Genomic DNA, 110,010 nt, shown 5'->3' on the forward strand with positions numbered 1-110,010 from the left:
CGGCCGACGGGCAGACGGACCCGCACCCTGCCCAGCACGGGGATGAACTGCGGGCTGTCAGCGGCCTGCCCGGCGGTCAGGACGAACGCGAGCGGACGGCATTTGCGGTCCGCGGCGAGATGGACCTTGCTGGTCAACCCGCCCCGGGATCTGCCGAGCAGGGCTTCCTTGAGGCGGAGCTTGCGTCGGCGTCGGACGCGTCGACGCTCGGCGTGTCCGTTCTGTTCCTCCGGACCGCCCCCTTTTGCCGGGCCTCCTCCTGCTCGCGTGCAGCCTCTTCCAGGGCCTCCATGAGGTCCTTGCCGATACGCATCCCGGCGGCGTCGTGGTGGGCGCGGACCGTGGTGGAGTCCACGCTGACCAGCGACAAGTCCGTTCTCCCCGCGCGGGCCGCCTCGGCGATCAGGCCTTCGAGCAGGGCGGAGAAGACGCCGGCGTCCCGCCAGACCCTGAAGCGCCCGTAGACGGTGGGCCATGGGCCGAACTCGGAGGGCATCTCGCGCCACTGTGCGCTGGACCGGAACCGCCAGATCACCCCTTCCAACTGTTCCCGCAGTCGTTCCGGGTACGGGCCGAACCTGCCGATCGGCAGGTAGGGCTCGATGAACTTCCACTGAGCATCGGTGAGTTGCCTGCGCGTCACGACCAATGTCCTACCGGGTTCCACCCCACGGAGAGGACAGAACCCAGCAACTGATCACAACGTCACACAGGCCCTAGACCCACCCCTCGTCGAGACGGATCGTCCAGGCGTCTCCCACCGCGCGTTTCAGATGGACCAGCGCCGCAACGTCCGCGATGGCCGCCGGCGCGTCGGACAACCGCAACGGCGAGTCGGGTACACCGCGCCGGGTGTACGTGGGCGACTCTCCGCCGCAGTCGAAGGCATGGAGCGGCGGCAGGGGATCATCGCCGAACCACATGGGGTGGTTCTCCTCGGCCCAGGCGGCTGCGGCGTCGACACGGTCCAGATGCGCCAGCAGCGGTACGGGGGCGGGACCGTGGCTGAACTGTACGAGGAACCCCTCGGCGTCGACCGCCCACCAGTCCCACGTGAATCCGGGTCGAGGATGCCGCAGGATCTCCGCCATGCCGCCACGGTATCCGGCCGACGAAGGCCCAGCGAAGATGTTCTCAGGTCACTGGCAGCCTGTAGCGCATCCGGTAGCGGTGTGCCGCCTTCGTCATCAACGTGACCTCGATCGGACGCCGGGCGTCGGAGTAGACCACGCGGAAGGCCACCAGCACCGGCATGTCCTTCGGGAGCTCCAGCGCCACGACCTCCTCCTCCGTCGGGATCTCGGACGACAGTTCGTCCACGAACTCGCGCGGAGGGAAGCCCATCGAATCGAGCAGCGCCGGTGTGCCACCTCGGATCCGCTTCTTGTCCAGCACGGCCGTGCCCTCGACCAGGCTCAGCGGGTAGTACGACCTCGTGAGTTCCGTCGGCTCCTCGTCCAGGAAGAGGATCTGCTTGCGGAGCACGGCACGCTCGCCATCCTCCAGGTGCAGGGCTTCGGCGACTTCCTCCGGCGGGACGACGACCTCGACGGCGAGGAGCTGAACCCTGCCGACCTGCTCCCGCTTCGCGGCTTCGGATACCCACGGATAGGGGTCGTCCGGACCGGCGGGCCTCATGTACGCGGCCGGCTCGATCGACCGCTGCGCGTGCTGTCGGACGTACACCCCCTTGCCCGGCAGTCCTTCCAGGAGCCCCTCGGCCTTCAGTGCCTGGAGGGCCTTCTGGACGGTCGTGTTGGCCACGCCGCCGTACTGCTCCATCAGCTCGGCCGTCGAGCCCAGTTTGCTTCCCGGAGGGAGGTCTCCGCGGGTGATCTGCCGTCGAAGATCCGCCGCGATCTTCTGGTGCGGTGATCTCGGATCCTTGAACTCCTTCGCCATCACGCGTCCTGCTTCCCGAGCCGATAGGTGAGGTGCCTGTCGGCCGGCATGGTCATCACGGAGGCCTCCATCGGCGTCCCGTCGCCGGTCAGGGTCAGGCGGAGCAGTCGGAGGACGGCACTGCCTTCAGGGAGGCCCAATTGCTCCCGCTCCTCCGCGGTGGAGAGGGCGGCGCTCACGTCCTCCACGACCTCGGCGCCGGTGTACCCCAGCTCCTTGAGCAGCGTGACGGCGCCGCCGGGCACCTTGCGCGGCTCCGCCAGGGGCGTGTCTCCGGCGATGGCGACGGGGTAGTAGGAATCGGCGAGTTCCACGGGCTGGTCGTCGAGCAGGATCAGTCGGCGCCGGACGACCACATGCTCGGTGGCAGGCAACCGGAGGGCAGCGCGGACGGGGTCCGGGGCGTCCACCAGGCCTGCGTGGAGGAGTCGTTGGCCGCCGCGGTGCCCACGGCGAGCGGCCTCGTCGGTCCATGCGTCGCTCTGACCAGGCTTGCGCGGGGCCAGGTACGGCGCGGTCTCGCTGATCCATGCATCGCCCGACATGTTCCTACCTCCGGCTCACTGTTGTCAGCGACCCTACTTCCTCGCTCATGACGGGAAGCGAAGCCTTAAGCGCTTGCCGCTTTAAGTGGTTTGCGCTTAAGGTCCTTGCCATGGAAGCGACGGATGCTGACGAAGCGCGGCATGGTGTTCCCGTACCGCCGGAGGGCTTGAGTCCGGCTCTCCGCGCCCGTGCCGAGGCCGGGTGGCAGAAGTTCCTCGACCGGTGGTGCGACAGCTCCCGCGATGAGCCCGAGTGACTGCCCTGGGCGTCGAAGGCGAGGAGGAGCACCCCCTTCTTCGTGGGAGGGTTCGCGATATCGCGAGCGGGGGTGAAGGGGTGCTGACCGCCGTCCTCCACGAGTGGCACGGCGGACGGCTCCTGCGTATCGCCTATGTGCAGCCGGCCACCGGCATCACCTGGACCACGGCGGTCGACAACATCAGGCCCGCCCGGTGCTCGGACGCATAGCCCTCCGGAAGCCGAGCTGGAGGCACTGCGAGGCGCACGTGGATGCGCGACTCGGTGGGGGCGTGTGGCGTTCGGAGAGGGGCCTCAGCCGGGCAGGGTCGCGGTGAGGTCCAGCTCGACGAGCTGGTCCGAGAAGCCCAGTTGGGCGACTCCCAGGAGGGTGCTGGCCGTGGTGAACGCCGGGCCCAGGGGGGAGGCCGTGAGGCGGCTCCACACCGCTCCCAGGGCGTCCCTGTCGTCGCTCCGTACGTAGATCACCGACCGGACCACGTGGTGGGGCCGGGCGTTCACCGCTGCCAGGGCGGTGAGGGCGTTCGCGACCACCTGGTCGACCTGCGCCTCGAAGGAGCCGGGGCCGACCAGTGCGCCGTTCCGGTCCAGGGGGCACTGCCCCGCCAGGTAGGCCGTGCGGCCCGACTCGACCACCGTGATGTGGTGGTAGCCGGGAGTCTCGTGCAGCTGCTCGGGGTTGATGCGGGTGATCTTCTCGGTCTTCTCGGTCGCCTCGGTCATCGCGCGAGTCTGGCCGGTGAGGTGCCCCGCGCGCACCACCATTTACGACAGGTGCCGGTACTTCCCCTGGAAGTACGTGAGGGGTCCGCCGCCGGACGAGGGAAGGCCGACCGTCAGGACCCGGCCCACCACGAGCGTGTGGTCGCCGGCCGCGACCCGGCTCTCCGTGCGGCACTCCAGGACCGACAGCGCGCCGTCCATGAGCGGGGCGCCGCTCTCCTTGCCGCGCGTGTACGGCAGGTCGGCGAAGAGGAGACGGTCGCTGACGCGGTTCTTCATGGCGAAGCGCCCGGCGATGTGCCGCTGGTCCTCGGCGAGGACCGACACCGCCCACACCGGGACGTCGGTGAGCAGGTCGTCCATGCGGGAGCCGTTGCGGAGGCTGACGAGGACCAGGGGCGGGTCGAGGGAGACCGACATGAAGGCGGTGGCCGTCATGCCGACGTCCTCGCCGCGCGGGCCGTCGTCGGGATCGTGCGCGGTCACCAGGACCACGCCCGCCGCGAGGCGGGACATCGCCGCCCGGAACTCGTCGTTGCTCACCCCCTCAGCATGAGGGATGGCCAGATCGGACACGGGGGGCGAGGCTGGGGTCTTCTGGAGCACGTCTGCACGCTAGTCCCGGCCCTCCGCGCCTCGCATCGGGCCGGGGGACCAGACCCGCACCCCCGACGGACCTAGGTCCTGTCATATGCGGGCAGCTGGTGCGACCCGCCATCATCTGCTGTGACTTGAGTCACAGAGGGCGGTATTTGTTGACCCTGTGTACCTGGGGCGCAGCTCGCTGTGATTCAGTGGCGGTGACAGTGCAACACGAAGCCGATGAGAACCCTGGAGTTGCTGTCGAGGTCTCGGGGAGAGCGAGCGATGGAGACCGAGTCGGAGCCTTACGTCCGTCTCTCGACCCTGCGGCAGCTGCATCAGGTCGTGGCGGACCTCAATACTGCCCGCAGCCTGGCGGACACCCTGCAGACCGTCGCCGACGGTGTGGTCGCCGGTCTCAACTACGAGCTGGCCTGCGTCAACCTCGTCCGCCCCGACGGTGACCTCGTCGTCGCCGCCTTCGCCGGAAGCTCCGCCGCGGAGGCCCTGATCACCGGCCGTGTCGGCTCCCGCTCCTCCTGGGAGCGGCGCCTGTCCATGGGAGTCTCCTGGGGCGACCTGCGGTTCATCCCGCACACCGAGGGCTGGGTCCTCATGGAGGACGACGTCCCCCAGTGGCACACCGACGGGCCCGCGCCCCGCTTCGAGGACGAGTGGCACCCGCACGACCGGCTCTACGCCCCGATGTACGCCTCCGGCTCCGGCCGTGAGCTCCTCGGCGTCATATCCGTCGACCGCCCGCGCAACGGCCGGCACCCCGGCCCCTGGGGCCAGGAAGCGCTCCAGATGTACGCCTCGCAGTCCGCGATCGCCATCAGCAACGCCCGGCTCCGCTCCAACATGCAGCGCGCCCTGGTCCGCCTGGAGCGCGAGCAGCAGGCCCTGCGGGCCTCCGAGGAGTCCTTCCGGCAGGCCTTCGAGTACGCCCCCTCCGGCATGGCCATCGCCGAGATGGGCGGCGACCAGCACGGCCGCCTCCTGCGCACCAACGACGCCCTGTGCCGGCTCCTCGGCCGCCCCGCCTCCGTGATGCGGCGCTACTCCTTCGCCGACCTCGTCCACCCCGAGGACATCGGCACCCTGCTCCGGACCTCCGCCGAGGGCGGCCGGGCCGAGCTGCGGCTCGGGCGCCGGGACGGCACGTACGTCTGGGTCTCCCTCCGGAACTCGGTGGTCGCCGACACCGCCGACGGGCCCCGCTTCCTCCTCACCCACGTCGAGGACATCGAGGAGCGCAAGCGGCACGAGCTCCAGCTCGCCCACCGGGCCTCGCACGACGCCCTCACCGGCCTCCCCAACAGCGCCGAGCTGCGCTCCCGGCTCTCGGCCCGGCTCTGCGAGCGCCCGTCGGCGCCGGGGGACGAGGCCGCGTACGGGGTGTACGACTCCCAGCGGGACGGCGGCTACGGCACGGGCCACGACGGCGCCGCCTACGAGCCCGGGCACGACTCCGGGTACGAGGTGCAGCCCCAGCCGTACGAGCACGAGCACGAGCACGGTTTCGGTTTCGAGCCGGCGGGCGGCGGCCCGTACGACCACCATGTGCACATCGTGGCGCCCACCGGGGGCGAGGTCGACGACGGGACCAAGGGGCTCGCGGTCCTCTTCTGCGATCTCGACGGCTTCAAGTCGATCAACGACCGCTTCGGGCACCACACCGGCGACGCCGTCCTCATCGAGGTCGCGCGCCGGCTCACCACCGGTGTGCGGGACGGTGACACCGTCGCCCGGCTCGGCGGGGACGAGTTCGTCGTCCTCGCCGACGGCCTGGGTGCCGCCGACGCCGCCGACCTGGCCGTACGCCTGCGCAACGCGATCATTCCGCCGATCCGGGTGGACGGCCGGGCGGTTCGTGTCGGGGCGAGTTTCGGCATCGGTTGGGCCGAGTGCGGGATGACCGTGGAAGAGGTCCTGAACTCGGCGGACCAGCGGATGTACGTGGAGAAACGCTCCCGCGCGAAGGTCCACCGGCGGGCGGGCTGAGTCGCGCGCTGGTCCGTTCGGGGTAGGCTCGGCCGGTCGGCGACGGCTGGCGAGCATGGAGAGGATGACCCGGATGGCTGCCGGTAACGACGGCGCGAACAAGCCCGAGGACGACGATCCTTTCGGCTACCTCTACGAGGACGGCCAGGCGGCGGGTGCCCGTCCCCCGCAGGGCGGCGGCTACGGCTACCCCGGCCCCGCCCCCGCGCAGCCGGGCGTGCCCCGGACCTCGTACAACCAGGTCAGAACGGTCGGCGAGCGTCAGTACGGCCACCAGCAGCAGCAGCCGTATGTGCCGCCGCAGCAGCAGGCCGCGTACGGCAGGCCGCAGGCGCAGTACGCCGCGCCGGAGACGTACGGCGCCCAGCCGCAGACCCGCACGATCCCGCCCCAGCGCGGCGGCTCCGGCCGCGGGCCCAACACCAAGGGCCTCCTGATCGGTGCGGTCGCCGTGGTGGCGGTCGTCGTGATCGGCATCACGGCCGCGGTGATCTCCAACTCGGGCAACGAGAAGGACAAGGACGACAAGGCCGGCGGGAACACCCCGTCGACCGCGCCGTCCCAGGCCTCGCAGACGCCGAGCACCGAGCCGAGCGCCGACAAGACCCCGGACGAGCTCCCGAAGCAGGACGCGGCGACGCTGACGCTGGGCGGGTCGGCGACCACGGAGCAGGCCGTCAAGGGTGCCGAGGGTGCCGGCGGCGTGTACGTCTCGGGCTTCAACGCACCCGGCGCCTCCGTGACCTGGAAGGCGAACATGCCGACGGCGGGCAAGTACCGCCTGACCGTCCGCTACGCCATCCCTGCGGTGGACGCCAACGCCACCCTGACGGTCAACGGCAAGGCGAACAGCCAGCCGATCGGACTGAAGAACTTCATCGGTTCCTCGGACCCGAACCTGGAGAAGAACTGGCAGACCACCTGGGCGCCGGTCGAGCTCCAGAAGGGCGACAACGAGATCAAGATCTCGTGTGAGCAGGGCAACCAGTGCAACGTGCTGCTCGACTGGCTGGAAGTCACACCGGGCCAGTAGGAGGGCTCGTTCGCTTTCTCCGACACGACCTGAACGCTGCTCAACCCGACCGAAGACGTTTCATAAGATGATCTTCGGATGAGTTCCGTCCCTCAGTGACCGCGAGGGACGGACGGCGATTGAGGAGGCCCGAAGGTGCGTGCCATGGGAAAGATCGCGTCGGTTGGTGTGCTGGCAGTCAGTTTGTTTGCCGCGACAACTTCCTCGGCGTTTGCTGATGTAGCAGGGGCGTACGGGAAGGTCTCCTGGAACATTCGAGCATCGGCCTCGACGAACTCCGCCCTGATCGCCCGCATTTCGCCCTCCGGGAAGGTCCCGTGCTGGACGGCCACGTGCACCGGACGGGTGACGGGTGGTTACTACCAGTGCGCCAGCGGGGGCGCCTCGTACAACACCTGGACCCCCCTCAACTACCAGGGGAGGAAGGGGTGGGTCGCCGACAGGTGCGTGACCCTGGGGCGCATCGCCTGAGGTGTCGTCCCGCCGCGCGCTGCTGACAGCGGCGCGCGGTGGGTTACGGGGAGAACGGGTGCTCCGTCACCTTCACCCGCGTCAGCAGTTCCTCGTACGCCGTGGGGTCGTACTCACCGGCGACCGGGGAGAGGACCGTGGCCGCCGAGAGGGCGACCGCGCGGGTGAGGCGGTCGGGCCAGGGGGCCTCGTCGACCAGGCCCGAGAGGAGGCCGGCGACGGCGGAGTCGCCGGCGCCCGTGGGGTTGCCCCGCACCGCGGCCGGCGGGGCCGCGCGCCACAGGCCCTCCGGGGTGGCGGCGAGCATGCCCTCGGGGCCGAGGGAGGAGATCACCGCGTGGGCGCCGCGGCGGCGGGCGTCGCGGGTGGCCCGGTGGGGTTCGCGGGAGCCGGTGAGCTGGGCGAGTTCCTCGGCGTTCGGCTTGACGAGGTCGGGGCGGGCGGCGATGCCCCGGCGGAGGGGTTCGCCGCTGGTGTCCAGGAGGACGGGGACGCCGGCCGCCCGGGCGAGGCGGACGAGTTCCGCGTACGCGCCGACATGGATGCCCGGCGGGAGGCTGCCGCAGAGGGCGACCGCCCGGGCTCCGTCGAGGAGCTCCGTGAAGCGGGTGCGGAAGGCGGCCCATTCCGCGGCGGTGACGTTCGGGCCGGGTTCGTTGAGCTGGGTGGTGTCCCCGCTCGCGGTGTCGACGACGGCGACCGTGCGGCGGGTGGGTCCTGTGGTCTCGACGAGCTCGTCGCGGACCGGCGTCGACGCGAGCAGGTCCCGCAGCGTCGCGCCCGTCGCGCCGCCCGCGAAGCCGGTGGCGACCGTCTCGTACCCGAGGGCGGCGAGGACGCGGGCGACGTTGAGTCCCTTGCCGCCCGGCCGCTCGATGACCTGGGTGACGCGGTGGGAGGCGTGCGGGGTGAGGGCGGGGACCCGGTAGGTCAGGTCCAGTGCCGTGTTGAGGGTGACCGTGAGGATCAAGACCCGTCCACCCCCCGTACTCCGTGTGAAGTCCTGTGGAACGCTCGTTCCGACGGGCACCGATCATGCCAAAGGAAAGGCGGTTGGCCCAGACCCACGGCCAACCGCCTTCCGGAGTGACACCTGATCAGGCGGCCTTGTCCGCCGTCGGGTCGACGATCCACTCGCCCTTGCGCATGACGCCCTTCAGGTGGAACTCGGCGTCGAGGACCACGATGTCGGCGTCCTTGCCGGGTTCCAGGGAGCCCACCCGGTCGTACACGCCGAGCAGGCGGGCCGGGTTGGCGGAGATGGCCTGGACGACCGACTCGACGGGGAGCCCGTCGATGGTGGCGGCGCGCTGGAAGGCGCGGTCCAGGGTGAGGGTGGAGCCGGCGATGGAGCCGCCCTCGACGAGCCGGGCGACGCTGTCCTTCACGTCGACGGCCAGGGGGCCGAGCATGTAGCGGCCGTCGCCGAAGCCGGCGGCGTCCATGGCGTCGGTGATGAAGGCGACGCGCTCGGGCCCCGCGTGGTGGAAGGCGAGCTCCAGGGCGGCGGGGTGGAGGTGGGTGCCGTCGTTGATGAGCTCGACGGTGATCCGCTCGTCCTCCAGGAGCGCGGCGATCGGGCCGGGGGAGCGGTGGCCGAGCGCGGGCATCGCGTTGTAGAGGTGGGTGGCGACGGTGGCGCCCGCGTCGATGGCCGCCTGCGTCTGCTCGTACGTGGCGTCGGTGTGGCCGATGGCGGCGATCACTCCGTGCTCGGTGAGCAGGCGGACGGAGTCGAGGCCGCCGGGCAGCTCGGTGGCGAGGGTGACCATCTTGGCCTGGCCGCGGGCGGCGTCGATCAGCTTGCGGACCTCGGCGGGGTCGGGGTCGCGGAGCAGCGTCTCGTCGTGGGCGCCCTTGCGGCAGGGGGAGATGAACGGGCCCTCGAAGTGGAGGCCGGCGATCTCGCCCTGCTCGGCGAGCTCGGAGAGCAGGCCCGCGCGCCGGCCGAGGAAGTCCATGTCGCCGGTGACGAAGGAGGCGACGACGGTGGTGGTGCCGTGCAGGCGGTGGGTGTGGACGCCCTTGAGGACCTCGTCGACGGTGCCGGAGGTGAAGGACGCGCCGCCGCCGCCGTGGTTGTGCATGTCGACGAAGCCGGGGACGAGCCAGTGGCCGGTGAGGTCGATGGTGGGGGCGTTCTCGGGGGAGGAGCCCGCGATGCGGTCGCCGTCGACGATCACGCGTCCGTTCTCGACCGTTCCGGTGGGCAGCACGACGTGCGCGCCGGCGAGAACCTTGTGATCGGCCATCAGGCGGAAACCTCCGAGTCGAGGGAGAGAAGGTCCCAGGCGAGGAGGCCCGCGCCCAGGCATCCGGCGGTGTCCCCGAGGGCCGCCGGGACGATGGCGGGCAGCTTCTGGAACGTGACGCGTTCCTCCACGGCGGCCCGGAGGGGTGTGAACAAGGTTTCCCCGGCCTCGGCGAGACCGCCACCGATGATGAGCGTGCGGGGGTCGAGGAGGGTGAGCGCGGTGACGAGCCCGTCGGCGAGGGCGTCGACGGCCTCCTGCCAGACCCGTACGGCCGTGGGGTCGCCGGACTCGACGGCCTTGGCGCAGTCGGCGGCGTCCGCCTCCGGGTCGCCGCCGGCCTCGGCCCAGGCGAGGGAGACGGCGGAGGCGGAGGCGTACCGCTCCAGGCAGCCGCGCTGGCCGCAGCCGCATTCGGTGCCGCCGGGGCGGACGACGATGTGGCCGATCTCGCCGGCGTAGCCGTGGGCGCCGGCCTCGATGCGGTCGCCGATGCCGATGGCTCCGGCGATGCCGGTGCCGAGGGGCACGAAGAGGAAGCGGTCGGCGCCGTTGCCCGCGCCGATCCGGCCTTCGGCGAGGCCGCCGGTGCGGACGTCGTGGCCGAGGGCGACGGGGACGCCGTCGAGCCGGCGGCTGAGGAGTTCGCGCATGGGAACGTCGCGCCAGCCGAGGTTGGCGGCGTAGACGGCGATGCCGTTCTCGGCGTCGACGATGCCGGGGACGGCGACTCCGGCCGCGGCGGCGGGCTCTCCGTAGCGCTCCTGGCCGAGGGCGCGGAGGTCTTCGGCGAAGCCGAGGATCGTCTCCACCACGGCCTCGGGGCCGCGTTCGCGCCCGGTGGCGCGGCGGGCCTCGTGCAGCAGGGTGCCGTCCGCCCCGACGAGGGCGGCCTTCATACCGGTGCCGCCCACATCCAGGGCGATGACGTGTCTCACGGGGGACATTCTGGCGCGCGAGGTCCTAACAGGTCTAGTCCACTGGGCAGGATTGTTGCGCTCGGATACAAATTCGGGGCCGGCCATGGGTCCATGGTCCCGTCGCAGTTGCGGAAGTGATACCTGAGTGGTGTAGACCTCATGCCCGGGGGCGAGGCACACTTACGGCCCTGAGAAGTGCAAACACGCAGCTCAGTGCAGATGGACGACAGCTCAACGACGAGCAAAAGGTGGATGAAGCCGTGGAGCGGCGACGATTCCTTGGACTGACCGCGGCCGCCGCCGCCCTCGGACTGGCCACGACGGTCGCCGGCTGCGGCACCCTCGGCGGTGACTCCGGCGACGTGACCCTGAAGCTGGTCGCCGCCGACTACGACCTCACGGGTGGCGACACCACCAAGAAGTACTGGGCCGACCTCGTCGCCGCCTTCGAGGCGAAGCACCCCGGGGTCAAGGTCGAGGTCCAGGTCCTGTCCTGGGACGACGTCGACCGCAAGGTCGCCGAGATGGTCAAGGCCGGCCAGGCCCCCGACATCGCGCAGATCGGCGCCTACGCCGACTACGCGGCCGCCGGACAGCTCTACGCCGCCGACGAGCTCCTCTCCATCCCCGTCCAGGCCAACTTCCAGGGCTCGCTCGCCGCCGCCGGCGAGTACAAGCGCACCCAGTACGGCATGCCGTTCGTCGCCTCCACCCGGCCGCTCTTCTACAACAAGGCCCTCTTCCGCGAGGCCGGCGCCAAGGCCCCCACCACCTGGGACGAGCTCGTCGAGGCCGCCGAGAAGCTCAAGGCCAAGGGCGTCACCACCCCCTTCGCCCTGCCGCTCGGCCCCGAGGAGGCCCAGGCCGAGGCCCTCATGTGGCTGCTCAGCGGCGGCGGCGGCTGGACCGACGCGACCGACCGCTACGCCGTCGACTCCGAGGCCAACGTCCGCACCTTCGAGTGGCTCCGCAGCAACCTGGTCGGCAAGGACCTCACCGGCCCGGTCGCCCCCGGCAGGCTCAACCGCAAGGCCGCCTTCGCCGCCTTCGCGAACGGCGAGGTCGGCATGCTCAACGGCCACCCCTCGCTCCTCAAGGAGGCCGCGAAGAAGGGCGTCCAGGTCGGCCAGGTCCCCCTGCCCGGCGCCGAAGGCACGCCCAAGACCTCCATGGGCGTCGCCGACTGGATCATGGGCTTCAGGCAGAACGGCCACCACAAGGAGATCGGGGACTTCCTCAACTTCGTCTTCAGCGACGAGAACGTCCTGAAGTTCGCCGGGGACAACGATCTGCTGCCGGTCACCGTCACCGCCTCCACCCGTATGGAGACCGACCCCGCCCACGCCAACCTGCGCGTCTTCCTCGAAGTCCTGCCCGACTCCCAGCTCCCGCCGGTCGGCAAGACCTCCTGGGCCAAGGTCAGCGAGAACGTCAAGCAGAACATCGGCAAGGCCGTCGCCCCCGGCGGCAGGCCGGCCGACGTCCTCGGCCGGATCGGCCGGGAGGCGACCGCGCTGGAGAACGCCGAGTAGGTCGGCCGTGCGGACAGCCGAGTAATAGGTTGTTCGTATGACCATCGGCGAGGGAACAGACGACGAGGCCGGGCTCGGGGAGCGCGAGCAGGCGCTCCTCGCCGTCGAGCGCCGCTCCTGGCCCGGTCCCGGTGCCAAGGAGCGGGCCGTCCGCGAGCGGCTCGGGCTCTCCCCGACCCGCTACTACCAGCTCCTCAACGCCCTCCTCGACGACCCGCGCGCCCTCGCCCACGACCCCGTCACGGTCAACCGGCTGCGCCGGGTCCGCGAGGAGAAGCAGCGCCGCCGCGAAGGGTGACTCCGGCCAGTGACTCCGGCCACGCTGACGTGACCCTCATGGGTCGGTAGGGTCGGAAGCATGGTCAGCAGCCTCCCGCACCCGACCTTCCCCAAACTCTCAACCCTGTTCGAGCAGGGGAGACCCCATTCCGCCGGCCGCGACGGCCTGGCCGCGCTTCTCGCGCGGCCCGAGAAGGCCGTCGTCGCCCTCGACTTCGACGGCACCCTCGCCGAGATCGTCCCCGACCCCGAGCAGGCCCGCGCCCACCCGGGTGCCGTGCCCGCCCTCGCCGCCCTCGCCCCCCAGGTCGCCTCGATCGCCGTCGTGACCGGCCGCCCCGCGGGGGTCGCCGTCCGTTACGGCGGCTTCGCCGGCGTCCCCGGTCTTGAGCACCTCGTCGTCCTCGGCCACTACGGCGCCGAACGCTGGGACGCCGTCACCGGCACCGTGCGGGCCGCCGCCCCGCACCCGGGCGTCGCCTCCGTCCGCGCCGAGCTCCCCGGCTTCCTCGACCGGGCCGGTGCCTGGCCGGGCGTGTGGATCGAGGAGAAGGGCCGCGCGGTCGCCGTCCACACCCGCCGCGCCCTCGAACCCGAGAGCGCCTTCGAGGCCCTCAAGGGCCCGCTCGGCGACCTGGCCGTCGCCCACGGTCTCGTCCTGGAGCCGGGCCGCATGGTCCTGGAGCTGCGGCCCCCGGGCATGGACAAGGGCGTCGCCCTTGCGGAGTACGTACGGGAGGTGGGCGCCGGGTCCGTGCTCTACGCGGGTGACGACCTGGGCGACCTGCCGGCCTTCGCGGCGGTCGAGAAGCTCCGCTCCGACGGCACTCCGGGCGTCCTGGTGTGCAGCGGCTCCACGGAGGTCCCGGAGCTGGCCGGCCGCGCGGACCTCTCGGTGGCGGGCCCGCCGGGCGTGGTGGAGTTCCTGGCGGAACTGGCGCGGGCGGTGCGGGAGGCCTGACGGGCCCCGGAAACGCGCGGAGGGCGGTACGGGAAGCCCCGTACCGCCCTCTTCTTCTCGTTCGTGCGGATCAGTGCGCGGCCGGGTTGGCGACGCTGATCGTCAGGTCGTCGCCGGCGTCACCGGTGACCGTGACGCGCACGCCGTGGCCGGCGACCTTCACGCTGGCCTGCGGGGCCGTCGTGTCGTAGTACGCGTTCGGGTCGGTGTCGTCGAAGACCGGGATGCCCGGGACGGAGGGGGCGCAGGCCGCCAGCGTCTCGACCGTCTTGTTGCCGCCCTTGCCCACCAGGACCTCCTTGTGGAGGCAGGTCGCGTCGGTGGCCTCGAGGCCGAAGGTCGCGTCGAAGGGCTGGCGCCGGTTGCTGGGCGCGGTCCCGTCGGCGTACCGGAACGGGGCCGGGCGGGCGTCGACGGCCATCGCCGAGCCGCCACCGGGGTGGTTGCTGACGTTGTTGTCGTCGAAGGAGCGGTCGACGTACCAGACCAGCATGCCGTTCTGGAACTTGAAGAACTCGACCCAGTCGGGCGCCGTGATGCCCTTGCTGAACTGGTACGGGCCCTGGGCGAGGAGCGCGTCGGAGCCGACGTACTCGCGGTTCTCCACGAGGTAGAACCGCGGGGAGGTGGCCGTCTCGGTGCCGGTGGAGATCTTCCAGCGGCCCTGCGCGGTCCAGCCGCCGACGCCCTGCTCGACGTCGTCCGACGCCAGGTTCGTCCCGCCGGAGGTCAGCGTGATGTCGTCCAGGAACGCGCCGGCGAAGTGCACGCCGCCGTCGCTCTGGTAGCGGAACCGGAAGAGGGACGGCTTGCCGGCGGAGTCGTACGTGAACCGCAGCGTCGTCCACTTGCCGCCGGAGGAGCCGGAGACGGACGTGCCCGCGCGGGCCCAGGTGGCGCCGTCGTCGAGGGAGTACTCGGCGAAGAGGTAGTCGAAGTCGGCCTCGATCTCGTACCAGGCGCTCGCCTTGACCGTGACGCGCGGCGCGGCCGGCACGGAGCGGGTGAGGGACTGGTTGAGGCCGTCGGCCGAGCCGGTCCACCAGGCGTGCGTGCCCGAGGTGGGCGTGGCGTAGGTGGTGCTGCTCGTCTTGTCCGGGAGCGCGACGCGGACGGCCTGCTCCTTGCCGGCGACCTGGAGCGCGGCCGGGCTCAGGGTGTACGAGCCGGTGGCGCCGAGCGGCGCGTCGGCGTGGTCCAGCCAGCCGAGGAAGAGCTTCTCCTCGGCGCCCATGAGGCCCGGATGGGTGCCGATGCCCTCGTTGGCGGCGGCGCCGTGGCCGAGCCAGGAGCCGGAGCTCATGAGGGTCCAGAAGGCGGTGGAGTTCTCGCCGCCGTCGGTGTCGTAGAAGTCCGGCAGGCCGAGGTCGTGGCCGAACTCGTGGCAGAAGACGCCGAGTCCGCCGTTCTCGCCCTCGGTGGTGTAGTCGCCGAGCCAGTACCTGGACTGGCCGATGCGGGCGCCGCCCTGCTTGTTCTGGGCGCCGGAGACGGCGGGGCCGGTGAGGCCGTAGTCGTCGCCGTTCACGTACCAGCGGTGGGACCAGATGGCGTCCTCGCCCTGCGCGCCGCCGCCGGCGTCCTCGCCCATGCCGGCGTGCACGGCCTGGAAGTGGTCGATGTAGCCGTCGGGCTCGTCGAAGTTGCCGTCGTGGTCCCAGTCGTTGCGGTCCCAGACGTCGAACTGGGCGAGGTACGCGTCGATCTCGGCGGGCGACTCGCCGGCCGCGAGCCGGGCGTTCCACCAGGCGTCGCCGGTGTCCTGGATGAAGGCCCAGGAGCCGCCCGTGTCCTCGACGGCGTTGTCGCCGTAGGTGGAGGCGTTGCCGGGGACCTTGACCCAGTCCTCGACGGTGTTGGTCACCGAGTACTGGCCGCTGGACAGGCCCTCGTAGAAGGTCTTCATGGACTCGCCGGAGCCGTTGAAGAGTTCCTCGTAGTGGGCCTTGGAGAAGTCCGCGGTCCAGGCGTTGGAGTTGTCGGTGCTGCGGTCCGGCCGGGGTATCCGGTTGTGCAGCGGGCCGGGGACGGTGCCGAGCTTGCCGGAGCCCTGGTCGCCGAACTCGGAGAGGATCGTGAAGATCTTCTCCTGGCGGGTGGCGGTGGTGGTCTTCGTCTCGGCGAACTTGCCGGGCGCGACCTCGACGACGCCCTTGCCGTTCGCCTTGGCCTTGCCCTTGGCGACCAGGTCGATCGCCTGCTCGCGCAGCTTGGTGCGCTGCTTCGTGAGAGGTCCGGGCCGGTCGTCGGTCCGGTGCGCGTTCGCGCCCGCCGGTGCGACGTCCCGGGCTTCCTGCGCGGCGGCGGGGGTGAGCCCCGCGGCGAGGAGTGCGGTGAGCGCCGACCCGAGGGTCATGCCCACGACAATCTTCTTCACGTGTGTCGCGATCCTTCCGCTTGCCTCATGTGCCTCATGGGGAAAAACGGATCGCCTGGGGGAACGATCGCCGCAGAGTCTCGCACGAAAGGACCGGCGGAGAGGAGGGGTTGGCTCGGCTAAGCTCCGGCGACGCTCCGCAGGGGTGGAGAGTGCAGATCCGCGGTCGGGGAGGCCGGAGTGGGGCGAGGACGCGTTACGGCAGGAGTCTGGGCGGGAGTGGCGATGATGCTGCTCGCCGGGTGCGACACCGCGCACGGCGGAACCCGGGATGGGAGCGGCCCTCCCCGGCAGTCGGCGACGGCGAGCGCGACCGAATCCTCCGCCGGTCCGGCGGTCGCGTCCTCCGCCGAGGTAGCCGCGAACGTGCTGACGTTCACGTATCGCCCGAAGAACGACTACAACCACATCGATCAGATGCTGGAAATCAACAACAGCGACACCCGCTCGGTCGTCCCTGTCCTGGCGTTCACCGCCCTCGACCGGCAGAACCGCCCCTTGCCGGACGTACGGATACGAACGGTTTACGGAAGTGACAGCGGCCGCTTGGTGGCGACGTACGGGTCGAGCTTCGACATCCTGCGCTTCACGGGGACTGGGCGGCATCAGGTGCACGATGTCCGCGTCACTGTCCGCCACCTGGCCACCGCCCGGGAACGGGCCAACATCCACCCTGTCACCGTCCAGCCACTCGACGACGCCGGAAACGCCGTCAGCAAGTTCAGCCGTTTCGTGGCCGTCCGCGTGAAGAACCCCGACCCCTTCGCCGTCTCCGTGCGCGTCGCCTACATCGTCTACGACCAGCCGGCCAAGGGCGAAACCCAGCAGGTCGTCTCTGCCACCGCCGTCGGTGGATTGGTACACGTCCCGGCTCAAGGCGCTGTGGTGCTCAAGGTCACCGGTGAAGCGGAGCGGGCAGTGGCCAGATACTCGGACGGCCCTGCGGTGAGCGTCAAGGCGTACAACTCCCAGTGAACGCGATGGCCTGAAGGCGGCCGGAATCGCCCCGTGGACCGACGGCTGCGCGATCGAAGCGGCACCTATGCGGAGATCCGGGCGGCACCTCGGTCCAACAGCAGGTCGACCACACCCGTCAGGTCCTCCTCGCCGCTGCCCGCGTCGAGCCGGCGGCGCATCAGCTCGAAGTAGGGCCGGATCAGTTCCGGGCTGACGCCCTGACCCTCGGCCGTGGCCAGGAACGTCGGCGTGCCGGCGACTTGCATGGCGAGGTGGGAGACCACGCCGCTGGTGTAGTCCTGACTCTTCAGCCGGGCGGCGGTCCCGTGGACGCCCTGGGCCATGGCGGCGAGCCAGTCGGCGAGCAGCGGGGCGAACGCCACGGGATCGATGTCCTCCCGGCGGATCAGCGCGAAGGCGTGCGCCGCCCCGGCGAACATCCCGTACATGCCGCTGAGCAGGGCCACGTCGTGCAGGGCGGCGAATCCGGCGTCCTCGCCGACGTACTTCGTGCCGACGGGTACGGCCAGGGCCTCCCGGTGGAGCTCGAACAGCTCCCGGGAGCCGCTGTAGAAGACGTAACCGCCGGCCTCCGGGACACCGATCATCGGCGGGACGGCCATGATGCCGCCGTCCAGGTAACGGGCGCCCCGCTCCTCGGCCCACGCGGCCCGGGCCCGCGCCTGGGCGGGGGTCGTGGTGGTGAGGTTGACGAGGTCCTTGCCGGCCAGGTCGACGCCGTCCAGGGCGGTCCCGACGGAGGCGTCGTCGAGCAGGCAGATCACGACGAGGCCGCTCGCCGCGACGGCCGCGGCCGCGCTGTCCGCGGCCTTCGCCCCCTCGGCGGCGAGCGCCTCCGCGCGGGCGGGGGTGCGGTTCCAGACGGTGAGCGGATACCCGGCGGCGAGCCAGGTGCGGGCGAGGGCGGTACCCATGGCACCGAGCCCGAGGAGGGTGACGGGGGACGCCTGCGTGCTGTTCTGTGTCATGCCCAAAGGCTGCGACGGGCCTCTGACCTGCTCAAGTACCCACTTTCAAGTGGGTGGTTACCCTGAGGTGAGTGAGGAGCTCAGGAGGGGTGGGGGCATGACGACACTGAACCGACCGGGTACGCCCGACGGGCACGTCTGCGGGATCGACACCGCGATGGAGGTGATCGGCGGCAAGTGGAAGGTCCTCATCCTCTGGGCCCTCCACGAACACCCGCACCGCCGCTTCGGCGAACTCCGCCGCCTGATCCCGGGCATCACGGAGAAGGTCCTCGCCTCCCACCTGCGCGAGATGGAGGCGGACGGCATCGTCGACCGCGTCTCCTACGACGAGGTCCCGCCCCGCGTCGAGTACGCCCTGACCACATCCGGCCGCCGCCTCGACGAGGCCCTCGAACCGCTGGCGGCCTGGGGGCGGGAGCGGCGGGAATCCAGTAGCCCGACGCACTGACAGCCAGCGAGGATCCGTCGTCATGGGAGCGGACATCCACGGATTCATCGAGTGTCGGGTCACGTACGGCACCATCGACGAGGAGGATTCGAGCTGGTTTGCCGCCATCGACCTGTTCCTGCTGTACGGCGGACGGAGCTACGACGCCTTCGGCTGTCTGTTCGGTGTCCGCAACTACGCCGGCTTCCGGCCTCTGGCCGAACAGCGCGGGCTGCCGCCCGACGTGACCGATGAAGTCCGGAGCGGGTACGAGAGCGACCCCACCCTCTACCACAGCGCGTCGTGGATCGGGTGGGAGGAGCTGGCCGCCGTCGACTGGGACGAGCCCGCACTGACCGTCGACGCGCGCGACGCGTGGAGGCAGGAGGGCAAGATCATGCGAGTAGCGCGCATGACGCGCCGGGAGGCCGTGCACGAGTTCGGCGAGTGGGACCCGGTCTGGGCGACCATGAAGGCCCTCGCCGACGTGCACGGCCCCCGGTACGTGCGGCTCGTCGTCTGGTTCGACAACTAGCGCGGGTCGCCCCCGTCGGGACGTCGCCCTGTACGGCCGCCAGCTCCTGATGACCAGCGTGCAGCCGGACTCCGCGTGCTGCCGCATCTTCCTGCGCCGCTCCGAGGCCACGACCGGGCCGGGCGTGGACCCCGCGCCCCGCCGGCCCGGCAGGTTCGGCGCATCGGAGGGCAGGGCCCGCAGCAGATCGATCGGCAGAGCCGCCGGGGGCCTGCTGTGACCTCGGCCCACGAAAGCGCGCCACGGTGGCGGGAAAGCCGGACGGTCGTCCGCCACGTGTGTCTCCAGCAACCACCCACCGACCCCGGCCACGCTTCCTCGTTGCCGTGACCGCCGCCGCGGCGGCGGTCAGGCGCCTGGGGCGAGGCGGTGCCTCCGAGCGCCGGGGTCCCCGTACGGCGGGTTGCGCTTACCTACTTAAGACGGGGCGACCAGGGCGAGGCCTCGACCTGCGTGAATGCCGGAGTCGCGTTGCGACCCCGACTCCTGACTATGCAGATTTGAATAGAAAGCATCCTGTGGAGCTTGAGGCGATGCCAGAATGGGTGATCGGCGTAGGTCTCGGATATAGCCCCGGAGGTACCCTGTGCGTGCGGCCCGACGAGTGACCAAGATCGAGACGGTCAACCGGACCACTGGCGAGGTGCAGGACCTCACTGTCCACTCGTCGGTCGGAGCCGCACACGGGCTCTGGTTCCGGGGAGGTGGGTTCACCACGATGGGATACGACGCACACAACGCCCTCGCCGAGGCTGACCTCAGCGGGGCGTCCTACAAGCTGTTCCACAAGATGTGCGCCCTTCAGAACCGGAAGGACCACGGTCTCGTCCGCGTGGAGAGCCAGGTCAAATTCGCCGAGCAGGTGGGCATGTCCCAGTCGTCCGTCTCACGGTCCCTGCGGCAGCTCGCCGAGGCCGGATTCATCTACCCCGACGGCCGTGATTGGCGCATTCGCCCCGACTTCGCGTTCAACGGCAACGGTGCCGCGCAGGGCCAGGCCGTACAGAACATCCCCGCCGCGACCCCCGACCCGTACGCACGGAAGGGCGCCGAGCTGACCGTCATAGACGGCGGCGACGCCAGCGACACGTGAGCGACCGCCCTAGCGGACCTCCTCCTCAGGCGTAGCGATCTTCCTGATCATCGCGGAGAGCAGGGGTGACTCGGGGGACGGTTGGCTCATGCCGATCACCTGGTATCCCCATGACTCGTAGACGCGCTGGACCTTTCCGTCGCCCGCTGCCGCATTGACCATGAGTGACACGTAGGTCTCACTGCGTCCGGCGAGCAGTTCGTCGTGGATGCGCCGTGCCAGGCCGGTCCCCCGGTAGGGCACCGTCACGCCGATCTCCTTGAGGGCCAGAGCCGGGGAGCCGCTGAATCCGGCGTCGACTTCGCCCATCCTCGTCCACCAGCGGTCACCGCTCTCCACGGTGTTTCCGTACGCGTAGCCCACTGGCCGGCCCTCGGGGGCGAAGGCCAGCACCGCCCCGAACCCTGGCTCCCTGCCGTGGCGCTCCAGGCGTTCGGCGAAGGTCGGCACCGCGTAGTTCGGCAGGTGAAGCAGAGGCTCGCGTACCTTCGCGTACGCCGCGATCAACGGAGCCATGACCTCCTCGACATCCTTGGGGGCACTGCCGTAGTGGCGGAGTCGTGGGGTCATGCGGTCTGCCTCCAGGTGTCGCGGGCGTACTGGTTCCAGGTGTGGGCGAGGGCGGCGCCGGGGGCGATTGTCTCCAGGCGTCGGCCGAAGGTGTGGAGCATCCCCACGACGCGGGGGTGGCGGATCGAGGCATCGGCCGGGACTGACATGGCGCTTGCGATGGCGGTTTCCACGTCTCCTTGTTCCAGCTGGGCCCGTGCGACGCGGGTCGTGGCGATGGCTTTGGACCGGTGCATGTGGGGGCGTAGGGCGGCGAGGCAGCGATGACCGTGGGCCTCCGCCCGCTCGAAGTCGCCGAGGGCGAGGAACGCCGACAAGGCGAGGCTGTCGAGTTCGGCCTGGTCGTAGAAGGCGTTCATCCACACAGGACGCTGCGCCTGTGGATAGGCGCGCAGCATGGCGTCCTGGGACTGGTCGAAGGCGCGGCGAGCGGCCGTGCCGTCTCCGGCCGCCCCGTGGATCGCGCCCTGTCTGGCCAGGCCGAGGGAGGCGAACATGGGGTCCTGGCGGGTGATGTTCAACTTCCGGGCCACGTCATTGGCAGCGGCAGCGTCGGCCGGGCGCCCCATGTGCCGGTACATCGTGCCCGCGTGGGACCAGATGCGGAACTTGATGTACGGATCACCGGCCATCTCGGCGAGCTGCTGGGCGACACGCATGTGCCTGGTAGCGTCCTCGAACCGGCGCCCGTCGATGGCGGCCCACATCGCGGAGGAACGGAACGCGGCAGCCGAGGCGTAGACCTGCTTCCTCACGCGCTGACTGGCATGGCCGGAAGCCTGGAGGGACAGCGCTTCGTCCGCGAGCGCTGCGGCCTTGTGCTCGATGGCGAGCTGTCCGCCGTGGCGGTGGTCGTTGGCGACGACGTCGGCGAATCTGCGGTGGAGCCGCTCGATGTCGCTGGCGCCGACCCGTCGGGGAACGCTGAATGCCGGGGCGGCTGATGTGAGGGCGATGGCCGTCCCGGCCGTGATGAACTGGCGGCGTTCCACTGGGCCCTCCGGTGGTGCTGTGGTGCTGGGGCATGCGAACCCCAGGTCTTTCAACGAGCAGCGGAAGACCGCTTCCAGCGCCTTGCGTGTGCGGCCGATCGGGCGCCGGGTGGCTCCGCTGATCAGATTCCGCACGGTCCGGTCCGACACGTCGCCGGGCCTGCCGGTGATGTCCAGCAGCGCGGCGTTCATCCGAGCCGCCAACTCTTCTTGCGTGAGGCCTAAGTCGGCCATTTGTTGCTTCAACACGGCGTTGACTGCCACGAAAGAGAACGTAGACCCGGCGCACCCTCGGAGCCAGGGACTTCGCAAAGCGCTCGCAAAGTCTTCCGGTCGCTGACCATGCCTCGCTCGCCAACCTTTCCTGTTCCGGAGTGGGGGTCGCGCCGTTGACTGATCACACGCCGTCCGGGTGTGGGCCGATCAGTGAAGGCTCCCCCTACCTGCCCGGACGGCCGCCGAGATCCCGACGGAAGGAGCAGGCGATGGACAGCTCTCTCCCCCGCCGCACGCCTGGAGCGAGCGGAAACGAGCACGGAGCGCCGACACCGGAGTACGGCGTTCCGAGCCGCGAATTGCGTGAACGGGCGGCCGGCGGCTGGGAGCGGTTCCTGCGTCGTTTCGCCCTCGATCAGGCTGGCCGGGAGGGCGAGGCGTGAACACCATCGACCACGCCGGGTACGAGCAGCACGAGCTGCTCGGGCATCAGGTACGGGATATCGCTTCCCAGAGCGAGGGCGAGCTCATGGCTGTCACGCACGAAGTGCACGACGACGGCCGTGTGGTCCGCATCGCGCACATCCGTCCCGCCTCCGGCGTGGAGTGGTCGACGGCCGTCGCCAACGTCCGGGCCGTCCGACCGACCGAGTGGAGAGCCATGACCTCGCACCGTCCCCAGAGGCTCGCGACCGTCCCTCGTGCGGTGATCATGCAGCCGACGACGCGGTGCCTGCCCATGGACTGTACGTACTGCTACCTGCCGCTGCGGAAGAAGACGCTCCTCATGACGGTGGATGTCGCCAGGGCAGTGGCCGCGCCGGTCAATGCATGGGCGGCCGATGACCCGGCATTCGAGGTCGTCTGGCACGGGGGCGAGCCCTTGGCCACGGGGCGGGAACACCTGGCCGCGCTGATGGCCCCCTTCGAGGGCGTGAAGCACTCCGTGCAGACGAACGCCGCCCTCGTCGACGACGCCTGGTGCGAGTTCCTGCTGGACCACGACGTGGCCGTGGGGGTCAGCATCGACGGTCCCGTAGACATGAACACCCACCGTGTGACCCTGGCCGGGCACCCCGGATTCCACGTGACGATGCGGGGAATCGACCGCCTCCGCCGTCACGGCATCCCGTTCTCCGCGATCGCAGTCGTCTCCGACCCCGACCCGGCGAACGCTGCCCGTCTGTACGAGTTCTTCGCCGAACTCGGTGCCACCACGCTCGGCGTGAACATCGAAGAGGAGGAGGGTGTCAATCGCTCCGTACAGGCGACCGACTCCGTCCGTACGGCGGAGTTCTGGGCCGCCCGCACCGCCGCCTGGCGGGACAACCCAGTCATACGGCTGCGGGAGATTCAGCGCGTACTGAACTTCGCCGGTGCGGTTCTGCAGAACCAGGTCACGGCGTCACTCCCGGCCTCCGACCCGTGGGACCCGCTGCCCACCGTCGCCCATGACGGCGGCGTGGTCATGCTCTCGCCCGAGCTGGCCGGATTCACCGACGACCGGTTCGGCGACTTCACCACCGGCAACGTGCTCCACCTCGGCCTCGACGTCCTCGTTGCCGAGGCCGAGAAACGCACCCCATGGATCACCGAGTTCTGGAAGGGCGTCGACGCCTGCCGCGCCGCATGCCCCTACTTCGCCTTCTGCGGTGGAGCCCACCCTGCCAACCGGTACTTCGAACACGGCGGCCGGCTGGATGGAACCAGGACCCGGTACTGCACCACCGCCAAGATCGCCCTGATGGAAGGAGTAACGCGCCATGTCCGCGCACATGCCCACTGACGCCGCCACCCTCGTGATGGACTCGCCCCACGGCTTCCGGTCCCTGCTGGAGGCTGCTGGGACACAGGCCCTGGCCACCTTCGACAACCGGCCCACGTGGGACAACCCCACTCCGGTGTTCGACAACCGGCCCACCTGGGACGACTGGAGCAAGAAGTCCTAGCCCCCCGTTGACCTCGGGGCGGTCTCGCCAACCCTGCGGGACCGCCCCGGTGCCACGACAGAACGGAGCACCACCATGGCCACCCGAGTCTTCAGGCACGTCACCGTGACGACCCCGGACCTGGACGAGGCCGACCTGTACCTGTCGACCGTCGAAACCCTCGACAGCGCGCGCGGAATCGTCCAGGACTTCGCCTTCGGAGACGCGGACCTGCGGTCGCTCGACTTGGACACCCGGCTCATCACCGGCCGCATCAAGGGCGTCCACTCCCAGCGCGTCGAGTTCCAGGCCTTGAATCTGCACCGCGTGGAGATCAGGGACAGTGATCTCCGCTCGGTCCGCTGGGGCGAGAGCAAGCTGACCCGAGTGGTGGTCCGCGACTGCAAGCTCATGGGCGCCGCGCTGGACGGCTTGGTGCTGGACGACGTGCTGTTCGAGGGGTGCAGGTTCGACTACGCGGCATTCGACAAGATCCGCGTCACCGGACCCCTGGTTTTCACAGGCTGTGTGTTCACCGAAGCCGTGTTCAGCGACTGCGATCTGTCCGATGCGGTGTTCTTCGACTGCACCCTCAGGCTCACGGAGTTCGGCGCCGGCCGTTACCGGGACACGGACCTGCGCGGCAACGACCTGTCGAAGATCCGAGGCGTCACGAACCTGGCCAAGGTTCGCATCGATCACACCCAACAGGCCGACCTTGCTCACGCCTTGGTGAACGAACTCGACATCACAGTTGGTGACAACTGACCACAGGAGGACTCCCGTGCCCCTGCGCCTTGCCTTCGACGACCTGTGTGCTTTACGCGCACGCTGCGGCATCGCCGCAGTACGCACCATCGACGACGCACCGGATTACGAGGACGGGGCCGTGGCCCCCTCCGGCCCTTGGCAATCGCTGACCGACGAGACCGTGCGGATGCTGACTGTTCCCGCGCGGGTGCCTTCCAGCACGCTCGTGGAGATCGTCCGGCCTCCCGTACCGATCGACTCGGGGCTGGCGGACCTGGCGGCGTCGCTGGGGGACAGCCACGCTGAGTACATCGGCCAGGCCTTGGCTGAACCCGGTATGCGCACCACCACGGACAACTATCGGGACGGTCGCCTGATCGGCCTCCACCTCGACAACTGGGACAAGCTCACATACGGCCGTAGGGCGACCGGCAGGAGACGGCTCGCCTTCAACCTCGGCCCGGGCAACCGGTACATCATCCTTGGCGACGTCGATGCTCGGGCCGTGTGCCGGGCGGTCCACCCCGACTCCTACGAGCGGCGGTATCCGCACACCGACGACTACCGCGCATATGTCGCCGCCGGTCACCCCATCCGGTGCGTTCGGATCCGCCTCGCTCCCGGAGAGGGCTACATGGCGCCCACCGAGTTCCTCCTCCACGACGGCTCGACCGAAGACGAGGGCGAACCGTCGACCATGGCCTTCTGGCTCGGGCACTGGGATCGCGGCGTTCTGCCCTCACTCGTCTGACCGTCGAGATGAGCTCCTGAGCGCCTCCAGCTGCTCCAGGAACCAGCGCTGCGGAGGCAGGGCCGTGGCCGCGGCTGCCAGGCGTTTCGTGCGGTCCGTGCCTTCTGTGGGGTGCATGGTCAGGGCGGTGTGGAGGGCTTCGGCGGTTTCGGTGACATCGCAGGGGGTTGATGGTGATGGCGTCTTCGCGGAGTTCTTCGTAGGCGCCGGCTTCGCGGGAGAGGACGAGGGTGACGCGGCCGGATTCCTCTCCAGGACACGACCGCGGTGCGGACCGGCTCCCTGTCGGATTCAACGCTGCAGCCAGCTCAGCAGGGTCGTCGCCGTGAACACCGCGCCCGACGCCAGACAGACCGTGCGCGGGGTCAGCCACCCGGGGCCTTTCAGGGGCTGGGGCTGCGGGGCTGGAGCGAGCAGCGCGTCTGCGAAGGCCTGGGCGGTCGGGGGGCGATCGGCCGGTTCGACGGACATCGCGGCCCGTAGCAGCAGGGCGACGTTCGGTGGGAGCTCCCCTCCGGCGGGGAGCGCGGGCAGCGTCGAGGTGGTCGACTGGTCGGTCATCAGGGCTGTGGCGCGGCCGCCCGGGCCGAACGGCTTCTGCCCGGTCAACAGCTCGTAGGTGACGACGGCCAGCGCGTACACATCGGCCCTTCCGTCGAACCCGCCGGTCTGGAAGGCCTGTTCCGGTGCCATGTACGCGGGGGTGCCCGTGGTCACCGTCAGCCCGGACGCGTCGGCCAGTTGTTTGGCGCTGCCCAGATCCGCCACCAGCACCTCGGCGGGCGCGGGGCCGGTGGAGAGCAGCAGGTTGGACGGCTTGACGTCGCGGTGCACCACACCCGCGTCGTGCAGGACCTGGACCGCGTAGCCCGCCTCCGCGGCCAGCCGCAGCGCCTCCCGCGGGTCTCCCTGCCCGACCCGGTCCGCCAGGGTGCCGCCGCGTACGTAGTCCATGACGAAGTAGGGCCGGTCCTCCTGCACCCCGACGTCATGCACCCGGACCACCCGCGGGCTGGCGATCCGGCGCAGCAGCCTCGCCTCCGCCAGGAACCGCTCGCGCACATCGGCGTTGGCGGCCCAGTTCTCGGCCAGCACCTTCACCGCGACCTCGGTGTCGAGTTCCGGATCGTAGGCCTTCCAGACCGTCGCGAAGGAGCCGGCTCCGAGCCGGTCAAGGAGGAGGTAACGGCCGAGCTTGCGCATGTGGCAGCATTCTGCCGGAGTCCGGGGGAGCGTGGAACGCCCCCCTCGACGGGTGGGACGCGCGCGGGGCGAAACGGGGGGATTCCGGGTGTTCGAGGAAGGCGAGTTGGAGCGGCTCGTGGCGGCCGCTCAGGCGGGGGACTCGGGGTCGACGGAGTACCTGCTGGCCACACTGCGGCCGGTGGTGCTGCGACGCTGCTCGCGCTTCCTGCCCCACCACGCCGACGCGGAGGAGGCCGCGCAGGACGCCCTCCTGTCCATCAGCACGCACCTGGGCGAGTACAGCGGCCACGGCTCCTTCCTGGGCTGGGTGACGGTGATCGCCTCGAACGCCGCCCGGTCCACCTACCGTTCGATGCGCCGACGCGCCGAGGACAGCCACGCCGACCTCCCCGAGTCCGTCGACCCGCGTACCACCAGCGTCATCGCCGGGAGCCGGCTCGACCTGATGGAGGCGTTGGCCGCGCTGGAGCGGCAGCACCCCACCCTGGTGGAGTCCTTCGTGCTGCGCGACCTGGGCGACCTGACCTACGTCCAGGTGGCCGAGCAGCTGGACGCCCCGTTGGGCACGGTCAAGGACCGTATCCACCAGGCCCGCCGCTTCATGCGCGAGCGCCTGGTCGCCGGTTCGTGAAGGGCGGTCACGCGACGGGTGGCGGCCACGCCGTCGTCCGGCTCCGGTCCGCCGTCGCCGCCCTGGTGGCAGCCGCCGCGCTCGGGCTGGTGACCGGCCGATTCGTCCTGCCCTCGCCCCCCGGCGCCGACGCGCACCCGGCAGCGCGGTCGGGTGCCTCGCCCGGCGGGGCGTCCCAGGGCGCGTCCGCTCCCGCGAGGCCCGGCATGTCCGCCCCGATGCCCGCGCCCTCGGCCTCCGGTTCCGGCTCGCCGATGGGTGCGACCGGGCCGGTGACGAAGGCGAACCTTCTGGAACCCGCGGCGTTCGGCCCGGACGCCGGCATCGGGAAGATCCACGTCACCGACCGGTACGGCGACGGGCATTACGCCAACGCGGCCTGCACGGGGGAGAAGACCCTCACGGAGACCCTGGGCGGGCCCGGTGCCCACTTCCGCGGACTGATGACCAGCACCCGCACCGACCCGAGCGACGCCACGCTGGCCCGGGACAGCGCCGACCAGGTCGCCCGCGAGGTCGCCGCCGAGGCCCGTACCCCTTCCCTGGCGCAGAACTTCTCCCAGCGCCTGCTGCTGGAGCAGGTGCCCTGCCAGGAGGAAGCGCCAGGGCACTGGGTCTACGGAAGGACCACGACGCTGCGGATCGCCCCGGACGTCACCGCGAGCTGGATGGGCGTCTACCCGGGATCCCTCAACACCACCGGCACAGCGCCCGAGGGCGAGGAGCCCTGCGGCGGCATCGCCGTGCTGCGCAGCGGCACCCACTACGGGGTGCTGGAGGTCGAGGCCTGCCTGGGGACGGCCGCGATGGACCGGGTCGTCAGGACCGCTCTGTCACAGCTGTGAAACAGCCGGTCAGAGCTCCAACTTTCCCTCCTCCGGCGGCATCTCCCCCGGTTGTACGAGGACGCAGCAGGCGTCCCGACCAGCAGGGGGACCAGATGACCGAGAACCAGACCGTCCAGCAGAAGTCCGTTCGCCGCAACCGGGTCGCCGCCGCGGCCTGCTTCGCCGCCGCACTGATCACGGCCACCGTCTTCGGCACCCAGTCGGCCACCGCCGCCGGGGCCGCGCACCGCACCGCGGCCGCCGCCCGCTCGGCCGCGGTCGCCGCGCCCGGACTCGGCTCCGCCGCCCTCGTCCAGAGCGAGGACTTCCGGACGGGCCTGAACCCGGTCGGCGCGACCGTCGCGCTGACCGGGCGCCAGGCGCTGTCCGCGTGCTCCGGCGAGGAGACGATGCGCGACCTGACCCAGGGCAAGGCCACCGCGTACGCGTCCGTGAACTGGACCTTCGACACCGGCGGCCTGCTGACCGAGTCGGCCGCGAGCGCCCCCACCAAGACCGCGGCCGCCACCTGGGAGAAGCAGCTCGTCGCGCTCGTCCAGGACTGCCAGGACGAGCCCGCCGGCCACTGGTACTACGGCGCGGCCCACACCCTGACCACCACCGGCGGCACCGCCCACTGGTACCCGGCCTACAACGGCGACGGCACCGCCACCGGCGGGGTCGCGGTGCTGCGCAGCGGCACCAGGGTCGCCCTCGTCGAGCTCACCGGCCGGCCCGGCTACGCCCCGGCCTACGTCGAAGGCATCGCCACCGCGGCACTGAACCGCCTCTCCTCCTGAACGGCAGCCTGAACGACAGTCCCGCTCCGCCCGCGCCGTCGGGCGGAGCGGGCCACCGGCTCACCGCTCCCGCAGCGCCTCCAGCTGGTCCAGGAACCACCGCTGCGGCGGGTGCGCCGTGGCCGTCGCCGCCAGGCGCTTCGTGCGGTCCGCGCGTTCCGTCGGGGGCATGGTCAGGGCCTTGTGCAGGGCCTCGGCCGTCTCGGTGACGTCGAAGGGGTTCACCGTGATCGCGTCCTCGTGGAGTTCCTCGTACGCGCCGGCCTCCCGGGAGAGGACGAGCGCGCAGCCCGACTCCGAGACGACCGGTATCTCCTTCGCGACCAGGTTCATGCCGTCGCGCACCGGGTTCACCAGGGCCACGTCCGCCAGGCGGTAGGCGGCCAGGGAGCGGGTGAAGTCGTCCTCCACCGAGACCAGGACCGGCTGCCAGTCCGCCGTGCCGAACTCGGCGTTGATCTCGTCGGCGAGCTCCGTGACGGAGGCCGTGTACGCGCGGTACGCCTCCAGGTCCTGGCGGGACGGGTACGCCGAGGCCAGGTGGACCACCCGGTCGCGCCATTCCGGGTGGGCGGTGAGGAGCTCCCGGTAGGCCTGCAGGCCTCGCAGGATGTTCTTCGAGAGTTCCGTCCGGTCGACTCTGACGATGGTCTTCCGGTCCCCGATCTCGTCGCGCAGGTGCGCCAGGCGGTCGTCCACCTGCGGGCGGTACGCGAGGGCCCGCAGCTCCTCGCCGTCCACCCCCAGGGGGTACGCCGCCACCCGCGTCCGCCCCAGGTCGCCCGCGCCCTGCTCGAAGGCCTCCGCCCACGCGCGCGTGTGGAAGCCGAGGCGGTCCGCGCCGAGCATCCCCCGCAGGAGTTCCTCGCGGATGTCGGCCGGGAGCATGCGCAGGTACGCGGGGGAGGCCCAGGGGGTGTGCGTGAAGTGGGCGATCCGCAGGTCGGGGCGGAGGTCCCGGAGCTGCCCCGGGACCAGCGCCAGGTGGTAGTCCTGCACCAGGACCGCCGCGCCCCGGGCCGCCTCCGCCGCCAGGGCCTCCGCGAACGCGCGGTTGTAGCTCCGGTACGACTCCCAGCGGCGGCGGAACCCCGCGTCGAAGACCGGCTCGCGCGGGATGTCGTACAGGTGGTGGTGGAGGAACCACAGCACCGAGTTCGCGATGCCGTTGTACGCGTCCGCGTAGACCCCCGGGTCGATGTCCAGCATCCGCACGCCCGGCTCGCCCGTACCGCGTCTCACCGCCTCCCGGTCGCCCTCGCCGAGCGCCGCGCACACCCAGAGGCTCTCCTGGGAGTCGATGGTGCTCAGGGCCGACGCAAGGCCGCCGCCGCCCTTGCGGGCGTCCAGCGAACCGTCCTCGCCCAGCACGTACGAGACCGGGCCCCGGTTGGATGCCACCAGCACAGTTGCCATGTGGCGAACCTAGCCCGTCCCGTAAACGCTCAAACGTACGTATACGAGACGGGTGGATTCGGCCACGGGGAGTCGCCGCAGGTCAGTCGCGTCGGCCGCGCATCGCCGCCTTCGCCACCAGGCCGGTCGCCGCGAGGGCCACCGCGAGTGCGCCGAGCAGCCAGAGGCGTTCGCCGTTGCTTCCCGTCTCCGCCATCGAGCCGTCGCCGTGACCGCCCAGCGGTCCCGGGGCCGGAGGGGCCGGCGGGGACGGCGGGGACGGGAGCACCGAGACCGTCGCCGATGCCGACGGGGAGGGGTCGGGCTGCGTGGGGGTGGGGGTCGGGGTCGGTGAGGGGTTCGTCGGGGTCGGGGTCGGATCCGTCGGGGTCGGCTCGGGCTTTTCGAGCTCCGGCGTCACCCCGCACGACGGGTCCTCGCTGCCGTCCCCGCAGTTCGAGCGCGGGCTCTCCACCTCCACGCTGTTGCGGAGCTTCCCGTCGCCCGTCGCCGGGTTCTTGATCTTCACCGAGTACGTGACCGTCGCCGTCCTCCCGGCCGGGATGGTCCCCACGTACCCGATCCTCGGCTTCTCGTACGACACCCTGCCCAGGTCCGTCCGCACGTCCCCGTCGTAGTCGGCGTCGTCCAGGTTCCCGGTCAGGTCGTCGCCGAACGTGGCGTTCGGGTAGTCGAACGGGCCGATGTTCTTCGCCGTGATCGTGTACGTGAGGGTGTCGCCCGGCTTCACCTTCCGCGGGCTCGCCGTCTTGGTGATCTCCAGGTCCGGGACCGGTACGGAGAAGGCGAGCCCGGACGGCACGTAGGTGTCGCCGCTGGTGGAGAAGGTCAGGTCCGCCGAGGTCGCGCCCGGTGGGACGGCGCCGGCCGGGACGTCGAAGGCCTTGGCGTCGATGCTCAGGTTGTTCGTGAGCTTCGGGGAGACCGCGCCGTCGTCCTCGCCGACGAAGAAGTTGTTCGTGTTGCCGGTGTGGGCCTCGGTGACGTTCCTGCCGTCGACGAGGAACTTGTCGCCCGGGGTGTTCCAGTCCCCCTCGTACGCCGTCACGCTCGCGCGTACCGTGCCCGGGCCCCGGTAGAAGCCGCCCACGGTGATCGTGGTCGCCGGGGACGTCGAGCGCTGGAGGACGTGGCCGCCGTACACGTACACGTTCCGCCGCTCGGGGGCCTTCACCCGGTCCGGACCGGGGAACCTGTGGACGACGGTCAGGGACCAGCCCGCGACGCAGCCCTTGCCGCTCGGCGCCCAGAGGTTGCCGACCGCCACCCGCGCGTCCGTCCCCGAGACGCCCGCGAAGGCGGCGGTCACGTCCGACTCGCCCGTGTAGTAGTGCGGGCCACTGGTGTCGGCCGGGTCGGCGACCATGCTGTCGATCGACACCGGGGTCGCGGGACCCGCCCCGACCCTGATCACCGGGGCCGTCGTCGTCGGGTCGCCGGGGGAGCGCCCGACGTCCGCGCCCGAGATGTCGCAGCGCTTCAGCTGCGCGCCGCTCGGGCCCTTGTACGTGCCGTCGTTCCCGCCCCAGAAGAGGCGGGCGTACGCGACCTCGGCGCCCGCCGGGATCTTGACGTGACCGGTGCTGGAGCCGAAGTCGGTGGTCCCGAGGCCGGCCGCGTCGATGCGCCGCATCACGAAGGTGTTGTTGTTGTCCGAGCCCTGGCCGGAGGCCGCCGTCGCGCAGCGGGCCGCCAGGTCCGCCGGGCCGGCCGGGCAGCCCATGACCGTGTTGCCGATCGTGGTGAAGTCGCCGTACAGCGACGCGTCGTACCGCTTGCCGAAGGGCTCGACCACGTCCGCGGCGGCCGGTCCTGCCGCCGCGGACGCGAGCGAGCCCGCCGTGAGCCCGATGACCGCGAGCACCCTGCCCAGGTGATGTTGTCTGAAGCGCATAAAAGGGCAATTTATGCAAAACGGATCATCGTGGGGCGTTACGCCACGCGGCGGTGTGCCTCCTCCTCGGACGTCACGCCACGCGGCGCTGTGCGTACTCCGCGATCTCGGCCATCGGCGGCCGCTCCTCCGTGTCCACCGCGTACGTCCGCGGCTCGAAGCCCTTCTCGCCCCGCTCGAACTGCGTGAGCCGCGGCCGCACCAGATGCCCCCGCGAGAGCCGCAGCTGCGCCGTCCGGTAGATCGCCGCCGCCATCCGGCCCAGCGCCTGCCCGTCCTGGTGCCGGTGCTTGCGCACCCCCACGTCCACCTGCGCGAGCGCGTCCAGGCCCACCGTGTGCAGGGCGTCCACGAGCAGCCCCAGCTCCACTCCGTAACCGACCGGGAACGGCAGCCGTTCGAGCAGCGAGCGCCGGGCCGCGTACTCGCCGCCCAGCGGCTGCACGAAACCGGCCAGCTGCGGCCAGTGGAGGTTCAGCAGCGGGCGGGCCACCAGTTCCGTCACCCGGCCGCCCTGACCGGGGGTCTTGCCGGAGGCGAGCCCATCGAATTCAGTGCCGAACGGGCGGTCGTACATCGCCTTCACGAACTCCACGTCCGGGTCCGTGAGCAGCGGGCCCACGATCCCCGTCACGAAGTCCGCCGAGAAGTCCCGCAGGTCCGCGTCCACGAAACAGACCACGTCCCCGCTCGTCGCCATCAGCGACCGCCAGAGCACCTCGCCCTTGCCGGGGACGGTCGGTATGCGGGGGAGTATCGCGTCCCGCGCGACCACCCGCGCGCCCGCCGCCGCCGCGACCTCCGCCGTACGGTCCGTGGAGCCCGAGTCGATCACCACCAGCTCGTCCACGAGGGGGACGGACTCGGTCATCAGCTCGCGCCGGATCACGGAGACGATGTCCCCGACCGTCGCCTCCTCGTTCAGCGCGGGCAGGACGACGCTGACCGTCGTGTTCCGCTTGGCTGCGAGGATCCGTTCCAGCGGCCTGTCCGTCACCGACCAGGACCGCCGGGCCAGCCAGCGCTCCACCTCTTCCAGCACGTGATCTCTCTCCATCTCGCGGGTCGGACGGCCGGTCCAAGGTTCCGGGCCTTCGGTTACAGTCTTGAACAACGCGGATGCCCGATGCACGTCGGGGTGCCGCCCGCGTCGGAGCGCAGGAACGAAAGTCCACCGCGCTTCACAATCGAATACCGCTCATCCAGAGGGGCAGAGGGAAACGGCCCGTTGAAGCCCCGGCAACCCTCCAGTCGGTTACTCGTCCTCCAGCGAGGCTCCCGGCTAGGGAAGGTGCCAAATCCGTCTCATGGCGAAAAATTCGTCATGGGAAAGATGAGGAGAAAGGGCCTCGCCTCCATGGCTGTTCAGACCGTCGCACCCACCACCGTCGACCTCGGTCCCGCGTCCGGGCTTTCCTGTCGCGAATGCGGTGAAGTCTTCCCGCTCGGCCCGATCTTCGCCTGTGAACTCTGTTTCGGACCGCTCGAAGTCGCGTACGACCTTCCCACCGGTGACCCCGAGGCGCTGCGGAAGCAGATCGAGGCCGGCCCCGCCAACATCTGGCGCTACGCCCCCCTCCTGCCCGTCCCCGCCGACGTCGCCGAGAAGCCCAACCTGAACCCCGGCTGGACCAAGCTCGTCCAGGCCGACAACCTCGCCCGCGAGCTCGGCGTCGCCCCCGGAAAGCTCTTCGTCAAGGACGACTCCGGCAACCCGACCCACTCCTTCAAGGACCGGGTCGTCGCCCAGGCCCTCGAAGCCGCCCGCGCCTTCGGCTTCACCACCCTCTCCTGCTCCTCCACCGGCAACCTGGCCGGCGCCGTCGGCGCCGCCGCCGCCCGCGCCGGCTTCCGCTCCTGCGTGTTCATCCCGCACGACCTGGAGCAGGGCAAGGTCGTCATGGCCGGTGTCTACGGCGGTGACCTCGTCGCCATCGAGGGCAACTACGACGACGTCAACCGCTTCTGCTCGGAGCTCATCGGCGACCCGCTCGGCGAGGGCTGGGGCTTCGTGAACGTCAACCTCCGCCCGTACTACGGCGAGGGCTCCAAGACGCTCGCGTACGAGATCTGCGAGCAGCTCGGCTGGGTCATCCCCGACCAGCTCGTCATCCCGATCGCCTCCGGCTCCCAGCTCACCAAGATCGACAAGGGTCTGCAGGAGCTCATCAAGCTGGGCCTCGTCGAGGACAAGCCGTACAAGATCTTCGGTGCCCAGGCCGAGGGCTGCTCCCCGGTGTCGGCGGCCTTCAAGGCCGGCCACGACGTCGTACGGCCCCAGAAGCCGAACACCATCGCCAAGTCCCTCGCCATCGGCAACCCGGCCGACGGCCCGTACGTCCTCGACATCGCCCGCCGGACCGGCGGCGCCGTGGAGGACGTCAACGACGAGCAGGTCGTCGAGGCCATCAAGCTCCTCGCGCAGACCGAGGGCGTCTTCGCCGAGACCGCGGGCGGCGTGACCGTCGGCGTCACGAAGAAGCTCGTCGAGGCCGGGCTCATCGACCCGAACCTCACCACCGTCGTCCTCAACACCGGCGACGGACTCAAGACCCTGGACGCGGTGGCCGACACCTCTCAGGCGACCGCCACCATCCGCCCGAGCCTGGACGCGTTCCGCGACGCCGGCCTGGCGCTCTGAAAGGTAACGAAGACATGGCCGTGAACGTCCGCATCCCCACCATCCTCCGCACCTACACGGGTGGTCAGTCCGAGGTCCAGGCCGAGGGCGCGACCCTCGCCGAGGTCATCGCGGACCTGGAGAAGAACCACACCGGCATCGCCGCCCGCGTCCTGGACGACCAGGGCAAGCTGCGCCGCTTCGTCAACGTCTACGTCAACGACGACGACGTGCGCTTCGAGCAGGGTCTGGAGACGGCCACCCCGGCCGGCGCGGGCGTCTCGATCATTCCGGCCGTCGCCGGCGGGTGCTGAGACCCGTAAAGCGCTACCAGTCAGTACCAATTGCCCCTTCCGCGCGATAAGCGGAAGGGGCAATTCTGCATGGTTGAGCGCGGTAGAGTTGGGGAAGTCCCCTCCGCTGCTCATGCCGGACGCATATGAGAATGCGTCCCCGCACGACAAGAAGCAGCCAAAGTGCCTGCGCGTTGTGTACGTTCTGCGCGCTTTGCCGGGCCCGACTTGCCCCGTAATTCCGGGGAATCTCCCCAATTCCCCTTTCCGGGGCGCCCAGAATTCTCGGTCGAATGACCTGTTGCAGAGGGCAGTTGGGCAGATACATTCAGCGGCGGTCGACGCGTTCCGGCGCAGGGTCTGACCCGGGTCCGCGAGGTGCGGTCCCGCGCAAGGGCCAGTAATAGGGGAGTTAGGCATGGCTCAGGGCACCGTCAAGTGGTTCAACGCGGAGAAGGGCTACGGCTTCATCGCGGTAGACGGTGGTGCGGATGTTTTCGTCCACTACAGCGCGATCCAGATGGATGGCTACCGCAGCCTCGAAGAGGGCCAGCGGGTCGAGTTCGAGATCTCGCAGGGCCAGAAGGGTCCGCAGGCGGACATGGTCAAGCTCGCCGTCTGAGCGCGGCGCGATCGGCCACCGACGCAACGCCGTCGAGGGGTCCGCATCCCTGAGGGGATGCGGACCCCTCGCGCGTTCCCGCCCCGCCCCCGCCCCGCCCCCGTACGCCCCCTTGATCGGCCTCCCGAAACGCGAGAGTCGCTTGCACTCTCCTAGGGCGAGTGCTAATCATTGGCGTTAGCACTCGGAAGGTGAGAGTGCTTACGAGGATCGGGCAGACGAGGTCCGCGGCCAGGTGGGGCAAGGAACCATCGGGCACGCAGGCCGTCCGTCGCGGGCGTCGGCGCGGTCCTGGAGCGTTATCCACCCCATGTCCGGGAGGACCACTTCACATGGCCAAGATCATCGCGTTCGACGAGGAGGCCCGGCGCGGTCTCGAGCGCGGCATGAACCAGCTCGCTGACGCCGTCAAGGTCACCCTCGGCCCCAAGGGCCGCAACGTCGTCCTCGAGAAGAAGTGGGGCGCCCCCACGATCACCAACGATGGTGTCTCCATCGCCAAGGAGATCGAGCTCGAGGACCCGTACGAGAAGATCGGCGCCGAGCTGGTCAAGGAAGTCGCCAAGAAGACGGACGACGTCGCCGGCGACGGTACGACCACCGCCACCGTCCTCGCCCAGGCGCTCGTCCGCGAGGGCCTCCGCAACGTGGCCGCCGGTGCCAACCCGATGGCCCTCAAGCGCGGCATCGAGAAGGCCGTCGAGGCCGTCTCCGGCGCCCTGCTCGAGCAGGCGAAGGATGTCGAGACCAAGGAGCAGATCGCTTCCACGGCCTCCATCTCCGCCGCCGACACCCAGATCGGCGAGCTCATCGCCGAGGCGATGGACAAGGTCGGCAAGGAAGGCGTCATCACCGTCGAGGAGTCCCAGACCTTCGGTCTGGAGCTGGAGCTCACCGAGGGTATGCGCTTCGACAAGGGCTACATCTCGGCGTACTTCGCCACCGACATGGAGCGCATGGAGGCGTCGCTCGACGACCCCTACCTCCTGATCGTCAACTCCAAGATCTCCTCCGTGAAGGACCTCCTTCCGCTCCTGGAGAAGGTCATGCAGTCGGGCAAGCCGCTGCTGATCATCGCCGAGGACGTCGAGGGCGAGGCCCTGTCGACCCTGGTCGTCAACAAGATCCGCGGCACCTTCAAGTCCGTCGCCGTCAAGGCCCCGGGCTTCGGCGACCGCCGCAAGGCCATGCTGAACGACATCGCCATCCTCACGGGCGGCACGGTCATCTCCGAGGAGGTCGGCCTCAAGCTCGAGAACGCGGGCCTGGACCTGCTCGGCCGCGCCCGCAAGGTCGTCATCACCAAGGACGAGACCACCATCGTCGACGGTGCCGGTGACAGCGAGCAGGTCGCGGGTCGCGTGAACCAGATCCGCGCCGAGATCGAGAACTCCGACTCGGACTACGACCGCGAGAAGCTCCAGGAGCGCCTCGCGAAGCTGGCCGGCGGCGTGGCCGTCATCAAGGCCGGTGCCGCGACCGAGGTCGAGCTCAAGGAGCGCAAGCACCGCATCGAGGACGCCGTTCGCAACGCGAAGGCGGCCGTCGAGGAGGGCATCGTCGCCGGCGGTGGCGTGGCCCTGCTCCAGGCGTCGAACGTCTTCGAGAAGCTCGAGGCGGACCTGTCGGGCGACGAGGCCACCGGTGCCAACATCGTCAAGCTGGCCCTTGAGGCCCCGCTGAAGCAGATCGCGGTCAACGCCGGCCTCGAGGGCGGCGTCGTGGCGGAGAAGGTCCGCAACCTGCCCGTCGGCCACGGCCTGAACGCCGCGACCAACGAGTACGTCGACCTCATCGCCGAGGGCATCATCGACCCGGCGAAGGTCACGCGCTCCGCGCTGCAGAACGCCGCGTCGATCGCCGCGCTGTTCCTCACCACCGAGGCCGTCATCGCCGACAAGCCGGAGAAGGCCGCCGCGCCGGCCGGCGGCGGCATGCCGGGCGGTGACATGGACTTCTGAGCCCCGGCTCGGTAGTTCATCGCTGAACGCGAACGAGGGCGGCACCCCCACCAGGGGGTGCCGCCCTCGGGCGTTCGGCGGATGCTGGAAGGGTACGGAAGGGGTCGTCGCCATGGTCACCCTCCTCACCACACCGGCCGACCGCGAACTGGTCATCACGCGGACCTTCGACGCCCCGCCGGCCCGCGTCTGGGAGGCCTGGACGCGGCCCGAGCACGTACGGGAGTGGTACGGGGCGGCCGGGCTGACCACCTCCGTGGTCGACATCGACCTGCGGACGGGCGGCGCGTGGCGCTGGGGCCAGAGCGGGCCCGACGGCCAGGAGATCGTCTTCTCCGGCACGTACGAGGACGTCCTCCCGGTGGAGCGGCTCGACTACACGGAGGTGTTCGAGCAGATGCCCGACGCCGAGCCGGTCCACGTGGCGCTCACCTTCGACGCGACCCCCGACGGTGGCACGGCCCTGACCAGCACGTCCTTCTGGCCGTCCAACGAGATCAGGGACCAGGCGCTGGCGGCGGGCATGGAGGCGGGGGTGCGGGAGCAGTACGACAGGCTGGCCGCCCATCTGGAGGGGATGCGGTGAGTCAGGGCCGGCGGAAGAGGCCGGTCCAGAGGAAGGACTCGCCGAAGGCCGGGGAGTCGGCGGGCAGGGAGCGCATGCGGCGGAGCTCCACCTCCGTCAGGTCGGCGAAGACCGCGCGGAGGGAGTCGTCCGTATAGGCGAGCCCGCCGTGCAGCCGGCCCTCCCGGTAGAAGTCGGCGTCCGGGAGCTCGGAGCCCATGCCGCCCTCGCCGGCCGCGAACGCGGTGAGCGCGAAGTGCCCGCCGGGCGCGAGGGCGCGGTGGAGCAGGGCGAGGTAGCTGACGCGGCGGTGCGGGGGCAGGTGGTGGAAGCAGCCGGAGTCGTAGACGAGGTCGTACGGTCCGTCGAGGGCGGCGGTGAAGGCGTCCCCGCACACGAAGCGGACGCCCTCGGCGCCCGTGTCCCCGGCCCGCTCCTCCGCCCAGGCGACGGCGGTGGGCGAGAGGTCGACGGCGGTCACGTCGAAGCCGGCGGAGGCGAGGTACAGGGCGTTCCGGCCGGGCCCGCAGCCGAGGTCGAGGACCCGGCCGCCGGCCGGGAGCAGGCCCTGCTCGACGTACGACACCAGGTTCTCGTCGGGCTTGGCGACGAAGAACGGCACGGGCTTGTCCCGGTCCGCGTAGAACCCGTCCCACCATGCGGCGCCCCCCTCCGTCCAGCGGTCGGCTTCGGGTCGGAACAGGCCGTCGAGCAGGGTGAGGACGTCGTCGACGGTGCGGATGGTGCGGGCGGTCTCGTTCATGTGGATCTCCCCTCCGAGTGCCCTGATTCTATGGGGAGTTGAGATGAAAGCCCAGGTCAGGGGCTGTTTGTGGACCCTCCGAGCGGGGCGTGTGCGGGCGTCTGGGCGGGGGGTGGGGCGGGGGCCCCGCGGGGGCCCCGCGAAGGGCTTGGCGGGTGCCTCCGGGCCCGGGAGAGGGCTGTTCCCGGGAGTCGCCGGGAGGGTTTCTCCGCCGTGTTCCGGAAGGGAATGGAACGGGTTCAAAACCGGCTGCCGGTGGGCGTCGGGCGGTCAGGCCGGCGGGGCCAGCAGGGCGGTGTCCTGGCCCGAGCGCCGGAGTGACTCCGCGACGAAACCGTTCGCCTTCAGCTCCTCGACCGTGTCGCGGAGGAAGGCGACGGTCTCGGGCCGGCGGCCGACCGTCGTGCCGACGGCCTGCCGGATCTCCATGAACCGGCCCTCGATCAGGCGCACGTCCGGATGCGCGGCGGCGTACGCGGTGAGCGGCTGCCGGATCCCCGCGCCCACCTCCAGGCCCTCGGCCCGGAACACGTCGACGCCCTCGTCGCCGCGCACCACGGTCGCGTGGGCGAGACTCCGCGACAGGAACAGGTCGTACGCGGACCCCTTCTTGACCCCGATCCGCACACCCGGCGCGTCCACCTCCTCGACGGTGCTCAGCGCCGAACCGCGCGGCACGGCGTACACGCCCTCGATGACGACGTACGGCGCGGTGAACGCGACCTCCGTCTCCCGCGCCGGGTCCACGGCGAGGAAGCAGAGGTCGGCCCGGCCGTCCGCCATCGCGTCGAAGGACTTCCGCGCCGCGTCGAAGCAGAGCAGCTCCACGGGCAGTCCGAGCCGCGCCCCGATCTCCCGCGCCAGGTCCACCGTGATCCCGCCCGGCGCCTCGGGCGTGCCCTGCGCGAGCACCGGATTCCCGAGGTTGACGGAGGCCCGGAGGACCCCGGCGGGGGCGAGGTCGGCGGCGACGGCGGGGCGGGGTGTGGTGGTCATGGGGGTGGAGTCTAGGCCTCGGCGTCCCGGTGGACGCGGTCGAGGAGCTCCCGCTCGTCCTGCGTGAGACGGAGGCCGCCGGCGGCGATGTTGGCGGTCAGGTGGGCGGGGTTGCCGGTGCCGGGGATGGCCAGGAGGTGGGGGCCCTGGTGGAGGGTCCAGGCGATGCGGACCTGGGCGGGGGTGGCGTCGTGGGCCGCCGCCACGGCGAGGACCTCCTCGCGCTCCGGGGCGGTCGCCCCGCTCTCGCGTCCGGCGGCGGCGATCGCGTAGAACGGGACGAAGGCGATGCCCTGTTCGCCGCAGTGGCGGACGAACGCGTCGTACTCGGGACGGACCCCGATCCCGTACATGTTCTGCACGCAGACGACGGGGGCGATCTCCTGCGCCTCGGCGAGGTGCGCGGGGGTGATGTTGGAGAGGCCGAGGTGGCGGATGAGGCCCGCCTCGCGGAGCTCGGCGAGGGCGCCGAAGCGCTCCGCGACCGAATCCTCGCCCAGGACGCGGAGGTTGACGACGTCGAGGTGGTCGCGGCCGAGCTGCCGCAGGTTCTCCTCGACCTGCGCACGCAGCGCGGCGGGGGTACGGGCGTGCTCGCTCCAGGCGCCGGAGGCGTCACGGGCCGGGCCGACCTTGGTGGTGATGACCAGGTCGTCGGGGTAGGGGCCGCCGAGGGCGGTGTTGATCAGCTCGTTCGCGGAGCGGAGCGGCGAGAAGTAGAAGGCGGCGGTGTCGATGTGGTTCACGCCGAGCTCGACGGCCTTGCGCAGGACGGCGATCGCGCGGTCACGGTCCATCGGTACGGCGTTCGCCACGAGCGCCTCGCCGTGCTGGGGCAGCCGCATGGCGCCGAAGCCGACGCGGTGGACGGTGAGGTCGCCGCCGAGGGTCCAGGTGCCGGAGGCGGAGGCGTGCGGGGTGGCCGTGGGGTTCGTGGTGGTCATGGCGGGGATGATCTCCCGGGGGGCGGGGCGGCGCCAGTGGATTGCCGGGTGGCCGTCAGGTCCCGTACGGCTCGTGCGCGCTCATGTCGCGAGGCAACCAGGAGCGTCCAGGCGGGGGTTGGCCCTACCTCCCACCCGCCTGTCTGCCGGATGGGGCGGCGACGCCCGGTCCGCGAGGCTGTGCGCATGACAACGAATCGTGGACGCAAGGCCCTGATGCTCGCTCTCTCCGCCGCCGCCGTCGCCGGCGTCGGACTCGTGGGGGGCGGGGTCGCCCCCGCCGCCGCTGCCGCCGGACTCGACTGGCACGCCTGCGACGCCGCCGTGAAGCCGCTGCCGGGGCAGCAGTGCGCCACGCTCTCCGTACCCCTCGACTACGCCGACCCCGACGGCGAGCAGATCGGGCTCGCCGTCGCCCGGCTGCCCAGCACCCGGCCCGAGGCGCGGCGCGGGACGCTCATGGTCATCCCCGGCGGGCCGGGGAGCTCCGGTGTGCAGCGGCTCGGGCAGAAGGGGGCCGCCCTCGCGAAGGAGATGAACGGCGCCTACGACCTCGTCGCCTTCGACCCGCGCGGCGTCGGCGGCTCCGCCAAGGCCCGGTGCGGCTTCGAGGAGGACGACCGGCGGCTGGTGACCCTGCGGTCCTGGCCCGCCGCCGACGGCGGCATCGGCGAGAACGTGGCCCGCTCGCGCCGGATGGCCGAGGCCTGTGCGCGCAACGGGGGCGCGATGGTGCGCAGCCTCACGACCGCCAACCAGGCACGGGACCTCGACCGGCTGCGGCAGGCGCTCGGCGAGCGGAAGCTGTCCGCGTGGGCCGTCTCGTACGGGACGTACGTGGCCGCCGTGTACGCCCAGAAGTTCCCGGAGCGCACCGACCGCTGGGTCCTCGACAGCAGCGCCGACCCCGACCCGAAGCACGTCGCCCAGGGCTGGCTCGCGGGCATGGCGCGCGGCGCCGAGGACCGCTTCCCCGACTTCGCCGCCTGGGCCGCCCACCCCGACCGTGCCCAGGACGGGCTGCGGCTCGCCGAACACCCGGAGGACGTGCGCCCGTTGTTCCTGGACCTGGCCGCTCGGCTCGATCGTGAGCCCAAGACGTCGGCCACCCCCGGCGTTCCGCTGAACGGCACCGTCCTGCGCCAGGCCCTTCAGCAGGCCCTCTACTCCGACGCCGCCTTCCCGGCCTTCGCCCGCCTGATGTCCCAGGCCCTCGACCCGGCCGGCGTGCCCGTCCTGCCGCCCGAGCTGGCCGGGCCCATGCCCGACGAGGCTGCGACGGTCAGCGTCGGCGTGATCTGCAACGACGTCGACTGGCCGCGTTCCGTACCGGCGTACGAGCGGGCCGTCGCCGCCGACCGGGAGCGCTACCCGCTGACCGCCGGCATGCCCGCCAACATCACGCCCTGCGCCTTCTGGAAGGGCGGCGCGGTCGAGAAGCCGACCCGGATCACCGACCGGGGCCCGTCGAACGTGCTCATGATCCAGAACCTGCGCGACCCCTCGACCCCGCACTCCGCCGGGCTGAAGATGCGGGAGGCCTTCGGCGACCGGGCGCGCCTCGTCTCCGTCGACAAGGGCGGCCACGCGGTCTACCTCGGCAACGGGAACGCGTGCGGCGACCGGGCCGTGACCCGCTTCCTGACGGAGGGCGTGCGGCCGGAGGCGGACGTCCTCTGCCGGTGACGACGACGCGGAAGGGCCCGCCCGGATCTCTCCCGGGCGGGCCCTTCCCCGTACCGGTCAGACCTTCACCGGCTCCGAGGTCGGGGTCGGGGAGTCCGGGGAGTCCGCCCGTACCCCTGTCTCCTCCGTCCCAGCCGTCTCCTCCGTCTCCACGTCGAACTCCTCCAGGAGTTCCTTGCTGAAGCCGAAGAAGTACGTCGCCACGAAGCCGGCCGCGTAGCCGACCAGGAGACCGCCCGCGTAGATCGCGATCGTCTCGCCGAGGCCCTTGTTGCCGTCGAGGAGCGGGAAGAGCGCCCAGCCGGACGGGCCGATCGCGGTCGAGCCGACCTTGTCGCCCAGCATGCTGAAGAGGCCGACGAAGCCGCCGCCGAGCGCGCCGCCCACGCAGGCCGTGACGAACGGACGGCCCAGCGGCAGCGAGACGCCGTAGATCAGGGGCTCGCCGACGCCCAGGAAGCCGGCCGGGAGGGCGGACCTGATGGTGCGGCGGATGGAGCCGTTGCGGGGGAGCTTCAGGTAGACGGCCATGGCCGCGCCGACCTGGCCGGCGCCCGCCATCGCGAGGATGGGGAGCAGCACGGTGTAGCCCTGCTGCTCGATGAGGGTCGTGTGGATCGGGATCAGGGCCTGGTGCAGGCCCAGCATCACGAGCGGGAGGAACAGGCCGCCGAGGACGAGACCCGCGCCGGCGCCGGCGTTCGCGAGGAGCCAGTCGGCGGCCTCGCCGATGGCCCGTGAGATCTCACCGGCGACGAACATCAGGCCGAAGAGGGTGACCAGGCCGGAGATCAGGACGGTCAGGGTCGGGGTGACGAGGACGTCGAGGGACTCCGGCACCCAGCGGCGGCACCACTTCTCCACGTACACGGCGAGGACCGCCGCGCCGAGTGCGCCGAGCACACCGCCCTGGCCGGGGGAGAGCGTCTGGCCGAAGGCGTCGATCTTGGCGACGCCGGGGAAGACGATGATCGCGGCGACCGCGCCGCCGAGGATCGCCGTGCCGCCGAACTCCTTGGCCGTGTTGTAGCCGACGAAGACCGCGATGAGGGCCATGAAGCCGCTCGCCATCGCCGCGAGGGCGGGGGTCAGGCCGGGCAGCCGGCCGAGGTTGATGAGGAGGCCGTTGAGGCCGGCGATGATGCCGCAGCCGATGAGGGCGGGGATCAGCGGGACGAAGATGTTCGCGATCCGGCGGAGGAAGAGCTTGAACGGGGTGGCGTTCTTCGCCTTCCGGGCGGCCTTGAGGGCCGCGCCCCGGTCCGCGAGTTCCTCGGCGGTGTGGGCCGGGGCGGGGGCTTCGGCCACCAGCGCCTCGAACTCCGGGGTCACGCGGGCGACGGTGCCGGGGCCGAGGACGATCTGGTACGTGTCGTCCTCCACGACCCCCATCACGGACGGCAGGGCCTTGAGGGCCTCGTCCTGGACGAGCGAGCGGTCCCGCAGACCGAGCCGGAGGCGGGTCATGCAGTGGGCCACGGAGCTGATGTTCCCGGCGCCGCCGACGAGGGGGAGGATCGCGGCGGCGATGGCGCGGTTCTTGTCGTCTGTGCTCATGGTGCGGTGGTGCCTTGCTGTGAGGGGGAGGCTCTACGCGTGCAGCGCCGCACGCAGGTGGCCCTGGGAGGCCGTCAGCCGCTGCTCGGCGGTCTTGGCATCGATGTCGGCGAGGATCATCAGGATCGCGGTCTTCACCTCGCCGTCGGCGGCGGCGAGCGCCGTCTCGATCTGCTCGTCCGGCGCGCCGGTGGCCAGGGCGACGATGCGCCGCGAGCGGGCCTGGAGCTTGTCGTTGGAGGCGCGGACGTCGACCATCAGGTTTCCGTAGGTCTTGCCGAGGCGGATCATCGTGATGGTCGAGATCATGTTGAGGACGAGCTTCTGGGCGGTGCCGGCCTTGAGGCGGGTGGAGCCGGTGAGGAGCTCGGGGCCGGTGACGACCTCGATGCCGTGCTCGGCGGCGGCGGCGAGCGCGCTGTCCTCGTTGCAGGAGAGGCCGATGGTGAGGGCGCCGAGGGCGCGGGCGTGCTCGACGGCGCCGATGGCGTACGGGGTGCGGCCGGAGGCGGAGACGCCGACGACGGTGTCGTCGGCGGTGAGCCCGAGGGCGTCCAGGTCGGCGGCGGCGAGTTCGCGCGAGTCCTCCGCGCCCTCGACGGCCTTGACCATGGCGGTCGGGCCGCCCGCGATGAGGCCGACGACCCGCGAGGGGTCGGTGTTGAAGGTGGGCGGGCACTCGCTGGCGTCGAGGACGCCGAGGCGGCCCGCGGTGCCGGCGCCCAGGTAGACGAGGCGGCCGCCGCGGGCCATCCGCTCGGCGGTGGCGTCGATGGCGGCGGCGATCGCCGGGAGCTGCCGGGCGACGGCCTCGGGGACGGTCCGGTCCTCGCCGTTCATGGTGCGGGCGATGTCCAGGGTGGGCAGCCGGTCGATCTCGGCGAGCTCGGGGCGGAAGGCCTCGGTGGTGAGGGTGGCCAGCTGGGCGCGGAGTTCGGAGTACGAGGTGGGCACGGGGGCTCTTTCGGTACGGCGGCGTCGTCGGCGCCGGAATGCGTGTGGGTCAGCGGCTGCGGGGGGAGTGCCGGTGGGCGAGGGCTTCGTACGAGGCGGCGAGGGCGGGGGCCGCCGTCTCGTACGTGCGCTGGGTGACGCAGGTGAACAGGCAGTCCACGACCAGGAGTTGGCTGGTGCGGGACGACATGGCCGCGGGGCGCAGTTCGCTCTCGCGGGCGGTGGAGGTGGTCAGTACGTGGTCGGCGTACTGGGTGACGGGGCCGTCCGGGCGGCCGGTGATGGCGACGGTCGTCGCCCCGTGGTCGAAGGCCACCCGGAGCGGTTCTATGACGTCGCCGGTGGAGCCGGAGTGGGTGATGGCGATGGCGACGTCCCCGGAGCGGAGCTGCACGGCGTTGGTTACGGCGAGGTGCGGGTCGCTGTGGGCGTGCGCGATCAGACCGATCCGGAGCAGTTTCTGGCCGAGGTCCTGGGCGACGAGGCCGGAGGCGCCGACGCCGTAGATGTCGATGCGGCGGGCGGCGGCGAGGGCGGTGACGGCGGCGCCGAGCTGGACGGTGTCGAGTCCTGCGGCGGTGTCCGCGAGGGTCTGCTGCTCGTCGTAGGCCAGCTTGGCGACGACGTCGGCGATCGGGTCGTCGACGGCGATGTCGGCGGTGACGGCGGGGGCGCGGCCGGACTGCTGCTGGGCGGCGAGGCCGGCGAGGGCGAGGCGGAGGTCGCGGTAGCCGGGGTAGCCGAGGAGGCGGGCGGTGCGGACGACGGTCGCCTCGCTGGTGCCGGTGAGCTCGGCGAGGCCGGTGACCGTGAGCGCGGCGCAGCCGGCCGGGTCTCCGGCGACGGCCTCGGCGACCCGCTGCATGGAGCGGGTCATGGACGGCGCGAGGGTGCGCACCTTGGCGGCGAGGGCGGCGGGGGCGGGGGGCGCGTCGCTGGTGAAACTTTCCTTCACGTCATTGGTCACAAGTGAAAGATACTTTCGGCACGGTGGGCCGACAAGACCCCGCGGGTCCCGGAAAGCAGGGACTTCCGGCCGGGACTTCCGGCGGGACGTCCGCAGTGACTTCCGGGGGACTTCCGGAGGGGGCCTTCGCCCTTTCCTGCGTCCGGGTGACAATGAGTGCATGGACGACATCGACCCCGTGGAGCAGGCGCTGCACGCCGCTCGCGCGCTGGTTCTGGCCGACCTGGTGGCCCGGGAGGTGGCCGCCGCCGAGGTCGTGTCGATGGTGGAGGACGCGGTGACCCACCGGCGCTGGTGGGTGGAGCAGTGGCCCGAGGGGGTGTCGTACGTCGCCGGGCTCGTCGCGCAGGACGTGCAGGACGCCCTGCTCGAACGGTACGGACGCTGGCCGCTCTGCCCGGTCTGCGCCTCCGGCGACCCGCACGCCCTCGACGTGGAGCCGGAGCTCGGCCCCGACCCGCACTGGGTCTGCGGCAAGCAGGGCGTGGTGGTGGCCCCGGTGGGCGGCCTGACGTGACGGGAGTGCCGGCGTGAGCCTCTACATCGACCCGCCGACCTGGCCGGGCCATGGCCGCATGTGGTCGCACCTGGTCAGCGACATCTCCTTCGAGGAGCTGCACGCCTTCGCCGCCTCGATAGGAGCCCCGCCGCGCGCCTTCGAGCGGGACCACTACGACATCCCCTCCGACCGGTACGCGGACGCGGTGGCGGCGGGCGCGATCGAGGTCGGCTCGAAGGAACTCCTCCGCCACCTCACCAGCGCGGGACTGCGCCGGCCGAAGGGGCGGCCGGTCGCCTGACGGCCTCCTCGCGGCCGCGGGTCAGGTCACGCCGATCTGGAAGTGCATGTGGTTCCTGTGGTCGGCGCGCAGGGCGGCGTTCCTGCTGCCGGGGGGAGCGCCCGGGGCGTAGTCCGGGTAGATCACGAAGCCGGTGCCGCCCAGCTCCGGCATCGGCCACCTGTTGGCCGCACCGATCGCATTGGCCTCGCACTCGTACGTCGCGAAGCGGAAGACGGTCGTGAACAGGCCGAACCCGAGGGCGTCCCTGGCCGGGTCGATGCGGACGGTGACACCGGGGGTCTCGGGAATCATCCCCCAGTCCCGCTCGACCAGCCGCGTGAACGGCGTTCCGTCCAACTCGCCCACGATGCCGGAGAGATCCATGGCCCTTCCCTGGTTGTGGCAGTCGGTGGCGGGGCCGTTCCCGTGCCCGATGCCCTTGTGACCCAGTTCCTGGACGTCGGGGGAGGAGGAGTTGACCCAGCGGGTCAGCCGGTAGAGCGCGACGAGCATGCGCTGGTCGACGTTGTCGATGACGGTGGCCGTCGGGTTGCCTTCGTTCCTGAAGCGCATGCCGTTGATGAACGGTGGACTGACGACGACGTGCTGCGCGGGCTTGGGTGACACGATCCCGGCCGGTCCGTCCACGAACGCCGGGCTCTTCAGGGCCAGTTTGCCGCGCCGGATCAGGTCGGCCATGAGGCCGTTCGCCTGCGTGGGGGTGAGCAGCCGGGCCGGGGCCACGCCCCCGGAGGGGGTGGGCGCGAGACGGAAGGAGGCGTCCAGGGGACCGTCCGCGTCCACCCGGTCGGCGTCCACGTCGAAACGCTGGAACCTCTCGCCGCGGAAGAAGTACGCGAACCGGCCGCCCGGATAGACCGCCGCGTCCACACCGTCGGTGAAGAGCCCGGTCCAGTTGCCCGCGATGGTGCGCGGATAGCCGGGGTCGACCCGGTCGGAGGTGATGTCGTACCGCACGTAGGAGGGGCCCTTGAAGAGGTACAGCTTGCCGTTCCCCCAGTTCAAGGCCGCGTCGATGCCGGTACGCCAGTCGGGGCCGTCCGCGCCGGTGGGCAGGCCGGCCCAGCCGAACTCGACCGTGAACGGGTCGTTGGGGGGCAGGTACTCGGGTTCGACCCGGTTGGAGGGGTCGTCGTACCGCAGATAGGTGCTCCCCGTGAAGGCGTACGCCTTCCCCGCACCCCACCAGACGAAGGCGTCCGGCGACCGGGGCATGCCGGGCCAGAACGTGAGGGGGAGTCCGGAGTCCTCGCGTACACCGGTGACCGAGTCGTACCGGTCGTAGGTGTCGTCGGCGTGGAAGAGATACGTCTTGTCGTTCGGCCAGGAGATGGCCGACCTCACTGTGGTCATGGTGGCCTCGGTTCCTTCCTGCGGGGACGGGCCGCTCGGCGGGCGGCCCGTCCCCTTCCCTTTCCCTTTCCCTCACGAAGGTCTCGTCACAGGACGCCGGTCCACCGGCAGCCCGTCGGTGCGCAGTTCCAGCCGCGGCCGTAGCCGTGGACGAGCGGCGGGGGGTCCGCCGGCAGCGGCCCGTAGTTGCCTCGCGGCTGCTGGTGCACGCGCTCCTCCTCGCCGTCGGCGTCCTCGTCCGGGAACGTGAAGACGATGCGATACGGCGGGTAGTGCTCCCGCCGGTCCACCGCCGGCACCTGTTTCGGCAGATCGAGTCGCATGGCTCTTCCTCGGATCGGGCGGGACCGGACCGGTCACGGGGGCCGCGGCGGCCGGTCCCGCCGATGACGCCGGACTCAGAACGGCAGGACCTCGCTGAGCAGGCCTCCGAGGAATCCACTGGCCGCCGCACCGCCGTCGGCGTCGCCGCCCTCGGGGTGCTTGCCGCGCTGGACGGGTGCGGACTGCTGGGGCATCTGGAGCCGGAGCTGTCCGGCCGCGGACCGGCGGGGCGTGTCGGCGCCGCCGTCCTGGTGGGCTTGGGTCTCCTTGAACATCGTGTGCTCCTTTCCTTACGTCCCCCGCTGCGGGGCGTGAGGTCCTCGGACGAGGTCCTCAGATCGGGATGATGTCGCCGAGCAGGCTGCCCAGCAGGCCGCTGGCCGCCGCACCGCCGTCGGCGTCCCAGCCCTCGGGGTGCTTGCCGCGCTGGACGGGTGCGGACTGCTGCGGCAGCTGGAGCCGGAGCTGTCCGGCGGTGGACCGGCGGGGCGTGTCGCCACCGGTCTCCTCGGTGGTGTGGGTCTCGTCGAACATGACGGTTTCCTTTCTTCCTCGGAGCGGGTGAGGGGTCCTGTCGTCCGTCAGGCGTAGACGCCGTGGCCGGCGTAGCACATCTGCCGGGCGGGGCCGGTCATGCCGGCGCAGGAGGACTTGGCGGCCTCGACGCCGGTGCGGGTGCTCCCGGCCTCGGCCGCAGGGCCCTCGCGGTGGACGGGACGGGCCTGGAGCGGGACGGCTCCCGGGCGGTTTCGGCGGGTGTCCATGGGGGTTTCTCCTCTCGGTGGAGGGGGTGTCCGGTCGGCTCCGCTTCACTTGGAGTCGAGGAACGTGTGGACCGGGGCGAGGGTGACCGGCAGCTCGTCGCTCACGTCGATGGTGAACAGGTACGAGAGCCGGGACCTGCGCTCGTCCTCGGGGTCGTAGAAGGTCACGGTCACGTCCTGGCAGTCCGAACCGACCCTGCAGTAGGGACTCTTGGTGACGGTGATGGTGTCGAGCGCGTACAGGTTCATGGTGGAACCCGGCACCTTGCTCGCGGACAGCAGCCCGTCCTTGATCTTGTCGCCGAACAGGAAGGCGTTGGTGCCCATGAAGTTGAGCGCGCGGTCGGCCGAGGTCTGGCCGAGGTTGCGGAACTGGTAGTAGATCTTGTCGAGGAACGCGCGGATCGTCAGATGCAGCTGGGCGTCGTCGCGGACCTGCACCCTGGACTGCTGCCTCTTGTCCTCGGGCTGCTTCACGTCGGCCTCCTTCGCGACCTCCTTGAAGACGGCGTCGACGAGCGCGGCTTCGTTCCACGTCCACAGGCCGCGGCTCTTCACCTCGACCACCGGCACGATCTGGCCGGAGTAGAGACGCGTGGTGCGGTCGGTGAGGACGCCGGGAACGGAGACGCGGGAGATGTATCCGTGGCGCTCCTCCTCGTCGTCCGGGTCGAGTGCCTGGCCCGCGATGGCGTCGCGGAAGACCCGGTAGACGGTCGACACCGGCGGATTGGCGAACGGGTTGACGTCCTTCCTGGCCTTCGCGGCGGCTGCCCGTGACGGCTTCTTGCGGTTGAGCTGGGCTTCCTCCGGCGTGACGGGCGGCATGCTCCAGTCCATGCCGGCGGAGGGCTCGGCCTCCAAGGCGTACACCGTGGCGCCGTCCATGGTGAGCGTCCAGGTGAGCTTGTCGGAGGCCCAGGGGGCCATCGCGAGGTAGTCGCGGAGCTGACGGGGGCTGTACGGGTCGGGTGCCTGCTCGACCGCCTTGCCGTCGACCGTCGCGTCGACGTACGGCATCTGCTGACGGAAGCTGTCGCGGCGCGCCTCGGTCGGGTAGTCGAAGCCGATGGTGCCGATGGCGTAGATCAACTGCCGTGGTGACCCACTGCCACTGCCGGCGCAGCTGCACGCGGCCGGGTCGCCGCCGCAGCCGCAGGCGGGGCGTACTCCGGCGCTTGTCGTGGCGTGGGGGGCGTGAACTGGGGGCGCAGCGGGGGTCGGTGGGGCGGGTGCGACCGGTGCGACCGGTGCGGCGGCTGCGGTGACGGACGGGGCCGGGGGCGCGAGGGCCGGGGCGGGCGCCTGGGCCGGGGGCGCTGTCGGCGGGGCCGGGGGCGGGGGAGGCGCACCACCGTCGGCAGCGACGCCCGCCGGTACGGGCGGGGCCGTCGGTGCGGGGGGCGCGGGCTGAGCGGGCGCGGCGGGTGTCCCGTACGAGGCGGGTGCGGCGGGTGTCCCGTACGGCGCGGGCGTCGCGGGTGTCCCGTACGGCGCGGGAGTCTCGTGCCCGGCCGGGGCGACGTTCGGCGTCGGGGCCTCGGACGGCGTGGGGGCGGCTGCGGGAGTGGTCACGGCTGTCTCCTCTTTCATGGTGGCGAGGGCGAGAGCCCGGACGGCGTCCAGGCTGCCGCCGAGCCCGCGGCGGCACGCCGGGGCGTCCGGGTCGGCGCAGTCGGCGGGTGCGGTGGCGGTCGAGAGCAGCGCCTGACCGGCGGCTCTCGGGTCGGCGGTCCCGCCGCCGGCCAGCTGGGCCGCGACGAGCAGGGCCGCCGTACCGGCCACGAGCGGGGTGGCGAAGCTGCTTCCCGTCAGGGAGGCGAGGCCGCCGCCGGGGGCGGCGCCCTCGATGTCCTGTCCGGGGGCGAGGATCCCGTGGGTCCGGTAGGCGCCGCCCCAGTTGCTGATGTCGAGTGGGGAGCCGTCGGCCGCGGCGGCGCCGACGGCCAGGACGGAGGGGACGGCGGCCGGGACCTGGAGGGTGTCGGCCCCGTCGTTCCCGGCGGCGGACACGACCAGCACGCCCTGGTCCTCGCAGAGCCGCAGGGCCCGTTCGAGGAGGGCGTCGGCCTGGCCGGCGTCCGTGCGTTCGCCGCCGCTGATGTTGATGACGTGCGCGCCTTCCTCGACGGCGCGCTCGATGGCACGGGCGAGGTCCATCTGGGGGACCCGGCCGTCTCCGCCGTCGCGGAAGACGGGGAGGATCAGGCCGCGGCAGCGCGGCGCGAGCCCGCTGACGGGGGAGCCGGGCATCCCGAACAGGAGGCTGGCCACGTGGGTGCCGTGCAGCGACATCGGGCCGGTGCCCGCGGGATCCGGCACCAGAGTGACCAGGCGCGTGAGGTCCGCGCCGGCGAAGCAGGGGTGGGACAGGTCCACGGGGCCGTCGAGCAGGGCGACGCACACCCGGGGGTCGCCGTACGGCGCGTCCGGCCGTGGGCGGGTTTCTCCCAGGACTGCCCGAGGCTTCATCTCGGTCCTGCCTTCCGTGCCCGGGGGCACCGTGGGCGAAAAAGCATCTGGGTCCGACTGTGGAAGGCCGTTGTCGGCGATCTGTCACCCGGAATGTGCAAGCGGCGTCCTCAGAGCGTTTCCGGGGCGTTGCCGGTCCGTTCGAGGGGGCGTTTGGCAGCCGGTCAGCCCCGGTGGAACGGCGGGCCGGACCGCGCTCCGAAAAGTTCGCGGGCCGGGTGGCGCGGCGTGGCGGACGCGTACGGCGGGGGCGGTGAGGTGCGGATGCGCGGATGCGTGATCCACCGGCCGGTTGCACAGTGAGGGTGTGTCATCGAACGGCGTATACCTCGAACTGCTCGGGGCCTTCGAGCTCTCTTACGCCGGATGCCGCATCCCTCTCCCCTCGGGCGCGCAGCGCCTGTTGGCGCTTCTCGCCGTGCACAGCACCGGCGTGTACCGGGGTGCGGCAGCCGAGCGGCTCTGGCCCGACTGCAGCCCGACCAGGGCTTCGGCGAACCTCAGGACCGCCCTGTGTCACGGGCGGCGGGCGGGTCCGCTGGCGACGGTGGAGTGCGTGGACCGACGGCTGCGGCTCGCACCGGTGGTGGAGGTGGACCTGCACCGCGCGCGATGCCGGGCGCAGGACGCGATCGGCGACCGCAGGCCGCCCGAGGACCCCGAGGAGCTCTCGGCCGCGTTCGGGGAGGAGCTGCTGCCGCAATGGCCGGACGAGTGGCTCGTCCTGGAGCGGGAGCGCTGGGACCAGCTGCGGCTGCACGCCCTGGAGGGGCTGGCGCGGCGGCTGCGGCGGGACGGGGAGTATCTGGCGGCGCTGCAGACGGCGCTGACGGCCACCGAGATCGACCCGATCCGGGAGACGGCACACCGCATCCTCATCGAGATTCACATCGCGGAGGGCAACACGGCCTGCGCGGTGAAGCGCTACAAGGACTACCAGCGGTTACTGAGGCGTGAGTTGGAGGTGGAGCCGTCTCCGCTCATGACGCGCCTGGTCCAGGACCTCACCTCGGCGTGAGCGTCGGCCGAGATCCTGAGCGTCGGCCCGGAGCGTCAGCTTCGGACGAGGGCGGCCGCGATGGTGCGGGCGCATTCCAGGGATTCGGTGCTCGTCGTGTCCACCTCGATGTCGTACGCGACGCCCTCGTGCACGATCCGCGCCTGCTGCGCGGCCATTCCGACGGTCCGGTCCCCGCGGGCGATCTCCCGTCCCTCGGCGACCGCGCTCTCACACCGGACGCCGACCCACAGCACGGGCAGGTCGCCGAGGACCTCGCGCCAGCGCTGCTGCGACGCGGCGCCGCCGAGGAAGACGTCGTCGACGACGATCCTGGCGCCGGCCCGGGCCATCGCCACGAGCCCTCCGGCCCAGGCGGCCTCCAGCTCACGGAAGGCGGCCCCGACGCCGACGCCGCCGTCCGCGTCGAACACGATCCCGTCGTCGGAGTCCTGCATCTTCGCGGGCAGCGCGTCGACGAACGAGTCGACCCCGAACGCCAGCCAGGGCTCCGGCAGCACGGCCTGCAGACACCGCACGATCCCGGTCTTCCCCGAGCTGGACCCGCCGTTGAGAATGATCATCCGCACCGTCACCGTGCCACCGTAGGCGCCGCGGAGCCCGCCCCGCACCCGATTTCCGCCGCTCCTCCGCTCCTCAGCAGGACGCTTCGGCCGGCTGCTCCTGCTGCTGCGGGGTGCCCGAAGTGACCACGCGGGACGTGGACTTGTGGAGCCTGAGGGCCAGGGCCGCCGTCGCGAGGCCCAGGGCCGTCATCGTGGCGCCCGCCCAGGCCGTGGAGGCGTAGCCGAGGTCGGCGTCGATGACCGTGCCGCCGAGCCAGGGGCCGCCGGTGTTGCCGAGGTTGAAGGCGGCGGTGGTGGTGGCGCCCGCGAGGGTGGGGGCCGCTCCGGCGACGTTGAACATGCGGGCGTTGAGGGCCGGGGCCGTGTAGAAGGCCGAGACGCCGAGGAGGAAGGTCAGGAGGACGGTCGCGATCGGGTTCGGGGCCAGGACCGCCAGGGCGATCAGGAAGACGGTCGAGGCGGCGATGCCGCTCAGCAGCACTCCGAAGAGGTGCGCGTCCGCGACCCGGCCGCCGATCGTCGTACCGACCAGCGCGCCGATGCCGAAGAGGCCGAGGACCGCCGAGACCCAGCTCTCGTCGAGGCCGGAGACGTCGGTGAGGAGCGGGGCGAGGTAGGAGAAGGCGCAGAAGACGCCGCCCGCCGCGAGCGCGGTGATCGTGACGGAGAGGAGCACCTGCCGGTCGCGGTAGATGGCCAGTTCCCGCTTCAGGCGGGGCCTGGTCTCCGGGAGCGGGAGGTGCGGGATGCGGGTCACCACGCCGACGAGTGCGATCGCGGAGGCCACGCCGACCGCCCAGAACGCCGAGCGCCAGCCGAGGTGCTCGCCGAGGAACGCGCCCGCCGGGACGCCGAGGACGTTGGCGATGGACAGTCCGCCGATCATGACCGCCATCGCCTTGGCGCGCGAGCCGACCGGGACCATGGCGATGGCGACGGCCGCGCCGACCGCCCAGAAGCCCGCGCAGGCGAGCGCGCTCACCACCCGCGAGGCGAAGAGGACGGCGTAGTTCGGGGCCAGCGCGCCCGCGATCTGGCCGAGGCCGAAGACCGTGATGAGGGTGATCAGCGTGGTCTTGCGGGGGAGGCGGAGCGTCGCCACCGCGAGGAGCGGCGCGCCGACGACCATGCCGATCGCGAAGGCGGAGATGAGCAGTCCGGCGCGGGGGATGGAGACGTTCATGTCCTCCGCGATGGGCGGCAGGAGTCCGGAGAGCATGAACTCGCTCGTGCCGAGCGCGAAGACCGACAGGCCGAGGATGTAGACGGCCAGTGGCATACGGGCGGGGGGTATCGCTTCAGCGGGGGCGGCGGGCGTGGTCGTGTGCTCGGCTGAGGGAGACGGCATGACATGCGTCAACCTGTGGTTTGTGCCTGTCATTCCGTGGGTGGTGGATTTCTCGGGATGTGAGACTCACGGGCCGGCCGTCAGCTCCGCCAGTTCCCGCTCCAGGTTCTCCCGGGCCCGCTCCTCCCAGGCCGCCGCCCCGTACGGCGTGCGGAAGAGCCGGGGGAGGCCCAGGAGCTGACGCAGGACCGCGGCGCGGCCTTCGCGGAAGGCCGGTTCCGGGACGAAGGCGTACTCCTCGCGGACCGCCGCCGCATACCCCCCGTACGTATCGGGTGAGGTGGCCAGGATCGCCAGGTCCGCGTCGCAGAGCGTCTCGCCGTTCAGGTCGCCCGCGGCCGGGTCGTGGGTGGTCGTGAGGCGGACCAGGCGGGCCACCTCCGCCACCTCGTGCGTGGTGAGGCCCGCCTCGGCGAGGGCCTTCTCGGCCAGGGCGGCCGAGCGTTCCTCGTTCTCCGAGCGGTCCGGGCGGTAGACGGCGTCGTGGAACCAGGCCGCGAGCCGAACGAGCTCCAGCTCGCCGCCCTCCCCGCCCTGGTCGGCGAGCTCGTCGATGCGGTCCAGGACCGCCGCCAGGTGGTCGACCGTGTGGTAGCGGCGCTGCGGCTCGGCCCAGCGGGAGAGCAGGTTCCGGCCGTACGGGGCGGGGTCGGGGCCCTCCCGGCCGGCGCGGGCGGCGAGCAGGGTGGCGTTCCAGCGCCGGAGGAGATCCCGGTCGCGTTCCTCGTCGGCGGTCGGTCCGTGCTGCGGCTCTTCGTCGGCGGTCGTCGGTCCGTGCTGCGGCTCTTCCTCGGCGGTCATGGGGGCATTCTGCCCGGCCGGGGGTGCGGAGGGAGTGCTTCCCGCGCGCGGAGGGAGTGCTTCCCTCGCGCCTCCGCCCGCGCCCTCATCTCACCCTTACATACCCCCCATGGGTATGCTACGGTGCTCCGCACAGGTACCCCCTAGGGGTATGCAGCAGCGAGTGAAGGGTCAGGGCAATGTCAACCGTCAATCCCCGGCGCTGGTGGGCACTTGTCGTGCTCGCCGCCGCTCAGTTCATGGTCATCATGGACACCTCGATCATCGGGGTCGCGCTCCCCGAGATGCAGAAGGACCTGGGCTTCTCGCAGAGCGAGCTCCAGTGGATCTTCAACGCCTACGTGATCGTCTTCGGCGGCCTGCTGCTCCTCGGCGGACGCCTCTCCGACCTCGTCGGAGCCCGCAAGATCTTCGTCTCCGGCTGGGCCGTCATGATCGCCGGCTCGGTCGTGGCCGCGGCCGCGCAGACCGCCTGGGTCGAGATCGTCGGCCGCGCCGTCCAGGGCGTCGGCGGCGCGCTCATCGCGCCCTCCGCCATGACCCTGCTCATGATGCTCTTCATGCACGACCCGAAGGAGCTCGGCAAGGCGATGGCGCTCTACGGCGCCGCGGCCCCCGCCGGGGGTACCGCGGGCGTGTTCCTCGGTGGTGTCTTCACCGAGTGGGTGAGCTGGCAGTGGGTCTTCATCATCTACATCCCGATCGGCCTCGCGACCCTCGCCGCGACCAAGCTCCTCCCGAACGTCGCGTCGCGCCGCGGCTCCGTCGACATCCTCGGCGCCGTCGCCGTCACCGCCGGTCTCGCGCTCGCCGTCTTCGCCGTCGTCCGGGCCCCCGAGGTCGGCTGGGGCGCCACCTCCACGATCCTGGAGCTGGCCGGCGCCGCCGTCCTCCTGATCCTCTTCTTCGTCGTCCAGAAGAGCATCCGCGAGCCCCTCATGCCGCTCTCCGTCTGGCGGGTCCCGCGCCTCGGCTCGGCCAACCTGGCGATGACGCTGCTCGGCGCCGCCTGGATCCCGATGTGGTACTTCCTCAACCTGTACCTCCAGCAGGTCCTGGGCTACGGCGCCTTCGAGTCCGGTGCCGCGCTGCTCCCGATGACCGTGCTCCTCATGATCTTCATGACGGCCATCACGGCCCGGCTCATGATGAAGGTCGGTGCCAAGCCGCTCATCGCCGGCGGTCTGCTGGTCCTCGCGGCCGGTCTGGTCTGGCTCGCGGCCGTCGAGCCCACCGGCACCTTCCTGGTCGACGTGCTGCCGGCCTCGCTGGTCGCCGCGCTCGGCATGTCCCTCGCCTACATCCCGACGATGATGAGCGCGATGGCCAACGCCCCGCAGGAGCAGGCCGGTCTCGCCTCCGGCATCGTCAACACCACCTACAACGTCGGCTCCGCGCTCGGCCTCGCCGCGCTCACCGCCGTCGCCATGTCCCAGGGTGCCGACCAGCTCGGCAACCTCCCGAAGCTGACCGAGGGCTTCTCGTCCGCCTTCATCGGCGCCGCGATCATCGCCGCCGTCGGCGGTGTCGTCACCCTCCTCGTCATGAAGAGCGACAAGACGGTCGCGGCCGAGGCCGCCGCCCCCGCCCCACAGGGCGAGAAGGTCTCCGTCTGACCACTGCCCCGAAGGGGTCGCCCGATGTCCTGCCCCGGACGTCGGGCGGCCCCTTTTCCGTCTTCAGAAGGGATCTGCTGTGGAACTGAACACCCAAGCCGTGCACGTCTTCAACGAGCCCTTTCCCTCGGGAAGTTGGCCGCTCTCCGTGCCTCTCGTGCAGTCCTCCGCCTTCGCCTTCGACTCCGCAGCCGAGCTCGCGGACGCGATGGCCGACCCCGACGGGCGATACGTCTACAGCCGCCGCGGCAACCCGACCGTACGCGCCCTGGAGCAGACCCTCGCCGGCCTGGAGGGGGGCGAGGGCGCCATCGCCTTCGCCTCCGGCATGGGCGCCGTCAGCGGGGTGCTCCTCGCGCTGCTCCGGCCCGGCGACCGGGTCGTCGCCCAGCGCTGCCTGTACGGGGGGACGCACGCCGTCCTGACCGACCTGGCCGAGCGGTACGGAATCGAGGTCGTACGGATATCCGGCGACGACCCGGCCGAGTTCGAGGCCGCCGCCGTGCACCCCGCCACCCGGCTCCTCGTCCTGGAGACGATCGCCAACCCCACCGGCCAGGTCCCGGATCTGCCCGGTCTGCTCACCGCCGCCCGCGCCCACGGGGTCGTCGGCGTCGTCGACAACTCGCTCGCCTCGCCCGTCCTGTGCCGCCCCCTGGAGCTCGGCGCCGACATCGTCGTGCACTCCACCACCAAGTACCTCTCCGGGCACTCCGACGTCCTCGGTGGCGCCGCCGTCTTCGCCGACGACGCACTGCGCCGCCGGGTCTGGCCCCGCACGGTCGAACTCGGCGCCTGCGCCGACCCGTTCGCCGCCTGGCTCACCCTGCGCGGGATCCCCACGCTGCCCCTGCGGATGCGCGAGCACTGCGCCAACGCCGCCGCCCTCGCCGAGCTGCTCGCGGCCCGCGCCGGCGTCACGGCCGTGCACTACCCCTGGCGCCCGGACCACCCCTCGTACGACACGGCCCGGAAGGTCCTGGCCGGCGGTGGCGGGATGCTCTCCTTCGAGCTCGCCGGGGGCCGGGAGGCGGGCCGGGCCTTCATCGAGCGCGTACGGCTGGCGAAGCTCGCGCTCTCGCTCGGCGGCGTGGAGACGCTCGTCGCGCATCCCGCGTCCACCTCCCATCGCGAGCTGGACGAGGGCGAGTTGGCGGCGGCGGGGATCGCGAGTGGGCTCGTGCGTATGTCGGTGGGCATCGAGGACGTGGAGGACCTGTGGGGCGATCTGGAGCAAGCACTGTGATGAAGGGCCCTTCGAGCCCTTCTTTTGGGTTGACAAAATAAATGGTCGATTCGTAGATTGGGTGATGCCAGGAAACGTAGACTCCTAGGTCAAGGGGGGCGCGCGATGCGCTACTTCGAGGACTTCCGGCCCGGCGACATCCACGAGCTGGGCACCGTCACCGTCACGGCGGAGGAGGTGCTGGAGTTCGGCAGGCGCTTCGACCCGCAGCCCTTCCACACGGACCCCGAGCGCGCCGAGGACTCCCCGTTCGGCGGTCTGATCGCGAGCGGGTTCCACACCCAGGCGATGTTCATGCGGCGCTACGTCGACGGACTGCTCGCCTACAGCGCCTGTACGGGCTCGCCCGGCATCGACGAAGTCCGCTATCTGCGGCCCGTCCGCCCGGGTGACGTCCTCACCGCGCGCGTCGAGATCCTCGGCTCCACCCCGTCGCCGTTCAACCCCGCCACCGGCACCGTCAAGCCGCGGTGCACGCTCGTGGCCGCCGACGGGACGGCCGTGTTCAGCATGATCCTGCACAGCATCTTCCGCCGCCGCCCCGCCGACTCCGAGGCCGGCCATCTGTCGTCGATGCCCGCGGCCGAGGACCCCGTCGCCTGTGGGCGGCCGGCCAAGAGCTGTGTCCCGGCCATGAGCGCCTGACGAACCGTTCCTTCGTCGGGCCCCTGAACACGGCCGTCCGAATCACCCGACCTCAACCGAAGGGGGACCTCCTGTGGAGGCCGTATCCCGCACCGCCCAGTGGACCGCCGCCGCGCGCGCCCTGGAGACCGAGCGCGAGGACCGGCTGTTCGCCGATCCCTACGCGCGCACCGTCGCCGACGAGACCGGCTTCGAACTGCTCGCGCGCTACGACGGGGGCGGCATCGTGCCGTTCCTCGCCATCCGCACCACCTACCTCGACCGGGCCGTCGTGAAGGCGGTGGAGGAGCGCGGCATCCGCCAGGTCGTCTTCCTCGCCGCCGGCATGGACACCCGCTTCTTCCGGCTGCCCTGGCCCGACGGCGTCACCGTCTACGAGCTCGACCGCCCGGCCCTCCTGGAGACCAAGGCCGAGATGCTCAAGGATGAGCCGCAGCCCGCCGGTCGCACCCGGATCGCGGTGCCCGTCGACCTCACGCAGGACTGGACCGGCCCCCTGAAGGAGGCCGGCTGGAAGAGCGAGGAGCCCGTCCTGTGGGTGGTCGAGGGCCTGCTGTTCTTCCTGCCCGAGCAGGCCGTACGGACCCTGATCTCGACCCTCTCCGCGCACGCCGCGCCCGGCTCCGTGCTGCTCGGCGACGTCATCTCCAAGTCCGCCCTGGAGAACCCGCTCGCCCGCGGCTTCATGAAGGCCCTGGACGAGGACGGCAACCCGTGGCTCTTCGGCACGGAGGAGCCCGAGGCACTGCTCGCCGACTGCGGCTGGGCCGTGCGCGAGGTCAGGCAGCCCGGTGAGCCCGGCGCCGACTTCGACCGCTGGCCCTACCCGGTGCCGGCCCGCTCGGTGCCGCGCGTCCCCCGCTCCTTCCTGTTCACCTGCGATCTCCCCACGTACGAGGAGGAGAAGGCCGCATGAGCGCCCACGACTTCCACCAGAAGGTCATCACCGACGCCGGCGCCGCCGTCCGCGGTCTGACCGTCGCCCTCGGCGAGCGCCTCGGGCTCTACAAGGCCCTCGCGGAGCACGGCCCGCTCACCGCCGGGCAGCTGGCGGAGGAGACCGGCACGGACACGCGCTACATCGAGGAGTGGCTGCACGCCCAGCTCTCCGCCGGGTACGTCGAGCGGCACCCCAGCTCCCTCACGTACACGCTCCCCGCCGACCACGTCGAGGTCCTCGCCGACCCGAAGGCCGTCACGTACGCCGCCGGGTTCTTCACCGCCCTCAAGGCGCTGTACGCCACCGAGGACCTGCTCGTCGAGGCGTACCGCACCGGCGACGGCGTCGGCTGGGCCGAGCACGACGCGGCCCTGGACACCGGCATGGGCTCCTTCTTCCAGCCCACGTACGAGCACAAGCTCGTCCCGGACTGGCTGCCCGCCCTCCACCAGGTCACCGACAAGCTCGCAGCGGGCGGCACCGTCGCCGACGTCGGCTGCGGCGTCGGCCACACCACCCTCCTCATCGCGAAGGCCTTCCCGAACGCCACCGTCCACGGCTTCGACTACTCCGAGGAGGCCATCTCGATCGCACGGGAGCTCGCCGAGGAGGCCGGTCTCTCCGACCGGGTCGTCTTCGAGGTCGCCTCCGCCGACGACTACCCGGGCTCCGGCTACGACCTGGTGTGCTTCTTCAACGCCCTGCACGACATGGGCGACCCGGTCGCCGCCGCCCAGCACGTCCACAAGTCGCTCGAAGCGGACGGCACCTGGATGCTCGTCGAGTCCAACGTCTCCCCGCAGGACATCGACACCCAGACCCCCGCCGCCCGCATGTTCATGGCCCTGTCCGCCGTGATGTGCCTGCCCGTCGCCGTCGCGCAGCGCGGCCCGCACGCCCTCGGCAACCACTCCGGCGAGAAGGCCTTCCGCGCCATCGCCGAGGAGGCCGGCTTCACCCGCTGGCGGCGCGCCACGGAGACCCCGGTCAACGCGGTCTACGAAGTCCGCCCGTAACCCCACTCCGAAGGAGCGAGAACATGGGCGTTGCCGCCCTCCCGGTCACCGACCGCTTCATGGAGGTCCTCAGCCGCCTCAGCGAGCGCTCGGTCGAGGACTACTACAACCCGTACCAGACCTTCCAGTGGCCCGAGACGCTGGAGGAGGACCGCTTCTGGATGACGCCGGAGCTGCTCACCGTCTACGGCACCGCGCACTACGACACCCTCGGTGAGGAAACGCTTCAGCGCCTGTCGAAGTGGGAGTCCATCAACTTCTACAGCCTCAACGTGCACGGCATCCGCGAGCTCCTCATCGAGGTCGTCGGCCGCATCCACATGCCCGGCTTCGAGGTCCCCTCGGACTTCTTCCACCACTTCATCGGCGAGGAGAACGAACACATGTGGTTCTTCTCCGAGTTCTGCCGGCGCTACGGCCACAAGATCTACGGCTCCACCGCCATGCGCGCCGACGCCGCCTGGGAGCCCGAGGTCGAGAACTTCCTCGTCTTCACCCGCATCCTCTTCTTCGAGGAGCTCGTCGACCACTACAACTCCCGGATGGCGAAGGACTCCTCGCTCTGCCACACCATCCGCGAGGTCAACCGCATCCACCACCAGGACGAGTCCCGCCACATCGCCTTCGGACGCGAGCTGGTCTCCCTGCTGCACCAGCGGATGTGCCAGGCCGTGAGCGCCGAGCGGGTCCGCGAGGTCGAGGCGTACCTCAAGCGGTACGTCGTCTACAGCATCAACTCCCTCTACAACCCGCACGTGTACAAGGACGCCGGCGTCGCCGACCCGCTCGCCCTGCGCAACGCGCTGATCGCCGACGAGTCCCGCCGCGCCCACGAGCGCAAGGCGATCCGCAAGCCGCTCTCCTTCTTCCTGAAGACCGGCATCTTCTCCGACGACACCCTGCCCGTTCTCTGAGCGACCCCCTCACCTGAGAGCCCTCACCCGAGAGGCACCGACCATGACCTTGACGACCCCCGAGAAAGGCGTCGGGTCCGCCACGGGCCTGCCCTCGCTCGGCCCGGAGGGGACCCGCCTGCTGCGGCTCCTCGACGACACCTTCGAGGGCTGGGGGGTGGCCGCGGGCGCCCGCCCCATGACCATGCCCCCGCTCCTCCCGGCCGCCGACCTCGCCAAGCTCGACTACTACGACAACTTCCCCCACCAGGCCGTCGTCGCCGCCCCGCTCGACCTGGAGCGCCGCGCGACCACGCCCTTCGACACCACCGCCGGCCGCTTCCCGAGCGACGCGCTCGAACCCGCCGCGCTCGGACTGCCCTCGGCGTCCTGCTACGCCGTCTACCTGACCCACCAGGGCACCCGGGTCGCCGACGACACCCTCGTCACGATCTGCTCCTGGTGCTTCCGCAAGGAGACGCACTACGAGGGCATGCGGCGCCAGCTCGGCTTCCGCATGCGGGAGATCGTCGCCATCGGCGGCCGTGAGCACGCCGAGAACCACCTCGCCGAGTTCACCACCCGCATCCAGTCCTTCGCGAAGGCGCTCGACCTGCCGCTGCGCCGGGAGGCCGCCTGCGACCCCTTCTTCGACAAGGGCAGCTCCAAGGCGGTCCTCCAGCGGCTCACCCCGGTGAAGTACGAGTTCCTGTACGAGGACCTGGCGATCGCCTCGGTCAACACGCACCGGAACTTCTTCGGCGAGCGCTGCGACATCACCCTGGCCTCGACCGGCGGACCGGCCTTCACCAGCTGTGTCGCCTTCGGCCTGGAGCGCTGGCTGTCGGCGCTGACCCGGCGCCACGGCAGCTGGGAGGCCGCCGAGCGGGCCGTCCTCGACGCCGGTGCGAGTGGCGCGGCCGGGCCGGTGATCTGACGTGCCGGCCCGTCCCGCCGCCCCGCCGGCGGGCGGCCTGGGGTGGGCGAACCTCGGCATGGACATCGTGTCCGTCAACCGTGTCCGCAGGCTCCTCGCCCAGTACGGGGAGCGGTTCTTCGAGCGGATGCTCACTCCCGGCGAGCTCGCCGACTGCCGCACCTCCTCCGGGCTCGACGTCCTGAGCCTGTGCGGGCGGATCGCGGCGAAGGAAGCGGCGTTCAAGACCTTACGGGTCCGCGGCAGGTTCCTGCCGTGGCCGGACATCGTCGTGCGGCGTTCCGAGGGCGGCTGGCCGCTCGTGGAGCTGCACCGGGCGGCCGCCGAGATGGCCGCGGAGTCCGGCATCACCGAGATCACCGTGTCCATCAGCCACGACGTGGACTACGCGGTGGCCGTGGCCGCCCCGATCATCGCCCCCACCCCTTCCGTATCCAGCACCTCAATCGAGCAGTAGCGAACAAGGAGAGCAACCATGGCCGACGGCCTGCAGACGGTGAAGAACTGGATCCTCGAGCGTCACCCCGAGCGCGACGACATCGCCGCCGACCTCGACCTGATCGAGAACCGGCTCATCGACTCGCTGTCCTTCGTCGAGTTCGTCTTCCTCCTGGAGCAGGAGAGCGGCACCGCCATCCAGATGGAGACCCTGGAGGTCGACTCCATCCGCACCCTCGGCGCCATCGAGCAGCACTTCTTCAAGACCCCGGCGGAGGCCCAGGCATGAGCCGGCGCCTCTTCACCTCGGAGTCCGTGACCGAGGGCCACCCCGACAAGATCGCCGACCGGATCAGCGACACCATCCTCGACGCGCTGCTCGCCGAGGACCCCCACTCCCGGGTCGCCGTGGAGACGCTGATCACCACCGGTCAGGTCCACATCGCCGGCGAGGTCACCACGTCCGCGTACGCGCCGATAGCCCAGCTGGTCCGCGACGCCGTCCTCGACATCGGCTACGACTCCTCCGCGAAGGGCTTCGACGGCGCCTCCTGCGGCGTGTCGGTGTCCATCGGCGCCCAGTCGCCGGACATCGCGCAGGGCGTCGACACCGCCCATGAGGCCCGGGTCGAGGGCGTGGACGACGAGCTGGCGGCCCAGGGCGCCGGCGACCAGGGCCTGATGTTCGGCTACGCCTGCGACGACACGGCCGAGCTGATGCCGCTGCCGATCGCGCTCGCCCACCGCCTGTCGCGGCGGCTCACCGAGGTCCGCAAGGACGGCACCGTGCCGTACCTGCGCCCGGACGGCAAGACGCAGGTCACCATCGAGTACGACGGGGACCGCCCGGTCCGCCTCGACACGGTCGTCGTCTCCTCGCAGCACGCGGCGGACATCTCCGTGGAGGGCCTGCTGACGCCGGACGTCCGCGAGTACGTCGTCGAGCACGTCCTCAAGGAGCTCGTCGAGGAGGGCGTGAGCCTGGAGTCCGACGGCTACCGGCTCCTGGTCAACCCGACCGGGCGCTTCGAGGTCGGCGGCCCGATGGGCGACGCCGGACTCACCGGCCGGAAGATCATCATCGACACGTACGGCGGGATGGCCCGGCACGGCGGCGGCGCCTTCTCCGGCAAGGACCCGTCGAAGGTGGACCGCTCGGCGGCGTACGCGATGCGCTGGGTCGCGAAGAACGTCGTCGCGGCCGGCCTGGCGAAGCGCTGCGAGGTGCAGGTCGCCTACGCCATCGGCAAGGCGGAGCCCGTCGGCCTCTTCGTGGAGACCTTCGGCACCGGCACCCTCCCGGACGAGAGGATCCAGGAGGCCGTGAGCGAGGTCTTCGACCTGCGCCCGGCGGCGATCATCCGCGATCTGGACCTCAAGCGGCCGATCTACGCGGCGACCGCGGCGTACGGCCACTTCGGGCGCGAGCTCCCCGAGTTCACCTGGGAGCGCACCGACCGCGTGGAGCGGTTGAAGAAGGCAGCGGGGGTCTGAAATGCGCATCGCTGTCACGGGATCCATCGCGACCGACCATCTGATGACCTTCCCCGGCTGGTTCAGCGAGCAGCTGCTCGCCGACCGGCTCGACCGGGTCTCCCTGTCGTTCCTCGCCGACAACCTGGAGGTCAGGCGCGGCGGAGTGGCAGCGAACATCGCCTTCGGACTCGGTGTCCTCGGCCTGCGGCCGGCCCTCGTGGGCGCGGTCGGCGCCGACTTCGAGCCGTACCGGGTCTGGCTGAAGGACCACGGTGTGGACACCGACTCGGTGCGCATCAGCGAGTCGCTCCACACCGCCCGCTTCGTCTGTACCACCGACCGGGCCCAGAACCAGATCGCCACCTTCTACGCGGGGGCGATGGCCGAGGCGCGGGAGATCGACCTCCGCGAGGTCGTCGCCCGCACCGGCCGTCTGGAGCTGGTCCTGGTCTCCCCGGACGACCCCGAGGCCATGCTCCGGCACACCCGCACCTGCCGTGACCTGGGGATCCCCTTCGCCGCCGATCCGTCGCAGCAGCTGGCGCGGCTCGACGGGGAGCAGGTGCGGGAGCTGGTGGACGGGGCCCGGTTCCTGTTCACCAACGAGTACGAGACGGCCCTCCTCCTGGAGAAGTCCGGCTGGACCGAGGCCGAGGTGCTGCGCCGCGTCGACACCTGGGTCACCACCCACGGCGAGGCCGGCGTCCGCATCCGCGGCGAGGGCCGGGATTCGCTGGCCGTGCCGGCCGTCGAGGTCCCCGCGGTCGTCGACCCGACCGGTGTCGGCGACGCCTTCCGGTCCGGCTTCCTCGCCGGATGGCTGTGGGGCGTGCCGGAGCGGTGCGCGGCGCAGCTGGGCTGCGCGGTCGCGGCGACCGTCCTCGACTACGTGGGGACGCAGGAGTACCGGCTGCACCGGGACCCGCTCCTGGACCGCATCAGGACGACGTACGGGGTGGGCTGCACGGCCACCCTCGTCACCCATCTGAGGGGGCTGTCATGAGCGCGGCCCGGCGGTCGCTCAGGGAGGAGTTCGCGACGCGGGTCGTCGTCGCCGACGGGGCGATGGGCACCATGCTCCAGGCCGCCGATCCGACGATGGACGACTTCCGGAACCTGGAGGGCTGCAACGAGATCCTCAACCTCACGCGCCCCGACATCGTCGCCTCCGTCCACGACGCCTACTTCTCGGTCGGCGTGGACTGCGTCGAGACCAACACCTTCGGCGCGAACCTGGCCGCCCTCGCCGAGTACGGCATCGAGGACCAGGTGTACGAGCTGTCCGAGGCCGGCGCCCGGATCGCCCGCGCCTCCGCCGACGCCCACACGGCCGCCGACGGCCGCCCCCGCTGGGTCCTCGGCTCCATGGGGCCCGGTACGAAACTGCCGACCCTGGGCCACGTCACGTACGAGCCCCTCCGCGAGGCCTTCCAGCAGAACGCCGAGGGCCTGATCCGGGGCGGCGCCGACGCCCTGCTCATCGAGACCTCGCAGGACCTGCTCCAGACGAAGGCGGCCGTCATCGGCGCCCGCCGGGCCCTGGACTGGGTCGGCGTGGACCTGCCGGTCATCGTGCAGGTCACGGTGGAGACGACCGGCACGATGCTGCTCGGCTCGGAGATCGGGGCCGCCCTGACGGCCCTGGAGCCGCTCGGCATCGACATGATCGGCCTGAACTGCGCCACGGGCCCGGTGGAGATGGCCGAGCACCTGCGGTACCTCTCCCGGCACGCCCGGATCCCGGTCTCGGTGATGCCGAACGCGGGCCTGCCGGTGCTGACGGCCGACGGCGCGCACTACCCGCTGTCGCCGGCCGAACTGGCCGACGCCCAGGAGAAGTTCGTACGGGAGTACGGGCCGGCCCTGGTCGGCGGCTGCTGCGGCACGACCCCCGAGCACCTGCGGGAGATCGTGGAGCGGGTCCGGGGCGCGGCCGTCCTCGACCGGAGGCCCGTGGCGGAGCCGGGCGCGTCGTCGCTGTACAGCCATGTGCCGTTCCGGCAGGACACCTCGTACCTGGCGATCGGCGAGCGGACCAACGCCAACGGCTCGAAGAAGTTCCGCGAGGCCATGCTGGAGGGCCGCTGGGACGACTGCGTCGAGATGGCGCGGGACCAGATCCGCGAGGGCGCGCACCTGCTCGACCTGTGCGTGGACTACGTGGGCCGGGACGGCGCCGCGGACATGGCGGAGCTGGCGGGCCGGTTCGCGACCGCGTCGACGCTGCCGATCGTCCTGGACTCCACCGAGGTGGACGTCCTGCGGGCCGGCCTGGAGAAGCTGGGCGGCCGGGCGGTCGTCAACTCGGTGAACTACGAGGACGGCGACGGGCCCGAGTCGCGGTTCGCGCAGGTCGCGGCGCTCGCGAAGGAGCACGGTGCGGCGCTGATGGCGCTGACGATCGACGAGGAGGGCCAGGCGCGGACGGTCGGGGCGAAGGTCGCGATCGCCGAGCGGCTCATCGCCGACCTCACGGGGAAGTGGGGGATCAGGGAGTCGGACATCCTGATCGACACCCTCACCTTCACGATCTGCACGGGCCAGGAGGAGTCGCGGGGCGACGGCATCGCGACGATCGAGGCGATCCGCGAGCTGAAGCGCCGCCACCCGGACGTGCAGACGACCCTGGGCCTGTCCAACATCTCCTTCGGCCTCAACCCGGCCGCGCGGATCGTGCTGAACTCGGTCTTCCTCGACGAGTGCGTGAAGGCCGGTCTCGACTCGGCGATCGTGCACGCGTCGAAGATCCTGCCGATCGCCCGCCTGGAGCCGGAGCAGGTGGAGGTCGCGCTCGACCTGATCCACGACCGGCGCCGGGAGGGCTACGACCCGCTGCAGCGGCTCCTGGAACTGTTCGAGGGCGCGACGGCGAAGTCCCTGAAGGCGGGGAAGGCGGAGGAGCTGCTGGCGCTGCCGCTCGACGAGCGGCTGAAGCGCCGCATCGTCGACGGCGAGAAGAACGGCCTGGAGGCCGACCTCGACGAGGCGCTGGCCGGGCGGCCGGCGCTGGAGATCGTCAACGACGTGCTCCTCGACGGCATGAAGACCGTCGGCGAGCTCTTCGGCTCGGGCCGGATGCAGCTGCCGTTCGTGCTCCAGTCCGCCGAGGTCATGAAGACGGCGGTGGCCCATCTGGAGCCGCACATGGAGAAGTCCGACGCCGAGGGCAAGGGCACGATCGTCCTCGCCACCGTCCGCGGCGACGTCCACGACATCGGCAAGAACCTCGTCGACATCATCCTCTCCAACAACGGCTACAACGTCGTCAACATCGGCATCAAGCAGCCCGTCTCCGCGATCCTGGAGGCCGCCGAGGAACACAACGCCGACGTCATCGGCATGTCCGGCCTCCTCGTGAAATCCACCGTGATCATGAAGGAGAACCTGGAGGAGCTGAACGGCCGGGGACTCGCGTCCCGCTTCCCCGTGATCCTCGGCGGGGCGGCCCTGACCAGGGCGTACGTCGAGCAGGACCTGCACGAGCTGTACCAGGGCGAGGTCCGCTACGCCCGCGACGCCTTCGAGGGCCTGCGACTGATGGACGCGCTCATGGGCGTGAAGCGGGGCGTCCCCGGAGCCGTGCTCCCGGAGCTGAAGCAGCGCAGGGTGCCCAAGCGGCCCGCGGTGCTTCCGGAGGTACGGGAGCCCGAGCCGCCCGGCCGCTCCGACGTCGCCGCCGACAACCCCGTACCCGAGCCCCCCTTCCTCGGCACGAAGGTCGTCACCGGCATCCCGCTCGCCGCGTACGCCCCCTGGCTCGACGAGACCGCCCTCTTCAAGGGCCAGTGGGGGCTGAAGGACGCGGGGACCATCGAGACGGAGGGCAGGCCGCGGCTGCGGGCGCTGCTCGACCGGATCGAACGCGAGGGCCTGGTCGAAGCAGCCGTCGTCCACGGCTGGTTCCCCTGTGTGTCCAAGGGCGACGACCTGATCGTCCTGGACGAGGACGGAGGCGAGCGGACCCGCTTCTCCTTCCCCCGCCAGCAGCGGGGCCGCCGCCTCTGCCTGGCCGACTTCCACCGCTCCGAGGACTCCGGCGAGGTCGACGCGGTCGCCCTCCAGGTCGTCACCGTCGGCTCGCGGATCGGGGAGGAGACGGCCCGGCTCTTCGCCGCCGACGCCTACCGCGACTACCTCGAACTGCACGGCCTCTCCGTCCAGCTGGCGGAGGCGCTCGCCGAGTACTGGCACGCCCGGGTGCGCGAGGACTGGGGCATCGCCGCCGCCGACCCCGCCGGCATGGACGGCATGTTCCGCACCGAGTACCAGGGCTGCCGCTACTCCCTCGGCTACCCGGCCTGCCCCGACCTGGAGGACCGGGCGAAGATCGCGGACCTGCTCCGGCCGGAGCGGATCGGCGTCCACCTCTCGGAGGAGTACCAGCTGCACCCCGAGCAGTCGACGGACGCGATCGTCGTCCACCACCCGGAGGCGAGCTACTTCAACGCGGGAGGACGGCGCCTGTGACCCCCACGTACTCCTTCGAGTTCTTCCCGCCGAAGACCGACAGGGGCGAGCAGACCCTGTGGGACGCGATCCGCCGCGTCGAGGCCCTGAAGCCCGACTTCGTGTCCGTGACGTACGGCGCGGGCGGCTCGTCCCGCGACCGGACGATCGACGTGACGAAGCGGATCGTCACCGAGACGACGCTGCGGCCGGTGGCGCACCTGACGGCCGTCGGCCACTCGGTCGCCGAGCTGCGGGCCATCATCGGCGCGTACGCGGACGCCGGCGTCCGGGACGTGCTCGTCCTGCGCGGCGACCCGCCGGGCGACCCGCGGGGCCGCTGGACCCCGCACCCGCAGGGCTTCACGTACGCATACGAACTCGTCGAACTCGTCCGCTCGCTGGGCGAGTTCAGGATCGGCGTGGCGGCCTTCCCGGAAGGCCATCCGAGGTCCTGCGACTCCGCGACCGACCTCGCGCACTTCGTCGCCAAGTGCCGGGCGGGCGCCGACTACGCCATCACGCAGATGTTCTTCGACCCCGAGGACTACCTGCGGCTGCGGGACCGGGTCGCCGCCGCGGGCTGCGACACCCCGATCATCCCGGAGATCATGCCGGCCACCGACGTCCGCCAGATCCGGCGCTTCGCCGAGCTGAGCGACGCGGCCTTCCCCGAGGACCTGGCGCACCGCCTGGAGGCCGCGAAGGACGACCCGGCGGCCTCGTACCGCATCGGGGTCGAGTACGCGACGGCGATGGGCCTGCGGCTGCTCGACGAGGGCGCGCCGGGACTGCACTACATCACGCTGAACAAGTCGACGGCGGCCCTGGAAATCCACCGAACCATCCTGAGCGCAAGGAGAGTTGCAGCGCATGTCTGACTTCACCGACTACAAGGTCGCCGACATCGGCCTCGCCGACTTCGGCCGCAAGGAGATCACCCTCGCCGAGCACGAGATGCCCGGCCTGATGGCGATCCGCCGCGAGTACGCGGAGACGCAGCCGCTGGCGGGAGCCCGGATCACCGGCTCGCTGCACATGACGGTGCAGACGGCGGTCCTCATCGAGACGCTCGTCGCGCTGGGCGCGCAGGTCCGCTGGGTGTCCTGCAACATCTACTCGACCCAGGACCACGCGGCCGCCGCGATCGCCGCCGCCGGGATCCCGGTCTTCGCCTGGAAGGGCGAGACCCTGGAGGAGTACTGGTGGTGCACGGAGCAGGCCCTGACCTGGCCGGACTCGCCCACCGGTGGCCCGAACATGATCCTGGACGACGGCGGCGACGCGACGCTGCTCGTCCACAAGGGTGTGGAGTACCAGAAGACGGGCGTGCTGCCCGAGGCGTCGAACGAGGAGCTGGCGGTCGTCCGGGCCCTCCTGGAGACCACGACCCTGGACTGGTCGACGATCGCGTCCGGTATCCGGGGCGTGACGGAGGAGACGACGACCGGCGTCCACCGCCTGTACGAGATGCACCGCGAGGGCGAGCTCCTCTTCCCGGCGATCAACGTGAACGACGCCGTGACGAAGTCGAAGTTCGACAACAAGTACGGCTGCCGTCACTCGCTCGTCGACGGCATCAACCGGGCGACGGACGTGCTGATCGGCGGCAAGACGGCCGTCGTCTGCGGGTACGGGGACGTCGGCAAGGGCTCGGCGGAGTCCCTCCGAGGCCAGGGCGCCCGTGTCATCGTCACGGAGATCGACCCGATCTGCGCGCTCCAGGCGGCGATGGACGGCTACCAGGTGGCGACGCTGGAGGACGTCGTGGAGACGGCCGACATCTTCATCACGACCACGGGCAACAAGGACATCATCATGGCGTCCGACATCGCGCGCATGAAGCACCAGGCGATCGTCGGGAACATCGGCCACTTCGACAACGAGATCGACATGGCCGGGCTCGCGCGGATCCCCGGGATCGTGAAGGACGAGGTCAAGCCGCAGGTCCACACGTGGACGTTCGAGGACGGCAAGGTCGTCATCGTGCTCAGCGAGGGCCGGCTGCTCAACCTCGGCAACGCGACCGGGCACCCGTCGTTCGTGATGTCGAACTCCTTCGCGGACCAGACGCTGGCGCAGATCGAACTCTTCACGAAGACGCAGGAGTACCCGACCGGCGTGTACGTCCTCCCGAAGCACCTCGACGAGAAGGTGGCCCGCCTCCACCTCGACGCGCTGGGCGTGAGGCTGACGACGCTGCGGCCCGAGCAGGCGTCGTACATCGGGGTCCCGGTGGAGGGCCCGTACAAGCCGGACCACTACCGCTACTGAGCCCGCATGTGTACCGACGACACCCGTGACCCGTGGCTCCCGGACCGGCTCCTCCGTACGGAACGGGACCTGCTGATGCCGCTCCTCCGGCGGACACCGGAAGAGGCGTACGAGCTCCGCACCGCGTGCCCCGGCTGGACGGCGCGGCAGGTCCTCGCCCACTGCGGGGCGGCGCTCGTACGGATCGTCGAGGACCGCCTGGAGGAAGGCGTCTTCCTGCCCGAGGCCAACGCCTGCGACGTGGCGGAACGCGAGGACTGGCCCATCGGCCGGATCCTCGACGAACTGGAGCGCGGCCTGACGGAGGCCGGCCCCGTCATCGCCGGGCGCGAGGACGGCAGGCTCGACGCCGTCGCCCTGGGCGAGTGGGTCCACGCCGGAGACGTACGGGAGGCCTTCGGCGAGCCCGGCGCGTACTGCGGCGCGGCGCTGGACCTGGCGCTGCCGCTCCTGTCGGTGACGAGCCGACGCCGGGAGACGCCCCGGCTGGTCGGGGTCCTGGCGGGCCGGGAGGACGATCCGGTGGCCCTCGGCAACGAGATCGAGGGCCGGCCGGCGGCGCGCTTCCACGGCGACGCGGCGACGCTGATCCGGATCTACTCGGGCCGGCCTCTGGTCCGGACCCGCTACGAACTGACCGGCGCGACCGAACACGAACTCCTCATCTACCGCTGACCGGCGCCCACGCCCACCCCCGTGTGGGCCCGCGCCCGGGTGGGGCGGTGCCCCGGCCCACCCCCGTGTGGGCAATCGTCCCGCTGGGGCGGGACGGGTGGGCACACGGGACGGCGCCCTTAGCGGCGCCTCCGCCTTCCGAGCCTGGACCCGCACCCGATGCGCGGCGCACGACGTGGTGCGGGTTCAGGCGCGGAAGCCTCTGGCGCCGGCAAGGGCGCCGTCCGTTGTGCCCACCCGTTCCGCCCCGGCGGAACGCATGCCCACAACGGGGTGGGCACCGCCCCGGCGGAACGCATGCCCACAACGGGGTGGGCACCGCCCCGGCGGAACGCATGCCCACAACGGAGACCGAAGGGACCTTCATTCATGACCAGTTCGCTCGACCGGCTTCTCCGGACGCACGCCGCCGCCCGCCCCACCGCCCCCGCCGTCGCCTTCGGCGAAGAGAGCCTCGACTTCCGCGAGTTGTACGACGGCGCCGCGCGGCTGGCCGGCCACCTCCGTGCCCTCAAGGTCCGCCCCGACGCCCGCGTGGGCGTCTTCGTCGAGCCGTCGCTCGACCTGATGACCGCCGTCTGGGGCGTCGTCCTCTCCGGCGGCGCGTACGTCCCGCTCTCCCCCGAGTACCCCGAAGAGCGCCTCCGCTACATGATCGAGGACAGCGGCTCCCAGCTCCTCGTCACCCAGCCGCGCTTCCGGGACCGCGTCACGGACCTCGCCCCGCCCGGGACGACGGTCGTCACCCTCGGGGACGTACCCGAGGAGGGTCCCGCCCTCGAACCGCCCGCCCCCCACCACCTGGCCTACGTCATCTACACCTCCGGCTCCACCGGCAGGCCGAAGGGCGTCATGGTCGAGCACCGCTCGATCGTCGCCCAGATGCGCTGGATGGCGGCGGAGCACCGCCTCGGCCCGGACGCCGTCGTCCTCCAGAAGACCCCCATGTCCTTCGACGCCGCCCAGTGGGAGATCCTCGCCCCCGCTGTCGGCGCCCGCGTCGCCGTCGGCCCGCCGGGGGTCCACCGCGACCCCGAGGGCCTGATCGACGCCGTCCGCGCGCACGAGGCGACCATGCTCCAGGGCGTGCCCACCCTCCTGCAGGCCCTCGTCGACACCGAGCGGCTCGGTACGTGCACCAGTCTGGAGAGGGTGTACTCGGGCGGCGAGATCCTCTCCCGGAACCTCGCCGTCCAGCTCCTCGCCGAGCTCCCGGACGCCGAGCTGATCAACCTCTACGGCCCCACCGAGTGCACCATCAACGCCTCCTCGCACCGGGTGGACCGCGCCACCGTCGCCGCCGGCCCGGCCGCGATACCGATCGGCACGCCGGCGTACGACACGACCTTCCACATTCGCGACGGCGAGCTGTGCATCGGCGGGGTCCAGGTGGCGCGGGGGTACCTGGACCGCCCCGAGCTCACGGCGGAACGCTTCCTCACCACCGACGACGGCGAGCGCCTGTACCGCACCGGCGATCTGGCCACCTTCAACGACGACGGCACCGTCCAGTTCGCCGGCCGCGCCGACAACCAGATCAAGCTGCGCGGTTTCCGCGTCGAGCTGGACGAGATCGCGCTCGCGATCGAGAACCACGACTGGGTCAGGAACGCGGCGGTCATCGTCAAGGACGAGCCCCGCACCGGCTTCCAGAACCTCGTCGCCTGCGTGGAGCTGTCGCCGAAGGAGGCCGCCCTGATGGACCAGGGCGACCACGGCGCCCATCACCAGTCCAAGGAGTCGAAGCTCCAGGTCAAGGCCCAGCTGTCGAACGCCGGCACCCGCGAGGACGCCGAGCTCGCGGGCTGCCCGGTGGTCCAGCTCCCGGGCGGGGCGCCGACCGAGCGGATGCGCCGTACGGTCTTCGCCCGCAAGACGTACCGCTTCTACGAGGGCGGCGAGGTCACCCGGGCCGACGTCCTCGCCGCGCTGGCCCGCCGCCCCGAGGGCGTCGGCTCCCGGCCCGTCGGCAGCCTCACCGTCGCCGATCTCGGTGAACTCCTGCGCTGGTTCGGCCAGTTCACGAGCGAGGAGCGGCTCCTCCCGAAGTACGGCTACGCCTCCCCGGGCGCGCTGTACGCGACGCAGCTGTCCGTGGAGGCGCGCGGGATCGCGGGCCTCGACCCGGGCACGTACTACTACCACCCGGTCCGCCACCGCCTGTATCTGACCGATCCGCTGCCGGACGCCGGTGAACCGTCCCTCCGGTTCCGCTTCCGCGGCAGGCGGTCCGCCATCGAGCCGGTCTACAAGAACAACATCCAGGAGGTCCTGGAGATCGAGACCGGCCACATGGTCGGCCTCTTCGAGGAGATCCTGCCCGGGTACGGCCTCGACATCAGGCCCTGCGAGGCCGCGCTCTGGGAGGTGGTGCCGTACGACGAGGAGGCGAGGGCGCGGACCGCCCCCGAGGTCGACGTCTACGTCCAGGCCCACGGCGACCGCGTCCGGGGACTCCCGGAAGCCCAGTACGCCTACACGGACGGCGCCCTGTCCCCCGTCTCCCCCTCCCTCGTCGAGAAGAAGCACGTCATCGCGATCAACCAGGCGGTGTACGAGCGGGCCTCGCTCGGCGTCACCGTCGTGAGCCGGACGGCGGACGCGGACCGCGCGTACGTCGACCTCGGCCGCACCCTCCAGCGGCTCCAGCTCGGCGGCCACGGGCTCGGGTTCATGTCCTCCGGCTACAGCTCCACGTCCGGCCGTCCCCTTCCCGCCGCCCGGCGCGTGGACGAGATCCTGGCGGCGGCGGGGCGGCCGACCGGCCCCTCGTACTTCTTCGTCGGCGGCCGGATCAGCGAGGAGCAGCGGCTGAGCGAGGGGATGTACGAGGACACGGTCCACATGAAGGGCCCGGCGGAGATGATCCGCGACGACCTCGTCCACCACCTGCCGGACTACATGATCCCGAACCGGGTGGTGGTCCTGGACCGGCTGCCCCTGTCGGCGAACGGCAAGGTGGACGCGAAGGCGCTCGCCGACCTGGCCGTGGTCAATGCCGGTCTGCACGGCCGACCGCACGTCCTGCCCCGTACGCGTACGGAGAGCAGGCTCGCCGGGATCTGGGCGGCGGCGCTCAGGTACGAGGAGGTCGACGCGGTCTCCGTCCTCGACGACTTCTTCGAGTCCGGCGGGAACTCCCTCATCGCGGTCGCGCTGGTCACCCGTGTCAACCGGGAGTTCGGGGCCTCGCTGCCGCTGCAGATCCTCTTCGAGCGTCCGACGATCGAGAAGCTCGCCCACCGGCTCGACGGCGCCGCCGCCACGCCCGCGTCCCGTCTCGTACGGCTCCACGCGGCCGGCGCGCAGTCGCCCGTCTACTGCTGGCCGGGGCTCGGCGGCTACACGATGAACCTGCGGCACCTGGCCGAGGAGGTCGGCATCGACCGGCCCTTCTACGGGGTGCAGGCGCACGGCGTCAACCGGGGCGAGGAGCCGTACGCCACGATCCGGGAGATGGCCGCGGCGGACGTGGCCGCGATCCGCCGCCGCCAGCCCGCCGGCCCGTACACCATGTGGGGCTACTCCTTCGGGGCCCGTGTCGCCTTCGAGTCGGCGCATCTGCTCGAAGCGGCGGGGGAGCAGGTGGAGAACCTGTTCCTGATCGCCCCCGGTTCCCCGAAGGTCCGGTCGTCGGAGTCGGGCGGGGCGTCGTACGACAACCCGGCGTTCGTGACGATCCTGTACTCGGTCTTCGCGGGCGCGATCGACGCGAGCGTGACGGCGGGCGACCGGGAGGGCTTCGTCGCGTACGTCGCGGAGAACTTCCCGGCCCTTGACCCTGACCTGATCGGGCGGATCGTCGCGATCGTCGAGGAGACCTTCGAGTTCACGTACACGTTCCGGGAGTTGGCGGAGCGGCAGGTGAGGTGCCCGGTGACGCTCTTCAAGGCGGAGGGGGACGACTACTCGTTCCTGGAGAGCGCCACGGGCTGGTCGACGCGTCCGCCGACGGTCGTGGAACTGGACGCGGACCACTACAGCCTGCTGCGTCAGCCCGATCTGACGGAGCTGGTCAAGAAGATCCGCTACCGCCTGGGGCTGTAGGGGACTCCTCCGGGGCGGCCGGGGGTTTCGTGTGGAGGATGGCCCGGGCCTGTTCGGCGGCCCGGGCCGTGCTCTCGGAGACGAAGTCGAGGAAGCGGGCGACGTTCTCCAGGCGGTTGCCGGCCGGGGTGTCGGAGCCGAGGACGGTGACGCCCTGCCGTGTGGTCTCGACGATCTGCGCGATGGACCGGGCGGAGGCCATCATCGCCTGGTACCAGACGTCGTCGTCGACGGTGTAGCGCTCGCGGCGGCGTTCGTCGCGTTCGCGGCGGATGAGGCCCTGGCCGTCGAGGAACGCGACGGCCTTGGAGACGGACGCCGGGCTGACCTGGAGGCGTTCGGAGAGTTCGGACGCGGTGAGGCTGCCGGAGTCGGCGAGGGTGAGGCTCGCCATGACGCGGGCCATCATCTTGGGCATGCCCGAGCCCATCATGACGGTGGTGAAGGTCTCCTCGAACGCCCGCACCTCCTCGGCGTCGCGCCCATGGGCCGCCGGGGCGGCGGCGGTTCCCCGCGGGGCGGCGGGCTTGCGGCGGTGGGCGCGGTGCTCGGTGGCGCGGTGGGCGAGGTCGGCGCGGTAGCCGGTGGGGCCGCCGTTGCGCATGACCTCCCGTGTGATGGTCGAGGTCGGGCGTTCGAGGCGCCGGGCGATCTCCGCGTACGCGAGGCCGTCGGCCAACCCCAGGGCGATCTGCTGGCGTTCGGGCTGGGTGAGTCTGCCTCCCGGCATCGCGGTCTCCTTCGTGGGCGCCTGGGCACGTGGTGGCGCCAGCATAGCGTTCACTCACAGTCCATTGCAACGCAATGAGGGTGGATTGTTGCGTTAGATTCAGAACCATTGCAATGAAATCCAGCAACTGACCTGCAGTGATGGGGTTTTCTCGCAACGAAGTGCTTGCCGGGATGTCGAACGCAACGTAGCTTTTCCTTCATCGGAAAGAGCGAGGCGAACAAGCGCCCGCTCCACACGAAGGAGAAGCACCATGCAGAAGTTCGACACCGCCGCCGCGATCGTCACCGTCCTCGCCGTCCCCGCCGGCCGCATCAACCTCATCGCCGCCGACCGGACCGACACCACCGTCGAGATCCTGCCCGCCGACGCCTCCAAGAGCCGCGACGTGAAGACGGCCGAGCGGACCGAAGTCACCTACACCGACGGCGTCCTGCGCATCGAGGTCCCGAAGTCGAAGAACAACGTCCTGGGCGGCACCGGCTCCATCGAGGTGACGGTCCAGCTGCCCGCCGGCTCCCGCGTCGAGGCCCAGGCCGCGGCCGCCGAACTCCGCGCGGTCGGCCGGCTCGGCGACATCGCCTTCGAGGGCGCGTACCACCAGATCAAGATCGACGAGGCCGCCAACCTGCGCCTCACCGCGACCGACGGCGACATCGAGGTCGGCCGGATCACCGGCTCCGCCGACATCACCACCGCCCGCGGCGACATCAGCGTCGCCGAGGCCGTGAGCGGCACCGTCACGCTGACCACCCAGAAGGGCGACATCTCCATCACCGCCGCGGCCGGTGTCTCCGCCTCCCTGGACGCCGGCACCGCCTACGGCCGCGTCAGCAACGCCCTGAAGAACGACGGCACCTCCGGCCTGAACATCCAGGCCACCACCGCCTACGGCGACATCGCCGCCCGCAGCCTCTGACCCCCGCCCCCCTCATCCCCCGACGCGCAGCCCTCCAGGAGTACGCATCATGACCACCCAGGCCATCGCAGCGAACGGGCTGCGCAAGTCCTACGGCGACAAGACCGTCCTCGACGGCATCGACCTCACCGTCCCCGAGGGTTCGATCTTCGCCCTCCTCGGCCCGAACGGCGCGGGCAAGACGACCGCCGTGAAGATCCTCTCCACCCTGATCACCGCCGACGGCGGACAGGCGCGGGTGGCGGGCCACGACCTCACGGCGCAGGCGCAGTCCGTCCGGGCGGCGATCGGTGTCACGGGCCAGTTCTCCGCGGTCGACGGCCTGATCACGGGCGAGGAGAACATGCTCCTGATGGCGGACCTCCACCACCTGTCGAAGCAGGAGGGCCGCCGGGTCGCGGCCGAACTGCTTGAGCGCTTCGACCTCACCGAGGCGGCGAAGAAGCCGGCCTCGACCTACTCCGGCGGCATGAAGCGCCGCCTGGACATCGCGATGACCCTGGTCGGCGGCCCGAGGATCATCTTCCTCGACGAACCGACCACCGGCCTTGACCCGCGCTCCCGCCACACCATGTGGCAGATCATCCGCGAGCTCGTCGCCGACGGGGTGACGGTCTTCCTCACCACGCAGTACCTGGAGGAGGCCGACCAGCTCGCCGACCGCATCGCGGTCCTGAACAACGGCAAGATCGCCGCCGAGGGGACGGCGGAGGAGCTGAAGCGCCTGATCCCCGGCGGCCACGTGAGGCTGAGGTTCACGGACCCGGACGCCTACCGCTCGGCCGCATCCACCCTGCCGGACGCGTCGCGGGACGACGAGGCCCTCGCCCTCCAGCTCCCCAGCGACGGCAGCCAGCGCGAACTGCGCACCATCCTCGACCGGTTGGACGCGGCCGGCATCGAGGCCGACGAACTCACGGTCCACACGCCCGACCTGGACGACGTCTTCTTCGCCCTCACCGCCACCACCACCGTCCCCGCTCAGTCCACCTCGTCCAAGGAGTCCGCCCGATGAGCACCCTGTCCCTCGCCGCCCGTGACACGTCGACGATGCTGCGCCGCAACCTCCTGCACGCCCGGCGCTACCCCTCCCTGACCCTGAACCTCCTGCTCACCCCGATCATGCTCCTGCTGCTGTTCGTCTACATCTTCGGCGACACCATGAGCGCGGGCATGGGCGGCGGCGACCGCTCCGACTACATCGCCTACCTCGTCCCCGGCCTGCTCCTGATGACCATCGGCTCGACGACGATCGGCACGGCGGTCTCCGTCTCCACGGACATGACCGAGGGCATCATCGCCCGCTTCCGCACCATGGCCATCCACCGCGGCGCGGTCATCACGGGCCACGTCATCGGCAGCGTCATCCAGTCCGTCCTCAGCGTCGTCCTGGTCGGCGCGGTGGGCGTGGCGATCGGCTTCCGCTCGACGGACGCGACGGCCCTGGAATGGCTGGCGGCCTTCGGCCTCCTGGTCCTGTTCGCCACGGCGCTGACCTGGATCGCCGTCGGGATGGGCATGGTCAGCCCGAACGCGGAGGCGGCCAGCAACAACGCGATGCCGCTGATCTTCCTCCCGCTGATCTCCAGCACCTTCGTCCCGGTCGACCAGATGCCCGGCTGGTTCCAGCCGATCGCCGAGTACCAGCCCTTCACCCCGGCCATCGAAACCCTCCGCGGCCTGCTCCTGGGCACCGAGATCGGCCACAACGGCTGGCTCGCCCTCGCCTGGTGCCTCGCCCTCGCCACCCTCGGCTACTTCTGGTCGAAGGCGGTGTTCAACCGAGACCCGAAGTAGGCGCCCTAATGAACAGCCCCCTGCAAGGCCCGTCGCGACGGCGACGGGCCTTCGTGGTGCGGTACGCAGACGGGGCACAGGGTCTCGTCCGAGAGCGGCCGGAACAGCGTCGTCTGGGTGTGGTCGCCCGCGCACTCCCGGGTGCCCCGGAGGCGCACGGAGACCGACTCCCCGGACGCGCGCGGGGACGGCAGGGTCAGGGAGGGCAGTTCGCGGCGGGGTACGTCGCGGAGGAGGTAGCGGACGAGGCCGCCGGGGTGGTGGACGGACGTTCCGTCGCCGGGGAGGCCGCGCAGGATGTGTGCGTGGACGTCGAGCGAGCTGTGGCCGGCGTCGAGCCAGCGGGCGGCGAGGCGGGCGAGTTCGTCGTGCATGCCGGGTGGGATGTAGCGGAGGGCGGGGGAGAGGACGGGCAGGGCGCCGACGAGCGCGCGGGCGTCGTCGAGCCGAGGGGAGTCCGAGGCCCCGGCGGGAGGGTTGGAGGTGTTCCCCTCAGGGTCTTTCTTTGGATGACGGTCGGTCGACGGGGCTGTCGGACGACCGGCGGCCGGTTTCCGATGACTCGGTGCGACCTGCGAAGACGCCACCGAGGCCCTCGCGAGGATCTTGATCGCCTGATCTTCCGTCAACGGCGTGCCGGACACGAGCTGTTGGGTGGACCAGAGCCCTCCGGCCCCCTGGACCCGCCGCTCGTGCACGAACCCCTCGTCCTTGAGCTGCCGCTTGGCGTTGCTGAAGGCGGTTGCCCCGATCCGGGCACGTTCGGCCGTACGGGAGAGACACTCGCGGGCGCCGTGGGGGAGGGAGAGCTGCCAGGTCAGGATCCGAACGGCGTCGGAGGAGAGCCGGGGATGCCGAATGATGTCGTGCGAGAACTGGGTGAAGCCGCGGGCAGGCGCGTTAAAGTGCCGATAGATCACGGGTGGAGGTCCGTCCACTGGTGGTTGAGGCCCTCGCCGATGGCTGCGAACCATCGACGAGGGCCGTTTTGCGTGAACGTAGCGCACGGAGCGGATCGGGATGGATACGGTGAGTGAAGAACGCTCGTGTGGGTGACGGGTGGGGGTGCGCCTCGAAGACCGAGTGACTCCAAGCGGGGCTTATGAGCAGCGGTCTGCCATCCTCAACGCCTTATATGGGTGAGGGGTGTTGCGATGAAGACGATCGGGCTGATCGGCGGGATGAGCTGGGAGTCGACGGCGGAGTACTACCGGTTGTTGAACGAGTTCACGCGCGACCGCCTCGGTGGACTCCACTCGGCGCGGTGCGTTCTCTACTCGGTGGACTTCGCGGAGATCGAGCAGTTGCAGGTCCAGGGCCGCTGGGCGGAGGCGGGCGAGATCCTGGCGGCGGCGGCTCGGTCCCTTGAGGCGGCTGGGGCGGACATGGTGCTGATCTGTACGAACACCATGCACAAGGTTGCGGACCAGGTCGAGGCGGCGGTTTCCGTTCCCCTGCTGCATCTGGCCGACGCCACGGCGGAGGCCGTACGGGCATCCGGTCTGCAGCGAGTCGGCCTGCTGGGCACGGCGTTCACCATGGAGCAGGACTTCTACCGAGGCCGTCTGGAGGCCGGCGGACTCGCTGTGCGTGTCCCGGACGCCGACGGGCGCGCGGAAGTTCACCGGGTGATCTACGAGGAACTCTGCCTGGGCATCGTGCGGGAGGAGTCCCGCGCCGCCTACCAGAAGGTCATCAAGGACCTGGTCTCCGACGGCGCGGAAGGCATCATCCTGGGCTGCACCGAAATCGAGCTCCTCGTCGGCCCCGAGGACAGCCCCGTCCCGGTCTTCCCCACCGCGCGCCTCCACGCCGAAGCGGCTGTGGAAGCGGCACTGTCGGAGTGACGGGGGCTGCTCGGGGTGATCCGGCTTCGGGGGTGCGGGTTTTGAGGCTCTCGGTGTGATCCGGCTTCGTGGGCTTCTGGTGTGGCCGCCCTCTTTCCGAGTGTGGCGGCCTCCACCACCGCGTCAAGGGCGCCTTCGGCGTCGCTGCGCGATGGGCTGCGCCCACCCTTGACCCGGCGGCGGAGGCCGCCTTTTCACACTCGGAGGGCGGCCGGGGGGACGGGTCCACGCGGGGTGCCGGGGCCCCTTCCCGCCGTAGGCGGGTGAGGGGTGTGTGGGCGGGGGCGAGGCCGGGCATCGGTTGGGCGGGTGCTGGCTCCTCGGGCCGGTGGGTGGGGGCTTGGTTGGTGGCAGGGGTGGGTGGACCCGGTTCCCTGGGTGGGGTCGCGCGGAGTTGAATGGGGCGGCCCGGGAGGGCTTAGCGGGTTGCGGCAGCTGTCTGGTTGGGATTCAGGCCCCGCCGGTCGCTGTCGGTGGGTGGTTTCTCACGGTAACTGGGCCGGGTTGGGCGATCTGCCCCTTGTGGCCCCCTGGTTGGGGGCTGTTACCGGGAGTAGGGCGGAGTTATGGGTACCCACCTCGGCATTTCACTCCACCTGCCGCTTCGTTCGCCCTTCCACCCACCGGGAATGACCAGCGGGGCCTGAAGCCCGGCTAACCGACGGCCGCAACCCGCTGAGCGCCGCCGGGCCGCCCCATTCGACTCCGCGCGACCCCACCCACCGAAACAGTCCCGCCCACCCCGGCTACGAACCAAGCCCCCACCCACCGGCGCGAGGAGCCCGCACTCGCCCCCACCCACCAACCCGCTCGCCGCACACCCACCCCGACCCCTGCCCGGGGCTTGGCGGGGACTCCGGCCCCCGGACCGCCCTCCGAGAGGTTTTTCGCGTCTGGAGCCGCCGGGTCAAGGGTGGAGCGCAGCGGAATCGGCGAAGCCGACGCCGAAGGCGCCCTTGACGCGGCGGTGGAAGGCGCGACTCTCGGAAAGAGGGCGGTCCCACCAGAAGCCCACGAACCCGGCCCACCCCGAGAGCCAAGGAGGCGGCTCGCAGAAGAGGGTCAGGGGCCCGCCGCGCCTGTGGCTGTGCGGCGCCCGGGTTCGGCTCGTCGTCGTGTGACGTGTCCTCCAGCTGTGGCCCCCTCGCTCCAACGGGTCCCGTCGTCGTGCGGGGTGGGAGGGTGGCTGGTCTGCTGGTCGGGATCCCTTCCCGGACGTGACAGGAGCAGGACCATGCGCAAGGGCGTCGTCGTCACCGTCGAGATTCCCGGCGGGACGCAGGAGGAGTACGAGGAGACCACGCGGCGGATTCAGGCCGCCGAGTGGTTCCCGCCGGCCGGGTTCATCGCGCACGCGGCCGGGCCCGACGGCAGCGGTGGGTGGCGGATCACGGACTTCTTCGAGTCGGAGGACGACTTCCTGGCCTTCGTGGAGAAGGCGCGGCCGATCTTCGAGCAGACCGGCACCCGGGAGTTCATCCCGCGGGTGCAGGCGGCCGTGAACGTCATGACGCGCTGAACGCGGTGAAAATGCTTTGCGGGGCGGGGCGTACGGCGTCACGCTCTCCGGCATGACCAGTCACCCCGCCGTCCGCCCCGTCGCGGACCTGTTCTCCGCCGACGGGCGCCTCAAGGCGATCCCGCGCAAGCCCGCCCGCCGTGAGGCGCTGCTCGCGCACCTCGCCGAGACGCTGTTCGAAGCCGGTCGCACCTACCGTGAGGCCGAGGTCAACGAGGCCCTGCTCGGCGTGCACGAGGACTTCTCGGCGCTGCGCCGGTATCTGGTGATCGGTGGGTTCCTCGCCCGGACGAAGGACGGCGCGGACTACCGCCGACAGCAGCAGCCCGGCTCCCCCGGAGGCGCGATCCCCGCCGTCGCGTGACGGCCGCGGTGGTGGCCGGCCTGCTGGCCGGCTACGGCATCGCGATCCCGGTCGGCGCGGTCGGCGCCTACCTGGTGGCCGTCACGGCCCGGGCCGGATGGCGTACGGGCGCCGGTGCGGCCCTCGGCGTCGCCACGGCCGACGGGGTCTACGCCCTGCTCGCGGTCGCGGGCGGCTCCGCGCTCGTGCCGGTCCTCGCCCCGGTGATGACCCCGCTGCGATGGGCGTCCGCGGTGGTGCTCGCGGTGCTGGCGGTACGGGCCGGATGGGGGGCGGTCGCCGCGTACCGCACGGGCGGGCCGGCCTCCCGTGACGACGGGGGCGCCCTCACTCCCGGCCGCGCGTACCTCACCTTCCTGGGCATCACGATCCTGAACCCCATGACGGTGATCTACTTCGCCGCGCTCATCCTCGCCACGGGCCCGTCCGCGCCCGCGACCCCCGTCGACCGCACGGCCTTCGTCCTCGCCGCGCTCGTCGCCTCCGCGAGCTGGCAGCTGTTCCTCGCCCTGGGCGGCACGCTCCTCGGCCGGACACTGACGGGCGCCCGGGGCCGCCTCGGCACGGCCCTCGCGTCGAGCACCCTGATCGTGGTCCTCGCGGTGAGGCTCGTCGTCCAGGGGTGAGGCGGGCGGTGTCGTCCCCGGCGCCCCTCCCCCTTCCCGGGACGTCTCAGTCCACAAGATCCGGTTGCCCTCCCGGGGCAGTACGCGTCAGGCTCCTGCGCTGGTCGTCTGTATTTCGGGGGGAATCGTGGCAGGGCGGGGGCTCGGGGTCGGGCTGCGGCAGCGGCATCTGGCCATGATCGCGTTGGGTGGGGCCATCGGGGCCGGGCTGTTCGTCGGGTCCGGGGTCGGGATCGCGGCCGCCGGGCCCGGGATTCTCGTCTCGTACGTCCTCGCCGGGGTCCTGACCGTGCTGGTCATGCGGATGCTCGGGGAGATGTCCGCCGCCCGGCCCGTGACCGGGTCCTTCGCCGAGCACGCGCGGCGGGCGTTCGGGCCGTGGGCCGGGCTGCTCGCCGGGTGGATGTACTGGGCGCTGCTCGTCGTGAGCGTCGCCGCCGAGGCCGTCGCCGCGGCGCACATCGTCGGCGGCTGGGTGCCGGCCGTGCCCGGCTGGGCGTGGGTCGCCGTCTTCATGGGCGTGTTCACCGCGAGCAACCTCGCCGGCGTACGGAACTTCGGCGAGCTGGAGTTCTGGTTCGCCGGGTTGAAGATCGCCGCCATCGGCGGGTTCCTGCTGCTGGGGGTGGGTGTCGTCGTCGGTCTTGTGCCCGGGGCCCCCTCGCCCGGGGCCGGGCACCTTCTCCACGACGGCGGCTTCCTGCCGCACGGCTGGTACGGCGTCGCCGTCGGCATCGTGGCCGCCGTCTTCGCCTTCGGCGGTCTGGAGACCGTCACGATCGCCGCCGCCGAGTGCGAGGACCCGGTCCGCGCCGTCCGGGCGGGCGTCCGGGCCGTGATGTGGCGGGTCGCCGTCTGCTACCTCGGCTCGATGGCCGTCATCGTGACCCTCGTACCGTGGGACGCCCCGGGCGTCGCCGACGGGCCGTACGCCGCCGTCATGGACCGGATCGGCATCCCCGGCGCCGGCGACCTGATGAAGGCCGTCGTCCTCGTGGCCCTCCTGTCCGCCATGAACGCCAACATCTACGGCTCCTCCCGCATGCTGTACGCCCTCGTCGGCCGTGGCGACGCGCCCCGTGCCCTCGGCCGGCTCGGGCGGTCGGGTGTCCCGTACGCCGCCGTCCTCGCCTCCGCCGCGTTCGGGTTCGTCTCGGTCGTGCTCAGCATGGTCTGGCCGCGCACGGTCTTCCCGTTCCTGCTCAACTCGATCGGCGCCGCGATCCTGCTCGTCTGGGCCCTGATCGCCGCCTCCCACCTGCGGCTGCACGGGCCCTCCGTGCGCGCGGCCGTCGCGCTCGCGGCCATCGGCGGTGTGCTTCTCTTCATGCTGGGCGACGCCGCCAGCCGTATCCAGCTCCTCACCACGGGAGCGTGGGCCGTGGCCCTGCTGGTCCTGGCGTGGGTCAGGCGCGCGCGTACCGCGCCAGGAACAGGTCCACTCCCGAGCTGATCACCCGCGTCAGTTCCGCGTCGTCGATCTCGGCCTCGGGGGAGAAGGTACGGACGAGCTGCGGCACCCCCACCGTCGCCGCCACCAGCTGCTGCACGGCCAGCACCGGGTCGGGTGCGTCGAGGGTGCCGCGGTCGTTCAGCTCGGTGAAGGCCTCGATCAGCGGGCCGTTGTTCATGTCGTAGCTGACCCGATACCAGAGCTGGCCGAGCTGCGGGAAGCGGTCGATCTCGCCGATGACGAGCCGGCGCAGCGACATGATGTCCGGGCGCAGCAGGATCCGGGCCCAGTCGTTGGTGAGCCGGACGAGCGCGGCCCGCAGGTCGGGGGCGTCGGCGATCGTCGAGTTGGCGGGCTCCAGGTCGGCGTACGTCTTCGGCAGGACGCCGCCGATGACGGCGAGGAACAGGCGTTCCTTGCTGCCGAAGTGCTTGTAGATCGTCGCCTTCGAGACGCCGGAACCGCGGGTGATGGCGTCCATCGAGGCCGCCGAGTAGCCCTCCGCGAGGAACTCCGCGAGCGCCGCGTCGATGATCGCCTGGCGCTTGCGCGAGGCGGCGTCGGCGGGGTCCGGGATGATCGGGATGCCGTACTCGTCGAGCGCGTCGGAGGCGTCCATGGCGGTGGTCCTTCGGTCGGTACGTTCGGTGGCGGCGGGCCTCACTATATGAACTGAACGGTTTGGTCTGCAAAGGCCGCCAGGGCGGGGCCCACCGCGACGCCGATCAGGAAGGCCAGGTTGAACAGGCCGATCGCCAGCCCGTGCCGCGCCGCCGGCAGGCCCCCGGTCGCCGCGCCCGTGAGCAGCCCCTGACCCCCGGCCGTGACCAGCGCGCTGGTCCCCGAGCCGAGCAGGACGGCCACCGGCCAGGGCGCGGCCACGGCGAGGACGAGCGCCACGGCCGAGCCGAGCGCGAGGACGGCCTTGAGCCGGGCGGGGCCGAGCGCGGGGGCCGCGCGGACCAGCTGCCAGGACAGCAGCGCCCCCGCGAGCGCGGCGACGGACGCGAACGCCCCGGTCTCCACCGCGCCCCAGCCGGTGAGCGCGGCGACGCGGCGCGGAGCGGCGTACAGCAGGGCGAAGTTGACGGTGGAGAGCCCCAGCATCAGCGCGGAGGCGGCGAGGAAGCGGCGGTCGCGGAGGATGTCGAGGGGGAGGGGCGCGGCCGTACCGGGGGATAGGGGGGTGCCGGGGGTCTCGGGGGATCCGTGGGATCCCGGGGATCCGGGAGCTCCGGGGGTACGGGGCGACTCGTCGGCCTCCGGCCGCTCCCCGCTCGCCAGGCGCAGGACCGGGGGCAGCGAGAGCAGGCTCAGGAGCGGGAGGACCAGGGCTCCGCGCCAGCCGACCGCGCCGGCCACCGCCGCGCCCGCGAACAGGCCCACCGTGCCGCCGACGGCGCTGCCGATCGCGACCAGGCCCGGGAGGCGGCCCGAGCGGTCCCGGCCGGCGAGCTGGAAGGCGGCGACGTTCAGGCCCGCCGCGCCCACCGCCTCCAGGGCGCGGCCCGCGATCGCCAGGGGCAGGTTCGGGGCGAGGAGCACGAGGAGCGCGCCGAGGGCGACGAGGACGGCGGCGGCCTCGACGACCCCGCGGGGGCCGCGCCGCCGTCCCACGGTGGCCGAGAGGAGCGGGGTGCCGACGGCCATGCCGATCCCGAACGCCGTCATCAGCCAGGCGGCCGCGGCGGGGGTGACGGCGAGGGCGCGGGCGGCGTCGGGGAGGGCGAGGCTCGGGCCGGACACGCCCATGGAGGCGGGCGCGGCGAGCGCGCCGAGGAGGAGGCCGGTCCGGGCGGGGGCCAGCCGGTCCGCCAGGGGTGTCGAGAGCGCCGTCATGCCGGCATCCGCCCCATCAGGCCCTGCCTGAAGTCCCGTTCCGCCTGCCGGAGTTCGGTGGCCGTGTTCATCACGAACGGGCCGCTGCGGGCCACCGGTTCGCCGATCGGCTCGCCCGTCAGGACGAGGACCTCGGCGGCGCCGTCCGGGGCTTCGACGGTGAACCGTTCGCCGTCGCGGGCGAGGACCGCGAGGTGGCCGTCCGGGAGGTGCTCGCCCGACACCCGGGCCTCGCCCCGCATCACGTACACCATCGCGTTGTGCCCCGCCGGGGCGCCGAACTCGGCGCTGCCGCCGGGCGCGAGCCGCCCGTGGGCGACGAGGACCGGCGTACGGGTCTCGAAGGGGCCGGTCACGCCGTGGCTGGTCCCGGCGAGGACGGTCAGTTCGGCGCCGTCCGGGGTGACGGCCACGGGCAGGTCGGCCGCTTCCTCGTTCTGGCTGCGGGGCGGGACGCCCTTGAGGTGGGCGGGGAGGTTCAGCCAGATCTGGAGCATGTGCTGCCGGCCGCCCGAGGCGAGGAACTCCGGTGTGGGCAGGGCTTCGTGGACGATCCCGGATCCGGCGGTGAGCCACTGGACGCCGCCCGCGCGGACGACGGCGCGGTGGCCGCGGGAGTCGGCGTTCGCGATGTCGCCGTCGAGGACGTACTGGATGGTCTCGAAGCCGCGGTGCGGGTGCGGGGGCGCGCCCTTCGCCTCGCCGGGCGCGAGCTCGACCGGGCCGACCTGATCGATCATCAGGAAGGGGTCGACGAAGGGGAGTTCCTCGGTGGGGAACGGGCGGCGTACGGGGAATCCGGCGCCTTCGTAGGTGTGGAAGGGGCGGGCGGTGCGGGCGACGGTCCGCCCTGCGGCGAGTGCGTGAGTGGCCATGCCCCGAATGAACTACACCATTCAGTTCACTGTCAAGACTGAACTGTTTGGTTGACAGACTGAACCGATCGGTTTAGCTTCGGGTCGTCGAGTCCGGCACCCGCCGGCTCACCCGACGAACGGGGGGTTCCCATGACCGCGTCCACGATCCTCGCCATCTCCGGCTCGCTCCGCGCCACCTCGCACAACACGCAACTGCTGCGCGCCGCCCAGAAGTTCAACCCCGGCGGCCAGGAGATCGAGATCTACGAGGACCTGCGCGAGATCCCGCCCTACGACCTGGACCTCGACACCCCCGAGCTGCGCCCGGCCGCCGTCCAGGAGCTGCGGCGGCGGGTCGCGGCCGCGGACGGGCTGCTCATCGCCACGCCGGAGTTCAACTACTCCATCCCCGGCGTCCTCAAGAACGCCCTCGACTGGCTCTCCACCGACTGGACCAGGACCGAGGGCCTCCCGCTGCACCGCAAGCCCGTCGCGATCCTCGGCGCCGCGCCGACCAACTTCGGCACGGTGCGGGCGCAGCTCGCCCTCCGGCAGGTCTTCGTCTGGACCGACAGCGACGTCGTCGTGAAGCCCGAGGTGCACGTGTTCCGCTCGCACGAGCGCTTCGACGCGGACGGCAACCTCACGGACGAGGTCACGATCGAGCTCCTCCAGGGGCTCCTGGCCTCCCTCCAGGCCAAGATCGACGCATCGAAGGCGGGGGCCACCGCGTGAGCGCCGTCATCGCCACCTACCTCGGCACGGCGACCGTCCTCCTGCGCATCGGCGACCTCACCGTCCTCACCGACCCCGCCCTGGACCCGGCTCCCGCCGACTATCCGGGCGCCCGCCCGCTCCACCGCACCACCGGCCCCGCGCTGACCGCGGCCGAACTCCCGCCCGTCGACCTGGTGCTGCTCTCCCACGACCAGCACGCCGACAACCTGGACGTCACCGGCCGCGAGGTGCTCGCCCGGGCCGGGGCCGTCCTCACCACCCCCGAGGGCGCCGAACGCCTCGGCGGCCGGGCGGAGGGCCTCGCCCCCTGGCAGAGCCGGACGGTCACCGCCGGGACCACCACCGTCACGGTCACGGCGACCCCCGCCCGGCACGGCCCGGAGGGCACGGAGCACGTCACGGGCCCCGTCACCGGCTTCGTCGTCGCCCACGAGGGCGGCACCCTGTACGTCTCCGGCGACACCGTCCGGCACGACGCCCTGGCCGAGATCGCCGACCGCTTCCGTATCGACACGGCCTTCCTCCACCTCGGCGACGCGCACTTCCCGTCCACCGGCGACCGCGCCTTCTCGATGAGCGCGAGCGAAGGCGCCGCCCTCGCCCGCGCCCTGGGTGCCCGCACGGTGATCCCCCTCCACTTCGACTCCTGGGACCACCTCGCGGAGGACCCGTCCCGCATCACGGAGGCCTTCGCGGCTCCGGACCTGGCGGGACGGCTGCGCCGGCTGCGCCCGGGCGTGCCCGAAACCCTCTGACCGGGAGTGGCCGAAATCCCGACGTGGTGATCAGCGTCGACACCTGGCGTGCGGACGTCGGCGAGGCGGTCTGAGGCCGGTGCGGCCCCCCGTCCCGTACGGGGGAGGCCGGAGGCGTGTCAGCGGGTCCTTCGGGCGCTCGTCGTCAGGGCCACCGTTCCCGCTGCGGCCAGGACCGCTCCCGCCGCCAGGACTCCCCGGTGGGAGTGCCAGGAGAGGACCGACCAGCGGGACCGGGCCGACAGCAGGGAGCCGAGGCTCGCCCAGGAGCCGACCGAGGCGACCGAGAGGGCGGAGCCGACCGAGCCGATCGAGAGGAAGGAGCCGACCGAGCCGATCGAGAGGGTCGATCCGACCGAGCCGACGGACAGGAACGAGTCCCGCGACCAGAGCGACAGGTGCGAGCGCGAGTGTCGGGTCATGGGGTGATCCTAGGGGGCGTCAGCCCGCGCAGGCGGGGAGGAACTCCAGGCCCTCCGGTGTGCCGAAGCGGAGCACCGCGAGGTAGGCCTCGGGGTAGTCGCAGCCGAGGTCCGTCCACTGGAGCGCGAGGACGGTCCAGACGACGAACGCGGCCAGGAGGATCCAGCGCCAGCCTTTTGACATGTACGCCAGCTACCCGGCCGGATCGCGGAGGAACCGCTTCCGAGGGTGGAGCGGGCCGGGCTTGGCTCGCTGGACCAATCCGGGTCCCTTCGCGCATCGCTCCAGCGCCCGCCCGTACTCGCTGGATGCACCACGCAACCATCGTCCCAATTGGTCTAGTCCAAGTTTGGTCCAGGCCATTGACGTGCTCATGGTGGCGGGGGTTACTTCGTATCCCGACAGTCGTGCGTGACAACGGCGTTGACGCACCCCACCACCTCCCCCACAGACATGGGATCGCCATGAGACGACGCGTACGTTCGCTCCGCTCGGCCCTCACCGCCGCCGTGACCGCCGTGGCCGCCCTCGGCCTCGCGACCACCGCCACCGCTCCCGCCCAGGCCGCCACCCCGCTCCCGGCCAGGGTCTTCGCCCCCTACTTCGAGTCCTGGACCGGCGAGAGCCCCGCCGCCCTCAGCGCCCAGTCCGGCGCCAAGCACCTCACGATGGCGTTCCTCCAGACCGCCGCCAAGGGCTCCTGCACCGCGTACTGGAACGGCGACACCGGCCTCCCCGTCGCCCAGGCCTCCTTCGGCGCCGACATCAAGACCATGCAGTCCCGCGGCGGCGACGTCATCCCCTCCTTCGGCGGCTACACGGCCGACACCACCGGCACCGAGATCGCCGACAGCTGCACCGACGTCAACCAGATCGCCGCCGTGTACGAGAAGGTCATCACGACCTACGACATCACCCGGCTCGACATGGACATCGAGGTCGACTCCCTCGACAACACCGCCGGCATCGACCGCCGCAACAAGGCCATCAAGCTCGTCCAGGACCGGGCCGCCGCCGACGGCCGCCAGATCCAGATCTCGTACACCCTCCCGACGACCACCCACGGCCTCGCCGCCAGCGGCCTCGCGGTGCTCAAGAACGCCGTCACCAACGGCGCCCGCGTCGACGTCGTCAACCTCATGACCTTCGACTACTACGACAACGCCGCCCACGACATGGCCGCGGACACCAAGACCGCCGCCCAGGGCCTCTACGACCAGCTCGCCAAGCTCTACCCCACCAAGACCTCCGCCCAGCTCTGGGGCATGGTCGGCATCATCGAGATGATCGGCGTCGACGACTTCGGCCCGGCCGAGACCTTCACCCTCGCCAACGCCCGCACGGTCTACGACTGGGCCGTCTCCCAGGGCATCAACACCCTCTCGTTCTGGGCGCTCCAGCGCGACAACGGCAGCTGCCCCGGCGGTGCCGCCGCCGACGGCTGCTCCGGCATCCAGCAGAACACCTGGGACTTCTCGCACGTCTTCGCCCCCTTCACCAGCGGGACGACGACCCCGACGGACGACTTCTCGGTGACCACCACCCCGGCCGCCGCCACCGTCACCGCCGGCGCCTCCACCTCCGCCACGGTCAAGACGGCCGTCACCGCCGGGGCGGCGCAGACGGTGAACCTCACGGTCAGCGGCCTGCCGGCCGGCGTCACCGCCACCCTCAGCCCCGCCTCGGTGACGGCCGGGGGCTCGTCGACCCTCACGCTGAAAACGACCGCGGGCACGGTCTCCGGGACCTACCAGATCGTGGTCAACGGAGCGAGCCCCTCGGCCGGTCACGCCGCGGTCCTCGCCCTGACCGTCACCGGCGGCGCCACCCAGTGCACGGCGACGCCGTGGGTCTCCTCCGCCGTCTACACCGGCGGCCAGCAGGTCTCCCACAAGGGCCACACCTGGAAGGCCAAGTGGTGGACGACCGGCGAGGAGCCCGGCACCACGGGCGAGTGGGGCGTCTGGCAGGACCTCGGCGCCTGCTGAGCCCGCCTCCGCCCGGACCGGGACCCGCCGGAGTCGGCGGGCGGGTAGGGCCCGCCGGACTCGGCGGGCCCTACCGCCACCAGCCGAAGCGCTCCCTGTTGTCGTCCTCCGTCCGCTTCTGGTCCTCCCCGGAGGCGCGGACCGCGTCGCGCAGGGGACCGTCGAGGTGGCGGCCGAGGGCGCGGGTCGCGAGGTCGAGGTCGTCGAGGAGCGGGGCGAACCCGTTCGCGACCGAGGCGCCGAGGTCGCCGCTCCTCTGGAGCTCTTCGAGGTCGTACATGGCGCGGGCGAGCGCCGTCGTGGTCCTGCCGGCGATCTGGTCGGCGATCTCCGCGAGGCGCTTGGCCGCCCGGGTGTGCTCCCCGAAGTCGATGCGGAAGCTCTGCGGGGTGCCGACCGCCGGGCCGCCGCCGTGGAGCCGGTCGGCTCCCCGGTCCGGGGCATGCTGTCCCGCGCCGACCGCTCCGGCGCCGCCGCCGATGGCCGAGCCGCCCCCGCCGATCACATCGCCGCCGCCCGCGATGCCCGGGGCCACGCCCGTCCCGGCGGATCCGCCGCCGGACAGGTCGGCCGGGATGTTCGGGAGCGCCGCGACATGGAAGTCGGTGCGTGCGGCGGTCACCCGGCTCGTGGTCTCGTGGAAGGCCTGCTGCTCGATCGACCCCAGTTCGGCGCGGGCGCTCCGGACGACGCCCTGCTGTGCGACGTCCAGGGGCGGCCGGAGGCTTCCGCCGGGGGCGGGGAGGCCGGGCGCGATCCGGTCGACGACGCCCAGGGCCATGTCCTTGTGCACGGCGATGTCGTCGCCGCAGCTCAGCAGTTCGGCGGCGAGGGCACCGGCGGCCTCCGCCGTCACGAGGAAGTGGGCGTTGACGCGGGCCCAGTGGCCGGCGAGAGCGGTCATCGCCTCGCCGTGCCCGCTGGACAGCAGCCGCTGCAGGGCCTTCGCCGTGTCGGCCCTGTCGTCGGAGACGTTCTCCTGGAAGGCGCGCAGACTGGACTGCGTCCGTGAGGCCGCGTCCTCGTCCGCCTTCGGCCAGGGCAGGCCGTGCTCGTCCATCAGAGCCTTCTGTCCGCTCGTACGCTCGATCGTCATCGAGTGAACTCCCCCCGGAGAAACGGCTGTCGAGAGACGACACGCTCCCACTCGCCCCCTGCGGTCACAAGGGGCGCGGTCAGTCGATGTGGACGATCTGGAAGGCCTCCGCCATGCGGCCCGGGGGCAGGCCGCCGGCCGTCGCGTGCTCGCCGAGCCAGGTGCGCAGGAGGCCCGCCAGGTCGTCGAAGTGGGCCGTCTGCGAGGTGTGGATGCGCAGGGCCTCCACCTTGCGGTCGAAGACGGAGGTGACGTCGACGTACTGGTTCGGGGTCGGCCCGGTCATCAGCCACAGCTCGTGGACGGTCCACGGCTCCAGGCCCTCCTCCTTGAGGAGCTCCGCGTGGGCGAAGGGGTTGCGGGCCTCGGGGTAGACGGCGCGCAGACAGGCGTCCCCGACCGCGCGGTGGTCGGGGTGGAGGTCGGCGACCCGCGCCCAGTTGATCTCGGGGGACGGGATGACGGCCCGCTGCGGCCGTACTTCGCGGATGACCCGGCACAGGTCGCGGCGGAGCTCCACGGAGGGCTCCACGAAGCTGTCCGGGTAGCCGAGGAAGCGCACGTCGGCGACGCCGCTGAGCTTGGCGGAGTGGACCTGCTCGGCGCGGCGCAGATCCGCCATGGCCTGGCGGGGGAGCGCTTCGTCGTAACCGCCCGCCCCGCCGTCCGTGACGATGCAGTACGTGACGCGGGTGCCGCGCTCGATCCACTGCATGACGGTGCCGCTGACGCAGAACTCGATGTCGTCCGGGTGCGCGGCCACGACCAGCAGGGACTCGGGGGCCGTCCGGTTGAAGTCCTCCATGGGGCCAGCCTGTTGGGGCGGCGGGGGCGTCGCAAGGCCAAGCCGTGGCGTGAACAGGACATGGCACTTACGCGCCATTCAAAAACTTGGTAGATTCAAATCATTGGTAGCACTGGGTTTCGTGACGTGCTTGGAGGGTGACCGGTATGTGCAGGATCCTCGGCTCCTTCGCCGCCGGGGCGGACCGCCCCGAGCCGGCCCAGCTCGCGGCGGTCTCCGCCCGCCAGCGCCACGGCGGGCCCGACGAGCACCAGGTGCTCAGCGGCCCCGGCTGGTCGCTCGGCTGCGACCGGCTCGCCGTCACCGACCCCTGCGGCGGACAACAGCCCTACCGGCTGCCCCACCTGCCCGGCGTCCTCGCCGTGCTCAACGGCGAGATCTACAACCACGCCGAGCTCCGCCGTACCCTCGCCGCCCGCGGCCACCGCTTCCCCGACCGCTGCGACGGCACGGTGCTCCCCGCGCTCTACGCCGAGTACGGGCCCGCCTTCGCCGAGCACCTCGACGGCATGTTCGCCGTCGCGGTCCTCGACCTGCGGCCCGGCTCCACCCGACTCGTGCTCGCCGTCGACGACATGGGCATGAAGCCGCTCCACCTGCACCACGACCCGTACGACGGCTCCACCCGCTTCGCCTCCGAGATCCCCGCGCTCCTCGCCTTCGAAGGGGTACGGATCTCCCCGCGCGAGGACGCCCTCGACACGCTCCTCGCCACCCGCACCTCCTTCTCCACGCACACCGCACTCGACGGGGTCGACGTGCTGCCGCCGGGTGCCACCGCGCTCGTACGGCCGGGGGCCGCCCCCGTCGTCCGCCGCCGGGGCCCGTACCGCGCGAGGCCCGTCGGCGACACCCAGGACGTCCTGCGGCACGAGGTGCGGCGGCTCGCCCGGGCCGAGGTGCCCGTCTGCGCCGTCACCAGCGGCGGCCTCGACTCCGGGCTCGTCACGGCCCTCGCCGCCGAGCACGCCCGCGAGACGGACGCGCCGCCGCTGCACACCTTCCACCTCACCTACCGGGGCCGGTGGCCCGACTCCGAAGCCGCCTACGCCCGCGCCGTCGCCCGCCGCGCCCGGACCGTGCACCACGAGGTCGCCGTCGACCCCGACGAACTCGGCTCGCTCCTCACCCGGACCGTCCGCCACCTCGGCCAGCCGAACGCCGACCCCATCACCCTCTCCACGTACGCCCTCTTCCGGGCCGTCCGCGAGAACGGCTTCACCGTCGCCCTCGCCGGGGACGGCGCCGACGAACTCTTCGGCGGGTACGACCGGATGCGGGCGGCGCTGGCGGCGGGGCCCGACTGGGCCACCGCCTACACCGACGCGCTCGCGGCGGCGCCGAGGCTTCTGCGCGAGCACCTCTACACCTCCCACTACCGTGCCCACATCGCGGATACGGGCTCCGCCGCCGACCGCATCGAGCAGGAGCTGCGCTCGGCCGAGGCCGTCGGCGCGGACCGGCTCACCGCGATGACCGCCTTCGAGACGCGGTGGCGGCTGCCCGCGTACCACCTGCGGCGGCTCGACCACCTCTCCATGGCCTGGGCGGTGGAGGCACGCCTGCCGTTCTGCCAGCCGTCCGTCGTGGCGCACGCGCGGTCCCTGCCGGTGGGGGAGCGGACGGGGAAGCGCGCGCTGTACGCAGCGGGTGCCGAGCTGCTGCCGTCCTCGGTCCTCCGCCGCCCCAAACAGCCCTTCACCCTGCCCGTGGCGGCGATGCTGGCGCCCGGGGGGCCGCTGCTCGACCTGGTCCGGGAACTGCTGTCGCCGGCGCGGCTGGTCCTCGGCGGCAAGATCCGCGCGGACCGCGCGGCGAAACTCCTGGCCCGGCATCTGGCCCACCCGACGCAGCACGACGCCCAGGCGCTGTGGGCCCTGGCGGTCCACGAGCTGTGGACGGAGGTCGTCCAGGGCATGCGAATCCCGGTGGGCTGTGCGGCCTGATCCCGCGCCGTGTGGGCAATCGTCCCGCAGGGCGGGACGGGTGGGCACACGGGACGGCGCGCCCAGCGGCGCCTCCGCCTTCCGTGCCCTGACCCGCACCACCGGCGTGCCGTCACCAGGGGTGCGGGCCCAGGCGCGGAAGCCTCTGGCGCCGGCAGGGGCGCCGTCCGTTGTGCCCACCCGTTCCGCCCCGGCGGAACGCATGCCCACAACGGGCGGGGCGCCGTCCGGGCGGGTGGGCACCGCCCCAGCGGAACGCATGCCCACAACGGGCGGAAGCGCGCCCGCAACGGGGGCCACCGTCGTGCGGGCCCTCGACGCCCCCGGGCCCACCCTCGTCCTGTGGAGCGACCGGCTGCCCCCCGGCGCGCTGGCGCTCGGCGCCGAGCTCGCCCCCCTGCGCCGTGCCCTCGCCGCCACCCCCTACCCCCGCCTCAACAAGATCGCTCTCTTCGACCCGCGCACCCTCCACTACCGCTTCGTCCAAGCGCTCCCCGACGGTTCCTTCGACTTCCGGGCCGGATGCGGGCACTCCCTCCTCGCCTGTGTCGTCGCCGACGGGCGTCCCGGGCCCGTCACCGTCCGATCCGTCACCACCGGCGACACGGTCCTCTGCGAACCCGACCGCGACGCCGACGCGTACACGCTCAGCTTTCTCCGCGCCCCCACCGCCCCCGGCACCCTCCCCACCGGCCGCCCCGTCGACGTCCTCCTCGGCGTGCCGGTCTCCCTCGTGCGGTACGGCAATCCGTACGTGTTCGTCGACGCCCGGCGGCTGGACCCGGGAGCGACGGAGCGTCAGCTCCTCGCCCTGCGCGCCGAGGCCGCCCGTCGTCTGGGGCACCCCCCGAGCTCGGCCCTCCCCAAGATCGCCGCCGTCTCCGTCGAGGACCACGGTCTCTCCGTCCGTGCCCTCACCGTCGGCGGCTGGCACCCCCGGCTCGCGCTCACCGGTGCCGCCGCGCTCGCCGCGGCCGGCGCGATCGACGGGACCGTCGTGCCCGCCGTGGAGGCGCCCGTCCGTACCCCCACCGGCACCGTCACCGTCTCCGCCGCCGCCGACCGCGTCCGCGTCCACCACAAGCGCGCCGAGGTGCTCGAAAGCCTTGAGCTGCCGTGGCGTATCCACGCAACGGCGTGAATGCGCACCCCTCTCACCAGGGCCGCGGCCCCCTTCCTCTGTCACGCTGAAATGGACCGGCCATCGGTATCCGTGGCGAGATGGGGAGAGCGGACACACATGAAATTCGAGAATCTGCGTGTCGTCGTGACCGGCGCGTCCCGCTATTTCGGCCGCGCGCTCGCCGTCGGATTCGCGCATCTCGGTGCCGAGGTCTATGTGTCGGCGCGGACCGTCGAGGCCGCCGAGCGGACCCGTACCGAGGTGATGGGCTCGGCCCGTGACCGTATCCACGCCTTCGGATGCGACCTCAGCAGGCCGGCCGAGATCCGGGAGTTCGCGGCCCGGGTCGGCGAACGCACCGACCGGGTGGACCTGTTGGTCAACAACGGCGCCCGCTGGCTCGACGGCATGGACCTGGAGGCGGCCAGCGACGCCGAGATCGTGGAGACGATCGAGTCGACGGCCGGCGGCACCGTCCTCATGGTGAAGCACTTCCTGCCGCTGCTGCGCGGCTCGCTGCGGCCCGACATCGTCAACATGGTGGCCGTGCGGGACGCCGAGGGCGCGTCGGCCGCGACCGCCGGCGCGGCCCACGAGGCCTTCTGGGCGGCGAAGAGCGCGCAGGCCGGATTCGCCGACATCCTGTCGCGCCGGCTGCGGCCCTCCGGGGTCCGCGTCTTCTCCCTCTTCCCGCCCGATTTCTCGACCTCGGACCCGCGCTTCGCGGAATGGGACGGATCGAATCCCGACGGAATAGCACCCGACGAGAAACTCACCACCCAGGCCCTCTTCGAGTGCATCGTCTACGCCGTCGAGCAGCCCCGCGACTGCTTCATCCGGTCCTTCCACTTCGAGCCCCGATGACCGTCGAAAACGTCAAGGAGGTCCCATGAGCACCCCCGTCTGGATCACCGCGACCCCTCCCGCCACCCACGGCGAACTCCACATCGGCCACCTCGCCGGGCCGTACGTCGCCGCCGACGTCCTCACCCGCTATCTGCGCGCCGACGGCGAGGCCGTCCGGTTCACCACCGGCACCGCCGACCACGCCAGCTCCGTCGAGGTCCGGGCGCTGCGTCACCACCGCAAGCCCGAGGAGGTCGCGGAGGGCTACCGGGCCGCGATCACCGCCGACTGGCTGCGGTCGGGCGTGGAGTTCGACCACATCGTGCGGCCGCGCCGCGACAAGGGGTACGGCCGCTGGGTGCAGGACCTCTTCGCGCAGCTGTACGCGCAGGGCGTCATCGCTCCCCGGACCCGGCTGCTCCCGTACTGCGAGCCCTGCGACCGCTGGCTGTACGGGGCGCACGCCACCGGCACCTGCCCGCACTGCGGCGCGGCCAGCGACGGCGGGATGTGCCACGAGTGCGCCCGGCCCAACGACGGCGGCGACCTGATCCAGGCGCGCTGCGCGCTCTGCGACACCGCGGCGGTCGCCCGCCGCTGCCGCCGTCTCTACGTGCCCCTGGAGCCGTTCCGGGAGACGCTCGCCGACTACTGGGCCACCGCCGGCCTGCCGCCCCGGCTGGCCGCGCTGTGCGAGTCGCTCGTCGAGGACGGGCTGCCGGACATCGCGGTCGGGCACCCGGCCGAGTGGGGTCTCGCGGTGCCCGTCGAGGGCTTCCCCGAGCACCGCATCGACGGCTGCTTCGAGGCGGCCGCGATGCACCTCTTCGGCTACGACCCCAAGGGCCCGCTGCCCCGCCGCGCGATCCACTTCTGCGGCTTCGGGCACGCGTTCTGCCACGCCGTGCTGCTGCCGGTGCTGCTGCTCGCGCAGGACATCAAGCTGCCGCAGGACTTCAACGTCAACGAGTCGTACGTCATCGAGGAGGGCGTCCAGGAGGGCAACGTCTGGGCGCTCGACCTGCTCACCGAGTACGGCTCGGACACCCTGCGCCGCCATGTCCTGCAGGCCCGCCCGCTGGGCCGCCGCACGGTCTTCCGGCGGGAGCGGCTCGCGGCCGCCCGGCGGGAGCTGGACGAGAACTGGAACAGCTGGCTGTCCCGGCTCTTCTCGGCCGTACGGGAGGAGTGCGGCGGTCTCGCCCCGCAGGCGCTGCCCGGCGGCACCGGCTGGGAGGTCCTGGAGCGGCGGCTCCACCGGGGCGTGGACGACCTGCGGGAGGCGTACGGCCCCGACGCCTTCGACCCGCGCCGTGCGGTCGCCGTCCTCGACGAGATGGTCCGCTCGGCGGCCGACTTCGGTCACGTCAACGCCCACGAGCGGTGCCGGCCCAGCACCTCCTGCCGCCATCTCCCGGCCCTCGCGGCCCAGTTGGCGGTGGCGGCCGGTCTTTCGGCGTGGTCGCGGCCGGTGATGCCGGAGGGCGCCGACCGGCTCGCCTCCGCCCTCCGGGTCGAGCCGGGGCGCCCGGTCGACTGGCAGGCCCTGACGGGCCCGCTGCCGGGGACGAGGCTGGCGCCGCCCTCGGGCCCGGTGTTCGGTTTCTGACCCCACGCCATGGAGCCTCTACTACTAAGCAACTAAGTACTTCCGTAGGAATCCCCTGCCGCGTGACCGTGCGCGCGCGAGCGACGCGCAGGGACACGTGGCCCCCCACTCCTCAGGAGCCCCACGTGTCCCTGCGCGTCGCCATGCTCAGCGTCCACACCTCCCCGCTCCACCAGCCCGGGACGGGGGACGCCGGCGGCATGAACGTCTACATGGTCGAGCTGTCCCGGGCCCTCGCCGAACAGGGCGCGGAGGTCGACCTGTTCACCCGCTGCCGGGGCGAGGGCGCGCCCCCGCTCGTCGAGCTCGCCCCGGGCGTGCGGGTCCGGCATCTGCACGCCGGGCCGCGCCGAGCGCTGCCCAAGGAGGCCATGCCCGATCTGGTGGTGCCGTTCTCGCTGGCCCTGCTCAAGGAGGAGCGGCGCTACGACCTGGTCCACTCGCACTACTGGCTCTCCGGGCAGGCGGGCCGGATCGCCTCGGTGGGCTGGCGGATACCGCTCGTGCACACCGCGCACACCCTGGCCCGGGTGAAGAACGCCTCGCTCGCCGAGGGCGACACCCCCGAGCCGGAGCTGCGGGTCCGGGGCGAGCACCAGGTGGTCGGCAGCGCGGACCGGCTGATCGCGAACACGGCCGACGAGGCGGAGGCGCTGCGCTCGCTGTACGGGGCGGAGGGGGCGCGGACCGAGGTCGTACGGCCCGGGGTCGATCTGCGCACCTTCCGTCCGGGGGACGGGCGGGCGGCGGCGCGGGCCCGGCTCGGGCTGCCGGCCGAGGCGTTCGTGCCGCTCTACGCCGGCCGCATCCAGCCCCTGAAGGGCCCGGACGTGCTCGTACGGGCGGTGGCGGAGCTGCTGCGGGAGGCGCCGGAGCTGCGCCGCCGGCTCCTGGTGCCGGTGGTGGGCGGTCACTCGGGTGCGACCGGGCGGGGCTCGGCCTGGCGCCTCGCGGAGGAGCTGGGGGTGACCGACGTCCTGCGGCCCTGCCCTCCCGTACCGCAGGAGCGGCTCGCGGACTGGTACCGGGCGGCGGACGTCCTCGTGGTGCCGTCGCGCAGTGAGTCCTTCGGGCTGGTGGCGGCGGAGGCGCAGGCGTGCGGGACGCCGGTGCTCGCGGCGGCGGTGGGCGGGCTGCCGACGGTGGTGTGGGACGGGGTGACGGGGCTGCTCGTGCGGGGGCACGACCCGGTGGAGTACGCGCGCCGGCTGCGCTGGCTCGCGGCGCATCCGGAGGCGGTGGAGACGATGGGGGCGGCGGCGGTGCGCCATGCGCGCGGGATGAGCTGGCGGGCTTCGGCCGGCCGGACCATCGAGGTGTACCGGGGGGCGCTCGAGCGCGGGGTGGTGGGGCAGGGGCGGCGGCACGCCCCTGCCCCGGCGGCCTCTCTCTCCTGGAGGAACGAGAAGGCCGTAGCACAAGTCTAGCATCTCTTTTGGTTCGACCAAAGGTATGACGAGCTCAGGATGCGTCAATTCCGTTATTGGGATGGCGCATTGACGCATCCACGCCATGGCGGGTCCACGCAGAGAGAATCCCTGGATTCGATTCGGGGGCCGGGACAGAATGGAGATGTCTTCAGGGAACGCCCGGCGGCACGGGCCCCGGAAGGCGGAATTGCTATTCCAAGTCCTGGAGGAATCATGACCGTTCAGCAGAACTCCGGTATCCGCAAGGCCGTCCGCCAGCTCCTGGTCGCGGCGGTGGCGTGTACGGCGGTCGCGGCCGGCGCGGCCTTCGCCGTCTCCCCCGGCAGCGCCCCGGTCGCCCCCCAGACCGTCGCCGGTGTCGCGGACGACAACGGCTGGCCGATCGTTCCGCCGAACCCGACCCCCACCAACTGATCCTGATCACCGGGTAATTCCCCCAGGAATTCCGGAAGCCTTCCCCCGCCGGGCCCCGCGATCGCTGCCACGATTGCGGGGCCCCGGCGTATTTCCGAAGCCCCTCCCATTCCCGGACCGCATCAGTCCAGCCAGCCGAGCCGCACCGCCCGCGCGCCCGCCTCGAAACGGCTCGTCGCCCCCAGCTCCTGCATCAGCTCCGAGATCATCCGGCTGACCGTCCGCAGCGAGACCCCGAGCGTGCGCGCGATCCGCTCGTCCTTCATCCCTGAGGCCAGCATGTGCAGCGCGGCCCGCTGCTGCTCCGAGAGCCCGTCGCCACCCGCCTCCGCCACCGCCTCGTTCCCGTACGGGGTCGCCGTGTGCCAGCAGTGCTCGTACAGGCTCAGATACGGCCGTACGAGCGCACTGCCCCGCGCCAGGATCGCGCCCTCACCCGGCTCCTCGGGCCGGATCGGCACCAGGGCGAACTGCTGGTCGGCGATGATCAGGTTCATCGGCACCACCGGCGCGAGCCGGATCTCCACCCCCAGCTCCGCCCGCTGCCCGAGGAACTTCTCCATCTGCGGGTCCGTGGCCTCCTGCCGGCCGTAGATGGCGCGCACCCGCACCCCGTTGGCGAGCTGCCGCCGGTCCCGGTCGAGCATCCGGTCCGGGTTCTGCCGGCCCGGCGTCCCCGGGTGCAGCGAGGCCGAACTCTCCTGCATCACATCGGTGATGTCCTCGATGGCCTGCTGGATCCTGCGGTAGTCGGTCAGCGCCTCCACGTGCGCCTCCGCCCGGGTCAGCGCCTCGGCCCGCAGATAGGAGCCGGCGAGGACCTCAAGGGTGCTGTACGCCTCGTCCGCCTCGGCCAGGTGCTCCCGCAGCCGCTCCCGCTCCCGCTCCAGGAGCCGAAGGAGCGCGATCTCCGGGTCGATCGCCGCCACCGTGTCCGTCTCGGACCGCCAGCTGCCGTCCTGCACGGCGTCGATGGTGGCGTGCGCGTGCCCGGTGGGCACGATGAGGCCCAGGGTGAGCAGTTCGCGGCGACATCGCTCGTACTCCTCCGGCGCGAGCCCGAGTTCCCTGCGGACCTCCTCGAAGTCCGAGACGCCCCGGCGACGTAACTCCTGGTACACGGACAGCAGAACGCCGCTCGTGCCGTCCCCGATGCCGTCGCCCGCGGTGACCATGGCGAAGTGACCCCCCTCATCCTCAGAGTCGCCCCGCCCTCACCCTGTCAATCGGCTCGGCGGGAGTCCGTCGTGTGCTTCGTGCGGCCCGCACGGCCCCTGCGGCCCGTGCGTGTGGTCCATGACATCCGAACTCCTCGTACTAGGCCACGGGTTCCGGCCCCTCGCCGTCGAGGAGCCCGAGCCGGGCCGCCTTGACGCCGGCCTCGAAGCGGCTGGCCGCCCCGAGCTCCTGCATGACCTCGGAGAGCAGCCGGCTGACGGTCCGCAGCGAGACCCCGAGGCTGCGGGCGATCTGCTCGTCCTTGATGCCCGAGGCGAGCATGTGCAGCGCCGCCCGCTGCTGGTCGGAGAGCCCGTCGCCGCCGGCCTTCGCGGGCTCCTCGCCGTACCGGGAGGCGGCCTGCCAGCAGTACTCGTACAGCGCGAGGTACGAGCGGACCAGGCCCGGCCCGCGGGCGAGGATGGTGGGCGAGTCCGGATCGTGCGGGTCCGTCGGCAGCAGGGCGAAGTTCTCGTCGGCCAGGACCATGTTCATCGGGACGACGGGGGAGAGGCGCAGCTCCACGCCGAGCGCCGCCCGGTCCTCCAGGTGCTGGGTCATCTCGGGCACGGTGCCGACCCGGCGGCTGTACATGGCGCGGACCCGCACCCCGCGGGCGGCCCGGGAGCGGTCCCGCTCCAGCTCGGCGGCCATGTCCTCGCGCCGTACGGAACCGGTGTGCATGACGTGGACGGCGGTGCGGACGGTCTCCGTCAGGTCCGACAGCTCGCGCAGCACCCGCTGCGGGTCGGTGACGATCTCCACCTCGACCTCGGAGCGGGGCGCGGCCCCGGCCCGCAGGAACGGTCCGGCGAGGGCTTCGAGGGCGGTGTGCGCGCGGCTGGTCGCGGCGAGGCGGTCCTGGAGCCGGTCGCGCTCCCGGCGCAGCAGTCGCAGCAGGGCGACATCGGGGTCGACGACCGTGGGGACGGCGGGGTCCGAGGGGTCACGGGGGGCGGTGAGACCTAAGGAGGCGAGTTCGCAGCGACATCGCTCCCGCTCGTCGGCGGAGAGCTCGAAGCGGTCCGCGACCTCGTCGAAGCCGGCCTCGGGGCGGGCGCGCAGTTCCTGGTAGACGGCGAGAGCCTGATCGGTGCCCGTACGGGCATCGCTCCCCGCGCGGGTCACGGCGGCGTTTCTGGACACGGCGCAGCAGACTCCCCTCGGATCCACGCGGACCCTGTTGAATCGCCCCGCTAGACCCTGCCACAAAATCGAACGACACGCACGATGTTGACCGCGCCTCAGCAGCCGGGCGACCACGGCGTCGACCACCGCCCGGACGGCGGTGCGGACAGGGCCCGGCACGGCTCGGACGGCGGTGGCGCACAGGGCCCGGCACCGCTCGGACGGCGGTGGAGTACAAGGCCCGGCACCGCTCAGGCGGCGGTGTCGTCCGCCCGGCAGTCGGGGCACAGGCCCTTGAAGACGACCTCCGCGTCGTCCACCCGCCACTGCGGCAGGGCGCCCCGGGGCGGTTCGGGCGCGGTCGCGGAGACGTTCTCCACCCGGCCGCAGGAGGTGCACAGGGCGTGCTGGTGGGCCGGTCCCGAGATCTCGAAGACCGCCGGCAGGCCCGGCCGGTCGAACTTGCTGACCAGGCCGGTCTCCTGGAAGTGCCGCAGCATCTCGTACACGGCCTGGCTGGTCAGCGTGCCGAGCCGCTCGCGGGCGGTCGTGGTGATCGCCTCGACGTCGAGATGGCCGCCGGCGGCGAGCACCGTGAGCACCTCCAGGCGCGGGCCCGTGACCCGCAGCCCGACATCGCGCAGGCGCTGGATCACCGCCTCGCGGCCCGTCAGCTCTTCCACGACTGCCATCTTCTCCGCCCGCCACCTGGTCGGCTCAAACTTTTGTGGGCATCGTACCTCTTGCTCGTCAACGTGGGCAGGTTCGTATCGGTCAGTCGTCCGTCCTGCACACCAGGAGGACGGACTCCGTCCGCTCGTCGATGCGGTGGCGCCGCCGGCCCTCGATGTGCAGCCCCGCCGAGTGCAGCTCGGCCGCGAGCCGCTCCGGATCCACGATCCACTTGTCGGTGGTCAGCACCACCCGCTCCGAGGAGAGCTTGCCGGTCCTCGCCGCGTAGTAGGTGATCCGCTCGCTCATCGACCGCAGGTCGAAGACCTGCCGGGCCACCACCCACTCGTCGATCCCGTCGAAGCGCGGCACCTGGAAGGCCCAGGTCCGCCGCGGCTCCGCGATCAGCCCCGGGAGCTGGTGCGCCGTGTAGTCGAGGGCGAGCGCCCCGCCCGTCTCCAGATGGGCGGCGACCTCCCGGAGCAGCTCCGGCCGGCTGTCCGGCGGGACGGCGGTGACCATGGCGCCCGCGAGCAGCGCGAGCCGGTAGCTGCCTTCGAGCCGGAGCTCGGTGAGCTCCGCGCGGTGGGTGACGACGAGCCCGGCCACCTGCGGACCGATCCTGCGGGCCCAGCCTTCGAGGCGCTCCAGGGCCGAGGCGTCCCGGTCCACGGCTTCCACGGCGAAGCCGTGCCGGGCGAACGGGACGGCGAGCCGCCCGGCGCCGGAGCCGAGGTCGAGGACGGGTCCGCCGGTGGAGCGGGCGAGGCTGAGATAGCGGACGATGTCCGCGCTGTGCGGGCCGAGCAGGGCGTCGTGCAGCCAGACGGAGCTCTCGTCGGCGGGGGAGACCGATTCGAGTCCCGGGAGGGTGTCGGCGGTGACCCGGATGCCGGCGCCGGGGCCGGGCTCCGGGTCGAGGCCGTATCGGGACGGCAGGACCGGAGCGAGCGCTGCGGGCACGACGGGCAGGGAAGTGCCGCTCGGTGTGTGCATCGCTCCTCCAGGGGCTCGCTCGGTCCATGCCGTCCGGACGAGGAACCCGTGCCGCCGGGCCCGCGCCGCTGAACCCATCCTGACCTGGGGAACGAACCCCGATCTACCGGATCGGGCTGCGTGAACACGCGATGGCGTGGATCTGCCACGCCCCTGGTGCCCGCTCCGTGTCAGAGCGGTCGGCTCCACCGTCTCTCGGAGAGGGCCGCGAAGCCCAGACGGGAGTAGAACGGGATCGCGGGATCGGCCGCCGCCGGGAGTTCCACCCGCTGCTCGCGGGCGCCGAAGCCGCGCATCCGCTCGGTCGCGGCGGCCAGCAGGGCCGTACCGACGCCCGCGCGACGCGAGCCGGGCTCCACCGCGAGCGCGTACACCTCGCCCTCGCCCGGAACGGGGACGCCGCCCGCGGCGACGCCGACGACCGCGCCCTGCGCGTCCGTCGCGACCAGCCAGCCGAGCCACCCGGGAGCGCCCCCCGGAATTTCAATTTCCGCGCGTATGCGGGGGAGTGCGCATTGGGCGGAGATCAGCCGCCGCATCGGGATTTCGTCCAGTATTCCGGCGTAGCTGCTCCGGATGATGTCGGCAAGCAGTCTGGATATCGTCGTCGCGTCGCCGGCCGCTGCCGTACGAACGCCAGCGAGCTGCATTGGTTTTGCACCCTTCGACGTACCGAGTCCGAGCCCCAACGTACCCACAATAGCGGCGTATTCCGCAGTCCGTGACCGATGCGAAATCTACGAATTCGCTTAGTAAATAGGGGTGTTCACGATTACTGGGGGAACGAGCAGCAGGCGACGATCAGCGGGGCCATCGCGAGGGCGGCCGCCGCGATCGTGAGCAGCCCGCGCAGCACGGGGTGTCCGGCGCTGTGCGGGGTGAGGATCCGCCGCATCCGCAGCGCCGCCGACGGCCCGCCCGCGGCGAACGCCGAGCGCGGCGCCCGCCCCGAGGCCAGCGCGTACAGCGCCGTCGCCAGCGCGTCCCGGGTGCACCGGCGCAACGCCCGGTCGTCCGCGGCCATTTCCAGCAGCAGGGGTACGGCACTCCCGCCGTGGCGCGCGAGCGGGAGGTGCGGGAAGACGGCCGCGAAGGCCTCGGCGGCCGCGACCAGGAGGTGGTGCCGCCCCGCGATGTGGGCCCGCTCGTGCGCGAGGGCCGCCGCCAGCTGGGCGGGGGTGAGGGTGTGCACCGCGCCGGAGGAGACGACGACCCGGCGGGAGCGGCCCGGCAGGCAGTAGACGGCGGGCCGGTCGTCGTCGAGGACGGTCGCCCGCAGCGCGGGGTCGTACCGTCCGACGAGCCGCAGCAGCCCGGCGTGCCGGGTCCGCACCCGCCGGGCCCGGGTGAGGCGGCGGGCGAACGCGGCGGCGGGCAGCGAGAGGACGAGGAGCGAGAGGGAGAAGGCGAACCGCTCGCGCCCGTCGAGGTTCAGGAGCTGGTCGAGCGTGGGCGGCCGGAGCGTGAACAGCATGTCCGCGAGGCGGTGGCTGCTGTCGGCCGTCAGGACCAGCTGGGCGGGCAGCAGCGCGGCCGCGGCCGCGAAGCCGGTGCCGCACGCGGCCCACACGGCGAGCGCGAGCCGGGGCGCCTGCTGGGCCCACCGGGCCCGGACGAGCAGGAGGGGTACGAGGAGGCCGGTGAGGAGCGCGAGCCCGAGCGGCACGAGGAGGTGATGGTTCACGCGCGCCCCCCGGCCGGCCCGCCGGATCCCCCGCCGCCGCCACCTCTCGCGGCGCGGAGGGCGGCGTCCAGCGCGACCATGTCCTCGTCCGAGATGACCTCGACGAAGCGGAGGAGGGCGGCCGGGCGGTCCTGGCTGTCGCCGAGGGCGTCCCGCATCAGGCCCGCCGTGTACTCCTCGCGGCTGCGGACCGGCTCGTACAGCCAGGCCCGCCCGGACTTCTCGCGGCGGAGCCAGCCCTTGCGGTGCAGGATGTCCGCGACCGTCATCACCGTCGTATAGGCGACCCGTCGTCCCCGATTGATGTCGTCGACGATCTCCCGGACCGTGGCGGGCCGCTGCCAGGCCCACAGCCGGTCCATGATCTCGGCCTCCAGCTCTCCCAGCCGGCGCACGTGCATCCCCTCCCCGTAGGGCCTGTCATCGTACGGGCCGCAAACCCCGCTCAGGTATACCCCCCAGGGGTACGATGGCAGGATGTCGACCCTCATGAAGAACCGCCCCTGCGCGAAGGTCTGCGACTCCGGTCTGCCCGGATCGGTGGAGCTGGTGCTCCTCCGCCAGCTGCTCGGCCTCTGTCTCCGGCTGAGTCTCACGCTGTCCGCCGACTGCCCTTCACGCAAGGGCGGTTGACATCGGTTGTACTCCGTCACGTCCGGATCAGCCGGGCGATGGCCTTCGACGCCTCACCCACCTTCACCTTCGCCTGGTCCCCGCCCTGGGCGATGGCCTCCGTGACGCAGCAGCTGAGGTGCTCGTCCAGGAGGGCCACCGCGCAGGACTGGAGGGCCGCGTTGATGGCGGAGACCTGGGTGAGGACGTCGATGCAGTACACGTCCTCGTCGACCATCCGCTGCACGCCCCTGACCTGGCCCTCGATGCGCCTCAGGCGTCTGATGATGTCTTCCTTGTGCTGTCCGTAACCGGCCACGACGGGCTCCTCGGAGTTCGGTGATTCACAGGGGGTCAGCGGTCGGCGGCCTGGAAGCCCCGCAGACGGAGGCTGTTGCCGACCACGAAGACCGAGGAGAAGGCCATGGCCGCGCCCGCGATCATCGGGTTGAGCAGTCCGGCCGCGGCGAGCGGCAGGGCGGCCACGTTGTAGGCGAAGGCCCAGAAGAGGTTCGAGCGGATGGTGCCGAGGGTCTTGCGGGAGAGCCGGATCGCGTCGGCCGCGGCCCGCAGGTCGCCCCGTACCAGGGTCAGGTCGCCGGCCTCGATCGCGGCGTCCGTACCGGTGCCCATCGCCAGACCCAGGTCGGCCTGGGCGAGCGCGGCGGCGTCGTTCACGCCGTCGCCGACCATGGCGACCGAACGCCCCTCGCCCTGAAGGCGCTTGACCACGTCGACCTTGTCCTGCGGCATGACCTCCGCGATGACCTCGTCGATGCCGACCTCGGCGGCGACGGACTCGGCGACCGCCTTGTTGTCACCGGTCAGCAGGATCGGCGTGAGACCGAGGGCGCGCAGCCGCCTGATGGCCTCGGCGCTGGTCTCCTTGACGGCGTCCGCGACCTCCAGGACCGCGCGCGCCTTGCCGTCCCAGGCGACCGCGATGGCCGTCTTGCCGGCCTGCTCGGCCTCGTCCTTCGCCGCCTTGAGCCCGGCCGGGAGGGTCATGGCCCACTCTTCGAGCAGCTTCTCGCGGCCGACGAGGACGGCGTGGCCCTCGACGACGCCCTGGACACCGAGGCCGGGGACGTTCGCGAAGTCCTCGGGGGTGGGCAGGGTGCCGACCTTGGCGGCGGCGCCGGTGGCGACGGCCTGGGCGATCGGGTGCTCGGAGGAGTGCTCCAGGGCGCCGGCGAGGCGCAGGACGTCGGTCTCGTCGGCGCCCTCGGCGGTGTGGACCTTGATGAGGGTCATCCGGCCGGTGGTGACGGTGCCGGTCTTGTCGAGGACGATCGTGTCGACCTTGCGGGTGGTCTCCAGGACCTCGGGCCCCTTGATGAGGATGCCGAGCTGGGCGCCGCGGCCGGTGCCGACCATGAGGGCGGTCGGGGTGGCCAGGCCGAGGGCGCAGGGGCAGGCGATGATCAGGACGGCGACGGCGGCGGTGAAGGCGGCGGTGAGGCCCTGCCCCGTGCCGAGCCAGAAGCCGAGGGTGCCGAGCGCGAGGGCGATGACGATCGGCACGAAGACGGCCGAGATCTTGTCGGCGAGGCGCTGGGCGGCGGCCTTGCCGTTCTGGGCGTCCTCGACGAGCTTGGCCATGCGGGCGAGCTGGGTGTCGGAGCCGACGCGGGTGGCCTCGACGACGAGACGGCCGCCGGCGTTCAGGGTGGCGCCGGTGACGGCGTCGCCGACGGAGACCTCGACGGGCACGGACTCACCGGTGAGCATGGAGGCGTCGACGGCGGAGGAGCCCTCGACGACGGTGCCGTCGGTGGCGATCTTCTCGCCGGGGCGGACCAGGAAGCGGTCCCCGACCTGGAGTTCGGCGGTCGGTACGGTGACCTCGCGGCCGTTCTTGAGGACGGTCACCTCCTTGGCGCCCAGCTGCATCAGCGCCTTGAGCGCGGCGCCCGCCTTGCGCTTCGAGCGGGCCTCGAAGTACCGGCCGGCCAGGATGAAGGCGGTGACGCCGGCCGCGGCCTCCAGGTAGATGTTCCCGGCGCCGTCGGTGCGGGCGATCGTGAACTCGAAGGGGTGCGTCATCCCCGGCGTACCGGCGGTCCCGAAGAACAGCGCCCACAGCGACCAGAGGAACGCGGCGATCGTGCCGACCGAGATCAGCGTGTCCATGGTGGCCGCGCCGTGCCGGGCGTTGGTCCAGGCGGCCTTGTGGAAGGGCCAGGCGGCGTAGACGACGACCGGCGCGGCGAGCGTGAGGCTCAGCCACTGCCAGTACTCGATCTGCAGCGCCGGGACCATCGCCATCGCGATGACGGGCACGGCGAGCGAGACGGCGGTGATCAGCCGCTGCCTGAGGGGCCGCAGCTCCTCGTCGGCCTTCTCCTCGTCGGTGGGGCCGTCGGTGTCGCCGCCGGCCGCGGGTCGCTCGGGCCGGGGCTCCTGGGCGGTGTATCCGGTGGCCTCGACGGTGGCGATCAGGTCGGCGACGTCGATGTCGGCGTCGAAGGTGACCTTCGCCTTCTCGGTGGCGTAGTTGACGGTGGCCTCGACCCCGTCCATGCGGTTGAGCTTCTTCTCGATGCGGGCCGCGCACGAGGCGCAGGTCATGCCGCCGATGGCGAGCTCGACCTGGGCGGTGCCCGGAGTGGTCGTGGTCATTTCCTGCTCCTCGGTGTAGCGGGTTCGGGGGCCGGGGCCCTGGGGGTCCCTCCTGCTCCAGCGAAGCCGAGAGCTTGGGGGAGGCCGGGCCCCGGCGGCCGGG

At 71.7% G+C, this 110,010-nt stretch carries 109 protein-coding genes, 2 pseudogenes and 1 riboswitch (1 of these 112 cut by a window edge); of the genes and pseudogenes, 60 read left to right on the forward strand and 51 right to left on the reverse strand.

Annotation, left to right across the window (positions count from 1 at the left end; all coding sequences use genetic code 11):
• The 4 genes and pseudogenes from AB5J54_RS22030 to AB5J54_RS22045 all read right to left on the reverse strand — a co-directional run.
• Window positions 1–643: pseudogene (locus AB5J54_RS22030) on the reverse strand (IS5 family transposase); it reaches 337 nt to the left of the window's first position.
• A 73-nt stretch (window positions 644–716) separates the two neighbouring features.
• Window positions 717–1,091, reverse strand: coding sequence for a hypothetical protein (locus AB5J54_RS22035; RefSeq protein WP_369145617.1), 375 nt, complete (start codon window positions 1,089–1,091; stop codon window positions 717–719).
• 43 nt (window positions 1,092–1,134) lie between these two features.
• Entirely contained in the window at window positions 1,135–1,902 is a 768-nt protein-coding gene (locus tag AB5J54_RS22040; RefSeq protein WP_369145618.1) for a GntR family transcriptional regulator, read from the reverse strand.
• On the reverse strand, window positions 1,902–2,447 hold the full coding sequence (locus AB5J54_RS22045; protein WP_369145619.1) for a GntR family transcriptional regulator: 546 nt from the start codon (window positions 2,445–2,447) through the stop codon (window positions 1,902–1,904). Before AB5J54_RS22045 ends, AB5J54_RS22040 begins: the two co-directional genes overlap by 1 nt.
• Window positions 2,448–2,784: 337 nt before the next feature.
• Between AB5J54_RS22045 and AB5J54_RS22050 the strand changes: the two genes are divergently transcribed.
• Window positions 2,785–2,916: a hypothetical protein gene (locus AB5J54_RS22050; protein ID WP_369145620.1), complete on the forward strand. Its 132-nt coding sequence runs from the start codon at window positions 2,785–2,787 to the stop codon at window positions 2,914–2,916.
• An 84-nt stretch (window positions 2,917–3,000) separates the two neighbouring features.
• On the opposite strand, the gene AB5J54_RS22055 is transcribed toward AB5J54_RS22050, so the two are convergent.
• Entirely contained in the window at window positions 3,001–3,429 is a 429-nt protein-coding gene (locus AB5J54_RS22055) for a RidA family protein (protein ID WP_369145621.1), read from the reverse strand.
• A gap of 42 nt (window positions 3,430–3,471) precedes the next feature.
• Window positions 3,472–4,035 (reverse strand): flavin reductase family protein, encoded by a 564-nt coding sequence (locus AB5J54_RS22060; RefSeq protein ID WP_369145622.1) that lies wholly within the window; start codon window positions 4,033–4,035, stop codon window positions 3,472–3,474.
• Window positions 4,036–4,296: 261 nt separating this feature from the next.
• Here AB5J54_RS22060 and cdgB point away from each other — a divergent pair, with 261 nt between their 5' ends.
• Together cdgB and AB5J54_RS22070 are read left to right on the forward strand one after the other, a co-directional pair.
• Window positions 4,297–6,015 carry a diguanylate cyclase CdgB gene (cdgB, locus tag AB5J54_RS22065; RefSeq protein WP_369145623.1) on the forward strand — a complete coding sequence of 573 codons (1,719 nt, stop codon included), beginning with the start codon at window positions 4,297–4,299 and terminating at the stop codon, window positions 6,013–6,015.
• A 73-nt stretch (window positions 6,016–6,088) separates the two neighbouring features.
• Window positions 6,089–7,048: a CBM35 domain-containing protein gene (locus AB5J54_RS22070; RefSeq protein WP_369145624.1), complete on the forward strand. Its 960-nt coding sequence runs from the start codon at window positions 6,089–6,091 to the stop codon at window positions 7,046–7,048.
• A gap of 514 nt (window positions 7,049–7,562) precedes the next feature.
• Here AB5J54_RS22070 and AB5J54_RS22075 read toward each other — a convergent pair.
• The 3 genes from AB5J54_RS22075 to AB5J54_RS22085 all read right to left on the reverse strand — a co-directional run bounded on the left by AB5J54_RS22075 (window position 7,563) and on the right by AB5J54_RS22085 (window position 10,709).
• A complete protein-coding gene (locus tag AB5J54_RS22075) occupies window positions 7,563–8,489 on the reverse strand; it encodes a 1-phosphofructokinase family hexose kinase (protein WP_369145625.1) in 927 nt (308 codons plus the stop codon).
• A 127-nt stretch (window positions 8,490–8,616) separates the two neighbouring features.
• Complete coding sequence (gene nagA / locus AB5J54_RS22080; RefSeq protein WP_369145626.1) at window positions 8,617–9,771, reverse strand: N-acetylglucosamine-6-phosphate deacetylase; 1,155 nt, start codon at window positions 9,769–9,771, stop codon at window positions 8,617–8,619.
• Entirely contained in the window at window positions 9,771–10,709 is a 939-nt protein-coding gene (locus AB5J54_RS22085) for an ROK family protein (protein WP_369145627.1), read from the reverse strand. Before AB5J54_RS22085 ends, nagA begins: the two co-directional genes overlap by 1 nt.
• A 230-nt stretch (window positions 10,710–10,939) precedes the next feature.
• On the opposite strand from AB5J54_RS22085, the gene AB5J54_RS22090 reads away from it, so the two are divergent.
• From AB5J54_RS22090 to otsB, 3 genes are read left to right on the forward strand one after another with little or no spacing between them, the layout of a single operon-like run.
• Window positions 10,940–12,223 carry an extracellular solute-binding protein gene (locus AB5J54_RS22090; RefSeq protein WP_369145628.1) on the forward strand — a complete coding sequence of 428 codons (1,284 nt, stop codon included), beginning with the start codon at window positions 10,940–10,942 and terminating at the stop codon, window positions 12,221–12,223.
• A 37-nt stretch (window positions 12,224–12,260) separates the two neighbouring features.
• On the forward strand, window positions 12,261–12,521 hold the full coding sequence (locus AB5J54_RS22095) for a DUF3263 domain-containing protein (RefSeq protein WP_369145629.1): 261 nt from the start codon (window positions 12,261–12,263) through the stop codon (window positions 12,519–12,521).
• A 60-nt stretch (window positions 12,522–12,581) separates the two neighbouring features.
• Window positions 12,582–13,463: a trehalose-phosphatase gene (otsB, locus tag AB5J54_RS22100; RefSeq protein ID WP_369145630.1), complete on the forward strand. Its 882-nt coding sequence runs from the start codon at window positions 12,582–12,584 to the stop codon at window positions 13,461–13,463.
• A gap of 70 nt (window positions 13,464–13,533) precedes the next feature.
• On the opposite strand, the gene AB5J54_RS22105 is transcribed toward otsB, so the two are convergent.
• Window positions 13,534–15,840, reverse strand: a complete 2,307-nt coding sequence (locus AB5J54_RS22105; RefSeq protein WP_369145631.1) for an immune inhibitor A domain-containing protein — start codon at window positions 15,838–15,840, stop codon at window positions 13,534–13,536.
• 219 nt (window positions 15,841–16,059) lie between these two features.
• Here AB5J54_RS22105 and AB5J54_RS22110 point away from each other — a divergent pair, with 219 nt between their 5' ends.
• Entirely contained in the window at window positions 16,060–16,815 is a 756-nt protein-coding gene (locus tag AB5J54_RS22110; RefSeq protein WP_369145632.1) for a hypothetical protein, read from the forward strand.
• 65 nt (window positions 16,816–16,880) lie between these two features.
• Here the strand turns inward: AB5J54_RS22110 and AB5J54_RS22115 are convergent, their stop codons facing one another.
• Window positions 16,881–17,786, reverse strand: a complete 906-nt coding sequence (locus AB5J54_RS22115; RefSeq protein WP_369145633.1) for an NAD(P)-dependent oxidoreductase — start codon at window positions 17,784–17,786, stop codon at window positions 16,881–16,883.
• Between the two features lie 97 nt (window positions 17,787–17,883).
• Here AB5J54_RS22115 and AB5J54_RS22120 point away from each other — a divergent pair, with 97 nt between their 5' ends.
• From AB5J54_RS22120 to AB5J54_RS22130, 3 genes are all read left to right on the forward strand, one after another.
• Window positions 17,884–18,237 (forward strand): winged helix-turn-helix transcriptional regulator, encoded by a 354-nt coding sequence (locus AB5J54_RS22120; RefSeq protein ID WP_369145634.1) that lies wholly within the window; start codon window positions 17,884–17,886, stop codon window positions 18,235–18,237.
• Window positions 18,238–18,259: 22 nt separating this feature from the next.
• The gene (locus AB5J54_RS22125; protein WP_369145635.1) at window positions 18,260–18,751 is read left to right on the forward strand and encodes a hypothetical protein; all 492 of its coding nucleotides are present in this window, start codon (window positions 18,260–18,262) and stop codon (window positions 18,749–18,751) included.
• A gap of 718 nt (window positions 18,752–19,469) precedes the next feature.
• Window positions 19,470–19,844, forward strand: coding sequence for an ArsR family transcriptional regulator (locus AB5J54_RS22130; RefSeq protein ID WP_369145636.1), 375 nt, complete (start codon window positions 19,470–19,472; stop codon window positions 19,842–19,844).
• Window positions 19,845–19,853: 9 nt separating this feature from the next.
• Here the strand turns inward: AB5J54_RS22130 and AB5J54_RS22135 are convergent, their stop codons facing one another.
• Together AB5J54_RS22135 and AB5J54_RS22140 are read right to left on the reverse strand one after the other, a co-directional pair.
• Window positions 19,854–20,360 carry a GNAT family N-acetyltransferase gene (locus AB5J54_RS22135; protein WP_369149422.1) on the reverse strand — a complete coding sequence of 169 codons (507 nt, stop codon included), beginning with the start codon at window positions 20,358–20,360 and terminating at the stop codon, window positions 19,854–19,856.
• 50 nt (window positions 20,361–20,410) lie between these two features.
• Window positions 20,411–21,670 (reverse strand): helix-turn-helix domain-containing protein, encoded by a 1,260-nt coding sequence (locus AB5J54_RS22140; RefSeq protein ID WP_369145637.1) that lies wholly within the window; start codon window positions 21,668–21,670, stop codon window positions 20,411–20,413.
• Window positions 21,671–22,061: 391 nt separating this feature from the next.
• Here AB5J54_RS22140 and amcB point away from each other — a divergent pair, with 391 nt between their 5' ends.
• The 4 genes from amcB to AB5J54_RS22160 all read left to right on the forward strand — a co-directional run bounded on the left by amcB (window position 22,062) and on the right by AB5J54_RS22160 (window position 25,051).
• Window positions 22,062–23,408 carry a cyclophane-forming radical SAM peptide maturase AmcB gene (amcB, locus tag AB5J54_RS22145; protein WP_369145638.1) on the forward strand — a complete coding sequence of 449 codons (1,347 nt, stop codon included), beginning with the start codon at window positions 22,062–22,064 and terminating at the stop codon, window positions 23,406–23,408.
• Entirely contained in the window at window positions 23,386–23,571 is a 186-nt protein-coding gene (gene amcA, locus AB5J54_RS22150; RefSeq protein WP_369145639.1) for a multiple cyclophane-containing RiPP AmcA, read from the forward strand. The genes amcB and amcA overlap by 23 nt, the downstream gene beginning before the upstream one ends.
• Before the next feature lie 105 nt (window positions 23,572–23,676).
• Entirely contained in the window at window positions 23,677–24,318 is a 642-nt protein-coding gene (locus AB5J54_RS22155; RefSeq protein ID WP_369145640.1) for a pentapeptide repeat-containing protein, read from the forward strand.
• Window positions 24,319–24,334: 16 nt separating this feature from the next.
• The gene (locus tag AB5J54_RS22160; RefSeq protein ID WP_369145641.1) at window positions 24,335–25,051 is read left to right on the forward strand and encodes a hypothetical protein; all 717 of its coding nucleotides are present in this window, start codon (window positions 24,335–24,337) and stop codon (window positions 25,049–25,051) included.
• Here AB5J54_RS22160 and AB5J54_RS22165 read toward each other — a convergent pair.
• Window positions 25,040–25,280: pseudogene (locus tag AB5J54_RS22165) on the reverse strand (trehalose-6-phosphate synthase); the annotation flags it as partial. The gene AB5J54_RS22160 and the pseudogene AB5J54_RS22165 sit on opposite strands and share 12 nt — an antisense overlap.
• A 62-nt stretch (window positions 25,281–25,342) precedes the next feature.
• Complete coding sequence (locus AB5J54_RS22170) at window positions 25,343–26,254, reverse strand: serine/threonine-protein kinase (protein ID WP_369145642.1); 912 nt, start codon at window positions 26,252–26,254, stop codon at window positions 25,343–25,345.
• Between the two features lie 88 nt (window positions 26,255–26,342).
• Between AB5J54_RS22170 and AB5J54_RS22175 the strand changes: the two genes are divergently transcribed.
• The 3 genes from AB5J54_RS22175 to AB5J54_RS22185 all read left to right on the forward strand — a co-directional run bounded on the left by AB5J54_RS22175 (window position 26,343) and on the right by AB5J54_RS22185 (window position 28,515).
• Window positions 26,343–26,888: an RNA polymerase sigma factor gene (locus AB5J54_RS22175; RefSeq protein ID WP_369145643.1), complete on the forward strand. Its 546-nt coding sequence runs from the start codon at window positions 26,343–26,345 to the stop codon at window positions 26,886–26,888.
• Window positions 26,885–27,733, forward strand: coding sequence for a hypothetical protein (locus AB5J54_RS22180; protein ID WP_369145644.1), 849 nt, complete (start codon window positions 26,885–26,887; stop codon window positions 27,731–27,733). The genes AB5J54_RS22175 and AB5J54_RS22180 overlap by 4 nt, the downstream gene beginning before the upstream one ends.
• 95 nt (window positions 27,734–27,828) lie before the next feature.
• On the forward strand, window positions 27,829–28,515 hold the full coding sequence (locus tag AB5J54_RS22185; RefSeq protein ID WP_369145645.1) for a hypothetical protein: 687 nt from the start codon (window positions 27,829–27,831) through the stop codon (window positions 28,513–28,515).
• 60 nt (window positions 28,516–28,575) lie between these two features.
• Here AB5J54_RS22185 and AB5J54_RS22190 read toward each other — a convergent pair whose 3' ends face one another.
• The 3 genes from AB5J54_RS22190 to AB5J54_RS22200 all read right to left on the reverse strand — a co-directional run bounded on the left by AB5J54_RS22190 (window position 28,576) and on the right by AB5J54_RS22200 (window position 32,867).
• Window positions 28,576–29,931 (reverse strand): trehalose-6-phosphate synthase, encoded by a 1,356-nt coding sequence (locus tag AB5J54_RS22190; RefSeq protein WP_369145646.1) that lies wholly within the window; start codon window positions 29,929–29,931, stop codon window positions 28,576–28,578.
• 82 nt (window positions 29,932–30,013) lie between these two features.
• Window positions 30,014–31,825, reverse strand: coding sequence for a hypothetical protein (locus AB5J54_RS22195; protein WP_369145647.1), 1,812 nt, complete (start codon window positions 31,823–31,825; stop codon window positions 30,014–30,016).
• Window positions 31,826–31,898: 73 nt separating this feature from the next.
• Window positions 31,899–32,867, reverse strand: a complete 969-nt coding sequence (locus AB5J54_RS22200) for a glucosyl-3-phosphoglycerate synthase (protein ID WP_369145648.1) — start codon at window positions 32,865–32,867, stop codon at window positions 31,899–31,901.
• A 153-nt stretch (window positions 32,868–33,020) separates the two neighbouring features.
• A riboswitch (SAM riboswitch) is annotated at window positions 33,021–33,165 on the forward strand.
• Here AB5J54_RS22200 and thrC point away from each other — a divergent pair.
• From thrC to AB5J54_RS22225, 5 genes are all read left to right on the forward strand, one after another.
• The gene (thrC, locus tag AB5J54_RS22205) at window positions 33,159–34,466 is read left to right on the forward strand and encodes a threonine synthase (protein WP_369145649.1); all 1,308 of its coding nucleotides are present in this window, start codon (window positions 33,159–33,161) and stop codon (window positions 34,464–34,466) included. Its footprint overlaps the riboswitch before it by 7 nt.
• A gap of 14 nt (window positions 34,467–34,480) precedes the next feature.
• A complete protein-coding gene (locus AB5J54_RS22210) occupies window positions 34,481–34,759 on the forward strand; it encodes a MoaD/ThiS family protein (RefSeq protein WP_017238235.1) in 279 nt (92 codons plus the stop codon).
• 397 nt (window positions 34,760–35,156) lie between these two features.
• The gene (locus AB5J54_RS22215) at window positions 35,157–35,360 is read left to right on the forward strand and encodes a cold-shock protein (RefSeq protein ID WP_015035246.1); all 204 of its coding nucleotides are present in this window, start codon (window positions 35,157–35,159) and stop codon (window positions 35,358–35,360) included.
• Between the two features lie 332 nt (window positions 35,361–35,692).
• The gene (groL, locus tag AB5J54_RS22220) at window positions 35,693–37,321 is read left to right on the forward strand and encodes a chaperonin GroEL (protein WP_351180160.1); all 1,629 of its coding nucleotides are present in this window, start codon (window positions 35,693–35,695) and stop codon (window positions 37,319–37,321) included.
• A gap of 112 nt (window positions 37,322–37,433) precedes the next feature.
• Window positions 37,434–37,907, forward strand: coding sequence for an SRPBCC domain-containing protein (locus AB5J54_RS22225; protein ID WP_369145650.1), 474 nt, complete (start codon window positions 37,434–37,436; stop codon window positions 37,905–37,907).
• A 1-nt stretch (window position 37,908) separates the two neighbouring features.
• Here the strand turns inward: AB5J54_RS22225 and AB5J54_RS22230 are convergent, their stop codons facing one another.
• From AB5J54_RS22230 to AB5J54_RS22240, 3 genes are all read right to left on the reverse strand, one after another.
• The gene (locus AB5J54_RS22230) at window positions 37,909–38,649 is read right to left on the reverse strand and encodes a class I SAM-dependent methyltransferase (RefSeq protein WP_369145651.1); all 741 of its coding nucleotides are present in this window, start codon (window positions 38,647–38,649) and stop codon (window positions 37,909–37,911) included.
• A 270-nt stretch (window positions 38,650–38,919) separates the two neighbouring features.
• Entirely contained in the window at window positions 38,920–39,645 is a 726-nt protein-coding gene (locus tag AB5J54_RS22235) for a transporter substrate-binding domain-containing protein (RefSeq protein ID WP_369145652.1), read from the reverse strand.
• A gap of 11 nt (window positions 39,646–39,656) precedes the next feature.
• A complete protein-coding gene (locus tag AB5J54_RS22240) occupies window positions 39,657–40,589 on the reverse strand; it encodes an aldo/keto reductase (protein ID WP_369145653.1) in 933 nt (310 codons plus the stop codon).
• A 186-nt stretch (window positions 40,590–40,775) separates the two neighbouring features.
• On the opposite strand from AB5J54_RS22240, the gene AB5J54_RS22245 reads away from it, so the two are divergent.
• A complete protein-coding gene (locus AB5J54_RS22245; protein WP_369145654.1) occupies window positions 40,776–42,275 on the forward strand; it encodes an alpha/beta hydrolase in 1,500 nt (499 codons plus the stop codon).
• Between the two features lie 57 nt (window positions 42,276–42,332).
• Here the strand turns inward: AB5J54_RS22245 and AB5J54_RS22250 are convergent, their stop codons facing one another.
• Genes AB5J54_RS22250 through AB5J54_RS22260 form a run of 3 tightly spaced genes read right to left on the reverse strand, consistent with a single transcriptional unit; the run spans window position 42,333 to window position 45,753 of the window.
• On the reverse strand, window positions 42,333–43,832 hold the full coding sequence (locus AB5J54_RS22250) for a PTS transporter subunit EIIC (RefSeq protein WP_369145655.1): 1,500 nt from the start codon (window positions 43,830–43,832) through the stop codon (window positions 42,333–42,335).
• A gap of 33 nt (window positions 43,833–43,865) precedes the next feature.
• A complete protein-coding gene (murQ, locus tag AB5J54_RS22255; RefSeq protein ID WP_369145656.1) occupies window positions 43,866–44,786 on the reverse strand; it encodes an N-acetylmuramic acid 6-phosphate etherase in 921 nt (306 codons plus the stop codon).
• A gap of 49 nt (window positions 44,787–44,835) precedes the next feature.
• Complete coding sequence (locus AB5J54_RS22260) at window positions 44,836–45,753, reverse strand: MurR/RpiR family transcriptional regulator (RefSeq protein WP_369145657.1); 918 nt, start codon at window positions 45,751–45,753, stop codon at window positions 44,836–44,838.
• A gap of 160 nt (window positions 45,754–45,913) precedes the next feature.
• Here AB5J54_RS22260 and AB5J54_RS22265 point away from each other — a divergent pair, with 160 nt between their 5' ends.
• Window positions 45,914–46,270 carry a hypothetical protein gene (locus tag AB5J54_RS22265; RefSeq protein WP_041130492.1) on the forward strand — a complete coding sequence of 119 codons (357 nt, stop codon included), beginning with the start codon at window positions 45,914–45,916 and terminating at the stop codon, window positions 46,268–46,270.
• 13 nt (window positions 46,271–46,283) lie between these two features.
• The gene (locus tag AB5J54_RS22270; protein WP_369145658.1) at window positions 46,284–46,553 is read left to right on the forward strand and encodes a DUF4031 domain-containing protein; all 270 of its coding nucleotides are present in this window, start codon (window positions 46,284–46,286) and stop codon (window positions 46,551–46,553) included.
• Between the two features lie 21 nt (window positions 46,554–46,574).
• Here AB5J54_RS22270 and AB5J54_RS22275 read toward each other — a convergent pair whose 3' ends face one another.
• From AB5J54_RS22275 to AB5J54_RS22300, 6 genes are all read right to left on the reverse strand, one after another.
• Window positions 46,575–47,909 carry a hemopexin repeat-containing protein gene (locus AB5J54_RS22275; RefSeq protein WP_369145659.1) on the reverse strand — a complete coding sequence of 445 codons (1,335 nt, stop codon included), beginning with the start codon at window positions 47,907–47,909 and terminating at the stop codon, window positions 46,575–46,577.
• Window positions 47,910–47,995: 86 nt separating this feature from the next.
• Window positions 47,996–48,232 carry a hypothetical protein gene (locus AB5J54_RS22280; protein ID WP_369145660.1) on the reverse strand — a complete coding sequence of 79 codons (237 nt, stop codon included), beginning with the start codon at window positions 48,230–48,232 and terminating at the stop codon, window positions 47,996–47,998.
• 75 nt (window positions 48,233–48,307) lie between these two features.
• The gene (locus AB5J54_RS22285; RefSeq protein WP_369145661.1) at window positions 48,308–48,508 is read right to left on the reverse strand and encodes a hypothetical protein; all 201 of its coding nucleotides are present in this window, start codon (window positions 48,506–48,508) and stop codon (window positions 48,308–48,310) included.
• Window positions 48,509–48,566: 58 nt separating this feature from the next.
• Window positions 48,567–48,767: a hypothetical protein gene (locus AB5J54_RS22290; protein ID WP_369145662.1), complete on the reverse strand. Its 201-nt coding sequence runs from the start codon at window positions 48,765–48,767 to the stop codon at window positions 48,567–48,569.
• Window positions 48,768–48,814: 47 nt separating this feature from the next.
• Complete coding sequence (locus AB5J54_RS22295; protein WP_369145663.1) at window positions 48,815–48,997, reverse strand: hypothetical protein; 183 nt, start codon at window positions 48,995–48,997, stop codon at window positions 48,815–48,817.
• 45 nt (window positions 48,998–49,042) lie between these two features.
• On the reverse strand, window positions 49,043–51,469 hold the full coding sequence (locus AB5J54_RS22300; protein WP_369145664.1) for a S8 family serine peptidase: 2,427 nt from the start codon (window positions 51,467–51,469) through the stop codon (window positions 49,043–49,045).
• Between the two features lie 307 nt (window positions 51,470–51,776).
• Between AB5J54_RS22300 and AB5J54_RS22305 the strand changes: the two genes are divergently transcribed.
• Window positions 51,777–52,487 carry a BTAD domain-containing putative transcriptional regulator gene (locus AB5J54_RS22305; protein ID WP_369145665.1) on the forward strand — a complete coding sequence of 237 codons (711 nt, stop codon included), beginning with the start codon at window positions 51,777–51,779 and terminating at the stop codon, window positions 52,485–52,487.
• A 35-nt stretch (window positions 52,488–52,522) separates the two neighbouring features.
• On the opposite strand, the gene cpt is transcribed toward AB5J54_RS22305, so the two are convergent.
• From cpt to AB5J54_RS22320, 3 genes are all read right to left on the reverse strand, one after another.
• Entirely contained in the window at window positions 52,523–53,050 is a 528-nt protein-coding gene (gene cpt, locus AB5J54_RS22310) for a chloramphenicol phosphotransferase CPT (protein ID WP_369145666.1), read from the reverse strand.
• Between the two features lie 73 nt (window positions 53,051–53,123).
• Complete coding sequence (locus AB5J54_RS22315; RefSeq protein WP_369145667.1) at window positions 53,124–54,332, reverse strand: Cmx/CmrA family chloramphenicol efflux MFS transporter; 1,209 nt, start codon at window positions 54,330–54,332, stop codon at window positions 53,124–53,126.
• 135 nt (window positions 54,333–54,467) lie between these two features.
• Window positions 54,468–55,202, reverse strand: coding sequence for a hypothetical protein (locus AB5J54_RS22320; RefSeq protein WP_369145668.1), 735 nt, complete (start codon window positions 55,200–55,202; stop codon window positions 54,468–54,470).
• Between the two features lie 179 nt (window positions 55,203–55,381).
• On the opposite strand from AB5J54_RS22320, the gene AB5J54_RS22325 reads away from it, so the two are divergent.
• The 16 genes from AB5J54_RS22325 to AB5J54_RS22400 all read left to right on the forward strand — a co-directional run bounded on the left by AB5J54_RS22325 (window position 55,382) and on the right by AB5J54_RS22400 (window position 75,851).
• Complete coding sequence (locus AB5J54_RS22325) at window positions 55,382–56,818, forward strand: MFS transporter (protein WP_369145669.1); 1,437 nt, start codon at window positions 55,382–55,384, stop codon at window positions 56,816–56,818.
• Window positions 56,819–56,897: 79 nt separating this feature from the next.
• Window positions 56,898–58,064 carry a PLP-dependent aspartate aminotransferase family protein gene (locus tag AB5J54_RS22330; RefSeq protein WP_369145670.1) on the forward strand — a complete coding sequence of 389 codons (1,167 nt, stop codon included), beginning with the start codon at window positions 56,898–56,900 and terminating at the stop codon, window positions 58,062–58,064.
• Between the two features lie 105 nt (window positions 58,065–58,169).
• The gene (locus AB5J54_RS22335) at window positions 58,170–58,709 is read left to right on the forward strand and encodes a MaoC family dehydratase (RefSeq protein WP_369145671.1); all 540 of its coding nucleotides are present in this window, start codon (window positions 58,170–58,172) and stop codon (window positions 58,707–58,709) included.
• A 73-nt stretch (window positions 58,710–58,782) separates the two neighbouring features.
• Complete coding sequence (locus tag AB5J54_RS22340; RefSeq protein ID WP_369145672.1) at window positions 58,783–59,625, forward strand: class I SAM-dependent methyltransferase; 843 nt, start codon at window positions 58,783–58,785, stop codon at window positions 59,623–59,625.
• The gene (locus AB5J54_RS22345; protein ID WP_369145673.1) at window positions 59,622–60,665 is read left to right on the forward strand and encodes a class I SAM-dependent methyltransferase; all 1,044 of its coding nucleotides are present in this window, start codon (window positions 59,622–59,624) and stop codon (window positions 60,663–60,665) included. The genes AB5J54_RS22340 and AB5J54_RS22345 overlap by 4 nt, the downstream gene beginning before the upstream one ends.
• 23 nt (window positions 60,666–60,688) lie before the next feature.
• Window positions 60,689–61,579, forward strand: a complete 891-nt coding sequence (locus tag AB5J54_RS22350) for a diiron oxygenase (RefSeq protein ID WP_369145675.1) — start codon at window positions 60,689–60,691, stop codon at window positions 61,577–61,579.
• Between the two features lie 43 nt (window positions 61,580–61,622).
• Window positions 61,623–62,495 carry a hypothetical protein gene (locus tag AB5J54_RS22355; protein ID WP_369145676.1) on the forward strand — a complete coding sequence of 291 codons (873 nt, stop codon included), beginning with the start codon at window positions 61,623–61,625 and terminating at the stop codon, window positions 62,493–62,495.
• 1 nt (window position 62,496) lies between these two features.
• Window positions 62,497–62,952, forward strand: a complete 456-nt coding sequence (gene acpS, locus AB5J54_RS22360; RefSeq protein WP_369145677.1) for a holo-ACP synthase — start codon at window positions 62,497–62,499, stop codon at window positions 62,950–62,952.
• 18 nt (window positions 62,953–62,970) lie between these two features.
• A complete protein-coding gene (locus AB5J54_RS22365) occupies window positions 62,971–63,222 on the forward strand; it encodes a phosphopantetheine-binding protein (protein ID WP_369145678.1) in 252 nt (83 codons plus the stop codon).
• On the forward strand, window positions 63,219–64,427 hold the full coding sequence (metK, locus tag AB5J54_RS22370) for a methionine adenosyltransferase (protein ID WP_369145679.1): 1,209 nt from the start codon (window positions 63,219–63,221) through the stop codon (window positions 64,425–64,427). The genes AB5J54_RS22365 and metK overlap by 4 nt, the downstream gene beginning before the upstream one ends.
• Window position 64,428: 1 nt before the next feature.
• Complete coding sequence (locus tag AB5J54_RS22375) at window positions 64,429–65,412, forward strand: carbohydrate kinase family protein (RefSeq protein ID WP_369145680.1); 984 nt, start codon at window positions 64,429–64,431, stop codon at window positions 65,410–65,412.
• On the forward strand, window positions 65,409–68,876 hold the full coding sequence (gene metH / locus AB5J54_RS22380) for a methionine synthase (RefSeq protein WP_369145681.1): 3,468 nt from the start codon (window positions 65,409–65,411) through the stop codon (window positions 68,874–68,876). The genes AB5J54_RS22375 and metH overlap by 4 nt, the downstream gene beginning before the upstream one ends.
• On the forward strand, window positions 68,873–69,736 hold the full coding sequence (metF, locus tag AB5J54_RS22385) for a methylenetetrahydrofolate reductase [NAD(P)H] (RefSeq protein ID WP_369145682.1): 864 nt from the start codon (window positions 68,873–68,875) through the stop codon (window positions 69,734–69,736). The genes metH and metF overlap by 4 nt, the downstream gene beginning before the upstream one ends.
• Window positions 69,729–71,129, forward strand: coding sequence for an adenosylhomocysteinase (gene ahcY, locus AB5J54_RS22390; RefSeq protein WP_369145683.1), 1,401 nt, complete (start codon window positions 69,729–69,731; stop codon window positions 71,127–71,129). The genes metF and ahcY overlap by 8 nt, the downstream gene beginning before the upstream one ends.
• Window positions 71,130–71,135: 6 nt before the next feature.
• Window positions 71,136–71,804, forward strand: coding sequence for a maleylpyruvate isomerase family mycothiol-dependent enzyme (locus AB5J54_RS22395; protein WP_369145684.1), 669 nt, complete (start codon window positions 71,136–71,138; stop codon window positions 71,802–71,804).
• Window positions 71,805–72,173: 369 nt separating this feature from the next.
• Window positions 72,174–75,851 carry an amino acid adenylation domain-containing protein gene (locus AB5J54_RS22400; RefSeq protein ID WP_369145685.1) on the forward strand — a complete coding sequence of 1,226 codons (3,678 nt, stop codon included), beginning with the start codon at window positions 72,174–72,176 and terminating at the stop codon, window positions 75,849–75,851.
• On the opposite strand, the gene AB5J54_RS22405 is transcribed toward AB5J54_RS22400, so the two are convergent.
• Window positions 75,820–76,581, reverse strand: a complete 762-nt coding sequence (locus tag AB5J54_RS22405; protein ID WP_369145686.1) for a helix-turn-helix domain-containing protein — start codon at window positions 76,579–76,581, stop codon at window positions 75,820–75,822. The genes AB5J54_RS22400 and AB5J54_RS22405 overlap by 32 nt on opposite strands.
• 253 nt (window positions 76,582–76,834) lie before the next feature.
• Between AB5J54_RS22405 and AB5J54_RS22410 the strand changes: the two genes are divergently transcribed.
• From AB5J54_RS22410 to AB5J54_RS22420, 3 genes are read left to right on the forward strand one after another with little or no spacing between them, the layout of a single operon-like run.
• Complete coding sequence (locus tag AB5J54_RS22410) at window positions 76,835–77,500, forward strand: DUF4097 family beta strand repeat-containing protein (RefSeq protein ID WP_369145687.1); 666 nt, start codon at window positions 76,835–76,837, stop codon at window positions 77,498–77,500.
• A 49-nt stretch (window positions 77,501–77,549) separates the two neighbouring features.
• Window positions 77,550–78,515: an ATP-binding cassette domain-containing protein gene (locus AB5J54_RS22415; protein WP_369145688.1), complete on the forward strand. Its 966-nt coding sequence runs from the start codon at window positions 77,550–77,552 to the stop codon at window positions 78,513–78,515.
• Window positions 78,512–79,297: an ABC transporter permease gene (locus tag AB5J54_RS22420; protein ID WP_369145689.1), complete on the forward strand. Its 786-nt coding sequence runs from the start codon at window positions 78,512–78,514 to the stop codon at window positions 79,295–79,297. Before AB5J54_RS22415 ends, AB5J54_RS22420 begins: the two co-directional genes overlap by 4 nt.
• 5 nt (window positions 79,298–79,302) lie before the next feature.
• On the opposite strand, the gene AB5J54_RS22425 is transcribed toward AB5J54_RS22420, so the two are convergent.
• Window positions 79,303–80,217, reverse strand: coding sequence for a hypothetical protein (locus AB5J54_RS22425; RefSeq protein WP_369145690.1), 915 nt, complete (start codon window positions 80,215–80,217; stop codon window positions 79,303–79,305).
• 234 nt (window positions 80,218–80,451) lie between these two features.
• Here AB5J54_RS22425 and AB5J54_RS22430 point away from each other — a divergent pair, with 234 nt between their 5' ends.
• The 5 genes from AB5J54_RS22430 (at window position 80,452) to AB5J54_RS22450 (ending at window position 85,106) form a co-directional block, all read left to right on the forward strand.
• The gene (locus tag AB5J54_RS22430) at window positions 80,452–81,144 is read left to right on the forward strand and encodes an aspartate/glutamate racemase family protein (RefSeq protein WP_369145691.1); all 693 of its coding nucleotides are present in this window, start codon (window positions 80,452–80,454) and stop codon (window positions 81,142–81,144) included.
• A 1,234-nt stretch (window positions 81,145–82,378) separates the two neighbouring features.
• The gene (locus AB5J54_RS22435; protein WP_369145692.1) at window positions 82,379–82,663 is read left to right on the forward strand and encodes a hypothetical protein; all 285 of its coding nucleotides are present in this window, start codon (window positions 82,379–82,381) and stop codon (window positions 82,661–82,663) included.
• Between the two features lie 52 nt (window positions 82,664–82,715).
• Window positions 82,716–83,027, forward strand: a complete 312-nt coding sequence (locus AB5J54_RS22440) for a DUF2087 domain-containing protein (RefSeq protein WP_369145693.1) — start codon at window positions 82,716–82,718, stop codon at window positions 83,025–83,027.
• Window positions 83,024–83,653, forward strand: coding sequence for a LysE/ArgO family amino acid transporter (locus AB5J54_RS22445; RefSeq protein WP_369145694.1), 630 nt, complete (start codon window positions 83,024–83,026; stop codon window positions 83,651–83,653). The genes AB5J54_RS22440 and AB5J54_RS22445 overlap by 4 nt, the downstream gene beginning before the upstream one ends.
• A 100-nt stretch (window positions 83,654–83,753) precedes the next feature.
• Window positions 83,754–85,106 carry an amino acid permease gene (locus tag AB5J54_RS22450; RefSeq protein WP_369149423.1) on the forward strand — a complete coding sequence of 451 codons (1,353 nt, stop codon included), beginning with the start codon at window positions 83,754–83,756 and terminating at the stop codon, window positions 85,104–85,106.
• Here the strand turns inward: AB5J54_RS22450 and AB5J54_RS22455 are convergent.
• Genes AB5J54_RS22455 through AB5J54_RS22465 form a run of 3 tightly spaced genes read right to left on the reverse strand, consistent with a single transcriptional unit; the run spans window position 85,060 to window position 87,820 of the window.
• Window positions 85,060–85,725, reverse strand: a complete 666-nt coding sequence (locus AB5J54_RS22455) for a TetR/AcrR family transcriptional regulator (protein ID WP_369145695.1) — start codon at window positions 85,723–85,725, stop codon at window positions 85,060–85,062. The two genes, AB5J54_RS22450 and AB5J54_RS22455, sit on opposite strands and share 47 nt — an antisense overlap.
• 44 nt (window positions 85,726–85,769) lie before the next feature.
• Window positions 85,770–86,945 (reverse strand): MFS transporter, encoded by a 1,176-nt coding sequence (locus AB5J54_RS22460; protein ID WP_369145696.1) that lies wholly within the window; start codon window positions 86,943–86,945, stop codon window positions 85,770–85,772.
• Complete coding sequence (locus tag AB5J54_RS22465) at window positions 86,942–87,820, reverse strand: pirin family protein (RefSeq protein WP_369145697.1); 879 nt, start codon at window positions 87,818–87,820, stop codon at window positions 86,942–86,944. Before AB5J54_RS22465 ends, AB5J54_RS22460 begins: the two co-directional genes overlap by 4 nt.
• Before the next feature lie 132 nt (window positions 87,821–87,952).
• On the opposite strand from AB5J54_RS22465, the gene AB5J54_RS22470 reads away from it, so the two are divergent.
• Together AB5J54_RS22470 and AB5J54_RS22475 are read left to right on the forward strand one after the other, a co-directional pair.
• A complete protein-coding gene (locus AB5J54_RS22470; protein ID WP_369145698.1) occupies window positions 87,953–88,537 on the forward strand; it encodes an NADPH-dependent FMN reductase in 585 nt (194 codons plus the stop codon).
• Window positions 88,534–89,295, forward strand: coding sequence for an MBL fold metallo-hydrolase (locus tag AB5J54_RS22475; protein ID WP_369145699.1), 762 nt, complete (start codon window positions 88,534–88,536; stop codon window positions 89,293–89,295). Before AB5J54_RS22470 ends, AB5J54_RS22475 begins: the two co-directional genes overlap by 4 nt.
• A gap of 119 nt (window positions 89,296–89,414) precedes the next feature.
• Here the strand turns inward: AB5J54_RS22475 and AB5J54_RS22480 are convergent, their stop codons facing one another.
• Window positions 89,415–89,717 carry a hypothetical protein gene (locus AB5J54_RS22480; protein WP_369145700.1) on the reverse strand — a complete coding sequence of 101 codons (303 nt, stop codon included), beginning with the start codon at window positions 89,715–89,717 and terminating at the stop codon, window positions 89,415–89,417.
• A 19-nt stretch (window positions 89,718–89,736) separates the two neighbouring features.
• On the reverse strand, window positions 89,737–89,901 hold the full coding sequence (locus AB5J54_RS22485; RefSeq protein WP_369145701.1) for a hypothetical protein: 165 nt from the start codon (window positions 89,899–89,901) through the stop codon (window positions 89,737–89,739).
• Window positions 89,902–90,182: 281 nt separating this feature from the next.
• On the opposite strand from AB5J54_RS22485, the gene AB5J54_RS22490 reads away from it, so the two are divergent.
• Window positions 90,183–91,706, forward strand: a complete 1,524-nt coding sequence (locus AB5J54_RS22490) for a chitinase (RefSeq protein ID WP_369145702.1) — start codon at window positions 90,183–90,185, stop codon at window positions 91,704–91,706.
• Window positions 91,707–91,776: 70 nt separating this feature from the next.
• Here the strand turns inward: AB5J54_RS22490 and AB5J54_RS22495 are convergent, their stop codons facing one another.
• Window positions 91,777–92,802, reverse strand: coding sequence for a hypothetical protein (locus tag AB5J54_RS22495; protein ID WP_369145703.1), 1,026 nt, complete (start codon window positions 92,800–92,802; stop codon window positions 91,777–91,779).
• A gap of 79 nt (window positions 92,803–92,881) precedes the next feature.
• Window positions 92,882–93,607, reverse strand: coding sequence for a PIG-L deacetylase family protein (locus AB5J54_RS22500; RefSeq protein WP_369145704.1), 726 nt, complete (start codon window positions 93,605–93,607; stop codon window positions 92,882–92,884).
• Between the two features lie 146 nt (window positions 93,608–93,753).
• On the opposite strand from AB5J54_RS22500, the gene asnB reads away from it, so the two are divergent.
• The 6 genes from asnB (at window position 93,754) to AB5J54_RS22530 (ending at window position 100,975) form a co-directional block, all read left to right on the forward strand.
• Window positions 93,754–95,553: an asparagine synthase (glutamine-hydrolyzing) gene (gene asnB / locus AB5J54_RS22505; protein ID WP_369145705.1), complete on the forward strand. Its 1,800-nt coding sequence runs from the start codon at window positions 93,754–93,756 to the stop codon at window positions 95,551–95,553.
• Between the two features lie 259 nt (window positions 95,554–95,812).
• The gene (locus AB5J54_RS22510) at window positions 95,813–96,694 is read left to right on the forward strand and encodes a hypothetical protein (RefSeq protein WP_369145706.1); all 882 of its coding nucleotides are present in this window, start codon (window positions 95,813–95,815) and stop codon (window positions 96,692–96,694) included.
• Window positions 96,695–96,793: 99 nt separating this feature from the next.
• Window positions 96,794–97,540 (forward strand): SDR family oxidoreductase, encoded by a 747-nt coding sequence (locus tag AB5J54_RS22515; RefSeq protein ID WP_086832434.1) that lies wholly within the window; start codon window positions 96,794–96,796, stop codon window positions 97,538–97,540.
• 25 nt (window positions 97,541–97,565) lie between these two features.
• The gene (locus AB5J54_RS22520) at window positions 97,566–99,131 is read left to right on the forward strand and encodes a class I tRNA ligase family protein (protein WP_369145707.1); all 1,566 of its coding nucleotides are present in this window, start codon (window positions 97,566–97,568) and stop codon (window positions 99,129–99,131) included.
• 143 nt (window positions 99,132–99,274) lie between these two features.
• Window positions 99,275–100,558: a D-inositol-3-phosphate glycosyltransferase gene (gene mshA, locus AB5J54_RS22525; protein ID WP_369149424.1), complete on the forward strand. Its 1,284-nt coding sequence runs from the start codon at window positions 99,275–99,277 to the stop codon at window positions 100,556–100,558.
• A 216-nt stretch (window positions 100,559–100,774) separates the two neighbouring features.
• Entirely contained in the window at window positions 100,775–100,975 is a 201-nt protein-coding gene (locus AB5J54_RS22530; RefSeq protein WP_369145708.1) for a hypothetical protein, read from the forward strand.
• A gap of 122 nt (window positions 100,976–101,097) precedes the next feature.
• On the opposite strand, the gene AB5J54_RS22535 is transcribed toward AB5J54_RS22530, so the two are convergent.
• The 7 genes from AB5J54_RS22535 to AB5J54_RS22565 form a co-directional block, all read right to left on the reverse strand.
• Window positions 101,098–102,150, reverse strand: a complete 1,053-nt coding sequence (locus AB5J54_RS22535; protein WP_369145709.1) for a LuxR C-terminal-related transcriptional regulator — start codon at window positions 102,148–102,150, stop codon at window positions 101,098–101,100.
• Between the two features lie 142 nt (window positions 102,151–102,292).
• Entirely contained in the window at window positions 102,293–103,339 is a 1,047-nt protein-coding gene (locus AB5J54_RS22540) for a LuxR C-terminal-related transcriptional regulator (protein ID WP_369145710.1), read from the reverse strand.
• Between the two features lie 233 nt (window positions 103,340–103,572).
• Window positions 103,573–104,013 (reverse strand): Fur family transcriptional regulator, encoded by a 441-nt coding sequence (locus AB5J54_RS22545; RefSeq protein WP_369145711.1) that lies wholly within the window; start codon window positions 104,011–104,013, stop codon window positions 103,573–103,575.
• A gap of 82 nt (window positions 104,014–104,095) precedes the next feature.
• Complete coding sequence (locus tag AB5J54_RS22550; protein ID WP_369145712.1) at window positions 104,096–104,989, reverse strand: cyclopropane-fatty-acyl-phospholipid synthase family protein; 894 nt, start codon at window positions 104,987–104,989, stop codon at window positions 104,096–104,098.
• Between the two features lie 170 nt (window positions 104,990–105,159).
• Complete coding sequence (locus AB5J54_RS22555; protein WP_369145713.1) at window positions 105,160–105,639, reverse strand: GNAT family N-acetyltransferase; 480 nt, start codon at window positions 105,637–105,639, stop codon at window positions 105,160–105,162.
• 122 nt (window positions 105,640–105,761) lie between these two features.
• Entirely contained in the window at window positions 105,762–106,673 is a 912-nt protein-coding gene (locus tag AB5J54_RS22560) for a M56 family metallopeptidase (RefSeq protein WP_369145714.1), read from the reverse strand.
• A complete protein-coding gene (locus tag AB5J54_RS22565; RefSeq protein ID WP_369145715.1) occupies window positions 106,670–107,068 on the reverse strand; it encodes a BlaI/MecI/CopY family transcriptional regulator in 399 nt (132 codons plus the stop codon). Before AB5J54_RS22565 ends, AB5J54_RS22560 begins: the two co-directional genes overlap by 4 nt.
• Before the next feature lie 82 nt (window positions 107,069–107,150).
• Here AB5J54_RS22565 and AB5J54_RS22570 point away from each other — a divergent pair, with 82 nt between their 5' ends.
• Window positions 107,151–107,306 (forward strand): hypothetical protein, encoded by a 156-nt coding sequence (locus tag AB5J54_RS22570; RefSeq protein WP_158718993.1) that lies wholly within the window; start codon window positions 107,151–107,153, stop codon window positions 107,304–107,306.
• A gap of 16 nt (window positions 107,307–107,322) precedes the next feature.
• On the opposite strand, the gene AB5J54_RS22575 is transcribed toward AB5J54_RS22570, so the two are convergent.
• Together AB5J54_RS22575 and AB5J54_RS22580 are read right to left on the reverse strand one after the other, a co-directional pair.
• Window positions 107,323–107,643: a metal-sensitive transcriptional regulator gene (locus tag AB5J54_RS22575; protein WP_369149425.1), complete on the reverse strand. Its 321-nt coding sequence runs from the start codon at window positions 107,641–107,643 to the stop codon at window positions 107,323–107,325.
• Window positions 107,640–109,907 carry a heavy metal translocating P-type ATPase gene (locus AB5J54_RS22580; protein ID WP_369145716.1) on the reverse strand — a complete coding sequence of 756 codons (2,268 nt, stop codon included), beginning with the start codon at window positions 109,905–109,907 and terminating at the stop codon, window positions 107,640–107,642. Before AB5J54_RS22580 ends, AB5J54_RS22575 begins: the two co-directional genes overlap by 4 nt.
• Window positions 109,908–110,010 lie beyond the last annotated feature (103 nt).

Source organism: Streptomyces sp. R44 (assembly GCF_041053105.1).
In the GTDB taxonomy this organism is placed as follows: domain Bacteria; phylum Actinomycetota; class Actinomycetes; order Streptomycetales; family Streptomycetaceae; genus Streptomyces.

What these genes read in the sequence shown, in the direction of transcription:
- AB5J54_RS22035 (WP_369145617.1), bottom strand. Translation starts at nt 1,091, where the DNA reads ATGGCGGAGATCCTGCGGCATCCTCGACCCGGATTCACGTGGGACTGG.
- AB5J54_RS22040 (WP_369145618.1), bottom strand. Translation starts at nt 1,902, where the DNA reads ATGGCGAAGGAGTTCAAGGATCCGAGATCACCGCACCAGAAGATCGCG.
- AB5J54_RS22045 (WP_369145619.1), bottom strand. Translation starts at nt 2,447, where the DNA reads ATGTCGGGCGATGCATGGATCAGCGAGACCGCGCCGTACCTGGCCCCG.
- AB5J54_RS22055 (WP_369145621.1), bottom strand. Translation starts at nt 3,429, where the DNA reads ATGACCGAGGCGACCGAGAAGACCGAGAAGATCACCCGCATCAACCCC.
- cdgB (WP_369145623.1), top strand. Translation starts at nt 4,297, where the DNA reads ATGGAGACCGAGTCGGAGCCTTACGTCCGTCTCTCGACCCTGCGGCAG.
- AB5J54_RS22070 (WP_369145624.1), top strand. Translation starts at nt 6,089, where the DNA reads ATGGCTGCCGGTAACGACGGCGCGAACAAGCCCGAGGACGACGATCCT.
- nagA (WP_369145626.1), bottom strand. Translation starts at nt 9,771, where the DNA reads ATGGCCGATCACAAGGTTCTCGCCGGCGCGCACGTCGTGCTGCCCACC.
- AB5J54_RS22095 (WP_369145629.1), top strand. Translation starts at nt 12,261, where the DNA reads ATGACCATCGGCGAGGGAACAGACGACGAGGCCGGGCTCGGGGAGCGC.
- otsB (WP_369145630.1), top strand. Translation starts at nt 12,582, where the DNA reads ATGGTCAGCAGCCTCCCGCACCCGACCTTCCCCAAACTCTCAACCCTG.
- AB5J54_RS22115 (WP_369145633.1), bottom strand. Translation starts at nt 17,786, where the DNA reads ATGACACAGAACAGCACGCAGGCGTCCCCCGTCACCCTCCTCGGGCTC.
- AB5J54_RS22120 (WP_369145634.1), top strand. Translation starts at nt 17,884, where the DNA reads ATGACGACACTGAACCGACCGGGTACGCCCGACGGGCACGTCTGCGGG.
- AB5J54_RS22125 (WP_369145635.1), top strand. Translation starts at nt 18,260, where the DNA reads ATGGGAGCGGACATCCACGGATTCATCGAGTGTCGGGTCACGTACGGC.
- AB5J54_RS22130 (WP_369145636.1), top strand. Translation starts at nt 19,470, where the DNA reads ATGGGATACGACGCACACAACGCCCTCGCCGAGGCTGACCTCAGCGGG.
- AB5J54_RS22135 (WP_369149422.1), bottom strand. Translation starts at nt 20,360, where the DNA reads ATGGCTCCGTTGATCGCGGCGTACGCGAAGGTACGCGAGCCTCTGCTT.
- amcA (WP_369145639.1), top strand. Translation starts at nt 23,386, where the DNA reads ATGTCCGCGCACATGCCCACTGACGCCGCCACCCTCGTGATGGACTCG.
- AB5J54_RS22170 (WP_369145642.1), bottom strand. Translation starts at nt 26,254, where the DNA reads ATGCGCAAGCTCGGCCGTTACCTCCTCCTTGACCGGCTCGGAGCCGGC.
- AB5J54_RS22185 (WP_369145645.1), top strand. Translation starts at nt 27,829, where the DNA reads ATGACCGAGAACCAGACCGTCCAGCAGAAGTCCGTTCGCCGCAACCGG.
- AB5J54_RS22190 (WP_369145646.1), bottom strand. Translation starts at nt 29,931, where the DNA reads ATGGCAACTGTGCTGGTGGCATCCAACCGGGGCCCGGTCTCGTACGTG.
- AB5J54_RS22195 (WP_369145647.1), bottom strand. Translation starts at nt 31,825, where the DNA reads ATGCGCTTCAGACAACATCACCTGGGCAGGGTGCTCGCGGTCATCGGG.
- thrC (WP_369145649.1), top strand. Translation starts at nt 33,159, where the DNA reads ATGAGGAGAAAGGGCCTCGCCTCCATGGCTGTTCAGACCGTCGCACCC.
- AB5J54_RS22210 (WP_017238235.1), top strand. Translation starts at nt 34,481, where the DNA reads ATGGCCGTGAACGTCCGCATCCCCACCATCCTCCGCACCTACACGGGT.
- AB5J54_RS22215 (WP_015035246.1), top strand. Translation starts at nt 35,157, where the DNA reads ATGGCTCAGGGCACCGTCAAGTGGTTCAACGCGGAGAAGGGCTACGGC.
- groL (WP_351180160.1), top strand. Translation starts at nt 35,693, where the DNA reads ATGGCCAAGATCATCGCGTTCGACGAGGAGGCCCGGCGCGGTCTCGAG.
- AB5J54_RS22225 (WP_369145650.1), top strand. Translation starts at nt 37,434, where the DNA reads ATGGTCACCCTCCTCACCACACCGGCCGACCGCGAACTGGTCATCACG.
- AB5J54_RS22230 (WP_369145651.1), bottom strand. Translation starts at nt 38,649, where the DNA reads ATGAACGAGACCGCCCGCACCATCCGCACCGTCGACGACGTCCTCACC.
- AB5J54_RS22235 (WP_369145652.1), bottom strand. Translation starts at nt 39,645, where the DNA reads ATGACCACCACACCCCGCCCCGCCGTCGCCGCCGACCTCGCCCCCGCC.
- AB5J54_RS22240 (WP_369145653.1), bottom strand. Translation starts at nt 40,589, where the DNA reads ATGACCACCACGAACCCCACGGCCACCCCGCACGCCTCCGCCTCCGGC.
- AB5J54_RS22245 (WP_369145654.1), top strand. Translation starts at nt 40,776, where the DNA reads ATGACAACGAATCGTGGACGCAAGGCCCTGATGCTCGCTCTCTCCGCC.
- AB5J54_RS22250 (WP_369145655.1), bottom strand. Translation starts at nt 43,832, where the DNA reads ATGAGCACAGACGACAAGAACCGCGCCATCGCCGCCGCGATCCTCCCC.
- AB5J54_RS22265 (WP_041130492.1), top strand. Translation starts at nt 45,914, where the DNA reads ATGGACGACATCGACCCCGTGGAGCAGGCGCTGCACGCCGCTCGCGCG.
- AB5J54_RS22275 (WP_369145659.1), bottom strand. Translation starts at nt 47,909, where the DNA reads ATGACCACAGTGAGGTCGGCCATCTCCTGGCCGAACGACAAGACGTAT.
- AB5J54_RS22280 (WP_369145660.1), bottom strand. Translation starts at nt 48,232, where the DNA reads ATGCGACTCGATCTGCCGAAACAGGTGCCGGCGGTGGACCGGCGGGAG.
- AB5J54_RS22285 (WP_369145661.1), bottom strand. Translation starts at nt 48,508, where the DNA reads ATGTTCAAGGAGACCCAAGCCCACCAGGACGGCGGCGCCGACACGCCC.
- AB5J54_RS22290 (WP_369145662.1), bottom strand. Translation starts at nt 48,767, where the DNA reads ATGTTCGACGAGACCCACACCACCGAGGAGACCGGTGGCGACACGCCC.
- AB5J54_RS22295 (WP_369145663.1), bottom strand. Translation starts at nt 48,997, where the DNA reads ATGGACACCCGCCGAAACCGCCCGGGAGCCGTCCCGCTCCAGGCCCGT.
- AB5J54_RS22300 (WP_369145664.1), bottom strand. Translation starts at nt 51,469, where the DNA reads ATGAAGCCTCGGGCAGTCCTGGGAGAAACCCGCCCACGGCCGGACGCG.
- cpt (WP_369145666.1), bottom strand. Translation starts at nt 53,050, where the DNA reads ATGATCATTCTCAACGGCGGGTCCAGCTCGGGGAAGACCGGGATCGTG.
- AB5J54_RS22315 (WP_369145667.1), bottom strand. Translation starts at nt 54,332, where the DNA reads ATGCCACTGGCCGTCTACATCCTCGGCCTGTCGGTCTTCGCGCTCGGC.
- AB5J54_RS22320 (WP_369145668.1), bottom strand. Translation starts at nt 55,202, where the DNA reads ATGACCGCCGAGGAAGAGCCGCAGCACGGACCGACGACCGCCGACGAA.
- AB5J54_RS22325 (WP_369145669.1), top strand. Translation starts at nt 55,382, where the DNA reads ATGTCAACCGTCAATCCCCGGCGCTGGTGGGCACTTGTCGTGCTCGCC.
- AB5J54_RS22335 (WP_369145671.1), top strand. Translation starts at nt 58,170, where the DNA reads ATGCGCTACTTCGAGGACTTCCGGCCCGGCGACATCCACGAGCTGGGC.
- AB5J54_RS22345 (WP_369145673.1), top strand. Translation starts at nt 59,622, where the DNA reads ATGAGCGCCCACGACTTCCACCAGAAGGTCATCACCGACGCCGGCGCC.
- AB5J54_RS22350 (WP_369145675.1), top strand. Translation starts at nt 60,689, where the DNA reads ATGGGCGTTGCCGCCCTCCCGGTCACCGACCGCTTCATGGAGGTCCTC.
- AB5J54_RS22355 (WP_369145676.1), top strand. Translation starts at nt 61,623, where the DNA reads ATGACCTTGACGACCCCCGAGAAAGGCGTCGGGTCCGCCACGGGCCTG.
- AB5J54_RS22365 (WP_369145678.1), top strand. Translation starts at nt 62,971, where the DNA reads ATGGCCGACGGCCTGCAGACGGTGAAGAACTGGATCCTCGAGCGTCAC.
- metK (WP_369145679.1), top strand. Translation starts at nt 63,219, where the DNA reads ATGAGCCGGCGCCTCTTCACCTCGGAGTCCGTGACCGAGGGCCACCCC.
- AB5J54_RS22375 (WP_369145680.1), top strand. Translation starts at nt 64,429, where the DNA reads ATGCGCATCGCTGTCACGGGATCCATCGCGACCGACCATCTGATGACC.
- metH (WP_369145681.1), top strand. Translation starts at nt 65,409, where the DNA reads ATGAGCGCGGCCCGGCGGTCGCTCAGGGAGGAGTTCGCGACGCGGGTC.
- ahcY (WP_369145683.1), top strand. Translation starts at nt 69,729, where the DNA reads ATGTCTGACTTCACCGACTACAAGGTCGCCGACATCGGCCTCGCCGAC.
- AB5J54_RS22395 (WP_369145684.1), top strand. Translation starts at nt 71,136, where the DNA reads ATGTGTACCGACGACACCCGTGACCCGTGGCTCCCGGACCGGCTCCTC.
- AB5J54_RS22400 (WP_369145685.1), top strand. Translation starts at nt 72,174, where the DNA reads ATGACCAGTTCGCTCGACCGGCTTCTCCGGACGCACGCCGCCGCCCGC.
- AB5J54_RS22405 (WP_369145686.1), bottom strand. Translation starts at nt 76,581, where the DNA reads ATGCCGGGAGGCAGACTCACCCAGCCCGAACGCCAGCAGATCGCCCTG.
- AB5J54_RS22410 (WP_369145687.1), top strand. Translation starts at nt 76,835, where the DNA reads ATGCAGAAGTTCGACACCGCCGCCGCGATCGTCACCGTCCTCGCCGTC.
- AB5J54_RS22415 (WP_369145688.1), top strand. Translation starts at nt 77,550, where the DNA reads ATGACCACCCAGGCCATCGCAGCGAACGGGCTGCGCAAGTCCTACGGC.
- AB5J54_RS22420 (WP_369145689.1), top strand. Translation starts at nt 78,512, where the DNA reads ATGAGCACCCTGTCCCTCGCCGCCCGTGACACGTCGACGATGCTGCGC.
- AB5J54_RS22430 (WP_369145691.1), top strand. Translation starts at nt 80,452, where the DNA reads ATGAAGACGATCGGGCTGATCGGCGGGATGAGCTGGGAGTCGACGGCG.
- AB5J54_RS22435 (WP_369145692.1), top strand. Translation starts at nt 82,379, where the DNA reads ATGCGCAAGGGCGTCGTCGTCACCGTCGAGATTCCCGGCGGGACGCAG.
- AB5J54_RS22440 (WP_369145693.1), top strand. Translation starts at nt 82,716, where the DNA reads ATGACCAGTCACCCCGCCGTCCGCCCCGTCGCGGACCTGTTCTCCGCC.
- AB5J54_RS22455 (WP_369145695.1), bottom strand. Translation starts at nt 85,725, where the DNA reads ATGGACGCCTCCGACGCGCTCGACGAGTACGGCATCCCGATCATCCCG.
- AB5J54_RS22460 (WP_369145696.1), bottom strand. Translation starts at nt 86,945, where the DNA reads ATGACGGCGCTCTCGACACCCCTGGCGGACCGGCTGGCCCCCGCCCGG.
- AB5J54_RS22465 (WP_369145697.1), bottom strand. Translation starts at nt 87,820, where the DNA reads ATGGCCACTCACGCACTCGCCGCAGGGCGGACCGTCGCCCGCACCGCC.
- AB5J54_RS22470 (WP_369145698.1), top strand. Translation starts at nt 87,953, where the DNA reads ATGACCGCGTCCACGATCCTCGCCATCTCCGGCTCGCTCCGCGCCACC.
- AB5J54_RS22480 (WP_369145700.1), bottom strand. Translation starts at nt 89,717, where the DNA reads ATGACCCGACACTCGCGCTCGCACCTGTCGCTCTGGTCGCGGGACTCG.
- AB5J54_RS22485 (WP_369145701.1), bottom strand. Translation starts at nt 89,901, where the DNA reads ATGTCAAAAGGCTGGCGCTGGATCCTCCTGGCCGCGTTCGTCGTCTGG.
- AB5J54_RS22490 (WP_369145702.1), top strand. Translation starts at nt 90,183, where the DNA reads ATGAGACGACGCGTACGTTCGCTCCGCTCGGCCCTCACCGCCGCCGTG.
- AB5J54_RS22495 (WP_369145703.1), bottom strand. Translation starts at nt 92,802, where the DNA reads ATGACGATCGAGCGTACGAGCGGACAGAAGGCTCTGATGGACGAGCAC.
- AB5J54_RS22500 (WP_369145704.1), bottom strand. Translation starts at nt 93,607, where the DNA reads ATGGAGGACTTCAACCGGACGGCCCCCGAGTCCCTGCTGGTCGTGGCC.
- asnB (WP_369145705.1), top strand. Translation starts at nt 93,754, where the DNA reads ATGTGCAGGATCCTCGGCTCCTTCGCCGCCGGGGCGGACCGCCCCGAG.
- AB5J54_RS22510 (WP_369145706.1), top strand. Translation starts at nt 95,813, where the DNA reads ATGCCCACAACGGGCGGAAGCGCGCCCGCAACGGGGGCCACCGTCGTG.
- AB5J54_RS22515 (WP_086832434.1), top strand. Translation starts at nt 96,794, where the DNA reads ATGAAATTCGAGAATCTGCGTGTCGTCGTGACCGGCGCGTCCCGCTAT.
- AB5J54_RS22520 (WP_369145707.1), top strand. Translation starts at nt 97,566, where the DNA reads ATGAGCACCCCCGTCTGGATCACCGCGACCCCTCCCGCCACCCACGGC.
- mshA (WP_369149424.1), top strand. Translation starts at nt 99,275, where the DNA reads ATGCTCAGCGTCCACACCTCCCCGCTCCACCAGCCCGGGACGGGGGAC.
- AB5J54_RS22530 (WP_369145708.1), top strand. Translation starts at nt 100,775, where the DNA reads ATGACCGTTCAGCAGAACTCCGGTATCCGCAAGGCCGTCCGCCAGCTC.
- AB5J54_RS22535 (WP_369145709.1), bottom strand. Translation starts at nt 102,150, where the DNA reads ATGGTCACCGCGGGCGACGGCATCGGGGACGGCACGAGCGGCGTTCTG.
- AB5J54_RS22545 (WP_369145711.1), bottom strand. Translation starts at nt 104,013, where the DNA reads ATGGCAGTCGTGGAAGAGCTGACGGGCCGCGAGGCGGTGATCCAGCGC.
- AB5J54_RS22550 (WP_369145712.1), bottom strand. Translation starts at nt 104,989, where the DNA reads ATGCACACACCGAGCGGCACTTCCCTGCCCGTCGTGCCCGCAGCGCTC.
- AB5J54_RS22555 (WP_369145713.1), bottom strand. Translation starts at nt 105,639, where the DNA reads ATGCAGCTCGCTGGCGTTCGTACGGCAGCGGCCGGCGACGCGACGACG.
- AB5J54_RS22570 (WP_158718993.1), top strand. Translation starts at nt 107,151, where the DNA reads ATGTCGACCCTCATGAAGAACCGCCCCTGCGCGAAGGTCTGCGACTCC.
- AB5J54_RS22580 (WP_369145716.1), bottom strand. Translation starts at nt 109,907, where the DNA reads ATGACCACGACCACTCCGGGCACCGCCCAGGTCGAGCTCGCCATCGGC.